General features: G+C 37.1%; 92 protein-coding genes and 1 tRNA gene. 73 read left to right on the top strand and 20 right to left on the bottom strand.

Annotated features, from left to right (window positions below; all coding sequences use genetic code 11):
* Positions 1–334 precede the first annotated feature (334 nt).
* Positions 335–2,938 carry a TonB-dependent receptor gene (locus ACRD69_RS18540; RefSeq protein ID WP_430816626.1) on the top strand — a complete coding sequence of 868 codons (2,604 nt, stop codon included), beginning with the start codon at positions 335–337 and terminating at the stop codon, positions 2,936–2,938.
* Between the two features lie 119 nt (positions 2,939–3,057).
* Here the strand turns inward: ACRD69_RS18540 and ACRD69_RS18535 are convergent, their stop codons facing one another.
* Complete coding sequence (locus ACRD69_RS18535; RefSeq protein ID WP_430816625.1) at positions 3,058–3,627, bottom strand: hypothetical protein; 570 nt, start codon at positions 3,625–3,627, stop codon at positions 3,058–3,060.
* Positions 3,628–3,792: 165 nt separating this feature from the next.
* Here ACRD69_RS18535 and ACRD69_RS18530 point away from each other — a divergent pair, with 165 nt between their 5' ends.
* The 4 genes from ACRD69_RS18530 (at position 3,793) to ACRD69_RS18515 (ending at position 10,041) form a co-directional block, all read left to right on the top strand.
* A complete protein-coding gene (locus ACRD69_RS18530) occupies positions 3,793–5,061 on the top strand; it encodes an LVIVD repeat-containing protein (protein ID WP_430816624.1) in 1,269 nt (422 codons plus the stop codon).
* A 137-nt stretch (positions 5,062–5,198) separates the two neighbouring features.
* Complete coding sequence (locus ACRD69_RS18525; RefSeq protein WP_430816623.1) at positions 5,199–6,626, top strand: dicarboxylate/amino acid:cation symporter; 1,428 nt, start codon at positions 5,199–5,201, stop codon at positions 6,624–6,626.
* A 315-nt stretch (positions 6,627–6,941) separates the two neighbouring features.
* On the top strand, positions 6,942–8,336 hold the full coding sequence (locus tag ACRD69_RS18520; protein ID WP_430816622.1) for a hypothetical protein: 1,395 nt from the start codon (positions 6,942–6,944) through the stop codon (positions 8,334–8,336).
* 406 nt (positions 8,337–8,742) lie between these two features.
* A complete protein-coding gene (locus tag ACRD69_RS18515; protein ID WP_430816621.1) occupies positions 8,743–10,041 on the top strand; it encodes a carbohydrate porin in 1,299 nt (432 codons plus the stop codon).
* 111 nt (positions 10,042–10,152) lie between these two features.
* Here the strand turns inward: ACRD69_RS18515 and ACRD69_RS18510 are convergent, their stop codons facing one another.
* The 5 genes from ACRD69_RS18510 to rsgA form a co-directional block, all read right to left on the bottom strand.
* Positions 10,153–10,563: a hypothetical protein gene (locus ACRD69_RS18510; protein WP_430816620.1), complete on the bottom strand. Its 411-nt coding sequence runs from the start codon at positions 10,561–10,563 to the stop codon at positions 10,153–10,155.
* Positions 10,564–10,754: 191 nt separating this feature from the next.
* On the bottom strand, positions 10,755–12,032 hold the full coding sequence (locus tag ACRD69_RS18505) for a sensor histidine kinase (RefSeq protein WP_430816619.1): 1,278 nt from the start codon (positions 12,030–12,032) through the stop codon (positions 10,755–10,757).
* 117 nt (positions 12,033–12,149) lie between these two features.
* Complete coding sequence (locus ACRD69_RS18500; RefSeq protein ID WP_430816618.1) at positions 12,150–13,646, bottom strand: PepSY domain-containing protein; 1,497 nt, start codon at positions 13,644–13,646, stop codon at positions 12,150–12,152.
* Positions 13,647–13,765: 119 nt separating this feature from the next.
* Positions 13,766–15,028, bottom strand: a complete 1,263-nt coding sequence (locus tag ACRD69_RS18495) for a GNAT family N-acetyltransferase (protein WP_430816617.1) — start codon at positions 15,026–15,028, stop codon at positions 13,766–13,768.
* Between the two features lie 46 nt (positions 15,029–15,074).
* A complete protein-coding gene (gene rsgA / locus ACRD69_RS18490) occupies positions 15,075–16,133 on the bottom strand; it encodes a ribosome small subunit-dependent GTPase A (RefSeq protein WP_430816616.1) in 1,059 nt (352 codons plus the stop codon).
* A gap of 733 nt (positions 16,134–16,866) precedes the next feature.
* Between rsgA and ACRD69_RS18485 the strand changes: the two genes are divergently transcribed.
* Positions 16,867–17,229: an endonuclease domain-containing protein gene (locus ACRD69_RS18485; protein ID WP_430816615.1), complete on the top strand. Its 363-nt coding sequence runs from the start codon at positions 16,867–16,869 to the stop codon at positions 17,227–17,229.
* A gap of 151 nt (positions 17,230–17,380) precedes the next feature.
* Here the strand turns inward: ACRD69_RS18485 and cobT are convergent, their stop codons facing one another.
* Genes cobT through ACRD69_RS18465 form a run of 4 tightly spaced genes read right to left on the bottom strand, consistent with a single transcriptional unit; the run spans position 17,381 to position 21,885 of the window.
* Positions 17,381–18,448 (bottom strand): nicotinate-nucleotide--dimethylbenzimidazole phosphoribosyltransferase, encoded by a 1,068-nt coding sequence (gene cobT, locus ACRD69_RS18480; protein ID WP_430816614.1) that lies wholly within the window; start codon positions 18,446–18,448, stop codon positions 17,381–17,383.
* Positions 18,442–19,389: an adenosylcobinamide-phosphate synthase CbiB gene (gene cbiB / locus ACRD69_RS18475; RefSeq protein WP_430816613.1), complete on the bottom strand. Its 948-nt coding sequence runs from the start codon at positions 19,387–19,389 to the stop codon at positions 18,442–18,444. Before cbiB ends, cobT begins: the two co-directional genes overlap by 7 nt.
* Complete coding sequence (locus ACRD69_RS18470; protein WP_430816612.1) at positions 19,386–20,435, bottom strand: pyridoxal phosphate-dependent aminotransferase; 1,050 nt, start codon at positions 20,433–20,435, stop codon at positions 19,386–19,388. Before ACRD69_RS18470 ends, cbiB begins: the two co-directional genes overlap by 4 nt.
* The gene (locus tag ACRD69_RS18465; protein ID WP_430816611.1) at positions 20,407–21,885 is read right to left on the bottom strand and encodes a cobyric acid synthase; all 1,479 of its coding nucleotides are present in this window, start codon (positions 21,883–21,885) and stop codon (positions 20,407–20,409) included. Before ACRD69_RS18465 ends, ACRD69_RS18470 begins: the two co-directional genes overlap by 29 nt.
* A 156-nt stretch (positions 21,886–22,041) precedes the next feature.
* Here ACRD69_RS18465 and ACRD69_RS18460 point away from each other — a divergent pair, with 156 nt between their 5' ends.
* Positions 22,042–23,034, top strand: a complete 993-nt coding sequence (locus ACRD69_RS18460) for a DUF3667 domain-containing protein (RefSeq protein ID WP_430816610.1) — start codon at positions 22,042–22,044, stop codon at positions 23,032–23,034.
* Between the two features lie 130 nt (positions 23,035–23,164).
* Positions 23,165–23,752: a DUF3109 family protein gene (locus tag ACRD69_RS18455; protein WP_430816609.1), complete on the top strand. Its 588-nt coding sequence runs from the start codon at positions 23,165–23,167 to the stop codon at positions 23,750–23,752.
* Positions 23,753–23,776: 24 nt separating this feature from the next.
* Here the strand turns inward: ACRD69_RS18455 and ACRD69_RS18450 are convergent, their stop codons facing one another.
* Positions 23,777–24,775: an SRPBCC family protein gene (locus ACRD69_RS18450; protein WP_430816608.1), complete on the bottom strand. Its 999-nt coding sequence runs from the start codon at positions 24,773–24,775 to the stop codon at positions 23,777–23,779.
* A gap of 62 nt (positions 24,776–24,837) precedes the next feature.
* The gene (locus ACRD69_RS18445) at positions 24,838–26,358 is read right to left on the bottom strand and encodes a glycoside hydrolase family 10-like protein (protein ID WP_430816607.1); all 1,521 of its coding nucleotides are present in this window, start codon (positions 26,356–26,358) and stop codon (positions 24,838–24,840) included.
* 304 nt (positions 26,359–26,662) lie between these two features.
* On the opposite strand from ACRD69_RS18445, the gene ACRD69_RS18440 reads away from it, so the two are divergent.
* From ACRD69_RS18440 to ACRD69_RS18420, 5 genes are all read left to right on the top strand, one after another.
* Positions 26,663–30,991 (top strand): response regulator, encoded by a 4,329-nt coding sequence (locus ACRD69_RS18440; protein ID WP_430816606.1) that lies wholly within the window; start codon positions 26,663–26,665, stop codon positions 30,989–30,991.
* 5 nt (positions 30,992–30,996) lie between these two features.
* Positions 30,997–32,565, top strand: a complete 1,569-nt coding sequence (locus ACRD69_RS18435; protein ID WP_430816605.1) for a LamG-like jellyroll fold domain-containing protein — start codon at positions 30,997–30,999, stop codon at positions 32,563–32,565.
* A gap of 91 nt (positions 32,566–32,656) precedes the next feature.
* Positions 32,657–33,244: an RNA polymerase sigma-70 factor gene (locus tag ACRD69_RS18430; RefSeq protein ID WP_430816604.1), complete on the top strand. Its 588-nt coding sequence runs from the start codon at positions 32,657–32,659 to the stop codon at positions 33,242–33,244.
* A gap of 5 nt (positions 33,245–33,249) precedes the next feature.
* Positions 33,250–34,215: a FecR family protein gene (locus ACRD69_RS18425; RefSeq protein ID WP_430816603.1), complete on the top strand. Its 966-nt coding sequence runs from the start codon at positions 33,250–33,252 to the stop codon at positions 34,213–34,215.
* A gap of 77 nt (positions 34,216–34,292) precedes the next feature.
* A complete protein-coding gene (locus ACRD69_RS18420; protein ID WP_430816602.1) occupies positions 34,293–35,756 on the top strand; it encodes a carboxypeptidase-like regulatory domain-containing protein in 1,464 nt (487 codons plus the stop codon).
* A 94-nt stretch (positions 35,757–35,850) separates the two neighbouring features.
* On the opposite strand, the gene ACRD69_RS18415 is transcribed toward ACRD69_RS18420, so the two are convergent.
* Positions 35,851–36,036 carry an acyl carrier protein gene (locus ACRD69_RS18415; protein ID WP_430816601.1) on the bottom strand — a complete coding sequence of 62 codons (186 nt, stop codon included), beginning with the start codon at positions 36,034–36,036 and terminating at the stop codon, positions 35,851–35,853.
* Between the two features lie 327 nt (positions 36,037–36,363).
* Between ACRD69_RS18415 and ACRD69_RS18410 the strand changes: the two genes are divergently transcribed.
* The 38 genes from ACRD69_RS18410 (at position 36,364) to ACRD69_RS18225 (ending at position 69,984) form a co-directional block, all read left to right on the top strand.
* Positions 36,364–37,461, top strand: a complete 1,098-nt coding sequence (locus ACRD69_RS18410) for a BamA/TamA family outer membrane protein (protein ID WP_430816600.1) — start codon at positions 36,364–36,366, stop codon at positions 37,459–37,461.
* Positions 37,462–37,582: 121 nt separating this feature from the next.
* A complete protein-coding gene (locus ACRD69_RS18405) occupies positions 37,583–38,110 on the top strand; it encodes a DUF4494 domain-containing protein (protein ID WP_430816599.1) in 528 nt (175 codons plus the stop codon).
* Positions 38,111–38,198: 88 nt separating this feature from the next.
* Positions 38,199–38,402 carry a phage antirepressor KilAC domain-containing protein gene (locus ACRD69_RS18400; protein WP_430816598.1) on the top strand — a complete coding sequence of 68 codons (204 nt, stop codon included), beginning with the start codon at positions 38,199–38,201 and terminating at the stop codon, positions 38,400–38,402.
* 656 nt (positions 38,403–39,058) lie between these two features.
* Positions 39,059–39,283 (top strand): tyrosine-type recombinase/integrase, encoded by a 225-nt coding sequence (locus tag ACRD69_RS18395; protein ID WP_430816597.1) that lies wholly within the window; start codon positions 39,059–39,061, stop codon positions 39,281–39,283.
* Between the two features lie 208 nt (positions 39,284–39,491).
* A complete protein-coding gene (locus ACRD69_RS18390) occupies positions 39,492–39,881 on the top strand; it encodes a hypothetical protein (protein ID WP_430816596.1) in 390 nt (129 codons plus the stop codon).
* A 319-nt stretch (positions 39,882–40,200) separates the two neighbouring features.
* Positions 40,201–40,767 (top strand): hypothetical protein, encoded by a 567-nt coding sequence (locus ACRD69_RS18385; protein ID WP_430816595.1) that lies wholly within the window; start codon positions 40,201–40,203, stop codon positions 40,765–40,767.
* A gap of 214 nt (positions 40,768–40,981) precedes the next feature.
* A complete protein-coding gene (locus ACRD69_RS18380) occupies positions 40,982–42,004 on the top strand; it encodes a hypothetical protein (RefSeq protein ID WP_430816594.1) in 1,023 nt (340 codons plus the stop codon).
* Between the two features lie 274 nt (positions 42,005–42,278).
* A complete protein-coding gene (locus tag ACRD69_RS18375) occupies positions 42,279–43,160 on the top strand; it encodes a YARHG domain-containing protein (RefSeq protein WP_430816593.1) in 882 nt (293 codons plus the stop codon).
* 166 nt (positions 43,161–43,326) lie between these two features.
* Positions 43,327–44,073, top strand: a complete 747-nt coding sequence (locus ACRD69_RS18370; protein ID WP_430816592.1) for an XAC2610-related protein — start codon at positions 43,327–43,329, stop codon at positions 44,071–44,073.
* 240 nt (positions 44,074–44,313) lie between these two features.
* Positions 44,314–45,051 (top strand): hypothetical protein, encoded by a 738-nt coding sequence (locus ACRD69_RS18365; protein WP_430816591.1) that lies wholly within the window; start codon positions 44,314–44,316, stop codon positions 45,049–45,051.
* 98 nt (positions 45,052–45,149) lie between these two features.
* Positions 45,150–45,587 (top strand): bifunctional nuclease family protein, encoded by a 438-nt coding sequence (locus tag ACRD69_RS18360; protein WP_430816590.1) that lies wholly within the window; start codon positions 45,150–45,152, stop codon positions 45,585–45,587.
* Between the two features lie 211 nt (positions 45,588–45,798).
* Positions 45,799–47,016, top strand: a complete 1,218-nt coding sequence (locus ACRD69_RS18355) for a DUF4272 domain-containing protein (protein ID WP_430816589.1) — start codon at positions 45,799–45,801, stop codon at positions 47,014–47,016.
* An 84-nt stretch (positions 47,017–47,100) separates the two neighbouring features.
* Positions 47,101–47,865, top strand: coding sequence for a riboflavin biosynthesis intermediates N-glycosidase (gene ybiA / locus ACRD69_RS18350; protein WP_430816588.1), 765 nt, complete (start codon positions 47,101–47,103; stop codon positions 47,863–47,865).
* 687 nt (positions 47,866–48,552) lie between these two features.
* Positions 48,553–49,911, top strand: a complete 1,359-nt coding sequence (locus tag ACRD69_RS18345) for a site-specific integrase (RefSeq protein WP_430816587.1) — start codon at positions 48,553–48,555, stop codon at positions 49,909–49,911.
* Positions 49,912–49,915: 4 nt separating this feature from the next.
* Positions 49,916–50,434 carry a hypothetical protein gene (locus ACRD69_RS18340; protein WP_430816586.1) on the top strand — a complete coding sequence of 173 codons (519 nt, stop codon included), beginning with the start codon at positions 49,916–49,918 and terminating at the stop codon, positions 50,432–50,434.
* Between the two features lie 226 nt (positions 50,435–50,660).
* The gene (locus ACRD69_RS18335) at positions 50,661–50,939 is read left to right on the top strand and encodes a helix-turn-helix domain-containing protein (RefSeq protein WP_430816585.1); all 279 of its coding nucleotides are present in this window, start codon (positions 50,661–50,663) and stop codon (positions 50,937–50,939) included.
* 3 nt (positions 50,940–50,942) lie between these two features.
* Positions 50,943–51,890 (top strand): hypothetical protein, encoded by a 948-nt coding sequence (locus tag ACRD69_RS18330; RefSeq protein ID WP_430816584.1) that lies wholly within the window; start codon positions 50,943–50,945, stop codon positions 51,888–51,890.
* A gap of 39 nt (positions 51,891–51,929) precedes the next feature.
* Entirely contained in the window at positions 51,930–52,319 is a 390-nt protein-coding gene (locus tag ACRD69_RS18325) for a hypothetical protein (protein ID WP_430816583.1), read from the top strand.
* Positions 52,320–52,321: 2 nt separating this feature from the next.
* On the top strand, positions 52,322–52,516 hold the full coding sequence (locus tag ACRD69_RS18320) for a hypothetical protein (protein ID WP_430816582.1): 195 nt from the start codon (positions 52,322–52,324) through the stop codon (positions 52,514–52,516).
* Positions 52,517–52,634: 118 nt separating this feature from the next.
* Positions 52,635–53,441 carry a phage antirepressor gene (locus tag ACRD69_RS18315; RefSeq protein WP_430816581.1) on the top strand — a complete coding sequence of 269 codons (807 nt, stop codon included), beginning with the start codon at positions 52,635–52,637 and terminating at the stop codon, positions 53,439–53,441.
* Between the two features lie 677 nt (positions 53,442–54,118).
* Positions 54,119–54,280 (top strand): tyrosine-type recombinase/integrase, encoded by a 162-nt coding sequence (locus ACRD69_RS18310; protein ID WP_430816580.1) that lies wholly within the window; start codon positions 54,119–54,121, stop codon positions 54,278–54,280.
* 133 nt (positions 54,281–54,413) lie between these two features.
* Positions 54,414–54,713, top strand: a complete 300-nt coding sequence (locus tag ACRD69_RS18305) for a hypothetical protein (protein ID WP_430816579.1) — start codon at positions 54,414–54,416, stop codon at positions 54,711–54,713.
* 5 nt (positions 54,714–54,718) lie between these two features.
* Positions 54,719–55,075: a hypothetical protein gene (locus ACRD69_RS18300; protein ID WP_430816578.1), complete on the top strand. Its 357-nt coding sequence runs from the start codon at positions 54,719–54,721 to the stop codon at positions 55,073–55,075.
* A gap of 227 nt (positions 55,076–55,302) precedes the next feature.
* Positions 55,303–56,073 carry an ExbD/TolR family protein gene (locus tag ACRD69_RS18295; protein WP_430816577.1) on the top strand — a complete coding sequence of 257 codons (771 nt, stop codon included), beginning with the start codon at positions 55,303–55,305 and terminating at the stop codon, positions 56,071–56,073.
* A 426-nt stretch (positions 56,074–56,499) separates the two neighbouring features.
* Positions 56,500–56,949: a hypothetical protein gene (locus tag ACRD69_RS18290; RefSeq protein ID WP_430816576.1), complete on the top strand. Its 450-nt coding sequence runs from the start codon at positions 56,500–56,502 to the stop codon at positions 56,947–56,949.
* A gap of 204 nt (positions 56,950–57,153) precedes the next feature.
* Positions 57,154–57,759: a hypothetical protein gene (locus ACRD69_RS18285; RefSeq protein ID WP_430816575.1), complete on the top strand. Its 606-nt coding sequence runs from the start codon at positions 57,154–57,156 to the stop codon at positions 57,757–57,759.
* 839 nt (positions 57,760–58,598) lie between these two features.
* Positions 58,599–59,129, top strand: a complete 531-nt coding sequence (locus ACRD69_RS18280) for a Riean_0653 family protein (protein WP_430816574.1) — start codon at positions 58,599–58,601, stop codon at positions 59,127–59,129.
* 387 nt (positions 59,130–59,516) lie between these two features.
* Entirely contained in the window at positions 59,517–60,398 is an 882-nt protein-coding gene (locus ACRD69_RS18275) for a YARHG domain-containing protein (RefSeq protein WP_430816573.1), read from the top strand.
* Positions 60,399–60,582: 184 nt separating this feature from the next.
* On the top strand, positions 60,583–61,122 hold the full coding sequence (locus tag ACRD69_RS18270) for a hypothetical protein (protein ID WP_430816572.1): 540 nt from the start codon (positions 60,583–60,585) through the stop codon (positions 61,120–61,122).
* A 122-nt stretch (positions 61,123–61,244) separates the two neighbouring features.
* Entirely contained in the window at positions 61,245–61,745 is a 501-nt protein-coding gene (locus tag ACRD69_RS18265; protein ID WP_430816571.1) for a hypothetical protein, read from the top strand.
* A 478-nt stretch (positions 61,746–62,223) separates the two neighbouring features.
* Positions 62,224–62,727 carry a hypothetical protein gene (locus ACRD69_RS18260; RefSeq protein ID WP_430816570.1) on the top strand — a complete coding sequence of 168 codons (504 nt, stop codon included), beginning with the start codon at positions 62,224–62,226 and terminating at the stop codon, positions 62,725–62,727.
* A gap of 348 nt (positions 62,728–63,075) precedes the next feature.
* Positions 63,076–63,771 carry a hypothetical protein gene (locus ACRD69_RS18255; RefSeq protein ID WP_430816569.1) on the top strand — a complete coding sequence of 232 codons (696 nt, stop codon included), beginning with the start codon at positions 63,076–63,078 and terminating at the stop codon, positions 63,769–63,771.
* Between the two features lie 102 nt (positions 63,772–63,873).
* Complete coding sequence (locus ACRD69_RS18250) at positions 63,874–65,007, top strand: redoxin domain-containing protein (RefSeq protein WP_430816568.1); 1,134 nt, start codon at positions 63,874–63,876, stop codon at positions 65,005–65,007.
* 98 nt (positions 65,008–65,105) lie between these two features.
* Positions 65,106–66,098, top strand: a complete 993-nt coding sequence (locus ACRD69_RS18245; RefSeq protein ID WP_430816567.1) for a S41 family peptidase — start codon at positions 65,106–65,108, stop codon at positions 66,096–66,098.
* Between the two features lie 257 nt (positions 66,099–66,355).
* Entirely contained in the window at positions 66,356–67,474 is a 1,119-nt protein-coding gene (locus ACRD69_RS18240) for a C1 family peptidase (protein ID WP_430816566.1), read from the top strand.
* Positions 67,475–67,690: 216 nt separating this feature from the next.
* Entirely contained in the window at positions 67,691–68,098 is a 408-nt protein-coding gene (locus ACRD69_RS18235) for a hypothetical protein (RefSeq protein ID WP_430816565.1), read from the top strand.
* Positions 68,099–68,360: 262 nt separating this feature from the next.
* On the top strand, positions 68,361–69,209 hold the full coding sequence (locus ACRD69_RS18230) for a hypothetical protein (protein WP_430816564.1): 849 nt from the start codon (positions 68,361–68,363) through the stop codon (positions 69,207–69,209).
* Between the two features lie 271 nt (positions 69,210–69,480).
* Positions 69,481–69,984: a hypothetical protein gene (locus ACRD69_RS18225; protein ID WP_430816563.1), complete on the top strand. Its 504-nt coding sequence runs from the start codon at positions 69,481–69,483 to the stop codon at positions 69,982–69,984.
* Positions 69,985–70,160: 176 nt separating this feature from the next.
* Here ACRD69_RS18225 and ACRD69_RS18220 read toward each other — a convergent pair whose 3' ends face one another.
* Positions 70,161–70,703, bottom strand: coding sequence for a hypothetical protein (locus ACRD69_RS18220; RefSeq protein ID WP_430816562.1), 543 nt, complete (start codon positions 70,701–70,703; stop codon positions 70,161–70,163).
* 187 nt (positions 70,704–70,890) lie between these two features.
* Between ACRD69_RS18220 and ACRD69_RS18215 the strand changes: the two genes are divergently transcribed.
* The 8 genes from ACRD69_RS18215 to ACRD69_RS18180 all read left to right on the top strand — a co-directional run bounded on the left by ACRD69_RS18215 (position 70,891) and on the right by ACRD69_RS18180 (position 79,436).
* Positions 70,891–71,190, top strand: a complete 300-nt coding sequence (locus tag ACRD69_RS18215; RefSeq protein WP_430816561.1) for a P27 family phage terminase small subunit — start codon at positions 70,891–70,893, stop codon at positions 71,188–71,190.
* A gap of 549 nt (positions 71,191–71,739) precedes the next feature.
* A complete protein-coding gene (locus ACRD69_RS18210) occupies positions 71,740–72,300 on the top strand; it encodes a hypothetical protein (protein WP_430816560.1) in 561 nt (186 codons plus the stop codon).
* Positions 72,301–72,511: 211 nt separating this feature from the next.
* The gene (locus ACRD69_RS18205; protein ID WP_430816559.1) at positions 72,512–74,050 is read left to right on the top strand and encodes an RNA-directed DNA polymerase; all 1,539 of its coding nucleotides are present in this window, start codon (positions 72,512–72,514) and stop codon (positions 74,048–74,050) included.
* A 317-nt stretch (positions 74,051–74,367) separates the two neighbouring features.
* Entirely contained in the window at positions 74,368–75,330 is a 963-nt protein-coding gene (locus tag ACRD69_RS18200) for a DUF4062 domain-containing protein (protein ID WP_430816558.1), read from the top strand.
* A gap of 237 nt (positions 75,331–75,567) precedes the next feature.
* Entirely contained in the window at positions 75,568–76,242 is a 675-nt protein-coding gene (locus ACRD69_RS18195; RefSeq protein ID WP_430816557.1) for a hypothetical protein, read from the top strand.
* A gap of 232 nt (positions 76,243–76,474) precedes the next feature.
* Entirely contained in the window at positions 76,475–77,443 is a 969-nt protein-coding gene (locus ACRD69_RS18190; protein ID WP_430816556.1) for an RES family NAD+ phosphorylase, read from the top strand.
* A 160-nt stretch (positions 77,444–77,603) separates the two neighbouring features.
* On the top strand, positions 77,604–78,356 hold the full coding sequence (locus ACRD69_RS18185; RefSeq protein WP_430816555.1) for a hypothetical protein: 753 nt from the start codon (positions 77,604–77,606) through the stop codon (positions 78,354–78,356).
* 51 nt (positions 78,357–78,407) lie between these two features.
* Positions 78,408–79,436: a hypothetical protein gene (locus tag ACRD69_RS18180; protein ID WP_430816554.1), complete on the top strand. Its 1,029-nt coding sequence runs from the start codon at positions 78,408–78,410 to the stop codon at positions 79,434–79,436.
* A gap of 113 nt (positions 79,437–79,549) precedes the next feature.
* Here the strand turns inward: ACRD69_RS18180 and ACRD69_RS18175 are convergent, their stop codons facing one another.
* Complete coding sequence (locus ACRD69_RS18175) at positions 79,550–79,822, bottom strand: helix-turn-helix domain-containing protein (protein WP_430816553.1); 273 nt, start codon at positions 79,820–79,822, stop codon at positions 79,550–79,552.
* Positions 79,823–79,967: 145 nt separating this feature from the next.
* Here ACRD69_RS18175 and ACRD69_RS18170 point away from each other — a divergent pair, with 145 nt between their 5' ends.
* The gene (locus tag ACRD69_RS18170; protein ID WP_430816552.1) at positions 79,968–80,465 is read left to right on the top strand and encodes a hypothetical protein; all 498 of its coding nucleotides are present in this window, start codon (positions 79,968–79,970) and stop codon (positions 80,463–80,465) included.
* Positions 80,466–81,338: 873 nt separating this feature from the next.
* On the opposite strand, the gene ACRD69_RS18165 is transcribed toward ACRD69_RS18170, so the two are convergent.
* Positions 81,339–81,412 (bottom strand) — tRNA-Met (locus ACRD69_RS18165).
* Between the two features lie 265 nt (positions 81,413–81,677).
* On the opposite strand from ACRD69_RS18165, the gene ACRD69_RS18160 reads away from it, so the two are divergent.
* The 4 genes from ACRD69_RS18160 (at position 81,678) to ACRD69_RS18145 (ending at position 86,583) form a co-directional block, all read left to right on the top strand.
* Positions 81,678–82,067 carry an START-like domain-containing protein gene (locus tag ACRD69_RS18160; protein WP_430816551.1) on the top strand — a complete coding sequence of 130 codons (390 nt, stop codon included), beginning with the start codon at positions 81,678–81,680 and terminating at the stop codon, positions 82,065–82,067.
* A gap of 123 nt (positions 82,068–82,190) precedes the next feature.
* On the top strand, positions 82,191–83,600 hold the full coding sequence (locus ACRD69_RS18155) for an LptF/LptG family permease (RefSeq protein WP_430816550.1): 1,410 nt from the start codon (positions 82,191–82,193) through the stop codon (positions 83,598–83,600).
* Between the two features lie 149 nt (positions 83,601–83,749).
* On the top strand, positions 83,750–85,264 hold the full coding sequence (locus tag ACRD69_RS18150; protein WP_430816549.1) for an LptF/LptG family permease: 1,515 nt from the start codon (positions 83,750–83,752) through the stop codon (positions 85,262–85,264).
* A gap of 80 nt (positions 85,265–85,344) precedes the next feature.
* Positions 85,345–86,583 carry a bifunctional 3,4-dihydroxy-2-butanone-4-phosphate synthase/GTP cyclohydrolase II gene (locus ACRD69_RS18145; RefSeq protein ID WP_430816548.1) on the top strand — a complete coding sequence of 413 codons (1,239 nt, stop codon included), beginning with the start codon at positions 85,345–85,347 and terminating at the stop codon, positions 86,581–86,583.
* Positions 86,584–86,868: 285 nt separating this feature from the next.
* Here ACRD69_RS18145 and ACRD69_RS18140 read toward each other — a convergent pair whose 3' ends face one another.
* A complete protein-coding gene (locus ACRD69_RS18140; RefSeq protein ID WP_430816547.1) occupies positions 86,869–87,942 on the bottom strand; it encodes an anhydro-N-acetylmuramic acid kinase in 1,074 nt (357 codons plus the stop codon).
* Between the two features lie 245 nt (positions 87,943–88,187).
* Between ACRD69_RS18140 and ACRD69_RS18135 the strand changes: the two genes are divergently transcribed.
* The 3 genes from ACRD69_RS18135 (at position 88,188) to fmt (ending at position 90,473) form a co-directional block, all read left to right on the top strand.
* Complete coding sequence (locus ACRD69_RS18135; RefSeq protein WP_430816546.1) at positions 88,188–89,174, top strand: dihydroorotate dehydrogenase-like protein; 987 nt, start codon at positions 88,188–88,190, stop codon at positions 89,172–89,174.
* Positions 89,175–89,311: 137 nt separating this feature from the next.
* Positions 89,312–89,500 (top strand): C1orf53 family protein, encoded by a 189-nt coding sequence (locus ACRD69_RS18130; protein WP_430816545.1) that lies wholly within the window; start codon positions 89,312–89,314, stop codon positions 89,498–89,500.
* 13 nt (positions 89,501–89,513) lie between these two features.
* Complete coding sequence (gene fmt / locus ACRD69_RS18125) at positions 89,514–90,473, top strand: methionyl-tRNA formyltransferase (RefSeq protein ID WP_430816544.1); 960 nt, start codon at positions 89,514–89,516, stop codon at positions 90,471–90,473.
* Positions 90,474–90,565: 92 nt separating this feature from the next.
* Here fmt and ACRD69_RS18120 read toward each other — a convergent pair whose 3' ends face one another.
* The gene (locus tag ACRD69_RS18120; protein WP_430816543.1) at positions 90,566–91,495 is read right to left on the bottom strand and encodes a glucosaminidase domain-containing protein; all 930 of its coding nucleotides are present in this window, start codon (positions 91,493–91,495) and stop codon (positions 90,566–90,568) included.
* A 351-nt stretch (positions 91,496–91,846) separates the two neighbouring features.
* Between ACRD69_RS18120 and dapB the strand changes: the two genes are divergently transcribed.
* The 5 genes from dapB to ACRD69_RS18095 all read left to right on the top strand — a co-directional run bounded on the left by dapB (position 91,847) and on the right by ACRD69_RS18095 (position 96,184).
* Entirely contained in the window at positions 91,847–92,563 is a 717-nt protein-coding gene (gene dapB / locus ACRD69_RS18115; protein WP_430816542.1) for a 4-hydroxy-tetrahydrodipicolinate reductase, read from the top strand.
* A 16-nt stretch (positions 92,564–92,579) separates the two neighbouring features.
* Positions 92,580–94,004, top strand: coding sequence for a signal peptidase I (gene lepB / locus ACRD69_RS18110; protein ID WP_430816541.1), 1,425 nt, complete (start codon positions 92,580–92,582; stop codon positions 94,002–94,004).
* 44 nt (positions 94,005–94,048) lie between these two features.
* Positions 94,049–95,209, top strand: a complete 1,161-nt coding sequence (gene lepB, locus ACRD69_RS18105; RefSeq protein WP_430816540.1) for a signal peptidase I — start codon at positions 94,049–94,051, stop codon at positions 95,207–95,209.
* Between the two features lie 92 nt (positions 95,210–95,301).
* The gene (locus ACRD69_RS18100; RefSeq protein WP_430816539.1) at positions 95,302–95,559 is read left to right on the top strand and encodes a lipopolysaccharide assembly protein LapA domain-containing protein; all 258 of its coding nucleotides are present in this window, start codon (positions 95,302–95,304) and stop codon (positions 95,557–95,559) included.
* Positions 95,546–96,184 carry a WbqC family protein gene (locus ACRD69_RS18095; RefSeq protein ID WP_430816538.1) on the top strand — a complete coding sequence of 213 codons (639 nt, stop codon included), beginning with the start codon at positions 95,546–95,548 and terminating at the stop codon, positions 96,182–96,184. The genes ACRD69_RS18100 and ACRD69_RS18095 overlap by 14 nt, the downstream gene beginning before the upstream one ends.
* Here the strand turns inward: ACRD69_RS18095 and ACRD69_RS18090 are convergent.
* Positions 96,158–96,598: an NUDIX domain-containing protein gene (locus ACRD69_RS18090; RefSeq protein ID WP_430816537.1), complete on the bottom strand. Its 441-nt coding sequence runs from the start codon at positions 96,596–96,598 to the stop codon at positions 96,158–96,160. The genes ACRD69_RS18095 and ACRD69_RS18090 overlap by 27 nt on opposite strands.
* Positions 96,598–97,374, bottom strand: coding sequence for a C40 family peptidase (locus ACRD69_RS18085; protein WP_430816536.1), 777 nt, complete (start codon positions 97,372–97,374; stop codon positions 96,598–96,600). Before ACRD69_RS18085 ends, ACRD69_RS18090 begins: the two co-directional genes overlap by 1 nt.
* A gap of 129 nt (positions 97,375–97,503) precedes the next feature.
* Between ACRD69_RS18085 and ACRD69_RS18080 the strand changes: the two genes are divergently transcribed.
* Complete coding sequence (locus tag ACRD69_RS18080; RefSeq protein ID WP_430816535.1) at positions 97,504–99,645, top strand: HD family phosphohydrolase; 2,142 nt, start codon at positions 97,504–97,506, stop codon at positions 99,643–99,645.
* The last annotated feature ends 446 nt before the right edge of the window (positions 99,646–100,091 follow it).

The raw sequence follows: 100,091 nt of genomic DNA, 5'->3' as shown, positions 1-100,091 counted from the left end.
GTGTTGTTCAAAACAAGAAACCATACAGTCAAGACTATATTTGTCTTGATCCTAGAGAAAGAAATATGAACAGCTCCAATGAAAAAGTGGCTTAAAAAATTGTAATTTATTAGAGTATATCCGTGGTTAAAAAAAAGAAAACGGTGGTTTTACAGAGAGGCAAAATATAAAACAAACCAATGATTTAACTAAATATAAAGGATGAACCATGTCCCGATGACTACCGGGATCTTCAACTTTTCAACAATACCTACCACAAATTGGTTAATATGTACCATAGCTTCATAAAGGTACTATTTACTTTTGTTGCAGGATATTTTAAGTATTATATATAATGAACTACAAAAAAATTGCAGGCCTTGTCGGAGCTTTTATTATAAGTCTGTCAAGCCTGGCACAATCAGGAGTAATTAAGGGACGGGTTATCGATGCCCAGAGTAATGAGGACATACCATTTGCCAACATTGCACTAATAAATAACGGTGATATTATTAACGGTTCGGTTACCAAAGGAGACGGAACATTTAAAATTGATAATGTTACCGATGGTAATTACAGCATATCAGTATCATTTCTTGGTTACCAGCCCAGTGAAATTAACGACATCACTATTTCATCCGGCTCAAGGGTGGTTAATTTGAAGGAAATAAAATTAGTGGCATCCTCAGTTAATATTGAGGGGGTTGAAGTAACAGCTACGGCGCAGACATCAACCACTAAAATCGATAGAAAAACCTACCGGGCAGAGGAATTTGCAACAGCAAGCGGAGGAACGGCAGTGGATGTTTTGGATAAGTTGCCTGCTGTTTCCGTTGATGGAGATGGTATTGTGTCAGTGCGCGGAACCAGCGACTTCCTGGTATATATTAATGGTAAACCTACACAAACAAGTGCCAGCGATATTTTAAGCCAGTTGCCGGCCAGTCAGATCAAAAATGTGGAAATCATCACGGTGCCTGGTGCCCGTTATGATGCACAGGGAAAGGGTGGCATCATTAATATTACAACTCAAAAGGGTGCTGTTGACGGATTTTCAGTGGTAGCAAATGGCATGATTGGAGGTACTCCATGGACCAACAAAGATGATGTATACAGCCATCAGAAACTTGATAACAACAGGTATAATGCAGGCGTGAGCCTGATGTATAATAAAGATAAGTTATCGATCAGCGGTGCTTTCACTATGCAGTCGCGCAATAATAAGGGCCGCGGTATAATTGATCCTTACATTTATCAACATCCCGAAGAGTCAGTCAGCGGATATCCTGGCAGTTACTATGTATTAGATGGTGAAGGATCACGCCCTAAATGGTATACCAATGTGATGGCCAATGCAGGTATTAACTACCAGCTGAGCGATATGGCTGAGATAGCTGCCAGTTATCAGTATTCAAAGCGCACAAGCGGACGTACAGCCAACTACGTGTACGAAGCCTATTTTGCCGACACCCCTGATGGTGAGCCTTATGAAGGTACCTTGCAGGAAATATACAATCCCAATGATATTCATCGTGATGGTTGGTTCAGTAACCTGAGTGTGGATTACATTCAAAAGGTGGGTGAGCGATCGCAATGGACAACTTCGTTTATTTATGAAACGTCGTACCTTGAGCAAACCATCGATAATAAGGAGTTTGCTTACGATGGCGAACGCTACTACTATGATGATGAACCTGATTTTCATTCTTTTCAAAGCGATGAAACTCCTTTAGATGCTTATCGCTTTGTGCTGGATTATCAGCATAAGTTTGATAATGGTAATACCTTGAATACGGGAGTACAACCACAATGGATTCGTTTGGATGGCGAATTTGCCTATGATACAATTGTCGGTAACGGATATTGGGGCGATCCAAGTATCGAAAGCTATGATAACAGTATTGACCTTAAGCGCGATGTGTATTCGGCTTATGTCGATTATCACGGAACAAGCGGTAAGCTTAACTATGTGTTGGGCTTACGTGCCGAATATATGGATCAGTTAATGAATGTAAGCAGCACTGAATATTTCGAGTATGTTTATGGTTATTTTAGTGAGATAGGTGATGGACGAGATTTTGACCAGACTGATTTCAGACAACGCAAATTTGATCTGTTCCCAACTCTGCATGCCAGTTATGATATAAATGAACTGAATAGCATATCACTGGCTGCCAGCCGCCGTATTAACCGTCCTCCGGCAAAAGATATGGCGCCTTTCCTATATCGTCGTCATCAGGAGATCTACGAAATGGGTGATCCTTTGCTGGAGCCTGAATACACTCTGAACGCAGAGTTGAATTACCTGCGCAGGTTTGGTAAAAACAACATCACCATCACCGGTTTTTACAGGGGGGTAGACAATGCCATTTACAGGGTAAACCGTGTGGCATACGATATGGGTAACCCTGGCGGGGTTCTGCTTCGAAGTTATACCAATGCCGGTAACCAAACCGCCCTGGGTGCTGAACTGGGCATGAACCTGGATATATTCAGTAAGGTGAAGCTATTTGCAGGTGGTGCATTGTATGATTTCCAGGTGATAGCCGACGATGAACTGCTGGGAGAAAGTCGTGATAGCAGAAGTACCAACTGGAATATTAAAACAAATGCAACATGGACCATTACTAATCCTTTGAAATTAACAGTGGATTACTCCATTAAATCAGCTTCGGTAACACCGCAGGGAGAAAGCTTGCAATTTGAGGCATTGAATGCTGCTTTCAATTATAAGCCTGAAAAGCTAAAGGGATGGACTTTCTCAGCCAGAATGCTTGATATACTGGGAACCAACCAGGCCGGTGGATACACTGCTGCTTATGAGGGGGAACAAATTCTTTTACATCGCGGATACGTGTATGACTATGAAGGACAAATAGTAGAGATAGGCGTCAGTTATTCATTCAATAAAAATAAGCAGAAAAAACAAAGGAAACATATTGGTGACGACTATTTCTAGATAGCTCATCATTTTATAAAACAAATCCCTTGTAAAGGCTATATGAATGCTATTACAGGGGATTTTTATTTTTAGTGCCATACCTGGTATTTTGTACCTGGTTTCCGGTGTCTGATGTTCTAAAACACCCGAACGCCAATTCGTATCGAAAAGCGGTTGTAACTTGTTTTTCTTTCAACCTCATTTAGTCGCCAATCTTTGCGGGTGAATTCAAACTCATGGTAACGGTAGCCTGCAGCCAGGAAGAAGTTAAAATTCTGATTACTCCTGAATATATAGCCAAACTCAGTGTTGAAGAAAGCTCCTCCTTTGGTATCGATAATTTCATAATCCCAAAACTCCATGTCTTCAAGCGCAATAGCGTAACCTCCTGATGTTCCCCAGAAGAAACCGGATGCATTCCTGTTGGGGAAAAATACCTTTAGGTTAGGCCCCAGCGGTAACACTGTTACATCGAGCCATTCAACACCTGTTACAATACCTGCCGCAATGGTTTTGTTAAACTGGTAGTTGTGTTCCATGAGCAAGGATGTGATATAGGTTTTATCATCGTTTTTTGAGCCGATAAGGGAACCAAGCGATGTGTAGTTAAAGTATCCTGTTTCTTTGCTTATTGAGCTGTCAGAATCATTTTGTGCCCACATAAGTAAAGGCGTGAGCAATAAAAGAAGGGATAAATTTGTTCTCATTTGAATAAGGTTTAATAAGGAAGACTGTGATTTTTGAATTAGGTTGCGTCAATAAAAATATATTTTTTTTAACGCAACCTTTATGTGTAATCAACATCTGTTCAGGTGTATATGTGCAAGGTGATGCACATTGTTGACTTATGTTTTTAATTAAAACCTATCATGATGAAAACCTTATTGAAACTCTCTTTTGTTGTCATGGCTGTGCTTTCTCTTTCTGCATGTAGCGATAAAATAAAAGAGACCTATACCGTTAATACGCCTGAATACTTAAGTTATGATGACCTGCGCAGTTCTTTCCAGATGAAGAGCGCCCAGACGATTATACAACCGGGTAAGATTTATTTCAAGGATCATTTTATTTTTATCAACGAATATCAGAAGGGGATTCATATTATCGATAACGCCGATCCTGCAAATCCCCGCTTTGTTTCTTTTCTTGAGCTACCCGGTAATGTAGATATGGCCATTAAGGGCAATATGCTCTATGCTGATAGTTATATTGACCTGGTAACCATCGATATTAGCGATATGAATAACATTAGGGAAGTAGACCGGGATGAGGAAGCTTTCCCTTATATAATACCGGGCTTTGAAAATGGTGTTTTAAGCAGGATTGACCAGTCAAAAGGCGTAATAACCGGGTATAAGGTAACAGAAGAAACAGTTGAGGTTGATCGGAATGATATCACTTATGGTGTATTTCCCCGTTGGGAGTCATCCTTTTTTGCAGCCGATGCCTTATCTTCTGCCAAGGTCAATTCAACGGGCAATGGCACTGGTGGTTCAATGGCGCGTTTTACTTTATATGGCGATTATCTTTATGCCATTGATAATGCATCTTTGCACCTGTTCGATGTTTCGGATAATTCCAATCCCAATTTCACAAAACAAATACCAATTAGCTGGCAAATAGAAACACTGTTCCCTTATAATCAATTGTTGTTTATTGGTGCACAAAGCGGCATGTTTATCTATAGTCTGCAAAATCCTGGTAATCCTGAATACATATCAGAATTCAGGCATGCAACGGCTTGTGATCCGGTTGTGGTTGAAGGAGATTATGCTTATGTGACACTGAGAGGAGGTAACTTATGCGGAGCCATTGAGAGTCAATTGGATGTTATTGATATCTCAGTCATTGAAAATCCTGAGATGGTAAAATCGTATTCAATGAAAGAGCCTTACGGTTTAGGTATTGATGACGATGTGCTGTTTATCTGTGACGGCAATGCCGGCTTAAAAATTTACGACGCGAGCGATCCCTTAACCATTACAGATAAGCAGATTGCTCATTATCCTGATGTTAACAGCTATGATGTCATTCCATTGGGTGAGGTTTTGCTGCTGATTGGAACAGATGGTCTGTATCAATACGATTATTCCGATTTGGATAACATTGAGCTTTTAAGTCATATTAAAATCTATCAGTAACTCTATATATAACAATTCGCATTAAGGCTGCTCCTGATATGGAGTGGCCTTTGTTTTGCAACAAAGACAAGTGTTGCCTGCTTATTCTTGCATTTTTTGTACATTAGCGTGTTCATGAAAAAATAACACACATCTGCATGAAGAAACTGGCATTGCATTGGAAAATTATAATTGGACTTTTTCTGGGAATATTCTGGGCTGTTTTATCCGGCTATTTGGGTTGGAGTGAATTTACTACCAACTGGCTGGCTCCATGGGGCCGCATATTTATCAACCTGTTAAAGTTAATTGCTATTCCGCTTGTACTTTTTTCTATTATCGGAGGTATCGTTGGTTTAGGTGATCCCAAGCAACTGGGGCGAATGGGGATCCGAACACTCCTCTTGTATTTGTGTACCACCATTGTTGCGGTATCCATTGGCTTATTGATTGTGAATGTTGTCAAGCCAGGTGTGTGGATGGACGAAAATGTCAGGAAAGAAAACCGCATTGCTTATGAATTGTGGGCTCAGCAGGAAGGACAGGAAGTACATGACGATACCAGGCTCCTTGAAGATGCGTCAAATAAAGAAATGATCGCAGAAGTGGCTAAGCGCAGGGGCTACGATGAAGATGAAAGCGTTCAGTCGCGTTTGAAGCTGGCTGAAAACCAAAAGGAGAGTGGACCGCTTACCTTTATCGAGGATATGGTGCCGGATAATGTTTTTAAGGCCATGTCAGACAATGGAAGCATGCTGAAGATCATATTCTTCGCTTTATTCTTTGGTATAGCCTTGTTGTTTATACCTGAGAAGAGATCAAAACCGGTAATTGATGTTGTAAATGGATTGAGTGAGGTATTCCTTAAAATGGTCGACATCATAATGCAGGGAGCACCGTTTTTTGTCTTTGCCTTACTGGCAGGCCTGGTCTCTGAAATGGCGGGTGATAATCCGGCAAAGGTTTTTGAACTTTTTAAGGGGCTAAGTATCTATTCGCTCGCTGTATTGGCTGGTTTATTACTGATGGCTTTTGTGGTTTACCCGACCATCATGAAGTTTTTTGTGAAACGATTGTCTTTCTTTGGATTTCTGAAGGGGATCAGCCCTGCCCAAATGCTGGCTTTTTCAACCAGTTCAAGTGCGGCAACCTTGCCTGTTACACTTGAATGTGTGGAAGAAAACTTAAAAGTCGATCCCAAAGTATCATCCTTTGTATTACCGATCGGAGCAACTGTTAATATGGATGGAACCAGCCTTTATCAGGCGGTTGCTGTTGTGTTTCTGGCTCAAATGCATATGATCGACCTGAACTTTGGTCAACAGCTTACAATTATTCTGACTGCCACATTGGCCAGCATTGGCTCTGCGGCTATTCCAAGTGCCGGACTGGTTATGCTGATGATCGTATTAAGTTCGGTTGGCCTTAACCCTGCCTGGATAGGTATCATACTGCCGGTTGACAGGATTCTGGATATGGTCAGAACAGTGGTGAATGTTACAGGTGATGCAACGGTTGCGAGCGTGATAGGAGAGGTTAGTATAGATGATAATGAGGCAGTTGGTGGGGTGATGGATGATGTGTGATGCAATGGGGAATTGTTATAATATGTAATTATAAATGCTATGGCATCATTACATAATAGCACCGATAGTGTACCCAGAAAGACATTACGATTAAGTCGTGTCATTCATGAAATGATAAGCTAAAGATCTTTGGGACTTAATTCATGTATAGTTAACTTTTTAGTTGTAGTTTCCCCTTCGTTGGAATCTGTTTTTGAGATAATCAAGCATAGATATTGACCGATATCTCATTCCCTTTTATATTATATGAAGACGCCTGGATTTTGAAAACTATTCAGTTTGAGTGAAAGCATGTTTAATATAAAATTGTGTGTGATGGGAAAGGTATATCTAATTGCCGTTTTGGCATTCGTAATGCTGGCATGTGAAAAAGTGGTTGATGAAAAATCGGATTTGAATACTGAAACAACTAACTCTGTATTAAGGTCGGTTGTGGTGTCAGGAGATAATGTTTATATCGCCCCAAGTGGTGATTATTCAGGTATCACTGATGCAGATAATATTGAGCAGGGTCTGAACTTTGTTAAGGCCAGTGGTGGAACCATTTTCTTAACAGATGGAAACGATGCATCAGTTGATCATTATTATACCAGTAGAAATATTGTAGTCTCTGAATTTTATGGTTGTCTTCGGGGTGAAGATAAAAACAATACCACGTTGCATGCAGGCCGGCAATCCGGAGGGGTTGGTTTCGAAGTGGCTTTATCCCCCTGGTGGTCTCTTACAGGTGGAAACCCCTATTTGGCGACGGTTTTGCAGTTCGATAATTCAATAGGTGATGTTGTTGTTAAAGACCTGACAATAAAGGTTGAAGACGATCAGCCTACTGATATTATCCCTGATTATTACGGGAATGATGCGAGTCATATAAGTACCTTTATTGAGATCCTTGGAGGTGAGCATGATACTTATATTGAAAATGTCTGTTTATTAGGAAAAGTAACATCAGCTTATGGAAATGCCAATGGTATGAACGTTAACTGGGGTGTTCATGTTATGCTGGGTTCGCCCGTAATTGAATTGAATGAATCAGGCAAACTATTTGTGAAAAATCTCAAGGTAGAGAATATCGGGGATGCGGCATTAATGTTTATGCGTTTTGATGAGGGCTCAAGTATTATGGTTGATCAATTAGCTGCTATTAATGTAAAGCAGGGGATTACGGCTTTAAATATTTTTAATTCAGACATTAAAGTAGTCAATTCCTATGTGAAGTGTCAGTCAAATGGATTCCCGGGCATGTTTTTTCATACTATACCAACAGGTTTAAGTATCACAGATAATAGAATTGAGAACTCCACATATTGGGGTGTTATATTACATAACAATGTTAATTCAGCGGAGGTGAGGAATAATACTTTTATAGACCTCACTAAGTATTTTAACTTTGGAGCTATCTTAGTAAGAGGTTCTGATAACATGATTGTGCAGAATGACTATAAGCAAAGCAAGTTAAGCGGAATCGGGCTTAATGGAGGTGCTGTAATTCTTTCTGCTGTTTCATCAAACAATTATGTACACGAGATGAAGTTTACGCCAACTCAGGGATTAACATTATGTGATATGATTTTTGATGGAACGGATAATGCGTTGACAGCATATTATGATGGCTTAAATGAGATTCATAATTATGAAGCTTGTGAAAATATGGCAAAGAGACATTTTAAAATGGAAGAAATTCAACTGAATAAGAGGGGAGCTAACAGGTAACGTTATTAAAGCGCTTGGATATTATAAGAAAATCCAGTTTTAATACTGGGTTTTTTTTATGCTATTGATCGTTCTCTATCAAATTATCGTTATTTATTTTACTGATTATCTCGGGAAAATAGTGAGGCAATAATGTTGAAATTAAAGGTTCTTACCACTCATTGGACAGGTAATTAACTGTTGTTTCAAAAGCACAATGGATGATTGTACTGTTAGTAACAGTTATTGGCGAGATAAACGTTGATAAGCCACTTGACGGGCAGGAATAATACCGTTTTTAAGGATATACTGGTTTTACATTTTATTTATTTTGATATTTCAATGGTATTCAATACCTTATAGGGTATGTGGCTGTTGAGGAACACGTAGTGTTCAGATCAGGCTGCCAAATTCAAAATAATGACAAATGATGAACCTGACCATTCGAACATCAGTGATGTTGGCATTGTGTGTAGGATTGTTTATAGATGCTTCTGCACAGGAGATAAGTAGGCCGGATACAAGTCAACTGGCTAAAACAGATGATAATCTTGGTGGAGCTTCCATAGGTAGACAGTTGGAAATGGACAAAGAGTCCTTCACTTTTGAGTACCGCTTCTCCATTAGACCCATGAATGACTGGTATGCTTTTAAAGACAAAGCTCTTTCTGATAAAGGCATTCAGTTTGGTATCGATTATACGTCTTTGTATATGCGCTCATCAAAGGTTATAAGTGAGTCCAATAATAAAAATACTGCCAGTGGTATCCTTAATATTCAATTGGGCTGGAACCTTGTGAATCGGAAAAAAAACAGCAATAAAGGAACTTTATTTATTAAACTTAGCGACCGTCATACATACGGTTCTGTAACTTCTCCCATGTTTCATGGTTTAAACGAATCGGGCTATTATGGATTAACAGGAACTGGCTATAATGACTTTTCCATGCGTATACTCGAATTCAATTACCAGCAGTTTTTAGCTAATCAGCGACTCGGTTTTGTTATTGGGAAGATTGACCTGGCTAACTACTTTAATTTCCATGGTATCAGTATTCCATCCAGGCATTTTGTGGGATATGGCTCAATGGTGACAGGGACGGGTAACTGGGGTAATCCGGGATTAGGAATGGTAGTGGTTGCACGTCCCACCAGGAATATTTACGCCATGTTAGGTGCAATTGATGTTTATGGAGATCTGTATGAAAATGGTGATTTCTTTGATTTGGGGCGTAACTGGGAAAATGGTGACTTTATGTATGTGGCTGAAATTGGTTATATACCCGGTTTTATGGAACGCTTCTTTAAACGCATATCTGTTATGGCTTGGAAATCGCCTGAGTACATATCATACAGCGGTAATGAGGTGGCTGATGGCGAAGGGATTGCTTTGTCTGCTCATTGGTTTTTTGTTCAGCGATTTACGCCTTATTTTAAGATGGCATTTTCCAATGGGGAAGGCGAGAATACATTCTATGAACGGGATCTTCAAATTGGTCATGGTTTACGCTTCAGGCATTACGATATGCTGGGTACTTCCTTTAGCTGGGCCAAACCAAACATTCCCGAATCGAAGGATCAAATGACTTTCGAAGCTTTCTATCGCTATAATGTCTCAGCTCATATTGAGGTGACAGCTGATTATCAATATATCATTAACCCTTCTCTCAATCCTGAGACTAACGGATTCAGCTACATCGGAATAAGGGGGAGAATTAAGTTATAAACAATTCAGATCCATAAAAAGCCTGTTATATTCCCATAAAGAACCATAACAGGCGATAGGCTATTAAGCTGAGGCCGACCTTAAGTCCCGATCTCAGCTTATTGGTTATACCTATTTAATAACTCTTTTTTTGAGGCTTCCTTTTACCGCTATATTGCTATTTGACTGTTGAGCTGGCTGGTGGAAGGATTGTGTCTCAGCTAGTGGTTTCGCTTTTGTCGAATCAGATTTTGATATCAACTCTTTCTCCTTTGAATAGTTAAGCGAATCATTTGCTGAAAGTTCAATGGTACGCCCATCTGATAAGATCAAAACCGCTTTCCTTTTACCCGGTTTGATACCTTCCTCTTCCTTATTGCTCTTTTGTTGCGCAACAACGTCAATTCTAAGACTTAAGCATAGCAGGACTAAGAAAGTAACTATCCGAAAGTTATGTATTTGGGAAAGTGCTGGTTGTATGGCTCTAATTGTATGGTATTTAGTTGTTATAGTTGTTTTTAAAATTGTAATTAATAAACGCATTCTTTGATTGAGTTTTTGATGTACTGTTTAATTTAATGTAAAAATAAGGGGGTTTGTGATATTTACATCAATATAGACACTCAATTATCAAATGAAGGTGACACTTTGTGTGTTATTAATTGTTAAAGAATCAGTCAGTTTATTAAAATTCGATCAGTAAAATTTGTAACGTTCACTGTGTTAGTGTTGTACTAAAATTTGATCGGAAGTTTTAAATAGAAAGTAGTACCCGCGTTTTTCTCCGATTCAAAACATAACTCTCCTTTAAGTTTTTCTGTAAGGTTACTGCAGATGGCCAGCCCCAGTCCGCTGCCATTTAAATTGATCAGGTGATTGTCTCCTTTTGCCTGCTCAAATTGCTTAAATATGCTGGCTTGTTTTGATTCACAAATACCTGTTCCTGTATCTCTGACGATGAATAACAATGAATCATCATTGGCTTTTATATCCAAATGGACATAACCCTCCTTAGTGAATTTAAGCGCATTAAATGTCAGGTTACTTAGAATTTGGTATAATAGTACAACATCCGAATAAATAATTATGTCATCTTGCTCATCCGTTAGAATTTTAAAGTCTAAAACAGACGATTGTTTGTAGGAGAATGAGGAGTGCACACGTCTCAAAACCTCCAAAGTGCTGAACCGCGATATGGAAATCCTGGTTTGTTCCTGCTCAATCTTTGAGATGTTAATGATGTTATTTAACAGGAGGAGCAGTGTGTTACCATTTTCATTGATGTGTTTGATGTAGGAACTTTGCTCGTCTTTATCCAGTTCTCCTATATTTAGTAATTCAGAGAAGCCAAGGATGGCATTCATGGGTGTTCGTATTTCATGACTCAGGTTGGTAATGTATGAGGTTTTAACCAATGCTGATTGTTGAGCTGAATTACGTTGTTTTATTACCGTGTTTTTTACATAAATGATCAATGGAATTTCAAAAAAGACAAATACAGAACACACCACCAATATATCCAATATGCGTTGCATATTCGATGTATAATAAGTGACTAATTCAGGCTTATAGCCTTCCGCCAATAAAAGGAGCGGCACGTTAATGCCAATGATCAGATAGCCAAACTTCAGGTACCTGTTGTCTATCATAAAGGTAAACATCGGGATCAATGCCAGTATACTGAAAAGTGTAGGCCCCGTACTTCCTCCGGTTTCAAACCATAAGAAGTTGATCATTATGAATACAAAAGCTAAATAGAGCCTTCGCCCTAATACGAATTGTGATCTGAATCGAACCAGCCAATAGACCAGTGTGACAAAGAACATGGCTATGAAGTTACCATAAACCACACTTTTCGGAAGATTTAAAAATGGATTTGTTATTGCGGATACAAAGGTTAATGTAAAGGTAATATGAAGCATATGAATCAGAACCAGATCCTGAACTTCATACACTGAGGCACTTACAAACAAATTCTTTTTAACACTACTAAAAAGACGCTTTCTCCACATACTCAACTATCCCTTTTTTGGAGCGATACGTAGAAAGTTCCAATAGGTTAAAAAAAAATAACGCAAACGGTTAATGAAGTATGAGCGGGTGGTGTAATTGTCTAATATGTAGCAATTTTAGTGTTTGAATTTTTTTAAATATATCCAAAGCCCTGACAACAGGAGTACAATAGTGCTAAGACCACAAAGCGGAACAATAAGTATGTAAAAACTGCCCATTAAATCCTGGAATATCCTGCCGGTATGTATTTCGAGGGCAAAATTCCATAAAGAGAGTGGTGAGTTGGATTTAATTAATTCGGGCATGTCCAATGGGTATTTGTCCTTACCCAGGTTAACAAGCCCTTTGTCATAATCAAAATACACCTCTGTGTTTCCTTGTTTGTGATAGCCACTTGCCATATTGGCTCCAATGGGACGTGACATGCCTGCCCTGGGTATATATGGTTTGCGACTGATGTAGTTATAGCATGAGCCTGAAAAAGGATTCCATATGTATAAACCGCTAAAAGAGCCGATAAGGTAGTTATAATCGTCTTTTTGCTCAAAGATGGTGATTCCCATAACTGAAACAGGTGCCTGATCAGGGATCTTTACCATTTCAGATAAGTCGGCAGTAAGTGCATACATGCCTTTGGAAGTGGATACGATATAAACGTCGTAACTTTCATTATAGCGTATACCGCGCAACTGATCATACCAGGCATTCGGAGTGTCCAGCATCGAATAAGGGATGCTTTTTACATCACTGCTCGCAATCGCTATCAGTAAAGGAGGTCGCAAAAAAATGCCGGTGAAAGTAGTGAATATGAGCAGTATAATGGTGTAATAGCCAATTTTATTGTGCCACTTGACCGAAAAGCGGAAGAGACGTTTTGTTCGCTTTGCCGATTTTAGCTTCTTCTTTGCCTTCTTAATGAGTGAGGGGGAGATGAACCAAAAAATACCGGTAAGGGATAAAAAGATAAATATCAATGCAATAAAGTCAACCAGAAGCTTTCCTCCCGTACCAAGTATCTCTCCACTGTGAAGAACCCAGATGGTTTTGAATAAGCTGGTGGTGTTCTGATACCCTTCCGGGGTAGGAAGGGTGGATACGGTCAATGAATTATTGATCAGGTTGAGCCGGCCTATTTCACTGCGCGTAAGAATGATCAGTTCATTGTTCACTTCAATCAAATCTGTAATGCGCTGATGGTCGATCTGTAAATCAATGGCTTCCCAGCTATTATTAATATGTTCATAGAGGCCGAACAATGTTCCGGCAAACAGACGGCCGTTAGTTGTTAATAGGGCTTTGCTTACTTTCCGTTTGTCAATGCCTTTGTCTATACCCGCGTTAAGATCTGTCCAGGTATTAGTTTCAGAATCATGAAGCCAGCAACCAACATTACCGTAATAAATGGTGTGAATACTATCCTTTAGTATACTTCCTTTTAAAGCCGCATTATTCCAATTGTCGTATTGGTAACTGGATGAAAGCAATGAACGGGGTATTGATAAGGAACTTATGGCTTCCCGGTGATTAAGCAGAATGCCTGATAAAGAAAATAATAATAGAAAGAAGCTTAGGACAATGCCCGCCCATTTATGGTATTTACGCCAGAATTTCATGCTGGCGAAAATAAGAACTATTCGGTAATTATTTACTGCATTAAGCTAAATTCCCTGCGTATTATTGCAATATACGGGGAATTTAGTGTTTTATAAGTGTTGTCAGGCATGCATGCTTATTAATACTGGCAGTTTACCCAGTTACTCAACTTGGGAAAAAGAGCAGTAAAAAACTGGCCTGATATTTCTGATGGCTGATGACATGAAAAGCGTAAATACTGATCGGCCGGAAAAACATCGGGATTGATATATTGCATTTCCTGCCAGGTTCGGTACCCAAGCAATAATTGAGTCAACAATTGTCCTGGTATGCTCATTGTATAAGTGGCTTCATCAGATTGATCAGTGTTGATATCATGTATCATGCCATTTTTCCAATGGATGTTAATCTGAAACTGGTAGCAGTTGATGCTTGTGATGGCAGTTATTCCGGCAAATGAGCTGTTTTGGATGCGCCGTTCCAGCACTTGTTTTATCTTCCCGATAAACCTGCCAAAGTCAATGATCTTGATCTGCCATGCATAGGAAGGGCGAATGGTAGCCCCGTAAGCTCCGGCTGTCTTTACAAAGGGATGATCTTCGGGAAGATTAAGACGTATATGGGATTTCTCCAGCCTTGCAGCTTCTTCTTTTAGATAACTGAATGTGGCACGCTGTGTATCTGCCGGCATCGATATACTCGCTTCACTTACGTGTACACCCGTTCCAAAACCACCATCCAGGATTCGGATATAATACTTCTTTCCCTGGTTGGTGATGATAAAAATACGACTCCCGTATTCCGACTTTTTGCCATGGCTTAATATGTATTGCCAATGTTCTGCTGTTCTTACAGAGCTGATGTTATAAGTCCGGTTAAACTGTCTTTCTTCTTCAACTAAAAATGGAATATCATCACTGTTTGCTTCACGCATATCAATTGGCAAATGATCCTGTATGGCATAGAGTGGTACCTCGGTGTGGTTCTCCATGGGCAGTGAATAGTAATAACCCAGGCGGTGATAAATTCCGGGAATACCCTGGATTACCGCAAGGTCGTAGTCCTGCGCTTTCAGGTCATGTTCAAAGTGTTCATTGTTGGCTTTAAACAGACCTTTGTTTCTATGGTCGTCGTCGGTGCCAAGAATACCTAATTCAGCCACTTTTAATGGGATGCCTTCAAATTGCCATTGCCAGGGAATTGAAGCGAAACCCGAAACAACGGAACCTGTGCTTTCATCTTTTACTATGTACCAGTCAGGGAAGCTGAAACCGGGAAAATGATCTGTTAGTATTTGGGCCAGCTCGCCAACCTTTTCGGGTGCAAATACTTTGTTGAATAATGTTACCAATTGGCTTAGCTCTTTTGCTGTGCCTGCATTTGTATAAGTATATGTTTTCATTGTTTATGATAATTCAAAAGAGGTTCTTTTACATATAGAACTCAGGTTAATAACGTTTTTTAATGTTGTAACGCTTCATATTACGAACCAGTTTGGACAAGTCCCTGCCTTTCCTTTTTTTGTCTTGAACAGAAGCAGCGTAATGCTCCGATTCATTCTTGAGTTTGATGTAACTGTCGTATAATTCTAAAGCAAGGTGTCCCTCGTCGATGGCCTTCAGAACAGCACAGCCAGGCTCGTTAATGTGTGTGCAGTCCTTGTAATAACATGCCTGTTCCAGAGAGGCGATATCGGTGAATGTTTCGGCAATTGATTCGTTATTTTCAAGGGCCAGGCCAAATTCGCGAACGCCAGCTGTATCTGTTATAATGCTGCCATTGGGTAAAGCAAATAATTCGCGACGGGTGGTTGTATGAACACCTTTCCCGACTGCCTCACTGGTTTGCTTCGTTTCCTGCACATCGTTACCCATCAGTGCATTGATCAGGGTGCTTTTACCGGCTCCTGATGAGCCCACCAATATGTAGGTCTGTTCCGGCTCCAGTAATCGGACCAAATCATTAATGCCATTCTTATTCAATGCACTAATAGCATGTATGGATGAATTGGGGATATTACTTTTAATTGCAGCAAGCTTTTCTTCAACATTGTCACTTATATCAATTTTGTTCAAAAGGATATTAGGGGTGATGCCTGCATCATTCAAAGCAGTGACCATCCGTTCAAGCCTGCGTGGGTTAAAGTCCCTGTCAAGTCCTTGTACAATAAAAGCCTGGTTGATGTTCACAGCGATTATTTGCCGGTCGTACTTTTTACCTGCTTCCTTTCTTGCCAGGGTACTGAAACGTGGCAGTACCTCGGTAATGATGCATTGCTCATCGTAAGGCATTATTTTAACCCAGTCGCCTGTTTGCGGCATCTCTTCAGCTTCGGCAGTAAACAATAACTTACCGCTTACTTCACCTTTTAACATGCCCTTGTTGGTCATCACTTCATAGCTTGTTTTGTTAACCGTGCGGATGCGACCAACCTCGTCAATGTTCTGTTGTGTTTGTGTCAGCTGAGCGTAGTAATGCCAGCCATATGTGTTTAATTGATTATTCATTGCTTATCGAATCTTTGAACTACCAAAAAGTAGTTATAAACCTGTAAATGATTGAAATATAAGATGTACGGGAGACAGGTCGATACGATGTATCGATAAAGAAATTTTTGTAAAGACTTGCCTGTCTTTACTTTACCAGATAAGCAATTGCTAGTGTCATATGTTGCAAATATAATCGATTCCGTTCAATTGCGCAAAAATCCCAATAAATGGTGATTGCAGGTCAGGTTATCGCATACTATGTTTGTATCGGTTTTACAAGTCATATTATTACAAGCGAATTTTAATTTATTGGTTATTGAAAAATCCCAAGTACCGTTTCAGCCAGATGGTAGTTGGGATTTTTGGTTAAGGATGTATCACTCAATCAGGAGATGACGTGTTGTGTGCTCATTGTACTACCCTTCGCTACCGCACTCGCGCGGCAGCACCGTTCGACCAATTAACTCCTCTTTTCACTTCATAAAATCAGTTCACAATCGGGCATTGGCTATTCCGGAGCTTAGAATATTAGTGCATCGACGAGCATTTGCTGTTGCACCGGATTGATTGTCATTAGGTAACCCGGGGCGTTACTCACGAGTGTTCGAAAAGATTCAAACATTCACATATATAGTGTTTTGCAAGCTGTAAATCAGCTCTCCTCCTGGCAAGGAGGAGTACCTCGACGAAGGAGAGGGGAGGTGGTTTTAAGTCTTTTTTACAAATTAGTTTTCAACAATATAAGAAAGATATGAAAAGTAACCGGCCAAAAATGATTTATAGGAGAAAACTATTGAGAAACAGAGCAACTCCAGCGGAATGTGAACTTTGGAATTACCTTAAAGGAAAAAGAATATGCGATCTGAAGTTTAGGCGACAACCTTCTATTGGGCAATACATTCTGGATTTTTATTGTCCTCAATTAAAGCTAGCTATCGAATTAGATGGGGAATACCATGTTTATAATGAGGAATATGACAGACTTAGGGATAGGAATCTTAGTAATATGGGTATTGCAACATTACGATACGAAAATCTTATGGTATTTGAACACCCCAATGTTATAATTGCAGAAATCAAAGAGTTTTATGAAAATTGTTACAAAAGTTTCTAAAACCACCTCCCGGTTCATACCTCAGGACGCATGATCAAGAAAAGAAACACCTGCCAATAAAGCGCAGAAAGTCGTCAAAGACATCTATAATTGCCCTTGAGCTACAACAAGAAGAGTTTTACCATTACGGCAAAACTCCTGATTAGTCATATTAATCTATTCGAATACCATCATTAGCGGTATTATATATGGCTGCCTCGTCAAACGATGTCATTTTATTAATCATTGCAACAGCACCTTTTATAACGGAATAGGCCACGGCTGAACCAGTGCCTTCTCCTAAACGAAAGCCAAGATCAAGAATAGGCTCTCCCCCCATGAAGTCAACCATCTTTTTATGCCCCTGCTCTTTTGACTGATGTGAAAAGAAGGCATAATCTACAACAAGTGGATCAATAGCATGAGCAGCCAACAAGGCTGAAGTTGTAATAAAGCCATCAGTGATAATGATCATGCGGCGCGATGCAGCTTCCAGCATGGCCCCTGCAATGGTGGCAATCTCAAGCCCTCCAAAGCGCGCCAGGTTTTCTATCGGATCATCTGACACTCCGTGCTTTGCAATGGCATTTTTCAGAACCTGCGTTTTATTTACTACACCTTCAGGTGTTAATCCGGAACCCGGGCCCACCGCCGCTTCGATCTCAATACCTGTATATACCGACAAAAGAGCTGAAGCTGGAGATGTATTGCCAATTCCCATTTCACCAAACCCTATAACATTGGTCCCCTCTTCTGCTATTTGGGCCACAATATGACGACCGTTATTGAGTGCTTTTAAACACTCATCTATAGTCATGGCAGGTTCTTTTAAAAAGTTGCGCGTTCCCTTTCGCACTTTGGCATCTATTAACTTAGGGTGCGGCTTAAAGTCGAAGTCCACTCCCGCATCTACCACACGCAGATCAAAGCCATATACCTGTGAAAAAAGACCAATTCCACCTCCACCGTTCAGAAAGTTCAGACACTGCTGCCAGGTGATCTCTACGGGACAGGGACTCACCCCTTCTTCACAAATTTTATGATCAGAGGCGATCGTTAACATGACCGGCTTATTAAGTATGGGTGTTAATGTCCCCTGTATTAAACCTATTTGCTTAGCTATCGCTTCCATTTGTCCCAGGGAACCAACGGGCTTAGCCTTCTGGTCAATCTTATACTGAAGCTCCCCGGCCATTTCATCAGGCAGTGAAGCAATATTCAGATTATCTAATTTTACCATTGTATTATATACCTTACAATTACACACATTACAATACATACAGCAGTTACCGCTTGATTAACAGCCACTGTTTTTTTTACATCCCGATATATTAAAGGCCGGTCAGTTTCACCTATAAATGGCTTATCAACCACCTTTCCGTGATAGACATTAGGACCACCAAATCGCACGTTTAAGACACCTGCCAGGGCGGCTTCCGGATATCCGGCATTAGGGCTGCTGTGTTTTTTTCCAAATTTGAAAATAAATACCAAAGCACGGTAAGATCCACTAACAAGCATCATAAGTATTGCAGTGAGCCGTGCAGGAAAATAGTTTGCCACATCATCAATATAAGCTGCCACACGTCCGAAATAAATGTATCGATCGTTTTTGTAACCGATCATAGAGTCCAGCGTATTGATCATTTTATAGGCCATCATGCCCGGCACTCCCGACAGAGCAAACCAAAAAACAGGAGCCACCACACCATCACTTAAATTTTCAGCCATTGTTTCCAGGGCTGCTTTTTTAATTTGCTGTTCACCCAATTGCGATGTATCCCGTCCAACAATGCGGCTCAACTGCCTGCGACCAGCTTCCAGACCATCGTTTTCAAGAACCCTGAAAACAGCCACTCCTTCCCTGATCAATGTTTTATTAGCTAAACCGTAGAAGAAGAACAAACCCGTCAATACAGCACCAGCCAACAAGCTAATTTTGCCGGATATCAACATGAGCAAATAAAATAGGAGATAAACCATTCCAATAAGAGAGACAGCTACCACAGCTCCTTTCAACAACCTGTAAGACCCCTTATTCATGCGCTTCTCACAAAAAGAAATGGTCTTCCCAAAATAGACGATGGGATGTGGCAACGCCATTGGATCACCAAAAATAAGGTCCAGCAAATACGCCACAACAACAGCACACACCATCAACAGTGAAGCATCAGCACTCATACGAAAACAGATTTAAAAGCATTAATTAACAATGCGTTTTTTTCCCGCGTTAATGTGGCAATCCGGATATGATAGTCACTTAAGCCTCTGAAATTTGAAGCATCACGTATTAACAAACCAAATTCACTGACCAATAAGTGCTTCAGATCAGCCGCAGGCATTGGAGTTTTCAGAAGGAAATAACCTGTTGAAGAAGTAAACACTTCAACACCATCAATTTTTTCCAACTCCATTCTTAACTCACCAGCAAGCCCCAGGTAGGCAATGCGTTCATCATCACCTATAATGGCATTTTTAAGCGCGAACTCACCGGCTTTTAAAGCCAGGCAATTGACCGCCCAGGGTGGGCGATATTGAGTAATTTTTTCTATTTGCGTATGATGCCCCAATATATACCCAAGGCGCAAACCAGGCAGGCAATAATTCTTCGTCATTGACTTAAGGATCAGCAAATTTTTATACTTACCAACAAAGGGAGCCATCGACACATCTTCGATGCAGAAATCGGCGTAAGCCTCATCGATCACAAAAAGTGTTTGAGGGTTATTTTTAACCAGATCGAGCAATAAGGTCTGTGAATAAACCTGTCCGGTCGGATTATTTGGGTTACACAGCCAAAATAAGCCCTCCTGGGTGTTCATTCCCTGTGCAATAAAATTACTGCCACAAAAACTTATGTGATGCTTATGAACCTGACAGGCATGTTCATATTCCGAAAATGTAGGCTTTATAATACGGCTCATCCCGTTTTGACAGCTCTGCGCTATGAGAAATATAGCCTCTGCCGTACCATTGCAAACCAGTAACTGGTCATCGGCCAAATGATGATGGTCGGCCAATACTGAAGTCAATGATTCACTTTGCAACTCTGGGTAATTGGCTACACAATTCATCTCGCTCTTTAAATACTCCAATAAGCCGGGATGTGGCCCCAGGTACCAGGTATTCGTACTGAAATCAGCCTTTATCTCATGGTTAAAACGGTATATGTCATTTCCATGATGAAACTGTCCACTCTTACTTACCATTGTCTCGGGCGCTTTCATATATTGATTCAATGTTTATATGCTGGCGCAAATGCGAAGCCAAACGGTTGTATTCTTCATTCTTAAAGGAGGTATAGCAAAAACCTTTATCATCATCATCTCTGTATGGTTTCAACAGACGATTGATAACAGATGCATTATCCAGTATACCGTGCATATATGTCCCCCAGCAACGTTCATCTCTATAAATGCCATCAACATGACCATCTAAGGTTTCTACCAAAGGTCTTGCTTCATCACTTGCTTCACTTTGCCCCATATGGATTTCGTATCCATTGCAAACAGCGTCATCATTGAGGAAATAAAATTGTTGCTGCACGGTCTTCTTACCATCCGTAATCCTGGTATCCAAGGGCAATAAGCCAATGCCGTCAATGGCAGTGACCGAACCTTCGATCTGCTCAGGATCACTTATGGTGCGACCAAGCATTTGGTATCCGCCACAAATACCAATAACCGATTTCCCTGATGCATACATCTTTTTCACCAACTGCGGGATATTCTTTTCTTTGATGTACTCAAGATCTTTTATGGTGCTTTTGGAACCTGGCAATATTACAATGTCGGCTTTTTCAATTTGTGCAAGGTCTGTGGTATAATATACATGAGTCCGTTTATCAAATTGCAAGGCATTGAAGTCGGTAAAATTGGACATCCGGGGCAGCTTCACAACAGCAATATTAATCTTCCCCTCAAGGGCCTCACTGTTTCGTTTATCGAGCACCACCGAATCCTCATCTTCAATATATATATCTTTAAAATAAGGAACCACACCGACAACAGGAATACCAGTCAAATCCTCAATGATCTGTCGCCCTTCATCAAACAAGCGCACATCGCCCCTGAACTTATTGATGATAATACCTTTAATCAGTTTTCGCTCATCATCATCGAGCAACATAACAGATCCGTATACACTTGCAAAAACACCACCCCTATCAATGTCTGCCACTAAATACACATCAGCACCAACCCGCTTTGCCATTCGCATGTTAACTATATCACGTTTTTTCAGGTTGAGCTCCGAAATTGAGCCGGCCCCCTCCATAACAATCGGCGAATACCGGCTGCTTAAGCGCTCAAAAGCCGCGTATGCCTCATCAAACAATTTGGCATTATCATCTTTACGAAAATATTCATAGGCAGAACGATTTCCCACAGGTTTCCCATTCAGTATCACCTGCGACATCATTTCCCCACTTGGTTTGAGTAAGACCGGATTCATATCGGTATGGCAATCTATGCCGCATGCTTCGGCCTGGGTAGCCTGTGCCCGACCTATTTCATAGCCTTCGGGAGTGGCATAGCTATTTAATGACATGTTCTGCGCCTTAAAGGGCGCCGGGTGGTAACCATCTTGCTTCAATATCCGGCAAAATCCGGCATTGATCACACTTTTACCCGCATCAGAACAGGTACCAACAAACATAATTGGCTTTAAATCTTTCATAAGTAAGGGGCTGAAAATTTCGTCAAAGATAGTAATTAAAGAAGAGGACTATTGTATTTCGTTTATTCTTATAGTATAATTTTTCAACAGGAATAAGTAAGCATTAAACAAATAGATTTATCTTTAATGCCATCTAAACCTATTTATTGAAAAGTAATGCAAGACTCAAGCACCCCAATTGAACCAGAGTTGATCACCTGTAAAAATTGCGACCATCAGTTTAACGGAAAATTCTGCTCTAACTGCGGGCAATCAGTTAAAGAGCTGGAGCGACCAATACGTTTTATGATTGCTGACTTCATGGGCACCATTATCACCTTTGATACCCGCTTGGTCAAAACACTTGTTACTATACTTTTCAAGCCGGGCTTTTTAACGGTTGATTATCTTGCTGGTAAACGGGCACGTTATATGCCGCCGTTTCGCTTTTACCTGTTCATCAGTTTTGTTATGTTCTTACTGATGTCGTTCATTACCAATAAATCGATCAAAGACAATTACGATTCAACAAAAGAAGATATTAATGATGTCAAAGGCAACGCAAAGGCTCTTGTTGACTCGGTTCAGAACGGAACAGATACTATTTATGTAGCAACACGTGAAGCCATCCAGGCAGAACTGGACAGTGCAGCTATTGACTCAACCGACGTGGATGATATAGACAGCTTTATTTCATCGATCGAAGATGTTGTTGATGATGTTGAAGACGATGACTCAAAATATGGCAAAACGGCAAAAATGATTCAGCAATATCCTGAATTGTATATCAACAAGCTTTACCAGTTCACCTCCTGGTCATTGTTCTTGTTTATGCCCATTTTTGCCTTTTTACTCTGGATCAGCTTTTATCGGACCAAAAAGCTCTACATCGGGCACCTGATATTTGCGCTTAACATTCATTCGTTCATCTTTACCATCACAGCCATTGTTATTGGCGTTAACCTCATCTTTAAAAACCACTCCACTGCCTGGATCGGCTATTTATATTTTCTGGTGCCCATTTACCAGGTAATTGGAGCCCGGCGAATTTATAAACGCAAATGGATAAATGCATTCTTTAAAATGACGCTGATCTGGATGATGTATGGTTTCGTATGGCTGGTTGGCCTTATAATTATTGCTACATTATCATTTGTCGGACTTAATTAAGCACCTTGATACAGGTCCGTTTACAGCAGCATTTTTCTTTAAGCTAATTTTCTATCTTTGCAGCATTAAATATGCTGGGTTGGATTTAAGTTTGTACAACTCAGCCTGAAATGAAAAAAGATTAGGATAGATGATTCAGATTGATGATAAAATAATCAGCACTGATATTTTTGAAAAAAGATTTGTGTGCAACCTTGATAAGTGCAAAGGAGAATGTTGTGTTGAAGGTGAATCGGGTGCTCCGCTTGAAGACGATGAAGTGGCAAAAATTGAAGAGGTTTATCCGGTCGTAAAGCCTTTTTTAACAGAAAAGGCTATTGAAGAAATTGAAAAGCAGGGTAAATGGATCATTGATTCTGATGGTGATAAAGTAACACCGATCATCAATGGCCGCGAGTGTGTTTACACTTATTTTGATGAGAAAGGCATTTGCAAGTGCGCCATTGACAAAGCTTATCAGGAAGGACTGATTGATTTTAAAAAGCCCATATCATGTCACTTGTACCCTATCAGGGTCACTAAATACCCCGACTTTGAAGGATTAAACTATCATACCTGGCCTATCTGTCATCCGGCCCGTGAATTTGGCAGCCAATTGGGAGTGCCGGTATATAAGTTTCTTAAGGAACCGATTATCCGCAAGTACGGAGAAGCGTTTTACAATGAAATGGAAGACGTCGAAAAAACACTGAAACAACAAGGTATATTAAAGGCATAAAAAACCGGCTAAGCCGGTTTTTTATTATTTTACTGGTATATATATTGCTGTCAGCCAATTGGCAGGATCTTGTTCCTTGGTCGGATCATTTAAATACAACTCTATCGGATCGATCTTCTTATTCGCTTTTAACTTATTATAGCGCAGGTAACTATAAGCAGAGGCCCAGCCATTGCCCAAGTGCTCATAATCTCCCTTAAACACAACCTTAACGGCTTTTATGGTCGGATATTCACTTTTATAAAACCCATTGCTCACTTCTATGTCACTTTCAAGAGGTACGCCCGATGAATAGGTACATTCAGGGTCGGTAAAATCAAATTTGTGATAAATTGAGAAGGCAATTTCAGGCTCTATCTTTTCATTTTCACATAAGGCATTAATCTTTCCAAATGCCTCTTTCATTGAAGGACCGACTTCATACATGGGGCATGTTTCTTTTAGCCCTACATATTTAAATCCATCAAGCTTCGATACACCTTCAATACTTACTTCAGAATCTATCTTACCTTTTTCAATCAGATCTTTGATCATCTTCAGCCCTCGCTCATAGTCCATTCCAATCCATGGCTCCATCTTTTTGGCCATAAACTTCAGGAAAAACGGCATGGCACCTTTCATGCCCCATGTAAGCTCGCACCCACCTTTGGCATCGTTAAACTGCCAATAGACTTCTGACTTTGATTTAAAGGGCTTTATAAAACGAATCTCTTGCTGAATTGACTCATTCGCTTTCAGTTCAAGGTGTTCAATCTCTCCTGAACCAACCAAATCTCCTACCCAGGCATTAACTGCCCCCACTCCAACACCATCATTTGTAATGGAAACCTTTGCAACGGGTTCCATACACAGCCAGGGAGACCAGCTTTTCCATGTTTTATAATCAGACACTAATTCATACACTTTTTCTTTCGGGGCACCGATGACCAAGGATTTTTTAACATGATAAGAGCCGTCTATACTAAGCAGCCAAACGATCAATCCAAGGACAAGAACACCTAGTACAATTAATGTTATACTCATAATTAACAGGTTTTAAATAGTATCGAGTCAAAAGTTAGGTAACTTTTTTACTTGAATCAAATTTAATATTTCATCAGATAAGGTTCACTGTAAGCCCCTTCAGCACCATACTTATTCAAGGCAGCAACACGAACCAGGTATTCCTTTTTCAGCTTTGAAGTCTTTTCCGGAAGGCGGTATTTATTCCCATAGGATACATCCAGTATCATATGAGGGTTGGCCGGATCAAAAGCCTCTGAAGGACTATACAGATATATGACATATCGGTTTGATGAACCTGCATTGGTCGCTTTCCATTTGATCCGCCTTGAATTGGCTCGCAGCCTCCTAATCCCGACGTTATTTTCTAGATTCTTTACCTGGTCCATATGAGGCACCAATGCCCTGTCACGGTAAAAATTATTCATCAGTGAGTCCTGGAAGCCCAAAAGGTCACGTTTAAAATGCTTATAACTAAAGAAAACATTTCCCTCTAAGTTCTGGTAGGTGCGAACACGATTCATCTGGTAAGGCAATTGTGATTTATCCTGCCAGTCAGGCTTATCGCTTCCAACACGATAAACTCCATGTCCAATATAAACCGGCACGTCGCAATGGTTATCGTTCCACCAGTCTGACAAATGATTAAAATTAGCTACCGGATGAGAGGTTCCCCAGTACAATTGCGGTACCACATAGTCAATCCACTTGTTTTGCATCCACAATAAAACATCGGCATGCAAGCCATCGTAATTGGTTGTGCCTGCCCTTGATTCAGAGCCCCGTGGATCGTCACTTTTATTTCGCCATACGCCGAATGGGCTAACACCGAACTGCATCCAGGGTTTGATTGATTTAATTGTAGCCTGTAATGACTCTATCGTATTATTGACATTATCACGTCGCCAGGCATTAATATCATCAAATGTAGCTGCGCCATATTTCTCATACTCGGCAGAATCAGGGAAAACCTTATCCTTAATCGGATACGGATAAAAATAATCATCCATATGAACGCCGTCAATATCGTAGTTTTGTACAAGCTCTTTCACTACTTTATTAATGTGTTCGTTTGATTTCGGATTCCCCGGATTGAAATACAGCTTATTACCATATTCCACAAACAACCCGGGTTGCTTATGAAAGGGATGTTTAGCAGGCAATTCATCTTTAAGATTCATGGAAGCACGATAAGGGTTAATCCAGGCATGCAACTCAAGCCCCCGGGCATGTGCTTCCTCTACCCAAAACTCAAGCGGATCATACTTAGGATCTTTTCCGGCTTCTCCACTTAACACTTTCGACCATGGCTCCAGATCTGACCTGTAAAGAACATCAGAAGCGGGACGCACCTGAAAAAATATAGTATTCATTCCCAACTCCTTACAGTGTTCTATTAGTTTAACTGCTTCACTCTTCTGTTCTTTCACTTTTAAGCCCGGTTTGCTTGGCCAGTCAATATTTGCGACCGTAGCAACCCACACCCCACGCATTTCATACTTGGGAGACTTTATTTGAGCGTCTAAGCGCTTAAGGGGATAAAAAATTGTAACAAAAAAAAGAAGAAGGATTAAAAGGGCAGGAAATTTGTCGGTGTATCTCATAGTATAAATTAGTTTTTTCAAAAATAACAAACGCGATTAAATATCACAGCTTATAACAGAAACAAGCTTTCAACTGTTAATAGTAATGTGAGTTGGATAAAAATTTCACTCTCAGCCCATTCATAAATAACTGGTGCCGGATCACCATTTTTGTGCAGGCATAATTGGTGTGAGCACACCGATCAGCCATTACTGTTGGTTTAATGAAATTTAAATTGAAATCACGTATTATAATTAACCGTTTTTCAGGAGCTTAAATTGTTGTTATATTTATAAGCTGATAAACACAGAAAACTTAAATTTTATGGCGCAGTTTCGATTAAAGGGGATGGCCAATACGATTCAAAAAAAGGTAGTTATAGCATTTGTCATTATAATTCTGATAATGTCTGTAGTGTCTTTTTTAAGTATAAGGGGAATTCGCCGCTTATCATTTGTTGTCAACAGTACTGAACAGGTAAACCGCTTGCAGGACAACATTTATCACCTTCGACTCAATGAAAAACGCGCCTTAATATCGGGTGATACAGCACTGATCCATAATGTTGATTCATTAACCCTGATCATTAGTAACCGCTTACAAATCATCAATCAGTCAGAAGCTAACCCGGAAACAAAAAAGATACTGACTCCGATGCTGGATCATATAACTGCTTTTAATAAAGATTTTAAGCTATATGCTCAGTTGCACAGCTATTATAACAATTTGCTTTTTAAAACCGATAGCATATTCAACCTCATTGAAACCGAAGAAGCCAGGCAACAGGCCCTGCTCAAAGAGTGGCTGACAAAAAACCGCCAATCACAAACAGAGGCCATTGCCAATTACAATAAAGCACATAACCACCTCATCGCTATCCGGTCCTTGCAATCACGCATTGGCATTGATGATATAAGTCCCGCCAAACGTGATTCGCTTGAAAACTGGTTTGACAAAACCCTTAACCTGACCTTTGTTATCGAGAATCAGGTCAACAATATTGATGCCCGCAGTTACATGAAGCAGTTCAGGGCTCACTTGCGGCATTATGAGCAAACCATTATGCGAAAGATTGATTTATTCAACAACATCAATATTGCCCAGAGGTCACTTCGTAAAAACGCATTGATACTGCAGGAAAATGCAGAACAGGCATCCGTTATTCAATCACGAATGTTAACCAAATGGGGTGAGTTAAGCCTTAAGTTCCTGGTCATATTAGTGGTTGTGGCCATTGTGTCGGGACTTTTGGTACTGCGTTTCTTTATTTTTACCATTACCTCCGATGAACGTAAACGCCGCCATGCTGAAAATGCCATTGAAGATAACCGTCGCTTACTAGATGACATCATCAACAACTCCAAGGCACTGATCTATGTAAAGGATGTTGATGGCCATTATTCGCTTGTCAATCAAAACTGGTGCGATGAAGTGGGTCTCAAAGAAGAAGATGTAATCGGTAAAAAAGGTGATGTTTTATTTAATAAGAAACTGGCCGATGAATCGCGCGAACTGGATCTGCAAGTAATCAACAGCGGCGTACCTATTCAGTATGAAGAGGAAATAGAACTGCGTGCCGGTAAACGTTACTTCCTATCAAATAAATTCCCTATCAGAAATAAACGGGGTGAAATACAGGCCGTTTGTGGGATTTCAACTGATATTACCGAATTGAACAAAGCCCTGCGCGACCTGGAAAAAAGCCGGGAGAATTATCGCAACATCGTAACCAATGTGCCAGGTATTGTTTATACCGGTTTATTGGACGATAGCCGCACCATGTTGTTTTTAAGCAGTGGCTTTAGCAAGGTAACCGGGTTTGAGTCAGAGAACTTCCTGGATGGTGTGCAATCATTCACGAACCTTATTTTTGAGAATGATCGTGAACGGGTGCTTGACACCATTAAACAAGCCGTACTGCGTAACCACTCATACGAAGTGGAATACCGCATTGCCGACGTGAAGGGTGAGATGCGCTGGCTGCATGAGAAAGGCATGTCGGTTAAGCAAAATGATGGAGGCTATTACCTGCAAGGTGTAATGATAGACGTTACAGCAACCAAAGAGGCCATTTCAGAAGTTATGATGCGTGACCGTTTCCTTGAGGGCGTTGCCGAAGCCGTTAAGGAGCTCATTGTGAATCAGGATGCATTCGAAGCTATACAGAAATCACTACGAATAGTGGCACAAAGTGCCATGGTTGACCATGCGTTTATTTTTAAAAATGATGTTGCTAAAGGCAATAAGCAGCCAACAGCCACCCACATATACGAATGGCAGATTGACAAAATAAAGCCGGTGGAACGCCCCGGATTGAGTAATATCAAATACAGCCAGATCGGTTCACGCTGGTTCCATTTCTTATCTGATAAAAAAGACATAAATGGTTTTAAGGATGATTTTGTTGACGAAGAACAGTTCCTGTTCAATGAACTGGGCCTTGAGAGTTTACTGATCGTTCCTGTCTTTGCCCGTGACAATTTCTGGGGCTTTATAGGTTTTGGTAATATCGATAAGGGCATACCATGGCTTGAATCACATCGCGCCATTTTCAGAGCCTTTACAGTTACCCTGGGTATTGCTATCGCAAAAGAAAAAGATGCTGCCCTATTAAAAGAAGCTAAAGATGATGCCGAAGCAGCTACACGTGCTAAAAGTGACTTCCTGGCCAGGATGAGTCACGAAATACGCACGCCGATGAATGCTATTGTTGGTTGGACACACTTAGCTATTGAGAAAGAAGTTAACCCGGGTCAGGCCGACTACCTGAAAAAAATACAGGGAAGCTCCAAGTCATTGCTTGGTATTATCAATGACATTCTTGACTTCTCAAAAATTGAAGCAGGTAAGCTTGCCATGGAACAGATCGATTATGACCTGGAGCAGGTTTTTGATGACTTAAGTAACATGGTAGCCTATAAGTCGCACGAAAAAGGACTGGACTTTATTTATGCTCTTCATGCTGATGTACCGCTCAACCTGATTGGTGACCCACTGCGTGTATCGCAAGTATTGGTTAACCTGGTCAATAATGCGATCAAGTTCACCAACACCGGTGAAATTGTAACAAGCGTACTGGTTCTGCAGGAAGATGATGAAGAAGTTGAGTTATTATTTGAAGTAAAAGACACAGGTATCGGTATCAAGGACGAGCTGCGCGAGCATTTGTTTGATTCGTTCTCGCAGGCCGATGTATCCACTACTCGCAAGTATGGCGGAACAGGCTTAGGCTTAGCCATTTGCAAACGACTATCTGAATTAATGGGTGGTCGCATATGGGTTGAAAGCGAATATGGCGAAGGAAGCTCTTTCTTCTTCACAATGAAAGCCGGTAAACAAAAAGCGCAAAAACGCGACTTATTGGTTCCTCCTGAAGACCTGGCTAATAAACATGTACTTGTACTGGATAATCACCCGTCCACATCATCGATTATCAAAGACATGCTGGAGCTGCTTAAGTTCAAAGTCACTCTGGTTAGAAGAAACGACGCTGCCCTTCTTAAGCTAATGGAGAGCCGACAGTCAGAGCCTATTGACCTGATAATAGCAGACTGGAATATACCCGGAAGCAAGTTCAATCATGCGGTACAGGAACTATTTGTCAACAACACACAGAAAATTCCTATGCTGGTTTTAATTAGTGCTTTTGGCCAGGATAACGAATTGCAGTCGTTCATTAAAAACAATACTGTTGGTTCAATTATAAAACCAGTTAATTTCTCAACCATGCACGACGCCTGTCTGGAAGCATTTGGTAAAGAGAAAACCAAATCGGCATGGCGAAAAAAAGAACCCGGATTATACCTTAACGAGCTGCGCGAGCAAGACAATGTTAAAGTGTTGCTGGTGGAAGATAATGAAACCAATAAGCAGATTGGTATTGAGCTGCTCGAACTGGCAGGCGTTAGTGTTGATGTTGTTTCAAACGGTGAAGAAGCGATTGCAGCAGTTAAAGATGGAGGAGCTAACTTCTTTGATCTGGTACTGATGGATATTCAAATGCCGGTAATGGATGGTTTCGATGCCACTAAAGGCATTCTGGAAATGGAAGACCATGCCAGCCTACCTATCATTGCCATGACGGCAGATGCCATAGGTGGTATCAAAAAGAAATACCTTAATGCCGGAATGGTTGATATGATAGCCAAACCTATTGACCCGGAACAGGTTTATAAGAAAATATTAAAATGGGTTGAAAAAAAGCGGGGCGGTAAACGCCATAAGAGAAAGCCAATCGCCATTAAAGAAAAACCTGTAATTGAAATTAAGGAATCGGGCAACAACCTGCCTGAAATCAAAGGCATTAATGTTAATGAGGGCGTCAAACGATTCGCTAACCGTTGGGACTTTTTTAAGCGACTTTTACAGCGCTTCTATTATGACCATCTCAATTTCCTGAATGAATTCAATAACGTTCGTGAGTCTGACAGGGAAGTTGCTGAGCGTATGCTTCATTCATTCAAAGGAATATCCGGTACTATTTCAGCTCCTAAACTTTATGACCTGGCCATCAAAACTGAAGCTGACTTTAAAAATGAAAAGCCTGGTTTTAATGAGAATTTCAAGGAATTATCAAGGGAATTGGAAACTATTTTGAATGAACTAAGTACAAATAAAGCAGTTGATGTTGAGGGCTTTCAAAAACCAAATTAAACTATATGCAGGCATTTTACAGGCTGTTTGTTGCTTTATTCATATTCATTGCATTTGGTGCTTGTGAGAAACAAGTGCAGGTGGGTAAGCCAATTATTGAATACAATTTTAATAATTCGCTTAAAAACAGTGGCATGGCATCAACTGCCATTTATGGGCCGCAATCTGTTTCTTATGCCTTTGAAAAAGAAGATACATGCCTCGACTTATCATTGGACGCAGCTACCAGAAAAGCCTTATCTATTAAACTGAAAGACAACTTTTCACTGACCGATTACAAAGGCTTTTCAATCTCATGCCGGGTCAGGAAGCATGCTGAGGACCCGGAGGCATACACCATCCTGTCTCATACAAAAAACGATTCGACAGGCTGGGAAGGATGGAAAATCAAAACCCAAAGCAATGGTGCCTGGCAGTGGAGTTTTTCAAATGGTAACAAGCACTGGCATTACAAGCCAACACGAAAACAACGCATCAACGATAACCAATGGCACCAGGTTGCATTTTCATACGATGCCAATAAGCAGGAAGCTAAATTGTATTACGATGGTAAAAATGTAGCTATTTATTCTCTCCAGGGATCAGCCCTTGAAATTAACAACCCGAGCATTGTCATTGGCAACGACAGTGTTAACACAGATGAAAAGAACTTATTCAACGGTCATATTGATGACTTAATGCTGTGGTCGAGGGTCATGAACGATGATGAAATAAATGCGATTTACAACCAGAGGGGCAGGGCAAAATTACCTAAGCAGAAGTTTAAGGAAAACATAAAAGTGATGACCTGGAACCTGTGGGATGATGGCATACATGACGGACGTTTTGTTGGCGTTCAACGGATCATTGATGTAATTGAAAATGCCAATCCCGATATTATTTTTTTACAGGAAGCTGATAAGGCAGCTGTTTCCATTGCCGATGAGCTGAACTACATTTTATACAGGCGCAGCGATCAGCTTTGTTTATTAAGCCGCTTCCCTGTCAGTAGTACCCACAATGTTTTCCATCCCGATATTTCGGCATGTGCCGAGCTCACGGTTGGTAAAAACCATTCTGTATTCGCATGTCCTGTGCGATTTAGTGAAGAACCACAGCTCAACGCCTACATTAAATCTGATGCGGCACAGGTAGATTCAATACAAAAGTGGGAAGATCAGTCACGCGGTAAAGAAAGCCGTTTTCTTTTGAGCGAACTGAGTCATATTATTCAACAGGCCAATGAGCATCCGGTTATAATTGGTGGTGATTTTAATGCCGGCTCACACCTCGACTGGACTGAAGCCAACGCCAATAGCAAGTTAGGCCTGGTCATTGAGTTCCCCACCAGTGTCAACTTTCTGAAAAAAGGGCTGCACGATTCATACCGTATTCTTTATCCCGACGAAACGCAGCACCCCGGCTATACCCTTGCTCTTCGCACTGATACGATATTACCTGACAGAACCAGCTTCATTTACTACAAGGGTAACAAGATCACGCCGTCCAATAGTATACTATTAGCCGATCATCCCAAAGGGTTTCCATCAAACCAGGCGGCCGTCATCACCACTTTTGAGTGGAAAAAGGATTAGTATTACTTTTTTTTAAGCAGAACACTAAAAAAAATGTAAATTGGATAAGGGAAAATTCATTTAAGTCTGTCCTTTAATAAACCAATTGTAGATGGCCACACAATTTGAAGTCAATAATGATGATAAGCTTTTACGAAAGATAAAGGCTGGTGACGAAACGGCCTTTGAACTGGTATTTAAAAACTATTACCCACACCTGGTGCTTTTAGCTCAAAAATACCTGGGCGACAAAGATTTATCTGAAAGCATTGTACAAAGTGTTTTTGTGAAAATGTGGGAAAAACGTCGAGAAATAGAAATACGTTCATTGAAAGGCTTTTTAGTTGTGGCTGTTCGAAACAGATGCACCAATGAATTAAAGCATCAGCAGGTTGTTCGTGAATATGAAAAGATCAGCGACACAAAAGAAGAAGCTGTCTGGATGACATTTAACGAAAATGTGTATCTCCAGAAAATAAATAATGTCATTGATGAACTGCCCGAACAACGTAGGCGCATTTTTAAGATGAGCCGGATGGACGGATTGAAATACAGAGAAATTGCTGAGAAATTAAATATATCGCCAAAAACAGTTGAAGTACAAATGGGCAAAGCCCTCAAGTACTTAAGAGAGCAGTTGCAGCCTTTGAAAAAGCAGTTGCTGGCAACCATTGCGTTATTAATAATGCTTTTAAAGTGAGAATGATGAAGACAGAGAACGAAAATATTAGTTGGGAACTTTTGGCTAAAGACGTGTCTGGAGAATTGAGCGCTGCAGAACATCTGCAATTGCAAAAGGAACTGTCCAAAAATCCTGATATAGAAAAGCAGATGAAAAAGCTTTGGGGAGATGCGCATTATGCACAGGCGCTAAAGGACATTGACACTGACAGTGCCTGGAATAATGTTCGCTCGCAGATGCAAAACAATAAAATACGGAACATTAAATGGTTAGGCGCCATAGCAGCCGTTCTGCTGATCGCCATCGCCAGCAGTGTATTCTTTGGTATTTTCTCAGCGTCACCCGAAATAACAGTTATAACAGCTCAAAATACAGAAAAGGTAACATTACCTGACGGTACCGTGGTTGACCTGAACCATGGCAGCCAGTTAACTTATGAGGAGAACTTTAATTCTGATATCAGGAAAGTTAAGCTTGTTGGAGAAGCATTTTTTGATGTAACACGCAATGAAGAACAACCATTTGTTATTGAAACACAACAATTGACCATTGAGGTACTTGGAACGTCGTTTAATGTTAAAGCCTACAACAACACTACTGAATCGGAAGTAATTGTTTCAAGCGGAAAAGTGAGTGTAAATGCCAAAGAAATAGATTACAATGTTGTTTTAAGTGCAGGTGACGCAGCAAATTATTCTTCTGTTTCCAATAATCTTGCCACGCGAAAAGTCTTTACTTCCAACTATAAGGCCTGGAAAACAAAAGAGATCGATTTTGACGAAACACCATTGCCTGAAGTACTGAAAACCATTGAAGAAACATACCATATCACTATTGAACTGGATGAATCCATCGTGATCGATGATGAAATATTTGGAGGAAGCTTCAGTCAGCATTCGCTGGAACATGTGTTAGATGCCGTTTGTACAACATTCAATTATAAGTACGAAAAACAAAATGGCGTCTATTTTATAGCGCCTATTCAATAAATGAAAGGGTATATTTGGTAATTTTTTAATACATTGTATTTCTATCTGACAACCGAAACCAAACATTAAACACAACAATGAATAAGCCTTCGATTAGTAAATCAACACTTCTCATTTGCTTTTTTTGCTTATTCATTCATGCTCAGGGTCAGGTAACTTCATTTAAACAACAAGGCATCACCATTGAGGCCTTGTTTGACTCTCTCACACATAACACTTCCATTGGCATTGCTTATGATGTTAACGCCATTCCGCATGATAGTGTTATCAATGCAGACTTTCAGAACAAGCATGCCCTCCAGATTGTACAGGAGGTATTGGTGCATCAGAACATTGATATCCGATATCTGGATGGTCAGATAATTATCAGTAAAGCACTTGAAACGGCAGAAATAAAAGAAAAATCGATACGCCTTACCGGCACCGTATTCGATCAGGCCAGCAACTCCACTCTTCCTTTGGTCAATGTCACTGTCACAGGCAAACCACTTGGCTCAATAACAAATAATGAAGGTCAGTACGAATTCAAACTTCCGTCTGACTATGCCGGCGAACAGCTGGCCTTTTCATTCCTGGGTTACCACACCTCTTATTTCACCGTTCCGGATCATGATTCCTTACTAAACATCAGACTTGAGCCAACATCCATACAACTGAACGAAATAGAAGTAACTTATAAAGATCCTCAAAAAATCATTGAACAACTGCAGGTACACCATGTCGATAATTACATGGATGAGCAGTGTGTACTTGAAGGCTTTTTTCGTGAATCAATCAAACAAGATGGCATTTATGTGCAGGTATCAGAGGCCATCATTCAAATTATTAAACCCTCCTACTTCAACCCATCAAGCCTCGAACGGGTGAAGTTTATTAAAGGACGAAAGAAGAATGATCTTCAATCAATGGATTTTGTGGACTTTAAACTGGAAGGCGGACCATTTCAGTTTTCACGCGTTGACGTAGCCCGTTACCAGGATTTCTTTTCATTGGAAAACGAGATCTATAAGTATATATACGATGGGATTGATGTCTTAGACGAAGAAATCGTCTATAAAGTTAAGTTCCGTCCCTATGATGATAACGGAGACTTGCTGTACAGCGGTGTGCTATACATTCATGCCGACAGTTACGCATTGGTCAGAAGCGAATTTCAACTTACCAACAGGGCTTTGAAAAGCAGTGGCAAAACCCTTATCAGAAAAGCATCACGCAAGATAAAGGTCAAACCGATGAAAGCTTCTTATTTTATCGATTACCGAAAATTGCAGGGCAAATGGATATTAAATCGTATTAAAGGAGAAATACTGGTTAAGATCAACGAAAAACGCCATGGTGTAAACTCAGAATTCATGGCAACGACCGAACTGTTAATCAGCGACTGTGAGATTAATGGTAAGTATAAGCTAAAGCCTTCAGAACTATACAAATCACGATTTGTATTAGCCGATCAAATTAAGGAAACAGACGAGCAATTCTGGAAAAACTACAACATCATCAGGCCAGATGAGTCATTGGAGAAAGTGTTTAAGAAAAACTAAGGTTGTTTCCAAATAAGTTGATGGGACGATAAAATGAGTGGTTTTATAGTCTTAGATTGGAAACAACCTCATGGGATTGGTCATTGAAAAAATCTTATGCGCAATGCTTCTGCAAATAGTCTATGGTAGATTTTACAGATGTTAATTGCGGTAGCTCCTCGTTCTGAATAGCTACATCAAATCGCGTTTCTAAATAAAATAAGAAACAATTCATGTCTAATTCATCAACAAAAAGTTCGTCACGTAGCGATGCTTCTTCACTAATTCGGTTCTTAGGCACACCAGTTTTTCTTAAAACCTTGTACAAATTACGCCTTATCGCTTTAGCATTCATAATCAAATCTATTTTTGTTTACATCATTAAGACAATCAAGTATGCCGGTGGACGTACCCAAAAGCTGAATTTTTTTCAAAAAAGTTCAAGTCTTCTATACGTGCGCACATATAACACTGATTTAGTGGACATTAAAAAATAAAGATTTTTATACTTTTTCTCACTATATTTGAGTTTTCTATAATTCCTGACAGATTTATCGTGAGAAAGCTCGTTTTTTGTTTTATCCTAACGGTTCTAGGTATAATTTCTTCGTCTGCACAAGTTGATTCTTTGAGCAACAAGATCCTTAATAACCTGGACTCGTTACGCTTCGCCGAAATTGAACGTAAGTCATTCAAAATAATGCCATACATAGCTCCTTCCTACACCCCGGAAACCGAGTGGCTGTTATCAGGAGGTGGCTTAATCACTTTTAAAACACATAAAGACAAGCTTTTAAATCTTTCATCCATCCCTTTTTCAGTGGGTTATAGCTCCAATGGCTCCTTTGCAATTAAAGCCGTTAACGTTATTTACTGGAAAAATGATAACATTCGCTCCATTGGTGAGTTTCAATTACGCGATATGCCTGATAACTACTGGGGTGTCGGCTACCATAATGGAGATACGGTTCCGCAAGGGCCATCGACCACAGGTTATAAGCGTATGTACTGGCGTTTCTACCAGCGCATGATGTTCAGAACCAATGAAACAATGTTTGTCGGCTTTGTAATTGATGTCAACAGAACTCAGGCCATGGATATGAATCCGCGTATGCAGCAAGATATTCATGTAATTGAAGGAGGAACAGACATCTTTAATACGGGTATCGGCATTGAAGTTGACTATGATACACGTGACTTTATGCAAAATGCCTACGAAGGTGTGTTTATCAGCGGCATATTCACAGCCTATGATGAATTTTTTGGTGGTGACACCGATTATAATATCCTTGAATTTGACTACAGGCATTACAAAACCATAAGGCGAAAACGCCGCACCCTGGCATGGCAGGTTAAAACGCGCTTTACATTTAGCGGCTCTACCCCATGGACCGACAAATCAATGCTTGGAGGCCTTGAAAACATGAGAGGCTATACAATGGGGCGCTTCAGAGACGACAACATGGTCTTTTCAACTATTGAGTATCGCCACATGTTTAAGCGGAAAAAACTCAATAAGAAAAATAACTACAACAGTCGCTTTGGTTACGTTACATGGATAGGAGCAGGTTCGGTAGCCTCAACATTAGAGTCATTCAGAAACTGGCTGCCAAATGCCGGAGTTGGCATCAGGGCAGAGCTGCAACCCCGCATGAACATACGTCTTGACTATGGATTTGCCAAAGGAGAAAGCGGAGTGTATGTCACCTTTGCAGAAGTTTTCTAAGCATATATAACTCATTGTCTGAAGCTAACACATACTCCCCTTGATATCTGATCAGGAAATTTCAAATTAGAGTATACTAAGTGCAATTCTATTTTATCTTTGTCTGCTAAAAATTACGACCATGCAGAATTTATTTGAGTGTAAAGTCAAGTATGAGAAGATTGATGAGCAATCGGGCAAAGAAAAAAAAGTAAGCGAGACATACTTGATCGACGCGGTATCGTTCACCGAAGCCGAATCAAGGATCTATAAGGAGATGGAGTCAATGATCAGAGGTGAATTTGTTGTTACTAACATCAGAAAAGCCAACTATACTGAAATTTTCGAGAATGAAGACGGAGATATCTGGTACAAAAGTAAGATCTCTTTTGCCTCAGTTGATGAAAAATCGGGAAAAGAAAAGAAAGTAAGTAACCAGATATTGGTATTAGCCAGCAATGTGAAAGATGCCTTCGACAAAATTCATGAAGGAATGGGTGGCTTAACAGTTGATTTTGATATCAATGCTATCTCTGAAAGTCCAATTCTGGATTTCTTCCCCTATTTCAAAGGCGATGAGGTAAATGATGAAATTCCATCTAACCTAAAACCATTAAGCGAAGTTCAGCCTCAGGAGAATAGCTTTGAAGCTGAATCGGATGACAACTAAAAAGACCTGCTGACTTGTTTTAAGCAGCTATCGCATGACACCAGGAGCCATTCTATTTATTTAGAGTGGCTTTTTTATACCATTTTAATTGATTACTACAGCTTCCGTTTTCTGTATTAAAGGCTGGCTATTATATGCGAAATACCAGGACAAAGGATTCACAAAGACAAAGACAAATCTATACAACAATCACGGAGAAATCAAAACAACAATGCTAACAGTATGGACCGAGAAAGGAAGAGAGTTTATCCATTGTATAGTCACCGGCAACAATGACAAAGGACCAAAGTAGATCAATTCATATTGATATATCAAAAAAGCATAGGTAAGCCCAGGGGGGGGTATGAATAGGGATCGGGCAATCGCTTTGGACAACCTAAGGATTCTAACTGACACACAAAACATCCGTATTCGCGCGAGTGGGGGGTGATAATATAAAATAAAATAATGGCATTACAGACAGCTACAATCAGTGCAAGGCTGGAGGAGTTGGACTTTTGGAAGCTTACAATGACAATTTCAATTAGCCAATGGGTAGTATTAGATTTAAACTAAAACTTGTGTAGGTCTTTTGCTTAATTTGCCTTTACTGACTGTTTTGACAGGGCGAATTACCGTTATTTTAATGTGGATACAGACCACCTTAGCTTACCATAATACAAAACGAAACCTACTATAATAAACAAGAATATTTTTTAATCCCCACATTTAACAGATAACTAACCAGCTACCCACAAAAATCTATAACGGGAACATTGTAACAGCATTACCCAATAGAGCAAATACTATAAACTTATTGCCGATGATTGCTTGAACAATATTTAGTAATTTGTCATAATTAATAGATAAAATCAACAGAATATTTTCACATTTAAGTATATTCATGGCTGTAAGTAAGAAATTTAACACCCCTCAGAATGTGACTGAGCAGGCGAAGCTATCGAGTTCGTGAATGAGAATAATAAGCACAAAACGATATTATCTGTTATTTATGGTAGTGGTCTGCGAATTGGAGAAGTACTGAAATTGCACACTGAAGACCTAGACTCTAAACGAATGCGTATACGGATTTTGGGTGCTAAAGGAAAAAAAGACCGATATACCATCATAGGTCAATATACATTCGAATATTCAGACTGTATCATAGACATACGGAGTCAGGCACAGTTTTAAATATATACAAGAGTTTAGGCCACAATATTAATTTAACGCTGATAATTAACAAGTGGCAAACTGGATATATGGACAATACCAATGCAGATACAGAAGAGTTAGCGGCAAGCAAAAAAAACCTTACTAAACAATTAAAATAAAACGAGTTAGATTGACGTTCATAATAATGTTAAAATTAAATAAATCAGCAATTTAAATCCCAATGAATATGAAAACTAAAGCTCTAAAAACATTATTAAAGTATTGGCAAGAAATTATATTTATAGTTTCAATTGGATTATTACTATTTGAAGTCACAAAGTTTAACCTGATTAAAAATTCAATTGATGGATGGGATATAGCTCTTCTTTCTTTTATTCTGCCATTATTTGTTTGTCTTATAGGACAATTCTACTGGAATAATAAAGCTTTATCCATCATCTTATCCGTGATTTTATCTATAGGTTCATTCGTTTTAATTTTAATGGCTATTTATTTTATTGGCACAACAAACTCTAAATTATTACAAGCAATCTCAATGTTGATTTTTGGGGTATTCTTGTTATTTACTGGACTAACAATGACAAGAAAAAATAGAAGTATTGAGACGCATGTTTAAGACATTAAGGCTTGATAAGCACACATTGAAACAATGCCAGCCGCTAACAAACCGCAATAGCGCATAAGTCGTTCGGCTCATTTTGGTTGGTTCAAAGCCTCGGCTAACAGCGCCAAATCCTTGATTTGGCCTTATAAGGAAAAGTTAAAACAAAATACAACGCTTTGGCTTTGTGAAATTTGAAAGTGAGTACGATAAAAATCTCACTTACGCTTCATAGCTAGGTCCGTCAGACTGACGAACGTTGGGCATAATTTCCCCTAGAGAACCTCAAAGAAAGAAAATCAACAGACAGATTATAGATACGAAATAAATTAAAATGGAAAGACCATATACAGGACGTGCTAAGATAAATGAATCAATTAAAGGATTTTCAATTGAGATAGCAACAAGACGCAATTGGCTGGAAATTATATTTCTGACTTTTTGGTTAGTATGCTGGCTAATAAGTGAATTGATTGCATTGGCTGTTATAACTGGAATTTTTGGAGATATTATAGACATTGGTGGTTTATACATTTTATCGATTTGGTTAATTGGTTGGACTATAGGAGGAGTTTTGACTATTAGAAACTGGTTATGGTTGTTAGTCGGAAGGGAAATAATAAGTTTTGAACAAAAAGATTTAATAATAACAAAAAAGGGAGCTCCTCTATATTCACCGAAAATTTATGATTTACGTGAAGTGAGAAATTTCAGTTTAAATCAAGGGTTAAACTCAAGTAATATTTTTGGAATGAATCGCAATGCGTGGAAAAGAGGTAAAAACGGGATTTTTAAATTTGACTATGGACGTAAAACCATTAAGACAACGAATGAATTAGATGAGGCTGAAGGAAGATATATTTTAAATATAATAAGCGAAAAGAACTACTTAAAAAATTAAAAGCATTTTGATATAATAAAATAAACAATGCCCAACACGCCCCACATAGCGCATGCAGGGCAAGCGGGGCTTTGGTCGTGCAGATTCCGGCCTCGATAGTCTCGTCCTCTCGGACGGACAATATCAACGAAGAATCTGCTACAGCGCCATGCGGCCAAACGTTACAACCCAGTAAACACAGTGCATTAAATAATATTAAAATTCAAACCGACTTATGAGATTACAGATTCTATTTATTGCCTTTATTCTAACTGCCTGCTCTAATCCAAGCAATGAAACAACTATTAAGGGGGTTGTTAAAGGAGAAATTCGTAGAACCATTCGGTACACATCACCAATTAATGGGTTTTGTAATGACCTGTTTACTGAAACAATTAATCCAGATTCGTCAGGCATTTTTTCTGTTTCTACGAATTATGAAAAACCTTTTATTATTGAATTTTTATTTGGTAAAAGCACTAATCGTCTATTGGTGGAACCTGGCAAAAGTTATGAACTAAACATTTATAATGGTGTCGATTCAACAGAATTTGCAGTGAAAAATCCTAGTAAGGCACAAGTTTATTACAGTTCTTTACCTAAACTTAGTCCAAGACGGTGTGTTTATTCATTTGGAGATGACATTAGTAGCTATGAAAAAATTAGTAGTCAATTGAATGTTACCTACGAATCTGAAATGAACGAATTGAGAAACTTATTGGATGCAGAAAATATTTCACCCAAACTCTATCTATTAATCAAACAAGATAGAAATGTATATTATCAAACAGCTCAATCTGTTCTAGCTTCAAAAAACGTATTTGAATTCGAGAAGAATAAGAAAAAAGTACCAGAAAAACTTATAAAGCTTAGAGAAAAAGCAATTTCCCAAGTAGATTTGACAATGCCTATATCGCTACAATCAAGTGATATCTATGACTTTCTTTATATGTATAAATGGTATTTCATGCGAAAAACTTTTAAAATAGAAGAACTAAAAAGTATTCGTGCAACTCACCGTAGCAAAGGCACAGTTCATTCTCATTCAATAATGATGGCTAAGCAGTTTTTACCAAAAGAATGTCAAGAGTTCTATATTGCATCATATATTACTTACTATTCTCGTAGTTTAAGAAAAGAGAAGGAGTTCATAAAGATAATGGAGCAGTATAAAATTGACTTTCCCAATAGCAAATACCTTCACTTTTTTGAAGATTATATTAAAGAAATATCAACAATAATATCAGAACAAAAGTAACGGGTGGTAACACGCTGCAATAGAGCATGTGCGACTTGAATCATTTTGAGGAGTCCTTCGCTTCGGCAATCAACGCCAAAGGTTGATTTATGAACAAAGGGTTTGTTTCTTTTGGAGTTCATGATTTTCAATTGGCTTAAAAGAGAAAAGTTAAAACAAATACAACGCTTTGGCTCTGCTCAACTTGGAAAGATTGTAAGGTTAAATCCCCTCACGATGCCATGCAGCGAGACCGTTAGAGCCAATCCGGTATGCATAAAAAACACTCAAGATTATGAAATTACAGTACATAATCATTTTTTTGATCTTTTGGAGGTGCAACACTCCAGAATCGTCAGTGATCTATTCAGAAATTAAAAATCCTGAAACAGGTGAGCCAATACAATTATCAAAGAAACTAATAGAATCAGAGGTTGATTTAAGGCTTTTAAGTATGAGTGATTTACGACTTTTAAGAAACGAGATATATGCAAGGAAAGGCTATGTTTTTAAGTCAAAAGAATTAACACTCCATTTTAAAAAATTTCAATGGTATAAACCGAAATATGAAGGAAATGAAATTGATAATTACCTTAATGAGATTGATAAATCGAATATAAATTGGATAGTAGACATTGAGAATTACGTTCGTCCTGGTAAACTATTTGAAGAAAGGAAGAAATCTCTAAGGTTTGTAGATTTTCTAGAAATATTACCAGAAATTAAGTTGCCTTCAGGTCCTGAGAATTGGAGCTCTGCAAAAATAAAATCAGAAATTGATCAAAACGTAACACTCCAAGCATTATGGGACAAATATGATAAGTATGGCTCAACATTTGGAAAGATTTCACTAACTGACTCACTATTTGCAATTGGTATTAATTATGCTTCTGATTTTTATAATTACACAACGTTTTTATTTGTTAATAAAGAAGATCAAGAGCTTGGACGAAAGCAACTACCATTATCGTTCATTAGTACAGCCGACAATTTCGATGATATGAATATAATTGTAAAAGATACGGCAGTTATAGAGTATTATCGTGATGTTACAATCACAGAAGATTTAAAAATGATTGTAGCAAATTGGAACAAAAAGATGGAATATGACTCTATTGGACACCTGATAAAAACTGAATTTTCAGATACAACTGTTGTAGTTGATGACTTTTACTAGAAAATATCGCAATACAACACGCCGCTATAGCGCAAAGCATAGCTTGTAGTATCTTAGTTGTGCAGATTCCCACCTCAATTGTCAACCTTGCCGGACAGACAATATCAACGAAAATCTGCTACAGCGCCATGCGGCCAAACGTAGGCAGTCATTACAAAACAATAAGATGAAAAAAAATATTACAATAATATTAATCGGACTACTACTGTTTCAATGTAAAAACAAGACAAAGTCAGAACAGACGGATATTGAACCAGCTTTTAGCATAGAAGTTTCTGATACCATTGTTTCATTTGAACAAGAAACTGAAGAGTTTTCTATCTTAGAAATAATCACTGACAGCTTAAGAATTGCGGAAAATGGAAACTATAAGATTAGTCTCAAGCAGATCCAGGCAACAGATGGTGTTTTTGCAGAATTTGACTTTTTCGAAAGGAATAATTCAAATTGGAAGCATATACAAAATTTCAGAATGGAAAAAGATGCAATTACTGATCTTAGTCCAGAGTTCTTAGATTATAATAATGATGGTTTTAACGACTTAACTTTCAGGAATGGAGTTGCTGCTCGAGGTTCAAATGAATTACGAAGTCTCTTCATCTTTGACAAAGAGAAGAAAGAATTGGTTTATATTAAAAACTCTGATAGTTATCCGAACATTAGATACAATGCTGAACTTAACTGCATTGATGCTTGGTTGATCTATGGAGGTAGCACAACTTTGTTTCTGAAAATAGAATCAGATACTTTAAGAGAATTTGCAGGAGTTAGTCTATTTGACACGAGAGAAGTTTTTATCATTGATAAAAGTGGTAAAAGAGAAATCTTAAGCCAGGAATTAATTAAAGATTCTGTTGTCTACAGGAGATATTCTAATTACAGTCCGTTGAAAGAGAATAAAGAATTTCAATAAAAACGAACCACCAACAATGGCTGCTATGTAAAAACATTGGGGGATTCACAATGGCTTGGATAATCTCTGCAATAGCGATCACCGCCAAAGGATTTTTTGGCTTTAGAGATGAAAAAATAACTAAATACTACGCTTCTGCAACACAGGATTTTGGAATCAAAATCTGGCAACACTCCCCTACACTTCATAGCTGAAACCGTTGGGTTTAATACTCCAAACAATACTAAACATTGATAGTTTATGAGAGACATAAAGGATGAAAACACAGGATTATTTAAAAAGTACCTATTACCTGTTTTACTAGGAATTTTAGCATTGGCAACATATTACATGTTAATTGAGGAATATAACTTAAATAAAGGGGATTTTATTGGAGCAATTTTAGTCGTTGCATTGCTTGTAATAGAATTGATTAATAATCAGAAAGGCCCTGATATTCCAATTCCATGGTTAGATAAAGTATTCAAATACTATTTAGGGAAAAAAGAAAATGATGCTATTAAACCTGACTTTAATATTAATGAGTATGTGGATAATGATTCGTTTATAATTTCATATTCAAAATCAAAACTTTGGTTTAATTTTTTTGGATTAATTACAATGACACTTTTAGGAGGTTATTTCCTCAGTAAAGAAGGTTTATACGTTATTTCAGTTGGGATAGCATATGTAATGGGTCGTGGAATTTATACTAATTGGGATGAGTTAGGAGATGATAGTCCAAAAATTGTTATGAAAAAAGATGGAATTGCAACACCGCAGATTGGATTTGTCAAATGGGAAGCTGTTAAACTAATACAGTTTAGAGATACAAGCTCCAGTGAAACGGAAAGTACAAATTTGGACATCTTCTTGACAGAAAAAGAAAAGTGGAAACATCCTGAATATACTATTATGATTGACCACTTGAATAAAAGTAAAAAGGAGATGTCAAGAAAAATAACTGAATTAAAAGGTACTAAACCCAACAATGTGTAATACGCAATATGTCTGCCGCAGGTGCAGCACTGACATAACGCACATACACTCAACATTGGCAAGCATAAAAAATACCGTAACGCTTAATCAATACTAACATGAATGAGTATATAAGAAATGAGAAGCTCATAGAGCTTAAAGTGCTTGGACTGAATAAAAAGCGTTGGAGCAGAAATAGTTACCATCTAGTATTGGTTGATAAGCTAAATGAGAAAGTTCGAATGCCAGTGATTATTGGACATCTTGAAGCACAGAATATTGCTATTGAATTAGAAGGCTTGACACCTCCTCTTCCTTTATCTCATGACTTAATGAAGTATATTATAACAAAATTAGATTCAAGCTTAGACTTCGTCAAAATTACAAACGTGTCAGAAGGAATTTTTAAAACAATGATTTGTTTGAAGAATAATCATGAAGAGTTAATAGAAATTGAAGCTAGACTTTCTGATTCAATTGCCTTAGCCCTAAGATTTGATGCTAAAATTTTGGTGAATGAAGATATACTAAACGAATACTCTATAGAAATTAAATAACGCTTGCCAACAATGGCTTATAAAGCAAAAGTGAGCCGACTATTTTTGGTTGGTTCGTAGCTTCGGTGACCACCGCCAAATCGCATTCTATGATAAAAGAAAAGTTAAAACAAATACAACGCTTTGGCTTCGCTAAATTTGAAAAGGAAGTACGGTCTATAACTCCTTTCGACGCTAAGCAGCGGAACCGCCAGGCACAAAAAATTAATTTATGAATAATCTTTGTACCCTATATTCGAGTGAGAGAATTGAAAAGCGCTTATTGGAACTGATCAATAAAAAGTTCAGTAATTCTGACATTAAAATAAATAAAACTTCGAACAGTCAAATTTTCAATTTTTCTAAAAAGAAAGGTCTTTTTAAAGGAAAGACTAATTTTCAAATATCAACTCGTTTTAGAGATAGTATCGCACTTGAACTAGATCAATCTGATTTATCTAAGAATTTACAAGGTATAAAAGGATTTATCTCTCAGATTCCTTCAGCACCCCCAATTGGGATAAAGAATTTAAATACGATAATCGACTCCGTTATAAGTGAAACGGCTATTCTATGTTCAGAAAATGATTCTGTAGAACTTTTTGAGCTGGTGGAAATTATTTCCACGGAAAAAGAATGCATACTATTTTGTCAATCTGATAGTTTCGTTGGAAAAGGTAACTTTCCACATTTTTTAAGTAAAGAATTACATTTACTGCTTGATGTCAATGGTAATTCAGAAATATATCCTTCAACAGGACCTTTAGTTGACCTGGAAGAACAAGAAGGGACAGAAATTTTCCCTGACCAAATAGAGCGAAAAAGAAAGAACATAGAATTTATCTCAAGTCTTGGAATTCCAACAATTAATCATCTCCCATTTGTGGAATCAGAGAATGAAGTAGAACTCAGAAATTCCAAGGAAATTGCTTCAAGAGCTGTAATACTGGCGATCACTAACCTAGTTGCGTTCAGTAACATTTCAGAACAAGAAGCTAAAGGCATTATTTCTAAATACTCTCTTGATCAATATGTCACACCTGATGAAATAGATTTCCTCAATAATCCAACTGAAAAATTAAAAAACCAAATGTCTTGGAAATGTGAAGCTATATGGACTTTGTGTTGGGCATTAGGGATTGTTGAAAATCTTGGGCAAGCAAATGTTCTTGCTGATCTTAACAATATAGATTCGGACAGTTATCCAATTTCACAAGGAGTTGATCCTAATGACTTTATCAAAAAGGAACATTTAATCCGTTCAAAAAAGGAAATTCTAGATCAAAATGACCTATACTATAGACTAAACTGGGCTTGCGTGAACGAAAGATTGAAAGGAAATGAATTAACAGACGTACATCCTGGTGTAGTATATGAAAGACAATATGCTTTGAATTGGTTAGTAAACTATATGGATCAAGAATGGGATGAAGTCACATGTGATACTTAAAAAGTACCAAACAATGTATAACAAATCATAGTTGCCTTCCAACTGGCTACGATTGTTACAGTAATCGTTGGCAAATATTTAAAAATGAAACAGCACTATAATATAAAATGGTTGACCGAGAAAATTGAAAACGGAGATTCTTTGAAATATCTGTATTTCTGGGGACACACAAAAAAGCAAGACCAAGAAGTAGGTAACTTTTGCTTCAGTCAGTGGTATGAAAGTTCTTTTGAGATTAATGGATTGACTTATAAAACAACTGAACACTGGATGATGGCCCAAAAAGCGCTATTGTTCGGTAACAAAGAAATATTCGAACAAATAATTGATTGTGAGAAACCAGGTGAAGCAAAAGAACTTGGAAGACAAGTAAGCGGATTTGACGAAATTACATGGGAAGAAAACCGATTCAATATAGTGAGAATTGGAAATATACATAAGTTCAATCAGAATCGTGATTTAGGAGAATATCTTCTTAAAACAGGAAATCGAATTCTAGTTGAAGCGAGTCCAGTTGATACAATTTGGGGAATCGGATTGACCAAAGACAGTAAAGACATTGACAACATCTATTCGTGGAGAGGGTTAAACCTGTTGGGTTTCGCTCTTATGGAGACACGCGATTTCCTAAATGAATTTGGTTTCTTTTCGGAATTGACTAATGGACTAATAGCTCCTTATTTCAAATTTCCAGACATTGAGTGCAATGACATGTTTTGGAGAATGGGTAAAGGAGAACAGTTTATGACTGAATTTGATAAGTCATATCATAACTTAACAGAGAAAGAACAGATTATATTTAAGTTGACCAATCCGGAACCATATAATTGGAAGGGGTTTTATGACTAAGAATAACTGCTGCTAATAGCGTATTCTGGTTACAAAGCACTTTGGTAAGTCCTTAGCTCGGGCTACCAGCGCCAATCCCTGATTTGGCTTTAAAAATGAATAGTTAAAACAAATGCAACGCTTAGGCTCTGCTCAATTTTGAGAGTTAGTAAAATCCCTATACACTTCTTAAAATGAGACCGTTGCCGGTATTTCGGGCAAGTTAAATAAACGAAAAGTATTTATTCAAAAATGCTTTGAATTACATTTCCTAAAGACACATTTGATCTTCATAACCAAAGCAATATTAATAACAATATGAGCAAAGAAGAAGTGCTATGAAGTTGATAATGAAAAGAATTTTAAGCCGAATTAATTCTCATTAAGCTTCAAACTAGTAATCCGTATGAAGGGAATACAAACAGGAAACACGTTACCACATTTGTTTAAACATTATAACACAAAAAAAGCAGTCACTTTTGTAACTGCTTTTTTTAAGTACCGAGAGGCGAGGTAACACCTAGGCAATTTCACATTTTCACCAACACCCCTAAAAACAGCACCAACCCCAGCAAAACCAATGCCTAAAGGCAATACAAACACAAAACCCTAAATTGTTTTAAATTGCAATAAATCGCATTTGGTTGTGCAACGGTTGTGCAAATGTTGTGCAAGTTGTTATATTTGTATAGAATCAATTTTGAAAATATGGCAACAATTAAGTTTAGGGCAAGGGGACAAAATCCACAACGGGAAATTTATATCCGGTTATCAGCTGGCCGTTCTGTTAATCTTGAAATAAAAACAGGATATACCATAAATGCCAAACTTTGGAGATTTGATAAAATCACCAAAGGAACCAATAAAGGTAAACTTGCAGAATTTGGTATGCCAAAACAAACAGATGCCATAGGCAAACAATTAAAAGAACAACTGGATAGTTTGTCAACAGAAATTAACAAACGCTACAACCAGGCTACTGAGAAAGGAACAAAAATAAATAGCACCTGGCTACAAGCTCAGATAGAAGAATTGCAAAATAGAACCTCATCTGAAGAACAGGATAAGAGCGACCTCCTAACCTACCTACAATATTATATCGAATATTTACCCAGTCACATTAAAAAGAATGGTCAAAGAGGCTTGAGTAAAAACACTATTCAAAAGTTTAACAACCTAAAAAACCGATTCGCCGATTTTCAAAAAGCTAAACGGAATCGATTTAACCTTGCTGATATCACACCTGACCTAATAGCTCAATTTGATAAGTATTTGCGAAAAAACGGCTATTCCGACAACTATATCGGCACATTAACAAAGGATATAAAAACGCTGGGAAAACATGCCAGAAAAGAGGGCTTTAAAGTCTCAAACCAGCTTGACTACATCACAGCTGTTAAAGCTGAAACATACAAGGTTATTTTAACACTTGATGAATTAGAAAAAATCAAAAACACCACATTTGAACGTGATGCACTAGACAATGCTCGGGATTGGCTTTTAATTGGCTGCTTTATTGGTCAACGAGTAAGTGATCTATTGCGTTTAACTGCAGATAACGTTGTTTCGAAAGGTGGTTTATTAATGCTTGAGCTGACTCAACAAAAAACAGGTAACAAGGTTATTTTACCTCTTCAGGATCAGGTCCAGGAAATTTTACAAAAGAGATCCGGACAGTTTCCCAGAAAGATAAGTGACCAAAAGTTTAATACTTACATAAAAGAGCTATGTAAACAAGCTGAAATCAAAACCCCAACAAAAGGCACTATTAAGCAGGAAGTTAAAATAAACGGCAAAAAAACGTTTAGAAATGTTTCTGGCGTGTTTCCTAAACATGAATTAATTACGTCGCATATCTGCAGACGTTCATTTGCTACTAATTACTATGGAGATATTCCAACGCCTTTATTGATGAGTGCAACCGGCCACACTACCGAAAATAAGTTTTTGATATACATTGGAAAAAGTGCAACAGATCAGGCACACCAGTTGGCCGAATACTGGGCCAAGCTATCGGCAATGAACAAGAAAGAAACCAACCTTAAAGTAGTAAAGAAAGCACAATAAAAATATGAAGTTTACAGATGATCAACCATTAAACGAGCTACTTAAGGCAGTTTTCTACAATGACTTTAACATAGACGTTTATTATAAATATCAGCAAGATACTGTAAAGAGATGGTACAAAGCACAATTTATGAAATCTAACCGATGGAATAAAAAAGCAATTTTCTCTTTTCTAAGGAACTTCCCCTATATGCATAAAAAATTTAAAGAGATATTTATATTCTTATTTGACAATTCAAAATCGACTAACAAGCAATTCATTGAGCATTACAACAATTTCTTTGATCAATTAAGAAAGGAACAAGAAAAGAAAGATGAATATCAAATTTATATAAAGCAAGATGCCTACCACGATTTAATAAAACTACTTGGATCTGCAAAGCGAGAAGGTAAAATTACCAATACTTCATACACTCAAATAGCGCGGTTACTAATCAGGAATTTTACACCTGAAGAAGAGCTGAGCGTTTCTTCGTTACTTGATAGGCTTAGTGATAGAAAAGCATACACTAATTACATCTAACATTGAAATGTTAATGTTTGTTAATTAGTATCGAAAATTAATGTTAAAACTGCTTCAATTTTTCGAATATAATAAGAAAATGTTTGTTTGTTTATTTCATTATTTCACACCTCATTTCACTGTCTATCTGCACCTTACCTCCAATAACAAACAACAACAACAACAACGCCCTTGAATAGAATGTAATGCGTTTTATTTGTGCTCAGAACAATTAAAAAAAAGCACAATGGAGCAATTACAACTTATTCAAATTACCCCAGAACAATTAGAGAATGCAATAGTAAGTGGCATTGAAAAGAAACTCGATTCACTAGCTGAAAACTTCCAACCTAAAGAGCCAACCGAATGGTTAACTCGTAAAGAGGTAATTGAAATTCTAAAAATAAACCTCTCAACACTTCATACCTGGACAAAATCAGGTAAACTAAAAGCATGGGGCCTTGGCAATCGCGTCTACTATAAGCGTCATGAAATAGAAGCTTCATTAATTGAGTTATCCAAGTAGTTAATGTATGATTATATCAAAGCATTAAGCGTCTTTGTAAATACAGAAAAGCTATTGCAATGCCACGAATTAAGCTTTACGACTCCTTTTGATGAATCGACCGGTGAAATACACAGGAGAAAATCTAAGGTAGCTCAATACAAAGGCATGTGTCTAGCTATAAAAGGAAGTGAACTGAAGATAACAGGCTCTCTTCACAAAATGAATAATGATGGATACCACAACTATGATGATTTTAAATACGATGATGTATGTAAAATTATCAAGGACCTTGGCTTTTTGATTGGTGCTAACGTTACAGAAATCCCACTTAACAACCTTGAATTTGGAGTAAACCTAGCTACTGATTACAACCCATCGTTGTTTTTGCGGGACCTTTTGACACACCGCTCAATTCCTTTTAACACAACAAAGACATCATCAAAACATTTTTGCCAGGCGGAACACCATACCTATAGGATGAAAATCTACAACAAGGGTTTACAGTTTGGCCAGGGCAACATTTTACGCATCGAGTTGAAATACAATAAAATGAGAAACCTCAATAAGATAGGATTACACTCATTGTCTGATTTAATGAATCTTGACATATGGTTCAAATTGGGATCCATATTAGCAAATGAGTTCAATCAGGTTATTTATGTCAATTCAAGCATTGATATGCAAAAGCTATCGGTTAAAGAGCGACTATTCTACAAAAAGGTGGATAATCCGAAGTATTGGACCGGTGATGAACCAAGGCACAAGAAACTTAGATCAAGGAAAAAACTAAGCCAGATAATAGATGATTATTCAGCATCAAAATATCCTACTCCGGATGACATCAAAAACAAGGTTGAAGAGTTGAAAAGTGTAACGTTCGCACCGCATTGTCAAGAGGTGCAAAATGTAACGTTCGCACCGATCGATATTTTTCCAAAAACTGGAAAGTGTAACGTTCGCACATTTTAGCTATACGGTGCAAACGTTACACCCCCTAAAATTGGCTATATGAAACTGAAAGAAATTGACGAAGCATATTTAACGGAAATTGTATACGAACCCTGGCCCGAGTTAAGCGAAGAAGAAAAAGCAGAAATGGAGGCAAAATATGAAGAGCTTTTACCCAGGTTCATTAACAGAGAAGAAAGAATTATTGGTAAAGGTGGTAAATGCCCAATGGACATACTTCATGATACAATACTGAAGGGTATACAAGCAAAAGTAAGTTCAGTTCAAAGAACGTCGCAAACAGAAGCTATACGAGAGGCTCAAAAACAAAGTGATTACCTGTCAACACAGAAAACCATATGCGTTCAGCCTAACAACTTCGATGCAAAACATTACCTGGAACAAAAACGAGAAACACTAAAACGAGTATTCAACAAAGTAACCTTTTAAACATGCCCCAGAAAGCACTTAAGATAAACTTCAAACATTCCCCCGAGGATAAGAAGAAACTGGATTACATCTCTAAAAAAGGAGGTGTCAACACATCCGAAGCAATACGAAAAAGCATAGCATACGCTTACCAAAGTCTAAAAGACATATTGGATCCAGAACCAGAACACAATGGACTAAGCTCTTCAGATCAGTAAGGACGTAAACCGTCGGTACTGAAGTGATCAGTTACCACGAAATTGGTACCAACTGAATAAGATTGTTGGGGCGAAAATCCGCCCTAAGTCATTAACAACAGATTAAAAGCAATAAACCATGATTAAAATATTTCAAAATAACCAGTTTGGTAAAATTCGAGTAGCCACTAATGAGAATAACGAACCATTATTTGCCGGAATCGATATAGCAAAAGCATTAGGGTATGAAAATCCAGCGGAAGCAATTGCAATGCACTGTAAGTCAGGCGACATAGAAAAACACTATGTCCCTCACAACAACGGCATTGGCGGCACTAATTTACAGTTTATCAAAGAGTTTGCTATCTATCGTTTAATTATGCGCTCAAAATTACAAGAGGCAGAAAAGTTCCAAGATTGGGTATGTGAAGATGTTCTTCCCTCCATTCGTAAACATGGCGCCTATATGACTTCCTCAGTAATTGAAAAGGCCTTATCGGATCCTGATACGCTAATACAGCTTGCCACTACCCTAAAGGAAGAGCGCAAACAAAAAGAACTATACCGCCAGCAAGCAGAGAAACAAACCAAAGCGATAATGGAGAACGCGCCAAAGGTTCAATACTATGATGAAGTACTACAAAGCCCGAGTACATGCACAACCAGTCAAGTGGCAAAGGAGCTTGGCATGACTGCCTTTGCTTTAAATAAATTATTAGCAGTCCAACAGATACAATACAAGCAAGGTGGTGTCTGGCTATTGTATGCGAAGTACCAGGACAAAGGATTCACAAAGACAAAGACAAATCAATACAACGATCACGGAGAAATCAAAACAACAATGCTAACAGTATGGACCGAGAAAGGCAGGCTGTTCATACATGACATAGTTAAGAAGATTAAGAATACAGCTGTTGACGCTACACTGTTGAAGAAGCATAGCTGATCGGAAGCAAACGACAAGCAAGGATGAAGCAAAACAGAAGCAAATCACATGCAATATATAACGAAGCCCAAGGGGGTATGAATAGGGATCGGGCAATCACTTTGCAGAACCTAACGACCCTACCTGACACATAAAATATCCATTTTCGCGCGAGTGGGGGGTGATAATTTAAAAGTAAAATAATGGCATTACAGACAGCTACAATCAATGCAAGGCTGGAGGAGTTGGACTTTTGGAAGGTTACAATGACACTTTCAATTAACCAATGGGTAGAATTAGATTTTAACTTAAACTTGTGTAGGTCTTCAGCTTAATTTGCCTTTACTGACTGTTTTGACAGGGCGTAATACCGTTATTTTAATGGTGGATACAGACTATCTTAGCTTACCATAATACAAAACGAAACTTACTATTACACACAAGGGTATTTTTTACCCCCCCAAAATGTGATAGATAACTAACCAGCTACCTCAAAAAATTCATAACGGCAAGATTATAATAGCATTACCAAACATGGCAAAAACTATAAACTTATTGCCGATGGCTGCTTGAACAATATTTAGAAATTTGTCATAATTAATAGATAAAATCAACAGAATATCTTCCCGTTTAAGTATATTCATGGCTGCAAGTAAGAAATTCAACATCCCTCAGAATGTGACTGAGCAGGCGAAGCTATGGAGTTCGTATATGAGAACATTAAGCACAAAACGATATTATCTGTTATTTATGACAGCGGTCTGCGAATAGGAGAAGTACTGAAATTGCGCATTGAAGGCATAGACTGTAAACGAATGCGTATTCGGATTTTGGGTACCAAAGTGAAAAAGCCCAATTGATAAGCTTTTTGCCTAAAATATTAATTTAACGCTGATAAATAACAAGTGGCAAACTGGATATATCGGCAATACACATGCAGATACAGAAGAGTTGGGCACAAGCAGTTACATCATTGCTCAAAATCAATATAAAGTGAAACAATTACTTAATATTTATAAATCAACAAGCAGGTTAAATTTGCAAATTGGAATAATATTTCTAGCCTCATTAGGACTCCAATTATATGTAAAGGCTCCTGATTTTAATGCTGTATTTGGAGGCATAATCTTTCAATTCCTTGGTTCAGCGATTTTAGGATATGTAATCTCCCAATTCATAGCTTTTTATAAGAAGAATGACTGGAGAAAGATTTGGTTAAAAATTTATTTATTAATGGTTGCTCTATTTTACTTGACGGTTATACTTGGAATTTATCCATCAGTTAATAACTAAAACTCATGATTGAGATTGTAAGACTTTATTGGAAGATTTATCGTTGGGAAGTTGCAATTATTGTGGCATCTGTAATCTTTGTGACTACTATATTACTCCCCTTGTCAGGTTCAGAGCCATATGACTTTTGGGGTTCATTGATTCATGGATTTGCAACAATTGGATTCTATGTAATTATGACACCTTTTTTTATGATAGCATACCATTTTTATAAAAAGCAGCAGATTGAGAGAAATCCTGGTTACAAGATTGAAATGCCAGAAATATTTACACTTGATAATTTTCTAAGTGTGTTCACAGTCTATTCTGCTTTTGGCTTTATAGCTGGACTCGTAGCTCAGAATATAATCTTTGGAAAATAAAATACCAGTGCCCAACACGCTGCAATAGCGCAAAAGGGGTTTGCATCAATTTGAACCATCTCAGCACTGGCGAACATCGCCAAATCCTTGATTTGGCCTTAAAATGAAAAGTTAAAACAAAATACAACGCTTTGGCTTAGCTCAGTTTGGAAAGAAAGTACGGTCAATATCCCCTTTCGACGCCATGCAACGAGACCGTTGTATGCAATGTCCAAAAACGCAATAAAATGAACAAAACATCATTCCTTTTTTTATTATTAGTTCTTACATCATGTCACGATTTTGAATTATCAAAATCAATTCACAAAGACAGACTATATGAGCGAAATGGGATTGAGTATATTAAGCTAAAAATATCAAATAACAATATCTATTTAAATAAGACAGAAATTACCCATCTGTCTGAAATCTCTCAACTAGCAGCCTATGCAAGGGATACATCAAAGGAGGATACAGAAATTCGCACAATACTTTATATAGATAAAAACTGCAATTATTTCAGAGTTGATTCAATTATTAAGGAATTAAGAAAGTCGGCTATTCATCGATATAGTTTTAAAACAAATTCCATATCAGAATCATCATATGTAAATTTATGGTTTGGCCCTTTTTATGCAGATTGGGACAGCTTACAATACGAAATGCTCAATACAACTAAGTTGCAGAGAGACTCTCTTAATCTGTTGGTTATAAACAAGGAATCTAACAAAACCTATAACCTAAATGGTTCTATTCTAAGTAAAAAGGAAGTAATGCATAAACTGGGAAATTCAATACAAGATTCCGTTAGATGCATGTATATCATTAATCCAGGAATTGAAAATACTATTTCAGACGTTATTAAAATGGCTGATCTTTATAATCTTGTATTAAATGAAAAAAAAGAAAAGTATTCACAGACTAAATTCGGACAATCACATCACGAAATAGAAGACTCTTTAAAACTAGATATTCGAAATAGATTTAGAAAACTAATTAATATCCTTCCAAAACAATAGAAAACAAAACATACAACAAACAGCAAAAAAGAATCAGGAGGAACTAAAGCTTTTAATTGAAGAATCAAGACACAAAATAGAAGGGGGCCAAACACCAGATGCCGAACTGCAATCATTACACATACTGGAGATTAAATATGTTATGCCCCCGCTGGTGCGCGAATCCTTTCGCGTTCCTAACTCCATTTCCATCTCTCAATGCCACATTGACTATTTATCAAAAAATATTAATTTAGTATTCACTAATCGGAATAAGCCACCCTACCGGGCCGGGTATAATGCGAGAATTGTAATGGGTGGTTAAGCAATAATGTAAATGAGATAACAGTCGTCCTGAAAAAATATATACTATATATTTTTAATTAATACCATATATAAAGCATGGTGCTGTATATTGATTAGTTGGATGCCATGCAAAAAAACACAATGAAACAGGCAATAATATTATTAAGTATCATTTTTATCACCTATGAATCATATTCACAAACTGATAATGAATTTCCATGTAGTAAGCTTGAACGCTCAAGCAACATGAAATTTATTGCATCAGGTTTAGTAGATCACTGTGAAATGGAGATTTCATGGATAAAAAATGAAATTAAAAAAGATAGTATTCAAACTTGGCTAAGAGCATATATCAAGGAATCTTTCTTTAAGGATTTGGAACTTGATGGAAAGAATAAAGAATTATTGGAAAGAGAAGTTGAATGGATTAATCAACGGTGGGAAAAATTTAAAGTACATGTTGAAGAGTCAGATAAAGTCTACTATTATTCAACACCTCAAAATTATTGGGATGCACTTGCAGGACAAGATGGATTTGTAATTCTTCGGGAATGTACTATACTTGGTGTAATAGTTCTAACTCAAAGCTAAAAAAGAAATAAAATCACGGCATCCAACAAGCCATCATAAAGTAGCCCTGGCTTTTGCGTGGTTAGGAGGTTTTGCTCCCGTGCGAACAGAAGCAAAAACAAGAAAGCGAATATAACACACGCACCAGTGCCACTTCATATGGCCGAACCGTTGTGGGGCATTTGATCCAGCAGTATTGAGAAGAAATTATAGAACAATAGAATGATGTTTAAACAAGCAAAATTAACTTTTCTCATATTTCTACTATTCGCAATTGGATGCGATAAAGAAGAGATTAATAAGACATACCCTGAAATTGACCTAATTGAGATTTCAAGTTTCATAGGAAATTCAGTAGAAAATTTTTATTCAAAATGCGAAGACCATATTCTTAGTAAGAATGTAGACACGCACGGTTTGGAATATTATATTATAGAATCAATGGCGGGGAATTATTCATTATATGCAGAAACCAAAACATTAACATATGAAAATGAAGAGGCTGACAATGAAATAATAAGCTTCAGTGGAAGTTTATTAGAACCCACAAATAAACAAGAAGCAATTGAACATCTTAAAAGCATTGTTGAACACAATTTTAAAGATGATTCATTTTTAATGACATTAGGAAATCCTGGAGTAGTGGTTTATAAAGATAAAGAAGAATATTACAATCAGATATATGAAAAAATAGAAAAAAGTGAAAGCCCCAGCACAGTTAATATCTTCAGTTCTTATTTAAATAATCACTTCCATCTAACAATTGACAATCATCAGTTATCATTTGGGATTGAATGCTTTATGTGTAATTTGACTCATGATAACATTTAATTTTTAGAAACGCCCCACAACATGCTGCTATAGCGCATTCGGGGATCGTAGGACTTTGGTAAGTCCTTGGCTTCACTCACCAGCGCCAAAGGCTGATTTGGCTTATAAATGAAAAGTTAAAACAAATACAACGCTTTGGCTCAGCTCAACCTGGAAAGATTGTAAGGTTAAAATCCCTCACGACGCCATGCAGCGAGACCGTGGGACTTAATGCAGGAATGCACATACTCTTATAAAAATGGCTATATTTTAATTAAGCCAAATACTGTAAACTAAACCTTTGTTGACTATGAAAAAATTGAGAATTGGACTAATCATTTTTGCTTTAATCATCATAATTGGACAACTTATTATTGTTGATTATAACGATTTAAGTTGGACCGCAAATGCAGGAAGCTACCTTGGAATAGTGTCAATGGTTTTATTAATTATAAGCATGATTTACTCTAATCGATATGATACTAAAAACCAGACTGATTAATTGTAACAGACTACCTTAACTATTCCTTGACTTGAAATTGTACAAGTAGATTGATTTACTAGCAATTCATAAGACAAGTAACTATTGCTAGCCTTTTTTTTGTAGTTCATAACAGGAAATAATAAAGCACAAAAGCCCAACAATGGCTAATAAAGCATTGGTGGGGGCACAGCAATTTGGAGAGTATCTACAAAGGCCACCACCTCCAAATTGTTGATTTGGCTTTCCAAAACGAAAAGTTAAAAACAAAATACAACGCCTTGGCTAGGCATGATTTTGAAAGCAAAATCGGGCAACTCTCCCCCACGCTTCAAAGCCTTTACCGTTAGGCAAAATTTAACCATAACAAATCACTTTGATGACTAAACCAGCATTACTTACTTACACTTTGATTGCATTGACTATATGCATTTATATATCATGCAAAAAGGAAACACAAGAGCCCGAACTACCTTTAGCAACTCAAAATGGTGATAACACATTTGGTTGTTTAGTTAATGGAGAAGTTTGGTTGCCTAAAAAAGGGATGATAACTACTCCTCCATTATACGTGTCAAACAATAGCGATAAAGATAAACGATGGACGATAATTGCCAATAATTCGCTTCAAACGGTTAATTTAACTATCTGTAAGGACTCTGTTTTAAATGGTTCATCAACCTTTAAAATAGAATCTATAAACAACTGCTCATCAGCTAGGTTTAATGATTCATCAAACGATAACAAAGAATATTTCTTTACAGACGGAGATAATTATAACGGAAAAGTGACTATTACAAGATTTGACTTAGATGCACGAATTATTTCTGGCACTTTCTATTTTGATGCTATAAGTGACAAAGGCAACGTTGTTGAGATTCGGGATGGACGCTTTGACTTACAAATATAGCTACGAACCTTAAGGTTATACACACAAAATCTAATTGTGAACTTTATAAAAAAAATTGCCTAACAATGGCTTATAAAGCAAAAGTGAGCTGACTCATTTAGGTTGGTTCTTAGCTTCGGCATCCACCACCAAATCGTTAATTTGGCTTTTGAATAGTATAAGATAAAAACAAAATCAACGCTCTGGCTACTTAGTATTTTGAAAGGCAGTTTTGGCAACAAATCATTTTCGCTTCATAGCCTCGCTGTCAGACTATCTAAAAACCTGAATTATAAATTTTAATACTCAGGTAGGTATCTAAAAAAGATTTCAAATATTTAATCCTAAGAAGGTTAAAAATAGTTTTTAGACAGACAGCCGTTGTATGCATAAAAAACACTCAAGATTATGAAATTACGGTACTTAATCATTTTTTTGATCTTTTGGGGGTGCAACACTCCAGAATCGTCAGTGATCTATTCAGAAATTAAAAATCCTGAAACAGGTGAGCCAATACAATTATCAAAGAAACTAATAGAATCAAAGGTTGATTTAAGGCTTTTAAGTATGAGTGATTTACGACTTTTAAGAAACGAGATATATGCAAGGAAAGGCTATGTTTTTAAGTCAAAAGAATTAACACTCCATTTTAAAAAATTTCAATGGTATAAACCGAAATATGAAGGAAATGAAATTGATAATTACCTTAATGAGATTGATAAATCGAATATAAATTGGATAGTAGACATTGAGAATTACGTTCGTCCTGGTAAACTATTTGAAGAAAGGAAGAAATCTCTAAGGTTTGTAGATTTTCTAGAAATATTACCAGAAATTAAGTTGCCTTCAGGTCCTGAGAATTGGAGCTCTGCAAAAATAAAATCAGAAATTGATCAAAACGTAACACTCCAAGCATTATGGGACAAATATGATAAGTATGGCTCAACATTTGGAAAGATTTCACTAACTGACTCACTATTTGCAATTGGTATTAATTATGCTTCTGATTTTTATAATTACACAACGTTTTTATTTGTTAATAAAGAAGATCAAGAGCTTGGACGAAAGCAACTACCATTATCGTTCATTAGTACAGCCGACAATTTCGATGATATGAATATAATTGTAAAAGATACGGCAGTTATAGAGTATTATCGTGATGTTACAATCACAGAAGATTTAAAAATGATTGTAGCAAATTGGAACAAAAAGATGGAATATGACTCTATTGGACACCTGATAAAAACTGAATTTTCAGATACAACTGTTGTAGTTGAAGACTTTTACTAGAAAATAACGCAATACAACACGCCGCTATAGCACAAAGCATAGCTAGTAGTATCTTAGTTGTGCAGATTCCCACCTCAATTGTCAACCTTGCCGGACGGACAATCTCAACGCAAATCTGCTACAGCGCCATGCGGCCAAACATTAGGCAAATTACAATTCATGCCAATCAATAATTAATACATAAATGACAAAGGGGAATTACGTTTATAGATACTATAAAATTTCAATTAGCATTGGGCCATTTTATTCATGTAAAGACACACGAGTCTATAAACTACCAAAATTAATAATTCCGTATGTAATTGGTCTATTATATACTATTCTGATATTATTTCTTGGATTTTGGGGTTTTGGAATAATATATCGATTTCGTGGATTCAGAAATTCTCTTGAAGCAATCCATGTCAACTTAACAGGAGGAGAAGATATAACTAAGAAAGTTGATGACCACGACTATGATGAAAGAACAAACTTTATCTATAAAAACATCATGAGAAAGACTTGCGAAAAAGTTTCAAAGAAGGAAGTTGAAATCATTCTTGAGATTCAAGATTACTACCTTGAGACTCAATTTTCTCTATATAGTGATGAAAACTTGAATTTTATTATTCTTAACCTAGGAAAACTTGATATTCACAGGATTCAAAAGGAGGAATTAAAAGATATCTTTGATGGTATTGAAATTTATAATAAGCAATTCGAGGAAGAAAAGTACTTTGCTTAACTCGCTGCAATAGTGAAAAGGAAAGTAGAATCAAAAAATGTTTTTCCTGTGGAGTTTTAATAATAAACAGCGCCAGGCAGCCATGCGTTAGCTTTAATTAGGTACCCTATACAGAACCATATATGAAAAAGGAATATTTGCTTTTTATAATTCTTATTATACCATTCTGCGCCAGATCTCAGAACTGTAATTTAGAAGAATACAACTATCCGTACAACCAATCAGACACTTTGATTATTGAAAATGGATTTGAAAAAATTGAAGCCGACTCACTTATAAAAAACATGGTTCGGTACAGAGAAAACGGGTTGTTCTTGCATTCATATTCTAAACTCAAAGACAAAGAATTGCTTTGCTTAATAATGGACGAAGGAGAAAGTGTTTCTATTATGCTCTACATAATTAAATCTTGCAAAGTGATTGACTCAAAATCATTATTCTCAATCTCCCAATGGGAACACGGAATTCGAAAAGGAAAAGCAATTATAAAGCAAAATAAAATTGAGTGTTATTTATATTCAGCTTCAAGGGACTGGGGTGATTATACCGAATGGCAATCAGGTACAGAACTTGTTGAATATTTGATTAATCCAGAGGGAAAAATATTGAATAACAAACGCTAACAACAATTGATTGTAAAACAATTGGGAGAAGGTATCAACACATTGGGGATTATCTACAATGGCAACCGCCACCAATTCGTAGTTGCCCTTGACATATAAAAAGTTCAAAAAAATACAACACTTTGGCTACACAGGAATTTGGTAGCAAAACCTGGCAACACACCCCTGCACTTTATAGCCAGAACCGTTGTACTCAATTTCACTCAAACCTGCACAATGAAAGGAATAAATTACAATTCACTTATAATTTTACTTGCGTTTGGGTGCTGTTCTAATCAGGACTTGCTCAAAACGTGGGAGTCTACGATCTCGTCCTCTATGACGAACAACTTCCATTCAAATCTGCTACAAAACCATAATGTCATCGTTAGTAACAAGTGAGAATCTCCTTAAAATATATTTTTACTTTTTCATGTATAGAAGCATAGACGGGAGGTTATGCAAGATTGAATTACTTTAATGAAATAAGCTATTTGTAATGAAAAAAAGAAAAAAATATCAGATACTAATACCTTATATAGCTGCCATATTTTTCATTTTATCTATTTTCAAATTCATTCATGAATCAAAAGAGCATTCAAGACTAAATGAAGAATACTTTAAAAGTCTTAATTGCTATATTACGGGAAAGGTTATAAAATCTGAGCATTATGATCTATCAAAAAAAGGCAAAATTATTGTCTTAAGAGTTAGTAAATCTAATATTGATATAGTTGATCCAAGGGATTCATTAAAGCTTTTTTTCGTATTGAAGTATTATAATATCGCGGTTTTTGAAGACAATGGTGATTTATGTGGTATTGCAGATTATGAGGTAGGAGATTTTGTTGAACTTGATTTCGAAAAAAGGAGAATCCAATGTTTTGATAATAATGGCATATTAAAGTTCCAAAAAGAAGGTGAAGAAATGGGATTAACTAGCGAAGGTTTTTTTCCTAGACAGAAAATAAATAAAGTTTTTGGATCATATACTGGCAGTTAGGATTCTAGATTTATAACTGATATTTTACTAAAAGGCTATATGTCAATATTGAGGCAAAGACGTTTAAGGCAATAATGGTGTTTAAGACATCATAAACACCTGTTACCAACACCCTAGTATAAAGCCATTGGCGCTCATGTGTACCTAGAAGTTAGATTGGGTAATCCAACATCGCCAAATTGTTGATTTGGCATTAGAGATGAAAAGTTAAAAACAAATACAGCGCTTTAGCTCAGCTCAATTAGGAAAGATTGTAAGGATAAAAACCCTTACGACGCCATGCAGCGAGACCGTTGGTGGCAATCAGGACTTCACAGTATATTTAAAATAGAAATAAAGAATAATTAAATGAAAAGTATTGCAATTGTAATTATTGGAATAGCATTAATGACATCATGTCAAACAATCGACCAACATCAACTTGCTAGTTTTAAAGAAGCTATCAATATAAACTTAGGATTAGATAGCGTAGTAATTAGGAATAACAAGAACCTTTCAGTCGATTGCTATACATATACTGATGAATCTGATTTTGACAATGAAATGACAATTTCGTTAATCACCTATTTTCTAGGAAAACACTATTCTCCTAACGTAATTCCTCTTGATAAAAAATTAATAATTAAGTTGGTGGACACAGCAAGAGTATACTCATCTAGCATGGATTTAATTGAGGCTTACAGGTTATCAGCAACAGCCGACAGTGCATTTGCTAGAACTTTTGAAATTTTTAGTGGTGAAGGTGATTGTAGTTTGGTACACCAATTTCGAGAAAGCCAAGATTTTGATGTAATTATGCGAGATACGTTAATTAGAAAAATTGACATTAATGGCCTTGTTAAGACTAAATTCACAACACATTATGGAGCGACAATGATAGGTTATAAAGCTAGAATGCGAATACTTGGTATTAACCGAAGAAGTTTATATTTATATTTCAACAAGCGGAAAGAACTTGAAAAGATTGAGCTAAATAAGAAAAATGTCAAAGACCATTATGAGGAAGGTGATGACTATAAAGGCACTGCCACCAACAATGACTAACAAATCATAAGTGAGCCGACTAATTTTGGTTGGTTCGCGGCTTCGGTAATCTGCGCCAAAGGTTGATTTGGCTTTAAAAATGAAAAGTTAAAAACAAATAAAATGAGAAATGTATTTATACTATTAATGTTATCGCTTCTGAATTTTACCAATGTCATTGGACAGAACGAAAAGCAATATTACTTTGAATTGAATGGAACAATAAACGCAGATACCGGAACAATCAAGCTTTTCTTCTTTTCGGAATATGTATCCAATGATTTAATGGAATTGGAAACTCCAATAGAAAACAATAAATTTTCGTTCTCTGGATATATAACTGAACCACAGGGTGTATCTATATTTCTCGACAATAGGTTTAGATCTTCAAATTTCATCCTTGATAAAGGGACACAATCGATTACGCTGGTTACTGATTCTTCAAGAAAAGTACCCAATGTTGATAATCGAATAATGACTAATGACTATCCAGAATACAAAGAATACTTTGGAGAATTAAGAAAGAAGTGGGACAAATTTTATAGGAAGGACGATAGCTTGCAAGTTCATTATAACTATAACATACCAAATACAATCAGCCTGAATCTAAAAAAAGAGTATGACTCTCTATGTATTGAAGATAATGAAATGTTACTGAAGTATTGTAAAAAGCATCCTAATTCCTTTTTTGCATTTTGGCGACTTGTACACCTCTTAAGTTGGGGGTATGAACCAATATATGACTCAATTTATAATGTTTTATCTGAGGAAATAAAAGGAGGATATGCAGGAACTATTGTTTGCAAGAAGCTAAACGATGGTAAACAACTTACAGTTGGAGAGGATTTTCCGTTGTTGAAATGTAAAGGTTTAAATAATGAACCATTTAATTTAGATGTTTTTAATAAGAACTCGCTGACATTAGTTGATTTTTGGTTTAGCAGCTGTCATCCCTGTAGAGCACAGTTTAACAAATTAAGGAGTTTGCATCAGCAATTTAGCACACGCGGGTTTGAGATAGTTGGTATATCAATAGACAAAGATTCTAAAAGAGAGGACTTGATAGATGTAATTAAAAAAGATAAACTTGTTTGGAAACAATATTGGGATATTAATGGTAGAGAAACCAAGCAACTTTCTATAAATGCTTTTCCAACAAACTTTTTAATTGATAGTAAAGGGGTAATAATTGCAAAAAATATTTCGATGGAAGAATTAGAGGTAACTATAAACAAATGCTTGCAACAGGATAATTAAACAACGGGCTACAACAATATGCATAATACATATCTTGCCGCAGGCGCGACTCTAGTCCCGCATCATGCACTAAACGTTGTAGCCATTAAAATAGCATAATGAACAAATTATTACTTACTGCCATATTCCTTATTCCTGTTTCATTATTTTCTCAATCAAATTACAATAACTTGTTTCTTGAATCTATTGAGTTATTAGAGCGAAACTATATAGGTTATAAGTATATTAAAAGTAACAAAATGAGTCACTACGGGTATTTTAAATCAAATCTAACAAGTGACACTTTGACAAGTAAAGGAGACCTTATCAATGCCTTGGCAAAATACATATCATTCTTTGAAGACAAGCACTTGTACTTAAGTACTAAGAATTACTACGAACCCAGTAAATCATCTGAAAACGGATTTCAAAGTAAATTTTTAAATTCAAATACATACTACTTAAGAATTCCAAGTTTTAACAATCTAAAAGCCATTAACAGTGTCCTAAATTATGCAATTCAAACAGATTCAATGTTTCAAGTTGAAAATCTAATTATTGACATTAGAAACAACAGTGGAGGTAAAAATAAATACTATAGGCGCTTATTACCTATCGTTGCTACTAATGAAATTTACACGCGTAAGTATGAATTATTAGCGACAAAAGAAAACTGGGAATCACACATGACAAGAAATAATATGCCAAACATCTCGGATAACGTTGAAGGTTTAATTGTAGATGCACCATGGCAAAACCACGATGGTAAGTATGTCTTGGAATATAAACCTTCGGGGATTAATGAACTCCCTAAACGAGTTGCTATTCTTATAAACAGAAATACAGCAAGTTCAGCCGAAAAATTCGTTGAATGTGCAAAGCAGAGTTTTAAAGTAAAAACATTTGGAGAAAATACCTGTGGTGCAGTTGACTTTGGTGATATTATAAGTAGTGAAATAATTAAAGACTCTCTGTACATAGTTTATCCTACAACTAATGTTTTTGATTTTAAAGTAAACGGGGTTGATTCAAAAGGAATAGCACCTGACTTTTATCTAGATTCAGAAAATCAAGTAGACCAGGTTTTAAAATACTTTAAGGTGTGGCACTAATAAAAACGCATGCCAACAAACCGCATTAGATTTCATAAGAGATGCGGAGTAATTTAGAAGTTTTGCGGCTACGGCAATCAAAGCCAAATCATTGATTTGACTTTGAAATAAAAATATAAAACCCAACCAACGCTTCGACTTCCCACAATTTGAAAGGTTAGTAAGGTCAAATTTCCCTTACACTCCTTGCGGCAGGCCGTTATATGTAAGTATAACTGAGGTTGCTCAATTATACTTTGAATTAAAAATACCTTCATATGAAAGTTTTATTGATTTTAGTATTGATTTTTAAAACCATTTGGGCATTTTCTCAAAGAGAGGATTTTAAGGTTATTATTCAAAATCCTGCAACGAGTGTCAAATTTCAAATGGAATCTGGACAATTTTGTTGGAGCTATGCAACATGCTCTTTCTTAGAGTCTGAATTGATTAGAATGGGCAAAGGCGAACATGATTTATCTGAAGATTACTTCATTTATCACGGATTTATTGATAAAGCATTTAATTATGTGCTTCGTCAAGGGTATACAGGCTTTAAAGATGGAGGTCTGGCACATGATGTAATAAGAACTTTGAATGAAGAAGGAATTGTTCCAGCACCTTATTATAAGATTGACTATACACCGTATACCAAAGGGCCCAAACCTATACTTGCTAACCATGTAAAAACAGTAATAACTGAAGATTTAGCATCTCAAAACTGGCAGAAACACTACCTGGCATTACTTAATAGCTATTTTATCAAACGTGCAGATCGTTTTACATATAAAGACAAGACACTTTCTTCAAAAACTTTTGCAGAACACCTTGAACTTGATGGTAATAATTATTCTTCAATAACATCATTTACTCACCACCCTTTCTATGAGGAGTTTATACTTGAAGTTCCAGATAATTACGCAAACGGTTCCTATCTTAATATACCTTTAAATGAATTTATACAAATTGTTGATTCCTGTCTGATGAAGGGTTATACTCTAGTTTGGGACGGTTGCATAAGCGGAAATGGTTATTCAAATGACAGAGGGTTGGCAATGTTACCAGCTAATAGGTATCTAAAAGAGCAAAACCTAAATTCAGAAATAAAAGAAAATGAAACTAATCAGCAGAAACGCCAAATAGCTTTTGAAAGCCTGCAGACAACTGATGACCATTTGATGCATATAGTAGGAATAGCACAAAACGTAAATGGTAACAAGTTTTACATCATTAAAGATTCAGGAGGGGAATACGGGCCTTATAAAGGTTATCTATATATGAGTGAAGAATATTTTAAAATGAATACGATATCAATTACTTTGAACAAAACCTCACTTCCCGAATTTATTACTGATAAAATCAATAAAAAAGAACCTGCATATAACATGCTGCAATAGCTCAAAAGGGGTTCGCATCAATTAGAACCAGATAAGCAATAGCAATCATCGCCAAATCCTTAATTTGGCCTTGAAATGAAAAGTTAAAAACAAATACAACGCGTTGCCTCAGCTCAATTTGGAAAGATTGTATGGATAAATTCCCTCACGACGCCATGCGGCCACCGTTGTATGCCATTAGGGATAACTGCTGAATAGAAGAGAACTTAAATCATAATGGAAAAGACAAAAAAGACAATTGAGTTATTAAAACGTACATTTCCTGATTCTTCATTTGATTTAGTTAAAGAAGAATGGATTAGTGATGTTGAGAATATATATCCTAATATCCCTGAGAACTTAAAATATTTGTACAGAAACTTAGGGTATGGAACAGTAGGAGACTCGTATTATTCTATACATGTATTTCTCGAGCCAAGCGATATTTATGACAAAGAAACCGCAGTTGGACTTAAAGGCAAGTATATCGTCGGAGATAATTTCTGTGGAGATTGTTATGCATATGATGCAGAAAACAATTGGATTTTTGGTTGCATTAATTCGAGTGGAGAATTTAATACACTATCAGAACTTTACGCTGACTTTGTTGAATTTTTAGAAATGCTCGCAAAGAACGAGCAATAGAATATCCTATAACTCATGATTGGTTATAACAAGAAATAACGGCATACAACACGCTAGTATAAAGCAATTGGCGTTCGTGAGCATTTAGAAGTTAGGTAGGGTCATCGAACACCGCCAAATCTTTGATTTGGCTTTAGAAATAAAAAGATATAAACAAATAAAAGATTTGGCTCAGTGAAGATTTGGCAGGTTTGGTTCGTTAAATCGCCATACGCTTCATCTAGCCAACTGACGTATGCCATGCAAAAAGCAATACCGTAATATGAAACAGATTGGAATAATAATATTGACTCTATTTGTCATTTATTCTTGTGGTAATAAACAGACTAAGAAAAATAAGCAAACTGAGATTGTAATACAGAATGAATTAACCAACGAAACCTCTTTGACAAGGAAAATTACGGAACCAAAGAAAGAAAAGATTATTGAAAACATTGGACTATCAGAATCATATAGAAAAGCGGTTAAGTGTTTTCCAAATGATAGCGCTTCTCTAAATAGACTCTATTTCAAATGGAATTCGACAACAAACCAGGAAAAAATTGACAAACAAATAAAACGACTTGAAAAACTAACATCTAAACAATCAGTCGAGAGATACAGGAACATTGAAAATAACTTAAAGCCATTAATGACAAGGGTTGTAAATTCAGCAACAATTAATCAATCTCAATCTGACAGTTTGGTAACACTCTATTCGGATTATGATTATTTTTCTGGGGAAGCACTCTTTACTCAATTATTGACGAACGATGAGAATTATACTTTAGTTTGGGAATCATTCAAAATTATGGTAAAAGAAAGTAGAAAGGACACATGCTATATATCTGGATTGATAAAACTAAATAGGAATGTTCGAACTAATGTTGAGTTAGCTGAAGCCTTAGAGGATTTTAAAGTGGAAGCTATTACAAATAACCCATTGGGCTTTCTAGATATGTATAACAGCAGGCATGGAGAACAAAGAAATAGTTTTGCATATAATATTACAGTTTGGGAGGATCCAACAAAGGAAATCATGGATTTATTCATTGAAATATCCCAAAACTCAACTGATGAAAATTATAAAAAATTAGCCACAGAGCTGATTGATAAATTTAAAGTAGATTAATCACGGCAAACAACACTCTGCATAGCGCATCTCGGGATTCGAGTATTTTGGAAAGCCCGTAGCTTCAGCAACCACCGCCAAAGGCTGATTTGGCTTAAAAATGAAAAGTTAAAACAAATACAACGCTTTGGCTCAGCTCAACTTGGAAAGTTTGTAAGGGTAAAACCCCTCACTGTAGCCTTTTCCCTTTTCAGGAAAGGCTACATCACGACGCCATGCAGCAGGACGGTTGTGGGTAATATGAGAAAGCATACTGTATTAATTTCTTATAATGGAAAATATGAAATACTTGACCTTATTAATTATCGGAACATTATTCGTTATGAATGTTTCAGCACAAGACCAAATATTTAATCTGCATCCAATTGTTGGAGACACAATTGATGCTCAAGAAATGTCATATTATATGTTGTTTCAAGACTATGAGTTGGATAGTATCGACTACCTCCTTTTAACAAAAATTGATAGTGTTTATACTGTAAACGGATTTGCCAAGAATGCAAAAGTTATTAACATCAGATTAAAGCCTGAAGAAATAGAATTGCAAAAAGATAACATAGAGAAACTGAATAAATATTTCTCAACAGTCTGCAGGAATGACTCAATTGATAACAGAATTTTGACTTCTTCTGATTCGATTTCATCGCAAGAAATTAACATGGATATTATGACTCCAGAATTATTGAAAGATATTAAGAAGAAAAATCGCTGGAAACGATTGTCAGATTATCGTCAAGAGGTTAATAAGAACAGAGAAAAAGGAATGATTTATTAGGTGCTACTAATAAACACTACCCACAACACGCTGCATAGCGCATTTCGGGATTCGAAAATTTTGGAAAGTCATTAAGCCTCGGCAACCAACGCAAAATTGCCAATTTGGCTCCACCAAAGGTGGCAATATTTTAAGGATAATACGAATCCAAGCTGGTAAGGAGTAACCCCAAGAAACTACTCACCAGATGGAATCTGCTTAAAGTCATAACAATCTATAATACATAAGACAAGAAGTCCACTGTCTACAGGTAGAAAAATGCTCTTGTAAAAAGTACCAACCGAATATCTAGCCGTGTGAGGTTGACCACCTTCTGGTGAAAATGTGACACTTCCGTTCCAATAAGCAGCACTGATAAATCGATTGAACCCAGGAGCTACTTCTTCCCAAACAGCAGGATGATATTCATAGGAATAGGTAAAGGTTCCTCTTTCATCTCGTTTATAAACTCCTTTGACGACATCATTAAGCATGTAGGTATAGTCATAAGCCAAAGTATAAGTGTTGTCAGGATAAAACTGAAGGTGATGATCTCCTGGCATCGTAGCACCATATTCATGTTTACCTTCATCATTTAGGAAGCCAGCGGTAATCAAATGACTACATTCTCCCTCGAAGAAAAGCATCCATTCCATTTCTGGCTCGGGACTTACCTCCTCATCACTTTCACAGGAATAAAAAGCGAACATTAACACCAATATGGATATCAATATTTTCACCTTGCTTTTCTTTTATACAAAGGTACCATCACAACTGAGGTAAAGCAATTAATAATGTTAAAGCCCAGGGGGGATATGAAAGGAGGAATGACCTAATCAATTCGAACCTAACGCCCCTACCTGACACACAAAATATCTGTTCAGGATTTGAAAATTAGGTATTCACAACTAACTAAAATTATTTCCAATGATACAAAGAGCCACTTTAATAAAGCTCCTGAAAGAAAAGGGCTTATATGAGAAACACTTTAGCCCAACCATTGACAAGTTGTATGAGTTGGAATCGCTCATTAAGACATGTAAAAAGTCGATAGAAGATGAAGGATTAAACATTGTTTCAACAAGAGGAAGCCGAAAAAATCCAGCGGTTGACCTAATTCCATCTCTCTATAAAGAATTTCGATATACTTGTTCATTACTTAAGCTAAATCCCAAAGATGCGGATTTGAAGCCGGATGATGACGATGACACTTTTAAGAAAATCTAATCTGACATTGAAGTTACATTGACAAAAGCACATCTCTATCTTAATAGATAGAGATTTTTTTGTTTAACCTCTATTTGTAATTATTCCTGCAATTTCTTTATTTAACATGGCAGAAAGAATGAGCAGACATTAGCATATAGTCTTACTATGTAGAGATTCATCACAAGATGACTAGGGGCGTCAGTGATCAAATAGTTTGCCTCCAGGCTTGGAACTCTGTGAAATATTGGCTTTTTTTATGATATACATGCCATATGTCAATGGTGATTGGCATGGTAACTCTTTTTAATCAAATTAAATTAAAACAACTAATAGAGAAGAGATGCTATGAAATTCAATATTTTAATTAAGGCATAAAGTATCACATGCGAAACAGTATGATACTGTCACTAAAAAAATGTGACTGAGGTAACTAAACAAAAATATACTACATTTTGAAATAACAAAAAAGACATGAACTATATGAGGGATAGAGAAAGTTCTCTGTCTATCCCCTATTTGAGTCCTAGTATAATCAAGAGAATCATAAACATTAGTAAACTAAAAAATATGATAGGTACAATATTAAAATTACTGGATACTCTTAAAAATGGGATTAATTTTTATAAAGACAGTAAGAAAAGCCTTTTTTCTAATTACTTAGAGCCGTCAATGAAAGATTTTCAGACTGTTCATGAGAACTACTTGTTAACATTTAAAGAATATCTTGAACTGTTAATGAATTCCGAGATTCCTCTTAATAAGAATCACCCTGTGCTTAATAAGATTAGGAATGATTCTTTGTTTTCAGAAGATTTGAGAAATAAAGTGTTTTCATACTATGATTATTCAAATAAAGACTCCTTTTCAAACTTTAACAATTCCATTATTAGGTATTTTCAAAGTTCAATTAAGGTACCTTTTTTTGACAGTGCTCCATATCTACATTCTCCGAATTCAGCTCGAATAGATTTATACGGTGGATTGATTAACATTATATCTGATGAAGGAATTGTCGACAAATCAGAAAAAGCGATTGAGCAAACAAGGTATATCGTGAGCGAATTACAAGCAAATTATAGAAAAGTATTGGACAACTATAATTCGTTGAAGAATGAATTGATAATGTAAAATAAAATTGCTGGCAAACAAACGGTCAGAAAGTAGTCTTGCCTTTGGTGAGCTCTGGAATTTTTAACTCACGCGCGAACTATAGTCAAATTAAGAACACGAAAATACCACACGAACCCGTGCCACTTAATATTACCGATCCATTAGGAGCAAGCATAAACAGGCGTTCCAATATTTTTCCAATTTCATAAATGAAAAACAGTTTCTTAGAATGAGCATAAGGATAACTCGACCAAATAAATATGTCAATTTAACCAAAGAGATTAGTTCAGAAGAGTTGCTTAAAGGATTATTAGGTTTTGGACTTTTTGCAGATAAGTTACCTGATTTCTTAACTAACGAACCTTTTTATGAATGGTATATAGCTAATAGTAAACCTAGCTTCGAAAACAAGGGAAAAGACTATGTCAGATATGAAAATATGCGCCATGTAAATGTTCCTAGATTATTGGGTATCCCTAATCCTTTTGCATATGCTAACTTATGCAACGAATTGACTGCAAATTGGGATAACCTCAAATCTAAACTTATTACTAATGTAAAAAATCAAAAATTTAAAGTTAGTAGAATTCACATAAGGAAATTAACAGATAAGAATCATCTATTTGAGATGAACTATAATCACCATGAAAAAGATGGTAATCCAGAACAAAAAATTATAATTGGAAAACAATATGTGGTTGAAGCAGACATATCAAATTGCTTTCCAAGTATATATTCTCACTCAATACCATGGGCGTTAGTCGGAAAAAAAACAGCTAAGGTTAAAAAGGATGATAACTCTAAATGGTATAATAAACTTGACAAGTTTATTAGAAATACAAAGTGCGAAGAAACAAATGGTTTGTTAATCGGCCCCCATTCTTCTAATCTAATTTCAGAACTTATTTTAACAAAAGTTGATTCTGTTCTATGCGAAAAAGGATATGAATACATTAGAAACATTGATGATTATAAATGTTTTGTAAAATCTGAAGTTGAAGCTGAAAAGTTTTTGCTGGATCTTTCATCTGAGCTTAAAAATTACGAACTACATCTCAATAACAAGAAAACTCTAATTAAGCAACTTCCCCAGGCGTCCATTAGTGAATGGGTGAATAAGTTAAGTAATTTCGATTTAGGACACATAAAAGATGAAGCTGAAAAGGAAATATTAGAACTTAAAAGATTAAGAGCGATTCTTGATACTGCAATCGAGCTTATGCTCAAGGATAATAACTCAGCAATTATCAATTACGCAATTAAAATTATCTCAAAGAAAGTATTAAAAAGACATGCTTATAAGTATTACATTGATTCAGTACACCATCTATTATTACTTTACCCGTATTTATCATCACTAGTTGATGAATTTGTATTCGAACCTTTTGAAGTAATTCCAATAAGAATAAAGAAGATTGCTATGGATTTGTACGACGTTGGTATTGAAAAGAGGTTTTATGAAGCAAATTGCTATAGTATTTATTGGGCTCTGAAATACGACTTTAAAATAGGTAAAAATATTATTCAAGATTCTTTGGTAAGTAATGACTGTATTTTTATGACTTTAGCATTTCTATATTCAAAAAAGTATAAGTCAAAGTCATCATTAAGTATATTTAAATCAAAAGCCAAGAGTCTAGCTAAGACTGATTTTGATCGGTATTGGATATTTATTTATACAACATTACCTCAGCCTGAATTAGTTGGAGATTTTAAAAGAATAAAAAAAGCAAAAGTTTCTTTTATTCAACCCAAATTTGAAAAATAATGTCAGTCTTTTACTAACCGCTTTATAGCATATATAGTTAAGCTTAAATACGAAGCTTTGTGACTTTGGCAAACAACCCAAAATCACTAATTTGGCTTAGGAAATGAAACGTTAAAAATAAATACATCGCAAAGGTTCACCTCCACCTGGAAGTTTGTAAGGATACAAATTCCCTAACGACACCATTGAGTGAAACCACTTGCACCATTTATCACATCTTGCATCATAAAAGATTAGGTTCTTTAGCTAATTTGTGGATATTTAGAAGAATGTAAAGAGAGAAGATTAAATTATTTCGAATAAAACAACATGATATAATGGCAAAACCACGAGTATTTATAAGCTCTACATTTTATGACTTTAAGCAAGTAAGAGCTGATTTAGATATGTTCATCGAGAGCATGGGTTATGATACTATCCGAAATGAAGAAGGTGATATACCATACGGAAAAGACGAAGCTTTAGAAGAGTATTGCTACAAGGAAATTAAAGGAATTGATATATTAGTGTCCATCATAGGGGGGCGCTTCGGTTCTGAATCAAAAAGAAGCCATTCTTCAATATCTCAAATAGAATTAAAGACGGCTCTAAAAGAAGGGAAACAAGTTTATATTTTTATTGAAAAAAATATTCTTGCGGAGTACGAAACCTACCTTTTAAATAAAGATGGAGATATGAAATATCGCTATGTAAATGATGTAAGAATATATAACTTTATTGAAGAGGTTAAAGGATTAAAAGCCAATAATAACATTAAAGGTTTTGAGACTGCATCAGACATAACTAAATATTTAAAAGAACAATTTGCAGGCTTATTTCAAAGATTCTTAGAAGAACAGACTCGCATTAAGGAAATCAGTATTATTAACAATCTAGAAAAAACTGCGCAAACCTTAAACAAGTTAGTTAATTACCTTAGTGATGAGAATAAGGGGCAAGCGGAAGAAATAAATAGAATCCTAACAATTAATCATCCGCTTGTAGAAACTCTTAGAACTATATTAGATATTCCATACAACTTTTATATTGAAGGCACTAAAGACCTAGATTCATTACTGGTAGCTCGTGGTTATAGAAACACTTCATCTGGCCTTCCTGAAATAGAAGGAATTTATACATGGGCAAAAGATACAAATAAGACATCTCATCAAATCAAAATTAGCACTGAGCTTTTTGATAAAGAAGGCAAATTAATCTTTGTTAAAAAGTCAGATTGGAATGATGAGTATTTGCAATACAATGAATTTGAAATTGCAGATTTGGAGGATTTACCTTTTTAACAAAAAAATGGTTGCTAATAAAGTAAGTGAGCTTACTAATTGTGGTTGGTTCTTAGCTTCAAAAAGAAATAAAATATCGTTGATTTGGCTTTTGAAATGAAAATGATTAAAACAAATTCAATGTTTGGCCTTGTAAAATTTGGCAGTGTAACCTGGATAAAATTCACTTTCACTTCTTAACCGAGTCGATGTAGCCAAATTGAAACAGCTTTATTAATTAATGTTTAAATCACAAATATGAAAAAAATACAAGCAATCACATTTGAAGGTGGACAAAAATCAGTGAGTTATGACCATAACCCATCCAGTTGTCCGTTTTGCCACCAAAGTATAACTCCAAGAACGTATCAAGCATTTAATAAGAGTAGCATCTTAGAGATAACGTTCATATGTCCAAATCCCAAATGCGGAAGAGCTTTTTTTGCAATATATAAAAATGGATATTCTAGCATTGGGAAAAATCCAAGTACATTTTACTATGTTAATTCGTCGATTGGCAATGTGGAGGGCCGAGAGTTTTCGAATAATATAACCAAGATATCCAGCTTATTTACAGAAATATACAATCAATCATTAGAATCAGAATCCATTGGTTTAAATCACATTGCTGGTATAGGATATAGAAAAGCTTTAGAGTTCCTTATAAAAGATTACCTAATAAGTCTAAATCCTGACGATTCAAATACGATAAAATCAAAATTTTTAGGAAACTGCATCAAAGATTACATTGACAACAAGAACCTAAAGAGCGTAGCTGAAAGAGCTGTTTGGTTAGGTAATGATGAAACTCATTATGTTCGAAAATGGGAAGATAAAGATATTAAGGATTTGAAAAAGTTAATTGATTTAACCTTGCATTGGATAGAAATGGAGATTTTAACCGAACAATACAGTTCTGAAATGACAAAATAACTGACAACACTAATAAAAAGTTGTCGATCATGAGTATTTGGAAGTTAGATTGAGGAATGGAACACCCTCCAACCTATGATTTAGCTTTAGAAATGAAAAGGCAAAAACAATTAAAAGATATTGCTCAGAGAGCTTTTGTAGTTTTTTTCAAAAGACTAAAAATGAATAAGTCGTAAGCCATATGGCGTTAATTTGGTATGGTTGTCAATAATTTCGAAATAAATATGAAACAATGATTTGTAGCGATTGTCTTATTAATGAAGGACTGAAAATTGAAGCCGAAAGAATTGGTATTCGAAACAACAACCAATGTACAAATTGCAACTCATTTTCAGGAAAAAAACTCAATAAAGAAATCATTCAAAAGATAGTTGATAGATTTTTTAGACAAGGTTCTATTGATAACGACTATCATCTACCAATCTATCAATTGAGTTTTGTTGAATATGAGGAAATGATTCCTTTTACAGAAGAAACTAGAGCTGACTTAAAGCTATTGAAAGCAAATTCTGGTATAAACATAGCGTATCATAGTCCTCGTTTAACAGACTTGGGCTACACTGATATTAGCGCAGAAATTGAAATAATTGAGCATGAAGCTAAAGAAAAGCTTAATGTACTTATAGATAGACTATTCAGTAAATTTAAAGATAAAACACTCAACACAAACACAAAACTGTTTAGGATTAGAGTAAACCCAAATTCTCCAAGAACAAATGCGGAATTTGATACCCCACCGAAAGAATATATAAGGGAAGGTCGATTAAACAATAAGGAAACTCCAATATTTTACTGTTCGGAGGATTTAAATACTTGTGTTCACGAAGTTAAATCAACGGTGTATGACAATTTATACCTTGCGACATTTAAAACTAAACAACCTTTAAAAATTTTATCACTTATAGATTATAATAAAGAACTAGACTTACACGAAATGGAAAATTACATTTCCTATATATCTTATCTTTTTAGAACTGATTTAGATTATAACATGTGTCAAAAACTAGCCATTAGGGCAAAGGAACGAGGATATGACGGAATTGAGTATTATAGTTTTTTTTCTAAGGTAATTGGTGATCGCAAATCAAACATTGCCTTATTTGGCTACCCAATGAAAGATGGCATATTATCCTTAAAATCAGTTAATCGCCTAAGAATTGAAAAAATTGATTATAAACTAAATTTTGGTCCAGTACAATAAAATAGCACAACGATGCAAATAAGACAATAGCCATTCTGGCTGGGCATGCATCGATTGTCAGTCTTTCTGTGCAAGCATTACGCCCAAAAAATCTGCAATCATTCATATTGAAAATCTATAGTGGCTGCCAATACGAAAAGCTTCATCCCGACAATATCACATGTATAATATCACTCTAATAACTACAACTCATACTGAAAATGGAAAATGCAATTCACAAGAATTGTATAAAATAATTGATTCAATAAAACCAGATGTAATCTTTGAGGAAATGACCACTGAAAACTTTGATCTGGTTTACAATAAGAACCAAATTCCTCAAGGCGCCTTAGAAGTAAAAAGTATCAAGGAATATTTGAAGAACCATATCATTAAACATATTCCTGTTGACATTCCTCCAAACCCAGATTTATCTACCAATGAGATTAAGACAATGTTTGACGAATTCAAGAGGTATGAAGTGTATAAAAACTTTGAAATTGAACAAAACAAACAAATTAATCAATTAGGCTTCAACTATATTAATAGTAAAAAATCTTCGCAGTTATTTAAAAGAATAGAGAAGTTTGAAATAAGCTTAATCAGTTTTGGCCAATACAAAAATAACATCCACAAAACTTATAAACGTTTTCATGCTGAGCAAAATAATCGTGAAAATGCAATGCTTCAAAACATCTATAGTTACGCCGCTGAAAGCCCATTTAGCAGTGCCATTTTTTTTATAGGTTGTGCACATCGAAATTCTATAATTGAAAAAATAAGAACGTTTCAATTACAAAAAGAACTCAATCTTAATTGGACGATCTATAACCCCGAAACAAATAAACCTCTTACCAACATTTTGGCATATATCATTACGAGCATTGCCAAAATGCGATACCTGGTCTCAGGTGTTAGGTCTTTCTTCAAATAACCCTTATTAGTTTCTCAACAGCTAAAAGAACACCCAATTTTATAGTTCAACATGAAAGACAAAACAAAAGATGAATATAAGAAAGAGCTCCAGCATATTCAAAGTCAAATTAACATAGTAAAAAGACTTGATATCGTCAACACTCAATTACATGATTATAATTGGGTATTTCTACATCCTTATAGTCAAGGAATGGATATAGAGATATTACAGAACATCATCAACACTAATGATGATGCAGAATATAATATCTTCAAGTTTTTTGCTAGAAAATTCCTAGACTTAAGAAATACTATTCATTTCATTGAAGGCTTTTTCCCTACTCGTCCATATATCAAAGATTATATCAATCCCATAAAAGAATCCGTCATTCTCTGTTTGCAAAAAGACTTTAGGGGAGCTATATGTATCTTAATTCCTGTTATTGAAGGCATATTGAGAAAATGTCTTGTTGATAAAGATGGAGAACATAAGAAGCATGTCACAGATATAAAAGAACTTTTGAAGTCAATTGATCGGTTAACTGATGAATATGTTTTTTTGCAACAGAGATACATGAAATCTAAATTTTTATTTCTCATCAATGAAAATGCTTATTTTGATTCAAATCAAGAAAAACAGATATTAAAGAAGCATAGGGAATATTATACGATTTGGACAAATCAGTTTAGAAATTACATGTCGAATAACTTATATTTAAATACAAAAAAAGTTTCAATTAATGACAGCTTCAATCGTCATGTAATATTCCATTTTCTTGAAGATGATATAGATTTTTCGTTTGCGAACTATCTTCGAATATACAATAGCATTATATACTTGTCTTGGGCCATTGGACTTGTATGTGAAGAATGCTCAATATTATCAGTGGCTAACGAAGAGGTAGTTAAGTATGAATTTGCTAATTATTTAAACGTTTTATTTGTTTCCGAATCGCTCACGGACATTAAAAGCGAAATATATAACACCGAACTACAAAGCTTTAATGAATTATTACCTCCTGAATATGTGAAAATAATTAGTAAGCCAACAAGGCATATTAATAGAGGATTATCATTAACAGATTTTTTGAAAAAATAAGCACGCCAATTTCTCAAGATTCCTAAATAACACAATAACGAAAGTACAATTATGAATTATTACTTATTGTTATTGCAATAAAAAAGGGGCAAACAGCCCCCAAATTTAAATTACTACTCAATCTTTGATAAATCCACCTCCCCTATTGAAATATACTCCCCATTGCGCTTAATATAGATTTGCTCCTTTGCGGTTTCCTTGGTTGGAACAAACAACTCTCTGATATCAACATCCAGGACCCTGGCGATTTCATTTAATAACTCTGGTTTGGGAAATGTTCGACCCTGAACAATGTTAGTAATTGACATTGCATTAACACCTGTTTTCTCAGCAAGTTCTTTACCGAGCATACCTTTTTCTTTTAATAATTCTTTAATTCTCAACATGCTTAAGTTCTTTCAATAATAGCAAAGATAACAAAACATGCCCGTCACTTATATTAACAATTAAAAAACATCAATATCATTTGGGTTTAACATACTCAGCAGTTATATTTGCATGCCAATAACATAAATATCACATATGTTTTGATTGAAAAAACAATTCAAATTAATAATAACAATGATGGATGCAAAGATTAAACAAAGAGCAATTATTAACTTATTGACTAATGCAATTAAAGTAAAAAGGATCACCAATAGCATTGAAGTGATCACCGGAGCACACGAACTAGTAGCTTCATTTAATCTATTAAGCCCAACATTAAGGCTTATGGGACTCAATCTAAAAGATAAAGAGCAACAAAAAAAGATTGAATACTCTGAAGCCTGGGATCACTTCTTTACTGCAAGCGCTTCACCCCAACCTCCAGAAAATGCAGCCTGGATTCTTTATCATGATTTAATGGACCTGATAGAATCCATAACGAAACCGGAAAACGAGTACGAGAAAACTATTAACAAAGCGATTGCTGAATTTATCCAGGAAGATAAAAGAGGCAACAAGGGAGCAATTCACAACCTTAACGGCAAATACAAAGCAGCAAACAGGCTATTTTCTGAAGCGAAAAACAATTGGCATAAAGGATAGACTAGGAAAAATTTCTCAGCCATATTTCTCATCTGCGAAAACCCAGATTAACCCATATAACCCAGTGGGTTTTCTGGGTATTTATTGATCCCAGTGGGTTTACCACTTTAAAACCTACCCTTTTGCATGAAAGCCAGGAAAAGCCACCAAAAGCCTATCCTTTATAATTAAAGCTAGCTGAAGTCGCAAAAGCAAAAAAAGCAATTGGTTTCTGAAGAAAGCAAACTGAAGCAAATGCTACCAAATGCTAGCAATTGCTAACACATGTTGATTCCCTCCTACGAGATTATACTACTGTTAACGAAAAACAACAACAGTTCAACGAAAAGCAACGACCGTTAACGACCGTCCAACGAAATTTAACGACCGTTGAAATATTACCACTATTTGGGTCTCCTCAAAATTCAGGATACCCCTATCCAAAGTTGTACACACACATCAAAAATGAAGAAGCCTAACAAAGGGGTTCAACACTCCCCTACCCAAGCCCCTTAGTAAGCCCCTTGGCAAGGGTACAAAATATACCAGTTGTATTTTTGGTAAACGCTGGTATACGGTCGTATCTTTTGGTTTGCGCCGGCATGCAATGGCATTATTTGGTATGCATCGGCATGCAGTGGTATCGTTTGGTATCCGATCGCAAAGAATCGCACTCCGATCGGTATGCGATAAAATCTCAATTCGAGATATTGAAAACTGATTTTGAAAAATACACAATCTTTAAATTGCTGTTAATGCAAAATTGATTCAGAAAGCGAAATTTTACTAACATGTATGATTTCGCTTTTTATTCGCGGTTGTGCAATGGTTGTGCAAATGAAAAAAGCCTGCTAGTTAACTAACAGGCTTTTAATCTTTTGTAAATTCTCTCTGTACCGAGAGGCGGGCTTGAACCGCCGACCTCAGGATTATGAATCCTGCGCTCTAACCAGCTGAGCTACCTCGGCATTATGTTTGGAGTTCTTAACACCGCTGTGTTTCTCCGTTTTTGCGGTTGCAAATGTAGGGCAAAAGTTGATACCTACCAACAAAAAAAATGAAAATATTTGCTTTTTTTTCTCTCCCCTCTTAAAACTGCCTATAAGTGAGCACTATTGATCTGAAAAAAAATTTAATCAAAGCTCAAGCTTAAGCTTAGTTTAACATGGTTTTAATTTTTTAAAGAAATCTACTATATTGTAAGCCATAACAGATCACTAAATAAATACCAACATGCCTACTCAAAAAGAAAAATTCGAACTTGAATATATTATTAAGACCTCTCCGTCTATCTTATTTGCCCGCTTAAGCAGTCCCAGCGGATTATCAGAATGGTTTGCTGACGATGTTAACTTAAAAGGCAAAATATATACTTTCGTTTGGGAAGGCTCTGAACAGCAAGCTGAACAAGTATTGCGCAAGGAAAATAAAATGGTGCGTTACCACTGGTTAGATGATGAAGACGATAAAGCTTACTTCGAATTCCGAATCAATGTGGATGACCTGACAGGTGAAACAGCATTAGTTATAATTGATTTTGCTGAAGAAGATGAAAAAGAAGATGCCATGGAATTATGGAATCAGCAGGTTGACGAATTAAAGCATGGATTAGGTTCTGTATAAGAAACTATTAAATCATATTATCAAAGTCCGGTTAGTACTATAACCGGACTTTTTTTGCTTTAGAAATAAGAGTTATTTCATTATTAGTTGTCATAAAAACAGTAATATATATGGCATTTATTCATGAAAAAACTTCACCTCTTTACCCTAAAAAGCTTTATTGGCCCTTTAATCAGTACTTTCTTTATCTCCCTGTTTGTATTGTTGATGCAAATACTTTGGCAATACATTGATATTTTAGTCGGGAAAGGTCTTGATATAGCAACCATAAGCCAATTATTATTTTATTCGATCTTACAGGTCATGCCCATGGCTTTACCCTTAGCCATACTGCTGGCCTCGCTGATGACCTTCGGAAACATGGGCGAGAATTATGAACTCACAGCAATCAAAGCCTCTGGTGTTTCGCTGTTAAAATGCATGAAGCCATTAATAATCCTGACCATCATACTGTCAATGGCTGCATATGCATTTTCTGACAACGTCATGCCCTGGGCCAACCTTAAGTTTTATTCTTTGATGTATTCCATAAAAACACATCAACCGGAACTTGAAATTAAAGAAAAGGAGTTTACTAAGTTAGGGAACTACAGCATCAAAGCTGAAAACAAAAACAAAGAGTCAGGTGCCCTGGAAGACTTAATGATATATGATCATAGTAACTCAAATAATCCGGGCGCTAATACAACTATTGCAGATGTTGGCTATTTAAAAATGGATGAAAATAGTAATATGATGCGTATTACTTTGCACAATGGAATACGTTATGAAGAAAACGCGAAAAACAAACAAAGTAGTCTGACAACTAGTGATCAGCAATTTTATCGTCGCGACAAGTTTAAACGGCAAATCACATTAATTGATTTTCAGAATAAAGAGCTTAATGTGGATGAAGCAGGCTATGCCGGCCACAACAAGATGAAGAATTATAAACAACTCAAAGGCGATATTCTTAAATATCGGAAAGAGCAAAATGAAATTGTCTCCCAGATAAGTCAACGCTTCAAACATCAATTTGAATATAACAACACAGCTCCCCCGACACCGGCGGTAAACTCATACATTGAAAACCAAAACCACAGGCAACAACTTGTAGCTATCAACAATGCTAAACGAAAGACACAAGAACAACTGCTTTCCTTAAAAAAGGAATTAGCTCATCACGACTTACTTCAACGCAAAGAAATTTCGCATCAGGTAGAAATAAATCGCAAATTGACACTCCCCTTTACTTGCATCATTTTTTTCTTCATTGGTTCATCGCTGGGAGCTATAATCAGAAAAGGTGGATTTGGCATGCCGGTCGTTATAGCCATCATTCTGTTTATAGTTTTCTACATGCTCGATACTTTTGGCTGTAACATGGCTAAAAAAGGAGCGCTTCCAGTTGTTATCGGCACATGGTTATCATCTGCCATATTGCTCATTATAGCCTTGTTACTAAGTTATCAATCTTCTACAGACTCAAGCCTCCTTAACATTGAGAACATCAGAGACCTTTTCAGAAAAAAGCTAAGATTTGGAAGTCTGTAGATAAGCATTACAAAGATTTTAAATGCCACTATTTCTTTATTTATGCTCTGGTAAAAGCAAAAACCTAAAACACATTGTATGGATGTTTAAAGGATTCAACTAACTTTGCCTCATCAAACGCGTTTATAGTGTAGGAGATTTCAGAGCACATGAAAAAGTTACACCTCTTCATATTAAAAAGTTATTTGGGTCCCCTGGCCATGACTTTCTTTATATCCTTGTTTATTCTGGTAATGCAATTTTTATGGCGTTACGTAGATGACCTGGTAGGTAAAGGACTGGATTTTTTAACCCTGGGTGAACTTTTATTCTATGCTTCAGTACAGGTAATACCTATGGCTTTGCCACTTGCTATACTACTGGCGTCGTTAATGACCTTTGGAAGCCTGGGCGAAAACTATGAGCTTACAGCCATTAAGGCTTCTGGTGTTTCTTTGCTTCGTACCATGAAACCACTTATTTGGGTAACCATAATTATCTCGGTACTTGCATTTGGCTTTTCCAATAATGTATTGCCATGGGCCAACTTAAAATTATACACACTGCTTTGGTCGGTTAAACAGAAAAAACCTGAATTAGAGATAAAAGAACAGGTCTTTTACGATGGCATTGAAGATTTCAGAATTAAGATCAGTAGCAAAGATCCTGAAACAGGTTTAATGCACGATGTTATGATTTATGATCACAGGGATAACAGAAACCCGAACTCTAATGTTACCATTGCCGACTCGGGCAAACTACAGGTAGCTAAAGACAATGGTTTTATGAAGTTAACCCTGATGGATGGTGTTCGTTTTGAGGAAAACGTTCAAAATGAGAGAAAAAGGATTAACAAAAGAAATCAGCAACGGTTTAGAAAAGATAAATTCAAAAGACAGACTGCTTTATTTGAGATGGAAGGTCACAACCTTGAGCGCTCTGACGAGCAACTCTTCTCGAGCCACGACAGGATGAAAAACCTAAGTCAGCTGAGTGATGGGATAGACACGCTTGACTTTCAAAAAAATGAAGTGGTAAGCAGCATCTCCAAACAAACAGACAATTTTTATTTCCAGCAGCGTCGTTATCAGCAAAGGAGAAATAAAGAAGCCCCTAAAGTTTCTATTGACTCCAGCGCTGTACTCAATTATGATTCCTTATTCCAAAGCATGAGCACTCACCAGCAAATGATTGCCATTGAAGGTGCTAAGCGTCAGGTACAGGACAACCGGAGCCAGCTGGAAGGAAAACTGAGCCGCTACCGGAATTATCAGACCAAAATAACCAAGCACTACATGGAAGTACACCGTAAGTTTACTCTTTCATTTGCCTGCTTCATCTTTTTCTTTATCGGCGCTCCCCTTGGAGCGATCATCAGAAAAGGAGGACTTGGCATGCCGGTTGTTATCTCTGTGCTGTTCTTTATCTTTTACTACATCGTAGATACCCTGGGAGTAAAATTTGCCAAAGAAGGTGCATGGCAGGTATACCAGGGCATGTGGTTATCATCAGCTATATTGTTTCCGCTTGGTGCCTTTTTAACATACAAATCGGCAACTGATTCGACTTTACTTAATGCTGATGCCTATATTATTTTCTTCCAAAAGCTCTTTAAAAGAGAAAAATTTGACCTGAAAAACCGCTTGGATAAGGAGAAAGAGGATGAAACTATTTCCAAGACCTGAGTCATTTCATTGTTTTGGTATTTAAAATCATTAATTTTGCAGTCCCATAAAGGGTAACACTGTCAAAATATTTATATAAAATGTCAGCAGAACAAGAGCTAAAATTGAATTCAATACCTGAGGCTATTGAAGCAATTAAAAATGGTGAGTTAATTATTGTTGTTGATGATGAAGATCGTGAAAACGAAGGCGATTTCATTGCAGCTGCCGAAACAATGACACCTGAAAAGGTCAACTTCATGGCAACACATGGACGTGGCCTGATATGCACCCCATTAACAGAAGAGCGATGCGAGGAGTTGGAATTGGATTTAATGGTGGGTAAAAACACAGCTAGTCACGCTACTCCTTTTACTGTTTCTGTTGATTTACTGGGCTATGGATGTACTACCGGTATCTCAGCTTCCGACAGGGCAAAAACCATATTAGCATTAACGAATCCCGACACTAAACCTGAAGAGTTAGGTCGTCCGGGACACATATTCCCGCTTAAAGCGAAAAACAGGGGTGTACTGCGCCGTGCAGGCCATACTGAAGCAGGTGTGGATCTGGCTCGTTTGGCAGGTTTACAGCCAGCAGCAGTATTGGTTGAGATATTGAACGAAGACGGAACAATGGCTCGCTTGCCTCAGTTGGTTAAGATCGCTGAGAAGTTCCAGCTAAAAATTATCACCATTAAAGATCTGATAGCATACCGCCTGCAAAAGGAAAGCCTGATCATTAAAGGTGTTGAAGTTAATTTACCAACGGCACAGGGTGATTTCCGTTTTATTCCGTTCAAACAAAAGTCAAACGGTCTGGAGCACATGGCTCTTATCAAAGGTGAATGGACTGAAGATGAGCCTGTATTGGTTCGTGTTCACTCATCGTGCGCCACAGGAGATATTTTTGGTTCATTGAGATGTGAGTGCGGAGAGCAATTGCAGAAAGCAATGGAGCAGATTGAAAAAGAAGGTAAAGGTGTACTGGTTTATATGAATCAGGAAGGACGTGGTATTGGTCTGATGAATAAAATCGCTGCCTATAAATTGCAGGAAGAAGGCCTTGACACTGTTGATGCAAATATTCAGCTGGGATTTGAAGAAGATGAGCGCGATTATGGCGTTGGTGCACAAATTCTTCGTGAGTTAGGTGTAGGTAAAATGCGCTTAATGACTAACAACCCAATCAAACGCATTGGCCTCGAAGGCTATGGCCTTGAAGTTGTTGAAAACGTCTCTATCGAAGTTAATCCTAATCCACACAACGAAGACTACATGAAGACCAAGAAAGAGCGCATGGGCCATAATCTTGATTTCTTTAAGTATGAGAAAAAGTAATTAGAATAAGCATATATGAGAAAAAGGAGACATGGTTCTCCTTTTTTTTATGCCCGAATGTAAATATCTGTAAACATATTTATAATTGATGTGTTTCATTAAGTAAGAGGTGCTGGTGGAAGCCATTACTTATTTCTGCGGTCAAGTAATATGGTCATTAATGGGTGTGATTAGTGATAAGTTTGAAAATGATCATGACGGCTCCACCAGTTTCTTTTTTCTCCACTTTAAATCACAATACTAAATAGCACTTGCCCGAATAGACGGATAACTGAAATGCGTACTTTAAATAACAATACCAGAGCTGCAGGATCTGTCAGCTCCTGTGACAGTTTTTAAGCAATTACTTTCTCCATTGAGCCTCAGAGCTCCAAGCAAGGCGAAAACCAGTGCTTCTTTGTAGTCAATAATTTGCCTGTCGGGTATAACAATCTGCCCCGAGCAGTATTGCTTTATCAGGTCCATTAAAAATACATTTAATACGCCACCCCCGGTAAAAAGTATCTTCCCTCCTTTTGCATAGCTGTTTAATTCCTTTGATATTATCAATGCCATATGTTGATAACATGTACGTACTATATCGGCTAAATGCTGACCGGCATAGCGGTCTATAATGGGCTGAAAAGAGCACTCAACCCACTCCTGGGCCAGGGATTTAGGTGCATCAAGCTGATAATAGGCCAGGGTATTGAGCTCATCAAGCAAGGGCTGTATAACTTGTCCCTCCTTCCCCAATGCGCCGTCTTTGTCCATTGATAAACCAATTTTATCTACCAGTCGGTTTAGTACAAAATTGGCAGGACAAATATCCCAGGCACGCCTTTCTCCATCAATATCACATGATACGTTTACGAATCCCCCGATATTAACACAGGCATCGTATTCTGAGAAAAGCAATTGATCGCCTATTGGCACCAATGGTGCACCCTGACCATTGAGGCAAATATCAAGGCTTCGAAAATCAGAAACAGTGACTATTCCTGTTTTTGCAGCGATCATATTCGCGTCACCCAGTTGAAAATTGAAATTGTTTTGCGGCTCATGAAATACGGTATGCCCATGCGATGCAATCAGATCAGGCTGCGGGTTTACATCTGCCAAAAAGTTCATAACACACTCCCCCAGCCATGAACCATACCTGCGGTGCAATAATAATAGTTCCTTGCCCGACAGCTTAACCGCCTGTTCTAAGTTCTTTTTCCATTCAACTGAGTATTCAATGCTTACACTCTTTATAATACTATACTTCCATTGATCATTCCGTTTCTCAAGGTGGCACAAAACCATGTCTAAGCCATCTAATGATGTTCCTGACATTAATCCTACGCAACAATACGAATTCTTTATTTGTTTTATCATGGCAATCTGTCTACAGCAATGAAGTTGCTTAATGTTGCAGTGGAATTTCGAGAGTGATAGATTGATTTTTAGTGACTATGCTCAATTTTGAATCGCATGGCCTTAGCTACCGAATAAAAATTAGCAGAAGTCAATGAAATCAAGATATTACTTACAGATTTTCTGTATAACTTTAAATAACTTCAGTATAAAGTTGTGAAGATTTTTATTTAGAAAACCCTTTTTTCAACAAAAATTCTAAAATTATGCCCGACATTTCTACCACTTACCTTGGACTAAAATTAAAGAGTCCGATAATTGCAGCCAGCTCAGGACTGACAAACTCATTAGAAGATATTAAGAACATTGAGAAAGCCGGTGCAGGTGCAGTAGTGCTTAAATCACTATTTGAAGAAGAGATCGTTACAGAGATGGAGCGTGACTTACATCGTTTGCATTCAGAAAACCATCTATATCCTGAAACAATGGATTATTATGACACTTTTGATGTGGAAAACACATTGAGTGATTATCTGAGGTTGGTTACCGATTGTAAAAAAGAAGTTAACATTCCCGTTATTGCCAGCATTAACTGTATCACTTCTCATAACTGGCCATCGTATGCCCGCACTTTGCAGGATGCCGGTGCTGACGCTCTTGAGCTAAACATCTTCTCATTGCCATCGGATATTGACAGAAAAGCGGAGGACAATGAAAAGGTCTATTTCGATATTATCGAAGCTGTTTTAAAAGAAGTTAATATTCCTGTTTCAATAAAAATAAGCCATTACTTTTCAAACCTGGCCGATATGATAACTCGTTTATCTAAATCAGGTATAGCAGGCATGACACTTTTCAATCGTTTTTATTCACCCGATATTGATGTTGATAATCTTGAAGTAATTCCAACGCATATATTCAGCCAGGAGCATGAGTATACCATGCCGCTTCGCTGGATTGCCATTACATCAAACAGGGTAGAGTGCGATTTGGCAGCAACAACAGGAATACACGATTCAAGAACAGCAATAAAAATGTTGCTGGCAGGTGCAAAAGTTGTGCAAATGGCCAGTACGCTTTATAAAAACGGGGTTGAGAGCATTGAGCGCTTCAACTACGAAATTGACAAGTGGATGGACAAGCATAATTACAAAACAATTGCTGATTTCCAGGGAGCTTTGAGCCAGTCGAACGCTGCTAATCCGGCAGGGTATTTACGCGTGCAGTTCATGAAGCAATTCAGCCAGAAATAATACCTCTTCCAGGTAAATAACTTCATTTTATAATACAGGATCGCATCTTTCTTTCACTTGTGAAAAGTAAGATGCGATCTTTTTTTATGCCATCATGCATAATTCCCTTTATATTTGTCAATTCAAAAAAGTGATCAATGGATTTTGACGATTTTTACATGTCCTCACCCCTCGAAGAAAATGTAGATTATTACATGGACCCGCGAGGCTTTAGAATTATGACAGAGAAGTACCTGAAAGAAAGAGGTTATTGCTGTGGTAATGGCTGCAAGCATTGCCCTTACTTTCCTCCTCATACAAAGGGAAACAGAGAATTAAAAGAATAAGGCAAATACTATTATGGCGAATAAAGATTTACGAATCGTGTTTATGGGTACTCCCGACTTTGCTGTTGAGAGTTTAAAAGCACTTGTTGAAAACAATTACAATATAGTAGGGGTAGTTACTGCCCCTGATCGCCCTGCTGGTCGTGGGCAAAAGCTAAAGCAGTCGCCGGTTAAGGAATATGCTGTTTCTGTTGATATTCCGGTTTTACAGCCTGAAAAACTGAAAAATGAAGAATTCCTTTCAGACTTAAAAGCATTAAAAGCCGATTTGCAAATTATAGTTGCATTCAGGATGCTGCCTGAAGTGGTGTGGAGCATGCCTCCCCTTGGTTCATTTAATTTGCATGGCTCATTGTTACCACGCTACCGTGGTGCGGCTCCCATCAACTGGGCTGTCATCAATGGTGATAAAGAAACCGGCGTTACGACCTTCTTTTTGAAACACGAGATTGATACCGGTAATATTATTTTCCAGGAAAAAATGCCTGTTAATGATGAGGATACTGCTGGTACTATTCATGATAAAATGATGGTTCTTGGAGCCGGCTTGGTGGTAAAAACTGTGAAAGCCATTGAAGAGGACGCCGCTGAGGCATTACCGCAAAGTAACGATGAGAATGAGTTAAGACATGCACCTAAGATCTTTAAGGATGATTGTCGCATTGACTGGCAGAAAGATGCTGAGGCCATTCGCAATCATATACGTGGACTATCACCTTATCCAACAGCCTGGACTGAGTTCAGCATGAAAAACGGCAAGCAAATCAGTTGTAAAGTATTCTTTGCAGATAGAAATAAAGACAAGCAACTGGCAGCAGGTCAATTTGACTCTGATAATAAAACTTACTTAAGCGTAGGTACCGGAAGTGGCGTATTGAATATTACACAATTACAACTGGCCGGCAAAAAGCGCATGACCATCGAAGAATTACTGCGCGGCTTCGACACCGAACAAATCGAAAACATTTTATAAAACCAGGATCATGGTTTAAACTGAACCAATACAACATATAAAAAGAGGGTGTCTGAAATTCAGACACCCTCTTTTTTATGCGTTTATACGGCTTATTTTTTCTTTCTTCTCAGGTTAAGCCTATCTCCGGGTTTAACCTTTTCATTGTCACGAAGGCGGTTAAACTTACGCAGTTTAGTCATTTTCACTCCATACTTATGTGAGATATAGTGTAAATCTTCACCTTCTTTAACCACATGATACTCGTGGTTCTTATGTGCCTTACCTTTCTTACCCTGAATGTATATATACCGGTAATCCTGTATATCAGCCGATTTAGCTAAGTCATTGTAGTGATACAGTTCCCATGGACGCAATCCAAATTCTTCTGATACCGATTCGAAGGTATCTCCTTCTTCAACACGTATGTATTTAACGCCATTGTTATAATCAACCACGTGGGTGTTATAAGTGGTAATGACAAAATTATCATCGCCTGTTGCTGTTGCCGGCTTCTTCCAGTATTTATTTTCATCCAGCAGATACAGCTTATTCTTCTCTATAATATCGATCAGGCGATGGGCATATTTAGGATCAGTGGCATAACCTGCCTTCTTTAAGCCTTTCGACCAGCCTTTATAGTCAGTTATCTTCAAATCAAACAAACTGGCATAACGCTTTTTATTGGTCAAAAATTCTGAATGATCAATATATGACTCGTAAACGGTTTTGTATTTTCTGAAGCATTCCCCTTTTGCGTCATCGTCGTGATACACTCGTTTTCCTTTCCAGTCACTATGACATTTGATTCCAAAATGGTTGTTGGATTTTCGTGCCAGGGTACTGTTACCATTCCCCGACTCCAGTATTGCCTGCGCCATTGTAATACTGGCCGGAATACCAACACGCTTCATTTCCTTAATGGCTAAATCCTTGTACTGGTCTATGTATTCAGGCGTAGTGTTTTTACGGTACGATTGTGCCGTAATCGCAGTGCTCATGCACCATCCAACAATTGTCAAAATCAATAATAACTGCTTCATTACTTTATTTTTATGTATATCAGGCCGTGGCAAAGATAAAAATTTAACGATGCCCTTTGGTTTAATAAACGTATGAATTATTGAATAATTATAGTTTGGTTGGGAATGTTGTCAGGTACTGCATATATCCCCTGTTACGCATTATTGGTTAAAGAATAGTTAAAGTGTGGGCATTCCTCCTCTTAAAAAGTATTATTCCGCTAACTTACTTACATATTTTTTATCTTTGCTCGAACAGTTTGTTCACCTGTTGTTTTTCAAACACAATAAGCAGCAGCTCTTCACCCTTCAACAATTGAAACAATAACGTGAAGAATTATACAAACATTTAGTATTGAAAAGTTTTAGAAAATGAAAATAGCACTTATCGGTTACGGAAAAATGGGTCAGGAAATTGAGAAAATTGCACTTGACCGCGGACATGAGATTGTCAGCAAAATAGATGTATCGAGTAAAGACTCATTTACCGACGAGGGATTTAAGTCGGCCGATGTAGCCATTGAATTCACACGCCCTGAGGCTGCTTACAACAATTATTTGAAATGTTTTGAAGCCAATATTCCTGTTGTATCAGGTACCACCGGATGGCTAGATCAATTGCCGGATATCCAGGAACGTTGTAAAAATGATAACCAGACGTTCTTTTATGCTTCAAACTTCAGCCTAGGCGTTAATATCTTTTTTGAGCTCAACAAACAGTTGGCCCGCATCATGAACAAGATGGACGAGTACAATGTATCAATGGAAGAGGTACACCACACTCAAAAGCTTGATGAACCAAGTGGAACAGCTATTACCTTAGCCGAAGGTCTTATTGAGAACATGGATAAGAAAACAGATTGGAAACTGGATGCCGAAGAGAGCAATTCTGACATAGCCATTAAGGCGATACGCGAAGGACAGGTTCCGGGCATTCATACCATTAAATACGATTCATCAGTTGATGAAATAATTATACATCACAGTGCCAAGTCGCGTAAAGGTTTTGCCCTGGGTGCTGTTTTGGCAGCTGAATTTGCTGCTAAAAACTCAGGCTTCCTTACAATGAATGACTTATTAAACTTCTAACCTAAAATAAACTCTAATGCAGAATATTCCTTTATTCAGATGGATCAAGCTTGGTATTGCAAGCGTAGTATTTCTATTATGGGTTATATGGGTAGGTAACTTCTGGTTACTTTTATTGTACCCATTATTGTTTGATACCTATATTACTAAGAAAATTCCATGGGACTTTTGGAAAAAGACAAAAGACGGCAAAAAACCAAGTGCTTTTATTGAATGGGCCGATGCGCTTATATTCGCACTGTTTGCGGTGTACATGATCAATATTTTCTTATTTCAGAATTATAAGATACCAACAAGCTCATTGGAGAAGTCATTGTTGGTGGGCGATCATTTGTTTGTAAGCAAGGTGAGTTACGGGCCACGTATGCCAAATACACCCATAGCATTTCCTTTGGTTCAGAACACCTTTCCTATTACCAACTCCAAGTCATACACCGACTGGCCACATTGGGATTATAAACGTCTGAAAGGATTTGGCGATGTTAAACGTGACGATATTGTTGTATTTAACTTTCCGGCTGGTGATACCGTGCCGTTCAGACAAACCAATCCGGATTATTACAATCTGACAATGGAACTTGGTAAATCGCAGGTTTTGCGTAACAAACAGCTACTGCCAAAACAGCCTTTTTCTTCTGACTGGCATCGTAACCATTACCTGATGAATATTGGACGTCAGGTAATAGACAGCGATCCTGGCACTTTTGGTGATGTCTTGTATCGTCCGGTTGACCGCCGAGACAATTACGTAAAACGATGCGTTGCTATCCCAGGCGATGTATTTGAAATCAGGAGCAACCAGATATACATTAATGGAGAGGCGGTTGAAAATCCAAAGGATATTCAGCACAACTACAATATCGAGACCGATGGTACTGTTTTAAACGATCGGTTTTATGAGCGTTTGGGTATAGCTAAAGCCGACCAGAGTGGTATTCCTCCAAAATACTATTTACCGCTTACTGAAGAAATGGCTGAGAAAGTTAAAGCCATGTCATTTATCAAGAGCATAGAGATTGAAGAAGAACTGGCTGACGGAACCGGATTCCAGGCCTTCCCTTTCAGCAGCTCTTACAATTGGACACGTGACAATTTCGGCCCATTGAAAATGCCTGAAGCTGGTGCAACAGTTGACCTGAACATAAATAACCTGGTTATTTATGAGCGCATTATCACGGCTTACGAGGGTAACGAACTGAAAGTAAAGAATAACCAGATATACATTAACGGTGAATTGGCAAGCAGCTACACCTTCAAAATGAATTATTACTTTATGTTAGGTGATAATCGCCACAAATCAGCCGACTCAAGATACTGGGGTTTTGTACCTGAAGACCATATTGTAGGTAAACCAATTCTGGTGTGGCTATCCTTAAATAAAGATAAAGGCTTCCCAGCCAGTATTCGTTGGAACAGATTTTTTAAAATTGTTCATAAATAGATATTTTTAGGAAGCTCAAACAGAGCTTCCTTTTTTTTTATGACATGATAAAGTCAGTACTAAAATACATTGTTATCATTGCTCTTTTGCTTCTGGTTATATGGAGCCAGAGCTGGGCATTGTGCATAACACTTTTATTTACCTGTTTGCTCTTCTGGAAATATACATTATTCACTTTTATTCAGAAAGGCCGGCAGAAAGTCACTCCCTCCTTTTATAAGATCAGCGAGTGGTTGCTTGCTGTAGCCTTATCACTTTTTGTGCTGTGGTTCGTCAGCAGCTACCTTTTAAGCTTTTATACAATTAAGGCCAGCAGTATGCTTCCTGCCTTTTACAACAATGAGTTGATTGTCATAAATAAGCTAGCCTATGGTCCGGCCATTCATCCCAATAAAGTAGGCGAATACCGACGCTTGAACGGATATAGTGAAATGAACAGTGGCGATATAATAGCCTTCTATTTTCCTGAAGGTGATACCAGTTTTGTCGATTTTAAAAGCGAGGATTATCACTTTATTAAACGACAATTTGAAACAACGCATACTTACAACCCTTTACTTGACGGCAAAGTAAAGGCTAACAAGGTAACGAAACGGCAGGTTTATATTAAACGCCTGGTCGCTTTGCCCGGCGATACGCTTCGCATTGTCAACGGTGATGCTTTCATTAACAATGTGCCATGCAGGTTCAATAAACTGACCATCGCACGATATGAGGTAAGTAGTAATACTCCATCGCAGGTGATCGATCGAATGATTAAATCGGCAGCGACAAGCTATCGTGAAAATGGCTCTCAACTGATCGAGATATCGTCGTCCATTGTAGAAGAAAACAACTGGAACCAGTACCTTGTTAAAGTTGAAGAGGTGATGAACATGCCCAATACAAATGTCTTCCCCTTTAAAGCCAGTTACCTTTGGAATGCTTCATGGCTGGGACCTGTTATTATGCCAACAAAAGGAAAAACAGTACACCTGACATTAACCAATCTCCCCCTTTACAGACGTATTATTGAAGCCTACGAAGAAAATACTCTGTCTGTTGTGAATGACCAGATATTCATTAACAATAAAAGAACCAGTGAATACACTTTTAAACTGAATTACTACTGGGTAAGTGGCGATAATAAGAAACATTCCTTTGATAGTCGTTATTGGGGCTTTGTACCAGAGAACCATATCATTGGTCGGGTTGAAAAACTATAACCGGGATACAGTTTATAAGCCGATAAGCGATAAAATAATTATCTTGCAGTCATATTAACCGGAGTTATATATTAACTTTTAACCAACAAACAATGAAAAAATCATTTTGGGTATTACTGATATTATCCACTTTATTAGTGATTTTCTCAGTTCTGAATGCCGAACCTGTAGATGTTGACATTTTATTTAGCCAGATAGAGATATCACTGGCCATCTTATTAATCATTGTCTTTCTTGCCGGAGTCATAGCGGGAGCTTCTTACTTTTTCATTAAGTCAAAAATGAGGAAAAAGCCGGGCTCAGCAAAGGAAGAAGCAGAAGAACCTATTGAAGCAGATGTTTCTGAATAAAACGATTCCTTTAACATATTTAGGACCAATACATTTATTTGCCTATGTTGTTAATAGCTCGCAAGTAACAATTGAGCAGCATGCCAATTATCAGCGTAAAACATACAGCAACCGATGTACAATAACAGGAGCCAATGGTCCTCTTAGTCTGGCTGTGCCTGTTGTTAATGTGAAAAATGAGAAGGTAAGCCTTAAGAATACTCAAATTAGTTACGATACCGACTGGCAAAAGCAACATTGGCGCTCAATAGTATCGGCCTACAACAGTTCGCCTTTCTTTGAATATTATGCCGATGACTTTGCTCCTTTTTATGAGAAAAGGTTCAAGTACCTGGTTGATTTCAACATGGGTTTATTCCACGTTCTTCTTGATGAACTGGAGTTAGATATTGAAGTAAAACTTACCGATGACTACCTTCATCAGGATGAAGCCACTGATGATATACGGCGTTTAATCCATCCTAAGGCCAGGCCCGAAGATGATAAGATGTACCAGTGCCGTGAGTATCGCCAGGTGTTTTCTGACAAATACCCCTTTATTCCAAATTTAAGTATGATTGACTTACTTTTCAGTAAAGGTCCTGAAACCTATGATATATTAAAGGATTCCATCCTTTTGAAATGAATGTAGCGCTTCCTCCATTATCAACTGGTGATCAAATGCCAGTGGCGGAAGCTCATCTGTTCCAAACCACCTGGCTTCTGCAGCATCATCCATACCAATTGCTTGCAGGGGCGATTCTGTAACTGATGTATAAACTACTGATATGGTTCTGTGACGCGGATCCCTGTTAACAGCACCGTAAGTTTTAAATTGTCGGATGCTTATGTTACTTATGCCTGTTTCTTCTTTTAGTTCACGCAGTGCTGCGGCAGGCAAATCTTCATCCATATCAACAAAGCCACCGGGTAAAGCCCAGCAGTCTTTATAGGGTTCTTTGCCACGCTTTATTAATAATACCTGTGGAGTGGGTTTAGTCGATAACAAAACCACATCTGTGGTTACAGCCGGACGTGGATATTCATAGGTATAGCCCATTATAACACTCGTTTAATAACCCTTAACTTATGGCTGTATGACTTTGTTTCTTCATCAAATATACCCTGATGATCCAATTTATCAATTCTTACGCGCCCCGATGCATGAATAATTTCACCTTTACCAAGACACAAGCCAACATGAGTAATTTTTCCTTCCTCATTATCAAAAAAGGCCAAATCTCCTAAAACAGCTTCTTCAACAAAATTAACGATATCACCTAACTCTACTTGCTGCGAGGCATCACGTGGTAATTGAAAACCAGCTATTTTATATACGTTCTGTGTTAAACCCGAACAATCAATACCAAAAAAACTGCGTCCTCCCCACAAATACGGAGCATTTATAAAAGCCGTGGCACTATCAGCAATTGTTCCACCCGGTTTAGATGCGTTAAAATTGCCCGATAAATAATACTCTTTATTACCGATTCTAAATGAATTTCTATCGGCTTCATTAAAGTAAATAGTGCTTCCCCCCGATAACAAATGGGTTGTTTTATCTGGTTCTGAAACGACTCTGATAAAAGGGGCAGGTACAACCCATTTCTCTGCATTTATCCAGTTTTCAACTTCCTTATCCATTAACGAAACGACCAGCCTGGAATTTATCCAGCCTTCATACTGATCATGATGCGCCCTTATTTTACACCAGTTTTCCTGCTTTTCAATAATATCAAAGGTTTCTCCAAACAGCAGCTGCGTAACCATCTCAGCGCTTTCGGCTGCTTCACTCCGTACCGGTATAAAACCATATGTACATATCGACTTCTCCATGTGTTGAATATCTGTTGATATAATAGTAACGATAGTTACAATAACTATCGCTGACAAAATAAGGTTAAAAAAACTTAGCTTTAACTATCTTTGGTCATATTAATCATGCCATTAATAAAAATCAGAATTATGCTTGAACTCTTTTCACGATTTAAAAGTAAATTTTATAAACCCATAGCAAGGATATTACTTTTTTTAGCAAGCATTGCCATCATAACCTATTTATTGCCTAAAACGGGAAAATTTGCATATGAATACCAGAATGGCACGCCCTGGAAACACCAGGCACTGATTGCTCCGTTTGATTTCCCGATCTATAAAACGCAAACAGAGCTCAATAATGAGATCAATGCAGCCAGTAAAAACCATCGCCCTTACTTTGAGATGGATACCCTTTTGTCTGCCATTATAAAGCAACGTTTCTCCAGCGACTTCGATCAGTTCATCGATAAAAACAAAACCAATTTTCAATCCCTGAGCAGTAATTATGCGACCGACACTTCCTACTTTGCTTTGATCAAAGGCATCATCATCAATAACCTTGATGCCTTATATGCCAAAGGAATCATAATGCTCCCGGAAGAAAACATCGATGCTCCGCCCAGTTTTGAGTTAATGCTTATTAAAGGGGCCTTTGTGGAACCCTATGAGCTGGCTGAACTCGAACAACGCACCAGTGCCTATAAAGAACTGGTAAGCAATATCGTTGCAGAACTTTCAATTAAAGATGATGCTTTGATCACATTAACATCTCAGTTTATTGATGCACTGCAGTTAAACAAATACATCGAAGCCAATATTGTCTTTAATCAGCAGAGAAGTAATGAGGAACTTGCCTTGCTTAAAAAGAATATATCCCTGACTTCGGGGCGCGTCCTGGCAGGCCAGCGTATCATTGACCAGGGTGAAATCGTGACGCTTGAAACAGAAAAAGTAATCGATTCGTTAAGACGAAAGTATGAGGCAAACATTGCTTCTGAAACCGATTATTACTTTATATTGGCCGGTCAGTTTCTGCTGATAGCCTTTCTCTTCACAGCAATATTTTTATTCCTGTACTATTTCAGACATGATGTTTATAACTCAATCAGCTCCATTGGCTTTATATTGCTGATCACACTTTTAATGGTTGTTTTTGCCAGCCTGAACCAGTTCTTTGTTCATTTTCCTTTTTACATTATACCTTTTGCTATTCTTCCAATTATCATTCGCACATTCCTCGATAGCCGATTGGCATTTTTCATGCATGTCATCACTATTTTAGTATGTGCCTTCTTTGCACAAAATAGCTTTGAATTTGTATTTATCCAGATACCCGTCGGTCTTGTTGCCATGTTCAGCTTATTCAGAATGACCCGACGAAGCCATATTGTAAGGGCAGCCATGTTTATTATCCTGACCTATTCGCTAATTTATACGGCATTGGTATTATGGCAAGAAGGTACACTGACCAACGTCAACGCTTTTATGTATGTCTACTTCGCGGCCAATGGTGTGATGCTTCTAATGGTTTATCCTCTTATCTGGATCTTCGAAAAACTATTTGGCTTCCTGTCTGATGTTACTCTTATTGAACTGGCAGACACCAACCATCCTGTTCTGCGTGAAATGGCGGAAGCTACGCCTGGCACATTCCAGCATAGTATCCAGGTAGGAAATCTGGCCCAGGAGGTAGCCTATAAGTTAAATGCTAATCCTGCTCTTGTGCGAGCAGGAGCTATGTACCACGATATCGGTAAAATGGCTTCTCCAATGTTCTTTACCGAAAATCAGGCAGGGGGGCTTAATCCCCATGCTGACCTTGAGTATGAGGAAAGCGCTAAAATTGTTATTAACCATATTGACAACGGCGTTCGACTGGCGCAAAAGCATAATCTGCCAAAACAGATAATTGATTTTATAACAACACACCAGGGCACCACCAAAACAAGATACTTCTACAATTCATTCATCAACAAGTATCCGGATAAAACACCTGACATTAGCACATTCACTTATCCCGGACCTACTCCTTTCACCAAGGAAACTGCCATTCTGATGATGGCCGACTCTATCGAGGCAGCTTCACGCAGCCTTAAGACATATTCTGATGATGAAATTGATAAGCTCGTCGAGAAGATTATCAATATACAGATGGAGGAAGATCAGTTTATTAATGCTCCCATCACATTCCGCGAAATAAACGAAGCGAAAGAGGTGTTTAAGAATAAATTGAAAAACATCTACCACGCACGGATTGAATACCCGGATATAAAGAAGAAAAAGAACTAACAGGATAAAAGAGGAGCGACTTGCTCCTCTTTTTTTGTTCCATATGCAGTGGTAGCAAAGGAACATATACAAAAGTTGGGTCTAATTTTCTGGTAACTTAGAATTAAACTAAAGAGGCTATTAAGGAAGATACCAGCTTTTCTAAATGCATAATGGATCCAGTTTGTAAATAAGATATTTCTTAGGCTGAATTGAAAATCGACGCAGTCAAAGCCTAAAACATCACAACAAGGGGCAACGCCCTTTAGTGTTCGAAAAGAAGTTTTATAAACGTATAGATCTATGCATCATGTAAATCAGCTCTCCTCCTTACAAAAAGCTACTCTTTACTGTTATTATTGTTCAATATGCTCATAGCAAGCAAATAACCTTCGTATTTTATTGTAAAAATATCCAATCCTTGCTTTATTGAGATATATCCAGGTCGGGGTTGGGAGGCATATCCG

It is taken from the genome of Carboxylicivirga agarovorans (assembly GCF_050589845.1).
GTDB lineage: Bacteria > Bacteroidota > Bacteroidia > Bacteroidales > Marinilabiliaceae > Carboxylicivirga > Carboxylicivirga agarovorans.
The sequence above is the reverse complement of the archived record's forward strand: the minus strand, read 5'-3'. Positions and strand labels throughout refer to the sequence as shown.

Excerpts from the sequence above, each read along its gene's own strand:
- ACRD69_RS18520 (WP_430816622.1), top strand. The coding sequence starts at position 6,942 with ATGGGAAAGGTATATCTAATTGCCGTTTTGGCATTCGTAATGCTGGCA.
- ACRD69_RS18120 (WP_430816543.1), bottom strand. The coding sequence starts at position 91,495 with ATGAAGCAGTTATTATTGATTTTGACAATTGTTGGATGGTGCATGAGC.
- ACRD69_RS18345 (WP_430816587.1), top strand. The coding sequence starts at position 48,553 with ATGGCAACAATTAAGTTTAGGGCAAGGGGACAAAATCCACAACGGGAA.
- ACRD69_RS18425 (WP_430816603.1), top strand. The coding sequence starts at position 33,250 with ATGAAGACAGAGAACGAAAATATTAGTTGGGAACTTTTGGCTAAAGAC.
- ACRD69_RS18140 (WP_430816547.1), bottom strand. The coding sequence starts at position 87,942 with ATGATAAAACAAATAAAGAATTCGTATTGTTGCGTAGGATTAATGTCA.
- ybiA (WP_430816588.1), top strand. The coding sequence starts at position 47,101 with ATGAAACAGCACTATAATATAAAATGGTTGACCGAGAAAATTGAAAAC.
- ACRD69_RS18535 (WP_430816625.1), bottom strand. The coding sequence starts at position 3,627 with ATGAGAACAAATTTATCCCTTCTTTTATTGCTCACGCCTTTACTTATG.
- ACRD69_RS18455 (WP_430816609.1), top strand. The coding sequence starts at position 23,165 with ATGATTCAGATTGATGATAAAATAATCAGCACTGATATTTTTGAAAAA.
- ACRD69_RS18195 (WP_430816557.1), top strand. The coding sequence starts at position 75,568 with ATGAAAAAAATACAAGCAATCACATTTGAAGGTGGACAAAAATCAGTG.
- ACRD69_RS18335 (WP_430816585.1), top strand. The coding sequence starts at position 50,661 with ATGGAGCAATTACAACTTATTCAAATTACCCCAGAACAATTAGAGAAT.
- ACRD69_RS18175 (WP_430816553.1), bottom strand. The coding sequence starts at position 79,822 with ATGTTGAGAATTAAAGAATTATTAAAAGAAAAAGGTATGCTCGGTAAA.
- ACRD69_RS18505 (WP_430816619.1), bottom strand. The coding sequence starts at position 12,032 with ATGTGGAGAAAGCGTCTTTTTAGTAGTGTTAAAAAGAATTTGTTTGTA.
- ACRD69_RS18090 (WP_430816537.1), bottom strand. The coding sequence starts at position 96,598 with ATGGGCTATACCTATGAATATCCACGTCCGGCTGTAACCACAGATGTG.
- ACRD69_RS18300 (WP_430816578.1), top strand. The coding sequence starts at position 54,719 with ATGATTGAGATTGTAAGACTTTATTGGAAGATTTATCGTTGGGAAGTT.
- ACRD69_RS18355 (WP_430816589.1), top strand. The coding sequence starts at position 45,799 with ATGAATAATCTTTGTACCCTATATTCGAGTGAGAGAATTGAAAAGCGC.
- ACRD69_RS18435 (WP_430816605.1), top strand. The coding sequence starts at position 30,997 with ATGCAGGCATTTTACAGGCTGTTTGTTGCTTTATTCATATTCATTGCA.
- ACRD69_RS18235 (WP_430816565.1), top strand. The coding sequence starts at position 67,691 with ATGGAAAAGACAAAAAAGACAATTGAGTTATTAAAACGTACATTTCCT.
- ACRD69_RS18525 (WP_430816623.1), top strand. The coding sequence starts at position 5,199 with ATGAAGAAACTGGCATTGCATTGGAAAATTATAATTGGACTTTTTCTG.
- lepB (WP_430816540.1), top strand. The coding sequence starts at position 94,049 with ATGATAAAGTCAGTACTAAAATACATTGTTATCATTGCTCTTTTGCTT.
- ACRD69_RS18325 (WP_430816583.1), top strand. The coding sequence starts at position 51,930 with ATGAAACTGAAAGAAATTGACGAAGCATATTTAACGGAAATTGTATAC.
- ACRD69_RS18205 (WP_430816559.1), top strand. The coding sequence starts at position 72,512 with ATGAGCATAAGGATAACTCGACCAAATAAATATGTCAATTTAACCAAA.
- ACRD69_RS18130 (WP_430816545.1), top strand. The coding sequence starts at position 89,312 with ATGGATTTTGACGATTTTTACATGTCCTCACCCCTCGAAGAAAATGTA.
- ACRD69_RS18365 (WP_430816591.1), top strand. The coding sequence starts at position 44,314 with ATGAGAGACATAAAGGATGAAAACACAGGATTATTTAAAAAGTACCTA.
- ACRD69_RS18340 (WP_430816586.1), top strand. The coding sequence starts at position 49,916 with ATGAAGTTTACAGATGATCAACCATTAAACGAGCTACTTAAGGCAGTT.
- ACRD69_RS18445 (WP_430816607.1), bottom strand. The coding sequence starts at position 26,358 with ATGAGATACACCGACAAATTTCCTGCCCTTTTAATCCTTCTTCTTTTT.
- ACRD69_RS18265 (WP_430816571.1), top strand. The coding sequence starts at position 61,245 with ATGAAAAAGGAATATTTGCTTTTTATAATTCTTATTATACCATTCTGC.
- ACRD69_RS18280 (WP_430816574.1), top strand. The coding sequence starts at position 58,599 with ATGACTAAACCAGCATTACTTACTTACACTTTGATTGCATTGACTATA.
- rsgA (WP_430816616.1), bottom strand. The coding sequence starts at position 16,133 with ATGAATAATCAATTAAACACATATGGCTGGCATTACTACGCTCAGCTG.
- ACRD69_RS18190 (WP_430816556.1), top strand. The coding sequence starts at position 76,475 with ATGATTTGTAGCGATTGTCTTATTAATGAAGGACTGAAAATTGAAGCC.
- ACRD69_RS18320 (WP_430816582.1), top strand. The coding sequence starts at position 52,322 with ATGCCCCAGAAAGCACTTAAGATAAACTTCAAACATTCCCCCGAGGAT.
- ACRD69_RS18085 (WP_430816536.1), bottom strand. The coding sequence starts at position 97,374 with ATGGAGAAGTCGATATGTACATATGGTTTTATACCGGTACGGAGTGAA.
- ACRD69_RS18185 (WP_430816555.1), top strand. The coding sequence starts at position 77,604 with ATGTATAATATCACTCTAATAACTACAACTCATACTGAAAATGGAAAA.
- ACRD69_RS18285 (WP_430816575.1), top strand. The coding sequence starts at position 57,154 with ATGTTTAAACAAGCAAAATTAACTTTTCTCATATTTCTACTATTCGCA.
- ACRD69_RS18460 (WP_430816610.1), top strand. The coding sequence starts at position 22,042 with ATGCAAGACTCAAGCACCCCAATTGAACCAGAGTTGATCACCTGTAAA.
- ACRD69_RS18225 (WP_430816563.1), top strand. The coding sequence starts at position 69,481 with ATGGAAAATATGAAATACTTGACCTTATTAATTATCGGAACATTATTC.
- ACRD69_RS18485 (WP_430816615.1), top strand. The coding sequence starts at position 16,867 with ATGAAAAGTAACCGGCCAAAAATGATTTATAGGAGAAAACTATTGAGA.
- ACRD69_RS18100 (WP_430816539.1), top strand. The coding sequence starts at position 95,302 with ATGAAAAAATCATTTTGGGTATTACTGATATTATCCACTTTATTAGTG.
- ACRD69_RS18240 (WP_430816566.1), top strand. The coding sequence starts at position 66,356 with ATGAAAGTTTTATTGATTTTAGTATTGATTTTTAAAACCATTTGGGCA.
- ACRD69_RS18315 (WP_430816581.1), top strand. The coding sequence starts at position 52,635 with ATGATTAAAATATTTCAAAATAACCAGTTTGGTAAAATTCGAGTAGCC.
- ACRD69_RS18495 (WP_430816617.1), bottom strand. The coding sequence starts at position 15,028 with ATGAAAACATATACTTATACAAATGCAGGCACAGCAAAAGAGCTAAGC.
- ACRD69_RS18465 (WP_430816611.1), bottom strand. The coding sequence starts at position 21,885 with ATGAAAGATTTAAAGCCAATTATGTTTGTTGGTACCTGTTCTGATGCG.
- ACRD69_RS18145 (WP_430816548.1), top strand. The coding sequence starts at position 85,345 with ATGTCAGCAGAACAAGAGCTAAAATTGAATTCAATACCTGAGGCTATT.
- ACRD69_RS18160 (WP_430816551.1), top strand. The coding sequence starts at position 81,678 with ATGCCTACTCAAAAAGAAAAATTCGAACTTGAATATATTATTAAGACC.
- ACRD69_RS18215 (WP_430816561.1), top strand. The coding sequence starts at position 70,891 with ATGATACAAAGAGCCACTTTAATAAAGCTCCTGAAAGAAAAGGGCTTA.
- ACRD69_RS18440 (WP_430816606.1), top strand. The coding sequence starts at position 26,663 with ATGGCGCAGTTTCGATTAAAGGGGATGGCCAATACGATTCAAAAAAAG.
- ACRD69_RS18200 (WP_430816558.1), top strand. The coding sequence starts at position 74,368 with ATGGCAAAACCACGAGTATTTATAAGCTCTACATTTTATGACTTTAAG.
- ACRD69_RS18370 (WP_430816592.1), top strand. The coding sequence starts at position 43,327 with ATGAAAAAAAATATTACAATAATATTAATCGGACTACTACTGTTTCAA.
- ACRD69_RS18295 (WP_430816577.1), top strand. The coding sequence starts at position 55,303 with ATGAACAAAACATCATTCCTTTTTTTATTATTAGTTCTTACATCATGT.
- fmt (WP_430816544.1), top strand. The coding sequence starts at position 89,514 with ATGGCGAATAAAGATTTACGAATCGTGTTTATGGGTACTCCCGACTTT.
- ACRD69_RS18155 (WP_430816550.1), top strand. The coding sequence starts at position 82,191 with ATGAAAAAACTTCACCTCTTTACCCTAAAAAGCTTTATTGGCCCTTTA.
- ACRD69_RS18390 (WP_430816596.1), top strand. The coding sequence starts at position 39,492 with ATGAAAACTAAAGCTCTAAAAACATTATTAAAGTATTGGCAAGAAATT.
- ACRD69_RS18250 (WP_430816568.1), top strand. The coding sequence starts at position 63,874 with ATGAGAAATGTATTTATACTATTAATGTTATCGCTTCTGAATTTTACC.
- ACRD69_RS18150 (WP_430816549.1), top strand. The coding sequence starts at position 83,750 with ATGAAAAAGTTACACCTCTTCATATTAAAAAGTTATTTGGGTCCCCTG.
- ACRD69_RS18540 (WP_430816626.1), top strand. The coding sequence starts at position 335 with ATGAACTACAAAAAAATTGCAGGCCTTGTCGGAGCTTTTATTATAAGT.
- ACRD69_RS18095 (WP_430816538.1), top strand. The coding sequence starts at position 95,546 with ATGTTTCTGAATAAAACGATTCCTTTAACATATTTAGGACCAATACAT.
- ACRD69_RS18080 (WP_430816535.1), top strand. The coding sequence starts at position 97,504 with ATGCTTGAACTCTTTTCACGATTTAAAAGTAAATTTTATAAACCCATA.
- ACRD69_RS18450 (WP_430816608.1), bottom strand. The coding sequence starts at position 24,775 with ATGAGTATAACATTAATTGTACTAGGTGTTCTTGTCCTTGGATTGATC.
- ACRD69_RS18255 (WP_430816569.1), top strand. The coding sequence starts at position 63,076 with ATGAAAAGTATTGCAATTGTAATTATTGGAATAGCATTAATGACATCA.
- ACRD69_RS18420 (WP_430816602.1), top strand. The coding sequence starts at position 34,293 with ATGAATAAGCCTTCGATTAGTAAATCAACACTTCTCATTTGCTTTTTT.
- ACRD69_RS18470 (WP_430816612.1), bottom strand. The coding sequence starts at position 20,435 with ATGAAAGCGCCCGAGACAATGGTAAGTAAGAGTGGACAGTTTCATCAT.
- ACRD69_RS18290 (WP_430816576.1), top strand. The coding sequence starts at position 56,500 with ATGAAACAGGCAATAATATTATTAAGTATCATTTTTATCACCTATGAA.
- ACRD69_RS18180 (WP_430816554.1), top strand. The coding sequence starts at position 78,408 with ATGAAAGACAAAACAAAAGATGAATATAAGAAAGAGCTCCAGCATATT.
- ACRD69_RS18530 (WP_430816624.1), top strand. The coding sequence starts at position 3,793 with ATGAAAACCTTATTGAAACTCTCTTTTGTTGTCATGGCTGTGCTTTCT.
- ACRD69_RS18360 (WP_430816590.1), top strand. The coding sequence starts at position 45,150 with ATGAATGAGTATATAAGAAATGAGAAGCTCATAGAGCTTAAAGTGCTT.
- ACRD69_RS18275 (WP_430816573.1), top strand. The coding sequence starts at position 59,517 with ATGAAATTACGGTACTTAATCATTTTTTTGATCTTTTGGGGGTGCAAC.
- ACRD69_RS18260 (WP_430816570.1), top strand. The coding sequence starts at position 62,224 with ATGAAAAAAAGAAAAAAATATCAGATACTAATACCTTATATAGCTGCC.
- ACRD69_RS18330 (WP_430816584.1), top strand. The coding sequence starts at position 50,943 with ATGTATGATTATATCAAAGCATTAAGCGTCTTTGTAAATACAGAAAAG.
- ACRD69_RS18500 (WP_430816618.1), bottom strand. The coding sequence starts at position 13,646 with ATGAAATTCTGGCGTAAATACCATAAATGGGCGGGCATTGTCCTAAGC.
- ACRD69_RS18385 (WP_430816595.1), top strand. The coding sequence starts at position 40,201 with ATGGAAAGACCATATACAGGACGTGCTAAGATAAATGAATCAATTAAA.
- ACRD69_RS18310 (WP_430816580.1), top strand. The coding sequence starts at position 54,119 with ATGGAGTTCGTATATGAGAACATTAAGCACAAAACGATATTATCTGTT.
- cobT (WP_430816614.1), bottom strand. The coding sequence starts at position 18,448 with ATGGTAAAATTAGATAATCTGAATATTGCTTCACTGCCTGATGAAATG.
- ACRD69_RS18135 (WP_430816546.1), top strand. The coding sequence starts at position 88,188 with ATGCCCGACATTTCTACCACTTACCTTGGACTAAAATTAAAGAGTCCG.
- ACRD69_RS18375 (WP_430816593.1), top strand. The coding sequence starts at position 42,279 with ATGAAATTACAGTACATAATCATTTTTTTGATCTTTTGGAGGTGCAAC.
- lepB (WP_430816541.1), top strand. The coding sequence starts at position 92,580 with ATGCAGAATATTCCTTTATTCAGATGGATCAAGCTTGGTATTGCAAGC.
- ACRD69_RS18430 (WP_430816604.1), top strand. The coding sequence starts at position 32,657 with ATGGCCACACAATTTGAAGTCAATAATGATGATAAGCTTTTACGAAAG.
- ACRD69_RS18230 (WP_430816564.1), top strand. The coding sequence starts at position 68,361 with ATGAAACAGATTGGAATAATAATATTGACTCTATTTGTCATTTATTCT.
- ACRD69_RS18380 (WP_430816594.1), top strand. The coding sequence starts at position 40,982 with ATGAGATTACAGATTCTATTTATTGCCTTTATTCTAACTGCCTGCTCT.
- ACRD69_RS18270 (WP_430816572.1), top strand. The coding sequence starts at position 60,583 with ATGACAAAGGGGAATTACGTTTATAGATACTATAAAATTTCAATTAGC.
- ACRD69_RS18210 (WP_430816560.1), top strand. The coding sequence starts at position 71,740 with ATGATAGGTACAATATTAAAATTACTGGATACTCTTAAAAATGGGATT.
- ACRD69_RS18515 (WP_430816621.1), top strand. The coding sequence starts at position 8,743 with ATGATGAACCTGACCATTCGAACATCAGTGATGTTGGCATTGTGTGTA.
- cbiB (WP_430816613.1), bottom strand. The coding sequence starts at position 19,389 with ATGAGTGCTGATGCTTCACTGTTGATGGTGTGTGCTGTTGTTGTGGCG.
- dapB (WP_430816542.1), top strand. The coding sequence starts at position 91,847 with ATGAAAATAGCACTTATCGGTTACGGAAAAATGGGTCAGGAAATTGAG.
- ACRD69_RS18510 (WP_430816620.1), bottom strand. The coding sequence starts at position 10,563 with ATGCGTTTATTAATTACAATTTTAAAAACAACTATAACAACTAAATAC.
- ACRD69_RS18245 (WP_430816567.1), top strand. The coding sequence starts at position 65,106 with ATGAACAAATTATTACTTACTGCCATATTCCTTATTCCTGTTTCATTA.
- ACRD69_RS18405 (WP_430816599.1), top strand. The coding sequence starts at position 37,583 with ATGCAGAATTTATTTGAGTGTAAAGTCAAGTATGAGAAGATTGATGAG.